Below are 114439 nucleotides of genomic sequence, written 5' to 3' on the forward strand. Positions count from 1 at the left end.
CTTCATCTGCTCGGCCGACGAGTTCTGCGCCTCATCAAGGATGATGAATGCGTCGTTAAGGGTCCTACCGCGCATATACGCGAGGGGCGCCACCTCGATCGTGCCCGCCGCCATCAGCTTGGGGATCGAGTCGGGGTCGACCATGTCGTGCAGCGCGTCGTACAGCGGCCGGAGGTAGGGGTCGATCTTCTCGTACAGCGTGCCGGGCAGGAAGCCGAGCCGTTCGCCGGCCTCGACCGCCGGGCGGGTGAGGATGATGCGGTTGACCCGCTTCTCCTGGAGCGCCCGGACCGCCTTGGCCATCGCCAGGTAGGTCTTGCCGGTGCCGGCGGGGCCGATGCCGAACACGACCGTGTGCTTGTCGATGGCGTCGACGTAGCGCTTCTGGTTGGCCGTCTTGGGGCGGATGGTGCGCCCGCGCGAGGACAGGATGTCGAGCGACAGCACTTCGGCCGGGCGCTCGGAGGTCATCCGGAGCATGGCGATGCTCCGCTCGACGGCGTCGGGTGTGAGGTCGCCGCCGCTGCGCAGCACTTCGACCAGCTCCTCGAAGAGCCGGACGACAGTGCCGCTCTCGTCGGGGCTGCCGGTGACGGTGATCTCATTGCCGCGGACGTGGATGTCGGCCTTGAAGGCGCCCTCGATGACGCGTAGCAGCTCGTCGCGGGAGCCCAGGAGGCTGACCATGGGGTACTCGTCCGGAATCAGCACCTTGGCTTGTGTGCGCGTTGGAGGTGCCGTGCGTCGGGATTCGTGTAGTTCGGACATGGGCAGGCCAGCGTGGCCTGATGCCTCCCGGTCTCGAGGGCTTATCTTCTTCACCCATCGTATCCGGGGGCGGAACGTTTCCTCGCGGCAATATCAGCCGGGCGGCCATGTCAGGTTGCGGCCGCCCAGAACGTGCGCGTGCACGTGGAAGACGGTCTGCCCGGCGCCGGGTCCGGTGTTGAACACGACCCGGTAGCCCTCGTCGGCCACGCCTTCCTGGACGGCGACCGCGTGCGCGGCCTTGAGCACCTCGTCGGCCAGCCCCTGGTCGGCGCGGGCCAGCGCGGCGGCGTCTGCGTGGTGTTCCTTGGGGATGACGAGGACGTGGGTGGGGGCCTGCGGGTTGATGTCGCGGAACGCGAGCGCCCCGTCGTTCTCGTAGACGATCTCGGCCTGGATCTCCTTGGCCACGATCTTGCAGAACAGGCAGTCTGTCATCCGATCACCTTACCGATAGGGGTGGCTCTCCTGTCCGTAAGCCTCGACGACCCTGACCTGCTGCTCGGCATGTACGCTGATCAGCGTTGCGAATCGGTGACCGGATCCGTCGTGGCACCCGAAGATCCCCGCGGTTAGGGTGTCAGTGCACCATCGCAGCGAACGATTCAGCCTCGGGCGAGACCACCTGGCGAGGACACAACTGGGTCATGCCCCCAAAGGAACCGGAAGAACGTAAACCGTCAGGGAAGGCCGCGCGTCCCACTGATGTGACCACCGAAACCCTCCTGGTCGACAGATCCATGGGGGCGGTGCCGGTCGGGTGGGACGCCGACATGGCCGTGACCGCGCTTTACAGTGCGCATTTTCGGTCATTAGTTCGTCTCGCCGTGTTGCTGGTGCGCGACATGGCAACCGCGGAGGAAGTCGTGCAGGATGCGTTCGTCGCCATCCACGGCGCCTGGCGCAGGTTGCGTGACCCCGACAAGGCGCTCGCCTACCTACGGCAGTCCGTCGTCAACAGGTCCCGGTCCGTGCTGCGCCATCGGGCGGTCGTGGAGAAGTACGCCCCCAAGGGCCTGCCCGACGCGCCGAGCGCGGAGCACGGCGCCATCGGCGAGTTCGAACGGTCCGCGGTCATCGAGGCGTTGCGGGCGCTACCGTCTCGCCAGAGGGAGGCACTGGTCCTTCGTTACTACGGTGATCTGTCCGAAGCCGAGATCGCCCACGCCATGGGCATCAGCAAGGGGGCGGTGAAGAGCCACACGGCACGTGGCATGGCCGCCCTGCGTTCCGTCCTGGAGAAGATGTCATGACCCAGCCCCCCGACGAGTACGGCGAGGTCCTGCGCCGTGCCCTCCGTGCGGAGGCGGACGCGGTCGTGCCCTCGCCGGACGGGCTCGACCTCATCCGTACGAAGATCGAGCGGCGCGGCGCGCGCAACCTCTTCTGGTGGCGGACCGGGGCGGCCGCGGCGAGCGCGGTGCTGGTGGCGGGCACGATCGTGATGGTGGTGCCCGACCTGCGCCAGCGCGTCGTCGAGGCGCCCTATCTCGAGGTGCGCACCACTTCCAGCGCCACCCCGCCGGCGAAGTCCTCGACCAGCCGGCCCGCCTCGCCCAAGTCGACCGTACGGGAGAGCGAGCCTCTGGTCGTACCGCCGCCGACGTCGTCCGAGCCGTCGCAGAAGCAGGAGCCCCGCCCCTCGGAGACGGCCAGATCGACCGCCAAGCCCACGCCCACCCCCACGCCGACCCCCTGCCCGTCGACGGCCGACCAGGCGGAGCAGCCGGCCGACTGCCCTGAGGCCGACGATCCGCCGACGCCTTCGCCGTCCGAGCCGGAGGTGTCACCCACGCCGACGCCCTGCCCGGACGAGGAGTGCTCGACGCTGGACCCGGTGCCGACCATCTCGGACATGCCCAGCCCTCTGATCAGCGCGAACACGTCGTGACTCCCCTTCCCTGACCGCCGCGCACTCCCCCACCCACCCGCGTCACCGGCCCTCCCGGGTGTCACCAGCGTCCCGTACGGGTGAGCAGGACCGCCGCGGCGGCCACCCCCGCGGTCGAGGTGCGCAGCACCGTCGGCCCCAGCAGCACCGGCGTGGCCCCCGCCGCCAGGAACTCCGCCAGTTCAGGCTCCGACACCCCGCCCTCGGGCCCGACCACGACGACGATGTCACCGTCGTCCGGGAGCGCCACCCGCGACAGCGGCGCCGCGGCCTCCTCGTGCAGCACCAGCCCCAGCGCCGCCCCGGCCAGCAGCTTCACCACTCCGGCCGTCGAGACCGGCTCGGTCACCTCGGGCAGATGGAAGCGCCGGGCCTGCTTGCCCGCCTCGCGGGCCGTCGACCGCCAGCGCTGCAGCGCCTTGGCCACCTTGTCGCCCTTCCACTGGGTGATGCTCCGCGAGGCCTGCCAGGGAACGATCACGTCGACACCGGCCTCGGTCATCATCTCGACCGCCAGCTCGCCCCTGTCACCCTTCGGCAGCCCTTGCACGACGACCAGTCTCGGCCTGGGCGGCGCGACCTCGTACCTGCCCCGGACCTCCACCCGCAGCGAGTCCTTGAGCACCTCGCGCACCACGCACTCGGCCACCGACCCCGCCCCGTCGGTGAGATCCACCCGCTCCCCGGGCCGCAACCGCCTGACGGTGGCCGCGTGACGCCCTTCGGGGCCGCCGAGCACCAGCTCGGGGCCGTCGAGCTCGCCCGTCAGGAACACCGGAACCGTCACCAGCCACCTCGGATTCTCCACGTTACGCAACCACACGAACACCCTGCGCAATATCGTGTCCCGTGCAGCCTTCCTGAGATCACTCTACGAGGGGGTCGATGGCCGTCTCTCCCGCTCGCCAACGCGCGCCAGAACCGGGCGGTGTCCGAGAGCACGTGTCGCGGCCGATGCGCGTCAGGACGCGTCTCGTGCTCGTGCTGGCCGTGCCCACACTCCTGCTGATCACCGGGATGGCCGCGGAGGCGGCGGCCCGCCTGCACGCCCGCGCCGACGCCGACGCCACGGCCCGGCACGTGACACTGGTGCTCGCCGTCCAGGATCTCGTCCACGCGCTCCAGCGCGAACGTGCCCTCCTCGCGGCGCTGCTCGCCGGCGAGCCGCGCGTCAGGCCCGATCTCGTCCCCGCCCGCCACGCCACCGACCACGCCCGTTCGGCCCTCTCCCACCTGCTCGCCACCGCCCCTCCCACCGCGTACGGACCAGTACGCGACGCGCTCGCCCGCCTCCCCACCCTCGACCGCCCTCGCACCGGCACCCCGGCCCTCGCCCTGTCCCCCGACGCCCCCGCCACTCCCGGCGGCCCCCTTTCCCGCACCCGGCAGGCGACTCCCACACCGACCGCGCCCCTGGTGGGCCCTTACGGCGCGCTCGTGAGCCCAGGAGCCGCCACCCTGACCACAACCACCGATGGCGTCGCGCCGCCCACGTGGGACATGACCGCTGATGGCGCCGCGAACCCCACCCTCGACAGGACCGCCGAAGGTGCCTCAGACCCCGCCGTGACCCCTACTCAGGACGCGGTGGCCGGTACCGAAGGGACGGGGGTCGCCGGCGTGACTTCCACCCAGGGTTTGACCGGCGAGGCCGAAGGCGTCGGTGCCGAGATCGGTGCGTCCGTTGGTCGGAGGGCGCCGGTGGACAGGGGGCCGAAGGTGCGGCAGGACGTCTTCGAGGCGTTCACCGATGTGATCACGGAGTTGGCCGACGGGTCGTTCGGCACGGAGGTCGGCCGGTCAGACCCGTCGCTGCTGAGACGGTTGCAGGCGCTGGAGGCCATCAGCCGGGCCAAGGAGGCGGCCGCACGGCAACGGGCGGTGGTCACGGCGGCCTTCGCGACGGGCGCGTTCACCCAGGGCGAGTACATCACCTTCCTGGAGGCCCGCGCCTCCATGACCGACGCCCTGGACCGGTACCGCCGAACCGCCGGCCCTCAAGGCGTGGCCGCGCTGGAGCGGACGCAGCGGGGCGCTCCGGCGGCCAGGACGGCGCGGCTGGAACGCCGGGCCATCGCCGCCTCCCCCGGCACGCCCCTGACGGTCCGCACGCGTACCTGGCTCTCGGCCGGCGACGCCTACGCCGACGCCCTGCGCGCCGTGCAGCACGCGGCCGGACGCGAAGCACATGTCCTGGCGACGGCGACCCGCGAACGCCACACCCGGCACCTGACCTGGCTGGCCGGTCTGGGTGCCGCGTTCCTGCTGGTCATGGGGGCGCTGGGGGCGCTCATGGCACGCTCGATCACGCGCCCCCTCCGCAGGCTCACCGGCGAGGCCACCGCCCTGGCGCGCCACATCGCCACCCTGGAGGCCGCGGAGACGCCCCGCCTCGCCGTCCCCGGCACGCCCCCGTCCGGCCTCCACGCCCCGGGGACTCGCCCCGCCCACCTGTGGCGCGCCTACGACGCCTCTTTCCCTCTGCCGTCCGCACGCCTTCCAAGCCTCGGAAATGCCTCGTACGGGAGAGAAACCCGCAGAGCCGGGACTCCAGGCCAGCTGGCGAGCCGCCCGACCTCGGACGCGCACCCGGACCACTCACGCGAAGTCCCAGGCCTCCCATTCCGCGTCAAACACCCACTCAGCGACAGAGCCCACTCACTTCCCAGCAAGCACCCCCTCAGGGTCGAGCCCACGCACGAGAACACAACCCTGGACAAGCACCCTCTGGAGGTCGCGCCGCCGTACGAAAGCACATCCCGCGACAAGCACCTCCAGGGAGGCGAGCCTCCGTACGAGAGCACGTTCCGCCTCGGTGAGGAGCCCGCGCGGGGGACCGCTTCGGGCTTCGGGGGCGCCTCCTATGGTGGGAAGGGCTCGGACAAGGTCAGCGGGGCGATCCGGAGCGGGGGAACCGCTGGGGAGTTCGCGCGGCTGGCAGGGGCGCTGGGTGACATGCATGAGGCGGCGGTGCGGATCGCGGCCGGGCGGGCGGCGATCCGGCGGGACGCGGCCGCGTCGCTGGGCGAGCTGGGGACGCGGCACCGGGATCTGGTGCACCGGCAGCTGACGTTCATCAGCGTGCTGCAGCGCGACGAGTCGGACCCCGCCGTGCTGGCCAGGCTGTGCGAGCTGGACCGCGTGACCAGCCGTCTGCGCAGGAACGCCGAGAGCCTGCTGGTCCTGACCGGCACGCGGGGGCAGCGGCGCTCGTCGGAACCGGTGCCGGTGGACGAGGTGCTCCGGTCGGTGCTGGCCGAGGTCGAGGAGCACCACCGGGTGGCGCTGCGGGTGGTGGGCCGGGCGCACGTGCGGGGTCCGGTGGTGGCGGAGGTGGCGCACATGCTGGCCGAGCTGATGGAGAACGCGCTGGGCTACTCGCCGCCCGAGTCGGAGGTGGACGTGGTGTCACGGGCCGCCGAGGGTGAGTGCCGCGTCACGATCTCCGACTACGGCATGGGCATGACGGCCGGGGAGCTGGCCGCGGCCAACGCCCGGCTGCGGGGCGAGCAGAGCTTCCTGGTGGCGCCGACCCGCTGCCTGGGCCACCACGTGGTGGGCAGGCTGGCCGAGCGGCTGGGCGTGCGGGTGTCGCTGCACCCGTCGCCCGGCCGCGGCGTCACGGCACAGGTGACCCTCCCGGAGGAACTCCTGGCCGTGCAGCCCGCGGAGGCGGTCAACGGGTCCCGGTGACCGGCCGCCCGCCGCCGCGTCCCGTCGTCAGCGGCCGTTGAAGGCGTCGCGGAGACGGGAGAAGAAACCCTGCTGGCCGGGCGCGAACTTGCCCGGCGGCCGCTCCTCGCCGCGCAGCTTGGCCAGCTCGCGCAGCAGCTCCTCCTGCGGGGGGTCGAGGCGGGACGGGGTCTCCACGTTCACGTGGATGAGCAGGTCGCCGCGGCCGGTCTCGTTGAGGCGCTGCACGCCGCGGCCGTACATGGTGATGACCTGACCCGACTGCGTGCCGGGGCGGACGTCGATCTCCTCGGCGCCGTCGAGGGTCTCGACGGTGAGCACGGTGCCGAGCGCGGCGGCCGTCATCGGGATCTGGACGGTGCAGTGGAGGTCGTCGCCGCGCCGCTCGAAGATCTCGTGGGAGCGCTCGACGATCTCCAGGAAGAGGTCGCCGGGCGGGCCGCCGCCGGGGCCGATCTCGCCCTCGCCGGCGAGCTGGATGTGGGTGCCGTCCTCGACGCCCGCGGGGATGCGGACCTTGATCGTGCGGCGGGTGCGGACCCGGCCGTCGCCCGAGCACTCCTGGCACGGGTGGCGGATGATGCTGCCGAAGCCACCGCACTGCGGGCACGGCCGCGTGGTCATGACCTGCCCGAGGAAGGACCGGGTGACCTGGGAGATCTCGCCGCGGCCGTTGCACATGTCGCAGGTGTCGGGGTGGGTGCCGGGCGCCGCGCCGACGCCCTGGCACACCTCGCACAGCACGGCCGTGTCGACCTGGAGCTCCCGGGTGGTGCCGAACGCGGTCTCGCGCAGGTCGAGCTCGACCCGGATCGTCGCGTTGCGGCCGCGGCGGGCGCGCGAGCGCGGGCCGCGGGCGCCGCCCGTGGCGGTGCCGAAGAACGCGTCCATGATGTCGCTGAACGGGAAGCCGGCGCCGAAGCCGCCGCCCGGCGCACCCGCCCCGGCGCCGCCGAACGGGTCGCCGCCCAGGTCGTACATCTGGCGCTTGTTCGGATCGGAGAGCACCTCGTAGGCCTGCGTGATCTCCTTGAACCGCTCCTGCGTGGCGGGGTCAGGGTTCACGTCGGGGTGCAGCTCGCGGGCCAGCCGGCGGTAGGCCTTCTTGATCTCGTCCTGACTGGCGTCACGGCGCACCCCGAGGGCGGCGTAATAGTCGCTGTTTGCCACTTATCGACCTCTTAAGATGCAGCCAGAATCTGGCTGACGTAGCGTGCCACCGCGCGCACGGCGCCCATCGTCACGGGGTAGTCCATCCTGGTGGGGCCCAGAACGCCGAGCCGGGCCAGTTGGTTGTCGCCTTGACCGTATCCCGTCGCGACGATGGACGTGCCCCGCAGTCCGGTGTAGGCGTTCTCCGATCCGATGCGCACGGTGAGGGCGGAAGGTGTGTCTGAGGAAGTCTCGCCGAGCAGGCGCATGAGCACCACCTGCTCTTCCAGCGCTTCGAGCACCTCGCGCAGGCCGACGCTGAGGTCGGCGCCGGCGAGGTTGGCCGCCCCGGCGAACACGATCTTCTCGTCGTGCCGTTCGACGAGCGTCTCCAGCAGGACGGACAGGATCGTGGCCATCGCCGGCCGCTCGTCGACCGGCAGCCGCTCGGGCAGGTCCGAGACCAGCTCGGGCACGCTGCTCAGGCCGCAGCCGTCGAGGCAGTCGTTGAGCACCCCGCGCATGTGGGCGATGCGGTGCTCCTCCACCACCTCGGGCAGCTCGACCATGCGCTGCTCGACGCGGCCCATGTTGGTGATCAGCACCAGCATGACGCGGCGGTCGTGGAGCGGCACCAGCTCGACGTGGCGCACGGTCGAGCGGTTGAGCGTCGGGTACTGCACGACGGCGACCTGGCGGGTGAGCTGCGCGAGCAGCCGCACCGTGCGCATCACCACGTCGTCGAGGTCGACCGCTCCCGCCAGGAACGTCTCGATGGCCCGGCGCTCGGCCCCCGACAGGGGCTTGACCTGGGAGAGCCTGTCGACGAACAGGCGATAGCCCTTGTCCGTCGGCACGCGCCCGGCGCTGGTGTGGGGCTGGGCGATGTAGCCCTGCTCCTCCAGCGCCGCCATGTCGTTTCTCACGGTCGCCGGCGACACCTTCAGATTGTGACGCTCGGCGAGCGCCTTGGAGCCCACCGGTTCGTTGGTCGAAACGTAGTCTTCGACAATGGCGCGTAGCACCGCGAGCTTCCGATCGTCGAGCACGTGCGCACCTCCTACCGCCGCTTTCAGGGAAACGCCAGACCTAGCACTCTGTGTTCCCGAGTGCCAAGTGTACGGGTCTCGCTCACAGGGTGCGATAACACCGTTGTCCCCGCTGCTGGCACGCGTGAACGACAAGCATCACAATTGCCGACATGAACGACAATCCACCCCAGCGGCCTGTTGATCCGCCTTCAGGGCAGGATCCTCCTTTTGGTCAGCCTTATCCCCAGGGTGAACCTTCCCCGTACGCGCCGCCACCCCCACATTCCGGCCCGAACCCGTACGGATCTCAACCCCCCGGCCCCTACGGGCCCCCGCCCCAAGCGGGTCCCGGGCCGTACGGCGGGAGTCCGTACGGTCAGCAGCAGCCCGGCTACGGGTACGGGCAGCAGCCGCAGTTCGGCGGGCCGCAGTACGGGCCGCCGGGAGCACCCTACGGACGCCAGGTGGACCCGAAGGAGCTCCGCCCGCGGCTGCGGTGGATCGCGGTCGCGTGGGGCGTGGCCGTCGCGTGCGTCGTGGCGGGCGTGGTCCTGTTCGTCACCGGCATCGTGAACACCGTCGAGGACATCGCCCCGTCCACGACGTTCGCCGCCGGCGAGACGGTCACGGTCTCGCTCGACCCCGACGACCGACCGTCCGTCTACGTCTCCACCGACGCCCGGGTGAACTACCGCTGCGAGATCTCCGGCGGGCCCGGCCAGGCGCGGCTCGTCAACGCGCCGGGCTCGCAGACGGTCACGGCCGGCAGCCGGACGTGGGAGCAGATCCTGCTGGTCAACGCGCCCGCCGCGGGCGAGTACCAGCTCACCTGCGTCATCCAGGAACAGGGTGACGTGCTGTTCGGCGTGGGCAGGGACGCGCTCTCGGCGGCCGGCGGCATCGTGGGAGGACTGGCGGCGCTGCTGCTCATCCCCGGCGTGGGCGTGCTCGGCGCGATCATCGTGACGGTGGTCGTCCTGATGCGGCGGAGCGGCCATCGCAAGCGCCTCGCGACGGCCGGGTGATTTGCTACGGTCCCCGTGTGTACGACGGCGATGTTCTAGCGGGAAACTGGCGGCGTCCCGGCAAAGGGAAGATCCCCCAAGTGGCCGCCGAACCGGACCTGGTCGTGGAGGACGCCGACAGCGGCTTCTGCGGCGCGGTGGTGGCCTGCGACAAGGAGGCGGTGACGCTGGAGGACCGCTTCGGCAAGCGGCGGCTGTTCCCGCTGGCGCCCGCCGCTTTCCTGCTGGAAGGGCGGGTCGTGACGCTGGTGCGGCCGCAGGCCGCCGCCGCCCCGCGGGGTCACAGGCGCAGCGCCTCAGGCTCGATCGCGGTCGAGGGGCTGCGGGCCAGGGTCGCGAGGGAGAGCCGCATCTACGTCGAAGGCGTGCACGACGCGGCGCTGGTGGAGAAGATCTGGGGTCACGACCTGCGGGTCGAGGGCGTGGTCGTGGAGTACCTGGAAGGCGTCGACGACCTGCCCGCGATCGTCGGCGAGTTCGGCCCCGAGCCGGGGCGCCGGCTGGGAGTGCTGGTCGACCACCTGGTGCCGGGCTCCAAGGAGAGCCGCATCGCGGCCCAGGTGACCTCGCCTCACGTCCTCGTGGTGGGCCACCCGTACGTCGACATCTGGCAGGCGGTCAAGCCGTCCGCGCTGGGCATCCGGGCCTGGCCCGAGGTGCCGCGCGGGGTTCCGTGGAAGGAGGGCGTGATCGCCGCCCTGGGCTGGCGGATGGAGCCGGCCGACGCGTGGCGGCGCATTCTGGGCGCCGTCTCGACCTACGCCGACCTGGAGCCGGAACTGCTCGGCCGGGTCGAGGAACTGATCGACTTCGTTACGGAGGCATCGTGAGCCAGGATCCGCACCCACCGCCGTCCGACGAGGACGCGACCTGCCGCATCCCCACCGACAGCCCTCCGCAGGGCTACGGCCCGCAACCCGGTTCCGAGCCCGGGTACAGCTACGGCCAGCAGCCCGGCTCCGAGCCCGGCTACGGGTACGGACAGCAGCCCGGCCACGGCTACGGACAGCAGCCCGGCCACGGGTACGGACAGCAACCTGGTTACGGCTACGGGCAGCAACCTGGTTACGGCTACGGGCAGCAGCCACAGCCGCCGTACGGTCACCAGCAGCCTCCGTACGGTTACGCCGCCCCCCACCGGCAGCCCCCGCACGTCCCCGGCAGGTACGGCCCGCGCCCGGGCACCGACGACACCACCATGGCCATGGTCTCCCACCTGCTGGGCCTGCTGGTCTCCTGGGTCGGCCCGCTGATCGTCTACCTGATGAAGAAGGACGAGTCCCCGTACGTCAGGGACCAGTCGGCGGAGGCGCTGAACTTCCAGATCACCATGTTCATCGGCTTCATCGTCGCCGCCCTCTTCTCGATCATCCTGATCGGCCTCCTGCTGCTGCCGATCGTCTGGATCATCGCGCTGATCTTCCAGATCCAGGCCGCCATCGCGGCGCAGCGGGGCCAGAACTACCGCTACCCGATCAACATCCGCCTCATCACGTGAGCAGGTCGCGGACCAGCGCGTCCGCCAGCAGCCGGCCGCGCAGGGTGAGCACCATGCGCCCGGCCTTGAACGCCTCCGGCTCCAGCAGCCCGCCGGCCAGCGCCGCGGCGACCTTGGGGCGCGCGCCGGGCGCCACGTCGGCCAGCGGGTAGCCGGAGTCGAGCCGCAGCTCCAGCATGAGCCGCTCGGTCTCGCGGTCCTCGGCGGTCAGTTCCTCGCGGGCGTGCGCGGGCGAGTGGCCGGCGGCCAGGCGCTGGGCGTACGGGGCCGGATGCTTGACGTTCCACCACCGGGTGCCGCCGACGTGGCTGTGGGCGCCGGGGCCGACGGCCCACCAGTCGCCGCCGGTCCAGTAGAGCAGGTTGTGGCGGCAGCGGGCGGCGTCGCCGGTGGCCCAGTTGGACACCTCGTACCAGCGGAGCCCCGCCTCGGCCAGCATCTGGTCGGCGATGAGGTAGCGGTCGGCGGCCACGTCGTCGTCGGGCATCGGCAGCTCGCCGCGCCGGATCCGGGCGGCGAGACGGGTGCCGTCCTCGACGATGAGGGAGTAGGCCGAGACGTGGTCGGGCCCGGCCTCGACGGCGGCGGCCAGGGAGGCGCGCCAGTCGTCGTCGGTCTCGCCGGGAGTGCTGTAGATCAGGTCGAGGTTGACGTGCTCGAACCCGGCCTTCCTGGCCTCCAGCACGGCCTGGCCGGCCCTGCCTGGGGTGTGTTGCCGGTCGAGCACCCGCAGGACGTGCTCGCGGGCGCTCTGCATGCCGAAGCTGACCCGGGTGAAGCCGCGCTCGCGCAGCTCTTCGAGGTAGCGCGGGTCGACGGACTCGGGGTTGGCCTCGGTCGTCACCTCGGCGCCTGGCGCGAGGCCGAACTCGGCGTCGATGGCCGCGAGGATCCTGCCCAGGTCGCGGGCGGGAAGCAGGGTCGGGGTGCCGCCGCCGAAGAACACCGTCTCGACCGGCAGCCGGGCCTCGCCGAGCACCCGCCGCGCGAGCCCTACCTCCGCTATCGCGGTGTCGGCGTAGTCGCCGTGTGAGGCGCCGGGGCCGAGCTCGGCGGCGGTGTAGGTGTTGAAGTCGCAGTAGCCGCAGCGCGTCACGCAGAACGGGACGTGCACGTAGAAGCCGAACGGCCGCTCGCCGAGGCCGCGCAGCGCGCTCTCGGGCAGCTCGCCGGAGGCGGGCGCGGGATCTCCGTCAGGCAGCGTGGAAGGCACGTCTCCAGTCTGCCCGGTCCCATTGACTGCCCGATCCAGGAGATCTACGATCCGGGACAACTTATAGGAAAGTTTCCTATAAGTCAGGAGGCGCACCCCGTGAAGAAGAGCATCCTCATCGCCCTCTCCGTCTTACTGTCCCTGACCGTGACCGCGCTGCCCGCCGAGGCCGGAGGCGACCGTTTCAAGCGGGTCGCGTACTTCGTCCAGTGGGGCGTCTACGGGCGCGACTACCACGTCAAGGACGTCGACACCAGCGGCGCCGCAGCCAAGCTCACCCACGTCAACTACGCCTTCGGCTTCGTCGACGCCGCCGGTGACTGCTACTCCCCCGACCCGTGGGCCGACTGGCAGCGGCCGGTGCCGGCCGAGCAGAGCGTGGACGGCGTCGCCGACGCGCCCGGCCAGGCCCTGAACGGCAACCTCAACCAGCTCCGCAAGCTCAAGGCCAAGCACCCCCGGCTGAAGGCGCTCATCTCGCTGGGCGGCTGGACCGGCTCGAAGCACTTCTCCGACGCCGTGCTCACTCCCGAGTCGCGCGCCAGGCTGGCCGCCTCCTGCATCGACCTGTGGCTGCGCGGCAACCTGCCCGGCCTGGAGCCCGGCGCGGGCGCGGGCGTGTTCGACGGCATCGACCTCGACTGGGAGTGGCCGGGCTCGTCCGGCGCCGAGGGCAACGTGATCAGGCCGGAGGACAGGCGGAACTTCACCCTGTTCCTGGAGGAACTGCGCGCCCAGCTCGACGCGTACTCCAGCGACGCCGAGCTGAGCGCCTTCCTCCCCGCCGCCGCCGCGAAGATCGACGCCGGTTTCGAGGTGCGGCGGGTGTTCGACCTGCTCGACTTCGCCACCGTCCAGGGCTACGACCTGCGCGGCAACTGGGAGCTCCGGACGGGCCACCAGGGCAACCTGTTCACCGACGGGCGCGACCCGAACGAGGTCCGCTACAGCGTCGACCAGACCGTCCGCGACTACCTGCGGCGCGGCGCCCCGGCCCGCAAGCTCGTGATCGGCGTCCCCGCGTACGGGCAGGGCTGGACCGGCGTCACCGGCGGCGGGAAGGGCCTCTACAAGGCGGCCACCGGCCCCGCCCCCGGCAAGTGGGCCGCCGGCGTCGAGGACTACAAGGACCTCGTGACCAAGCCGGGCAAGCGCCACCGCGACCTGCTCACGGGCACGCTCTGGATGTACGACGGCAACGAGTTCTGGTCGTACGACGACCCGGCGGTGATGCTGCAGAAGGCCGCGTACATCAGGCTCAAGGGGCTGGGCGGCGCCATGCTGTGGTCCATCGACCAGGACGACTCCCGCGCCTCGCTCACCACGGCGCTGCACAAGGTCCTGAGGTGACCTCCCCGCGTTGATCCCCCGCGTGGGCGCGCTCGCGCCCACGCGGGAGGTCCCGCGAAGCTACGAGGGCACGCCCAGGACGCGCTCGGCCACCCGGTCCCATCGCTCGTCGTATCCGGGGACCTCCAGGATGCGGCGCAGGAGCTTCTCGTCGCCGTGGTAGGCCAGGAAGGACTCGGCCACGGTCACGCTCGCCGCCGGCCGGTGGAGCACCTCCACCTCGTCGCCCACGCCCAGCTCGCCCAGCTCCAGCACCCTGAGGTACGCGCCGGGCCGGGCGGCCTCGGTGAAGCGCTTGACCCAGCGGGGCTCGTCCAGCCAGTTGCGGAAGACCACGCACGGAACCCGCGGGGCCGCCACCTCCAGGAGCGTGCTGCCGATCCGCCAGCGCTCCCCGATCAGCGCGCCGTTGACGTCCAGCCCCGAGGTCGTGAGGTTCTCGCCGAACCTGCCGTCACGCAGCTCGCGGCCCAGCTCCCGCTCCCACCAGTCGTAGTCTTCCCTGGCGTAGGCGTAGACGGCCTGGCCGGGGGATCCGTGGCTGGGTTTGTCGGCGCGCTCGTCACCGGCCAGGCCGTTGGCCAGGACCGCCACCCGGTGGGTCACCGGCCGCTTGTCGATGGCCGTGCGCTTCAGCTTCCCGGCCCAGTCAGCGTCGACAGCTTGCCCGATATTTACCGATATAACACGCATACGGGGGACGGTATCGGAGCCTCCTTGCCTTGAGCGATGAAGTACCAGGCCAGACAGGTGACCATCTCCGCCACGTCAGGCCCGGTCGTCGGCGAGGTCTAACAAGGTTTCCAGGGCGGCCTGGCGCGCCTCCTCCACGGACGCGCCCCGCTCCCCGAAGCACTCGGCCGCCACGTCGAGCAGCGCCGTCACCACGGCGGCGTCGGGATAGGGCACGTCGACCACGACCTTGCCGTCATCGCCCAGCACCGCCGGCCTCATGTGGGCCCGCAGCAACCGCCGCGTCTCCTCCGCCACGGCGACCCCCAGCACAGCGGCACGCTCCATGCGCTCAGCAGCCATCATCTCACCCTCCAGTCGCACAGGTGTTCGGATGCCCAGGCTAACGGGACCCACCGACAAAACCCCGGCCTCCCGGCGGATGCCCGAGAAGCGGGTCACTTCTGAACCGCGCGCCGAAGGTGATCGTCTCAGGGGCATGAGAAGAAGCTGGGCCGCGGCCTCGGCACTGGTGCTCGCCGCGTGCGGCGGCACGGGGGTTGACCAAGCGGGCAGGACCACGCCGACGACCGCGCCTCCAGGGGCCACATCGGCCACCCGACCACCGCGACCAGCCTGGCCACGTGACCAGCCCCGCCACACCGACCACCGCGACCAGCGCGACCAGCGCGGCCACCGCAACCAGCCCCAGCCACAACGACCACCACGACGAGCCTGGCCACTGTGAGCAGCCAGGCCACCACTGCCACGGCCACGGCCGACCGACCCGCCGCTGAACCGGCCGCTCCCGGCCGTCCTGTCGCGCAGTGGCTGCGGGTGGGCGGGCTGGCCGCACCCGGCCTCGGCGCCGTCCGCCCTCCGACGCTGGTGGTCTACGCCGACGGCCGGGCCATCGCCGGCGCGGCCCACGAGCTCCACCTGCCGCCCGCCGAGGTGGAAGCCCTGGTCAAGGCCCTGGATCAGGAGCTGGCCGGGCAACCCGCCACCGCCTCGCCCCGGCCCGGCTCGCCGACGTTCCACGACGCGCCCACGACGATCCTCGGCGTGGACGGCGGCGACGGGATGCGGGAGGTGCACGTGCCGTACCTGGAGCACGCCGCGACCCGCTACGACGCCGCGCTCGTCACCGCCCGCGACCGTCTCTCCCATCTCGCGGGCCGCGTCACCGCGCGGGGCCGGGCCTACTCCACCGATCGCGTACGTCTGTCCGCCGAGCGGCTCGCCTCCCCCGGGACGACCGCGGAACCCCTGCCGGAGGGCGTACCCCTGCCACCCGATACGACCTCGGCCCGGAAGGACTACAAGGGCCACAAGGCGACTGCCATCACCCGGCTGATACCGGGCGACGGATCATGGCACGTCTACCGCCTGCCGACCGGCGGGCATCTCGCGCTGTCGTGGCGCTACCTGCTCCCCCACGAGTGAGAGAACCCGTCGACTTCGAAAGCGTCGCCCGATTCGCCAGGCAATCGCTAGCAATCGATGGAGAGCGTGGACACACAGCGGCTGCAGGCTGGGCTGCGCCTGGTCGCACGCGGCCAGGAAGAGGTCGCGGCGGCGCTCGGCGAGCACGACCCGGCGAGCGAGGACGAGCGGACGGCCCGGGTGATCCAGGAGTGGGGGTTGCCGCGGGCTCACCCAGGAGGCCTCAGAGCTTTTCCAGCGCCACGGGTTCGCCCCCCAGATCACCGAGGGCTGGACACGCGGCGACTGGGTCGAGATCGGCGACGACGGCCTGCGCTACCTCACCGGCAAGTCGCACCGCTGGCTGGAGGAACGGCGACGAGCTTCTCCGTACGCAGCTACGAGATCGACGCGCAGGGCCACCTCGACAACGCAGTACGGCGACCACGCCCGCTGAGAGCTGCTGCGCGCGGCCGGGATCGGGGCGGACGACCTGCGGAGCGGCGTCGGCCCCGTCACGCTGGAGAACACCATCCGCTACCTCCGCTCGGGCGACGAAGTGGACGTGACGTGCGCGTTCGAGTGGAGTGAGGGCAGGACCTTCCGGGTGCGGCAGGAGTTCCCGCGCCCCGCCGGAGAGCTGGCCGCCGAGCTGACGGGCGTCGGCGGGCTGCTCGACCTGCGCGCGGCGGCTGCTCGACCTGCGCGCGCGACGGCTGGTCGACGATCCGAAGGCCCGCCGGCGGCCTCACCCGAGCTGCTGGGTCTCTGACCGGATGCCCCGGACACGCGCGACGATGGCTAGGCTCGGGATGTGGACGACAAGATCATCAAGGTTCGCGGCGTCACGGTCGAGCTAGAAGGCGTTCCCGTGCTGCGAGACCTGAGCCTGGCGGTCGCGCGCGGCGAGGTGGTGGCCGTCGTCGGCCCCAACGGGTCGGGGAAGTCGACGCTGCTGCGCTCCCTGGCCGGGCTGGTGCCGGTGTCCGCCGGATCGGTCGAGGTGTTCGGCGCGCCTCCAGTCGACGGGCCCGTCTTCTGGCGCCGGGTGGCGTGGGCGGCCGACGAACCGGCGTGGTACCCGGGGTTGACCACGCGCGAGCACCTGGAGCTGATGCGGGCCGTCCACGGCGAACCCCGGCTGGAGGTCGAGGAGACGCTGGAGCTGTTCGGGCTGTCCGCGCGGGCCGACGCGCCTCCGCTCAACCTGTCCACCGGCCAGCGCCAGCGCCTCGCCCTGGCCGCCGCCCTGATCAGACCCAGCGAGCTCCTCCTGCTCGACGAGCCCGAGCGCGGCCTCGACGCCGCCTTCCGCGAGCGGCTCGGCGCCCTTCTCGCCGGCTACGCCGCCGCCGGCGGCACCGTCGTGGCGGCCACCCACGACGCCGCCCTCGCCACCGGCGCCCGCCAGGTCTTCCCGGGCAACCAGCTCACCTCCTGACCGCCGTCCGATCATCGAGAAGGAACCATGAACGACGCCACCGACGCCCGCCTCGCACGCGCGTTCGTCCGCTCACGGCAGCGCCGGCCGGTCAGCCTGCTCGACCGCTACGTCTCCGTCTTCATGCTGGCCATCGCCGTGGCCGTCTTCGGCAACCCGGTGACCACGGCCGTGACGGGGCTCGCCGGGCAGGTGGACGCGGCCCGGATGGGGCCGGGGGTGGCGCTGGTGATGCTGGCGCTGGCCGGATTCCTGGCCCTGGGACGGGCGGCGGGCCCGGTGGTGCTGCCGGCCGCCGACGCCTCGTGGCTGCTGCTGTCGGGCGTCGGCCGCCGAGGGCTGCTCGGGCGGCCCGTCCGGATCCTCGCGGTGATCACGCTCGCGGCCGGGGCGCTGTTCGGGCTGGCGTTGCTCACCGCGCTGGGGGCTCCCGACCAGCTCGTCTGGCGGCTGCTCGCGGCGGTGGTGCTGGGGATGTCGGCGAGCGCCGGCGGGATGGCCCTGGCCGTGCTCGGCCAGGGATCGCAGGCGTGGCAGACGTGGTCGACGGTCGCGCTGGTGGCGGTGCTGGCGGTGGCGGTGGCCGCGGCCATCGGACCGGCGCGCGAACCGCTCGCCGCCGTCGCCGCCGCGCCGGCGCAGGCCCTCGGAGCCGCCGCGGCGGGCGCGCTGGCGGCGGCCGCCCTTCTGGTACGTCATGCGTGGACGGCGCTCGACCGGATACCGGCGGGCACGTTGATGGGCGCGGCGACGAGGGCACGCCATCTGACCACGGCGGCGACGCACCTGGATCCCGGCGCGCTCACCTGGGCGGCCGAGGACGACCACTGGCGGGGCAGGCGGCTGCGTTCCCGGCGCTGGCCGTCGCTGCCGGCCCCGCTCGCGCTGGCCTGGCAGGACTGGCGCCGGGTGGCGCGCCGCCCCGGCCGCCTGGCCCTGATGGCGGCCACCACCACCCTCCCCGCCCTCCTCACCCAAGCCACCGGCGCCGCCCCCACCAACCTTGGCCGCGGATCAGCCGCAGAAAGCCTCACGGGGATGCCGGACGCAGGAAGTCTCGCAAGCACCGCAGGCGGGCAGAGCGCAGAAAACCTCGCGGGGATCGCAGGCGGGCCAACCGCAGAGAACCTCACGGGCATCGCAAGCGGGCCAACCGCAGAGAACCTCACGGGCATCGCAAGCGGGCCAACCGCAGAGAACCTCACGGGCATCGCAAGCGGGGCCGTTGCCGGTGGTGGGGGGCCGATGGAGGGGGTCGGTGCGCTGGTGGGCGGGCTGGCGCCGGCCGCGTTGCTCATCGGCGGGGCGCTGGCCGTGGCGGCGAGCGCGGTGGCCGGGGCGCGGCGGGACGCCGACAATCCGGCGCTGGCCAGGCTGGCCGCCGTCGGCACGCGCGCGGCCCTGCTGGCCCGCGCGCTGCTGCCGGCGCTGCTCGCCGCCGCCTGGATGGCCGCCGCGCTCGGCTGGCTGGCGGCGGCCGGGGCCGTCGCGGGCCCCTGGTGGGCGTTCGGACCACTGGCCGCGCCCGCCCTGGCGGCGGGCGCGCTCCGGATGGCCCGCAGGCCGCCCGTGGACCACTCGCTGCCGCTGATCGACACCCCGGCGGGCGCCATCCCGACGGGCCCGGTGTTCTGGGCGGCCACCGGCCCGGACCTGGCCCTGCTGGGCAGCCTCCCGACGCTCGCCGCGCTGGTCACACAGCCCGCGGACCCGTCTGGCTACCTGGCCGCCCAAGCCGTCACCGGCCTGGGCGCGCTCGCCGCGTACGCGTACCGGCAGAAGGCTCGATAAGCGCCGACCCGCTGTCGGCCGCGCCTACGCGTACCGGCAGAAAGCTCGATAAGCGCCGTCCCGCTGCCGGCCGCGCGTTCGCCGCGTACACGTACCGGCAGAAGGCTCGCTGAGCGCCGTCCCACTGCCGGTCCGCGCGTACGCGTACCGGCAGAAGCGGTAGAGCCCTTACTTCTTTGGCTTGTCGGAGCCGGAGTCGGTCGACAGCGCGGCCACGAACGCCTCCTGCGGCACCTCGACCCGGCCGACCATCTTCATCCGCTTCTTGCCTTCCTTCTGCTTCTCCAGCAGCTTGCGCTTACGGGAAATGTCGCCGCCGTAGCACTTGGCCAGGACGTCCTTGCGGATGGCGCGGATGTTCTCGCGAGCGATGACCCGGGCCCCGATCGCGGCCTGGATCGGCACCTCGAACTGCTGCCTGGGGATCAGCTCGCGCAGCTTCTTGGCCATCTCGGTGCCGTACGCGTAGGCCTTCTCGCGGTGCACGATGGCGCTGAAGGCGTCGACCGGCTCCCCCTGCAGCAGGATGTCGACCTTGACCAGGTCGGCCTCCTGCTCCCCGGCCGGCTCGTAGTCGAGCGAGGCGTAGCCGCGGGTGCGCGACTTGAGCTGGTCGAAGAAGTCGAAGATGATCTCGCCGAGCGGCAGTGTGTAGCGGATCTCGACGCGGTCTTCCGAGAGGTAGTCCATGCCGAGGAGGTTGCCGCGCCGCCCCTGGCAGATCTCCATGATCGCGCCGATGAACTCGGACGGGGCCAGGATCGTCGACTTGGTCACCGGCTCGAAGACCTGCGCGATCTTGCCGCCGGTGGGGAACTCCGACGGGTTGGTGACGGTCAGCTCGCTGCCGTCTTCCATGATCACGCGGTAGATGACGTTGGGCGCGGTCGAGATCAGCGACAGCCCGAACTCGCGCTCCAGCCGCTCGCGCACGATCTCCATGTGGAGCAGCCCGAGGAACCCGACGCGGAAGCCGAACCCGAGCGCCGCCGACGTCTCCGGCTCGTAGACCAGCGCCGCGTCGTTGAGCTGCAGCTTGTCGAGCGCCTCGCGCAGCTCTGGGTACTCGTCGCCGTCGATCGGGTAGAGGCCGGAGAACACCATGGGCTTGGGGTGCTCGTAACCGGCCAGCATCTCGCCGGCGGACTTGACGGCGGAGGTGACGGTGTCGCCGACGCGCGACTGCCGCACGTCCTTGACCCCGGTGATCAGGTAGCCCACCTCGCCGACGCCCAGCCCCAGCTCGGCCGGGCGCGGCTCGGGCGAGATGACGCCGATCTCCAGCGTCTCGTGGGTGGCGGCGGTCGACATCATGAGGATGCGCTCGCGCTTGCCCAGGTGGCCGTCGACCACCCGCACGTACGTGACGACGCCGCGGTAGGTGTCGTAGACCGAGTCGAAGATGAGCGCCCGCGCGGCCGCGTCGGCCCGGCCGACCGGGGCCGGCACCTCCCGCACCACGTGGTCGAGCAGTTCGCGCACGCCCTCGCCGGTCTTGCCCGACACGCGCAGCACGTCGGACGGGTCGCAGCCGATCAGGCCCGCCAGCTCCTCGGCGAACTTCTCCGGCTGCGCCGCCGGCAGGTCGATCTTGTTGAGCACCGGGATGATGTGCAGGTCGGCGTTCATGGCCAGGTAGAGGTTGGCCAGGGTCTGCGCCTCGATGCCCTGGGCAGCGTCGACCAGCAGGATCGCGCCCTCGCACGCCTGCAGCGACCGGGACACCTCGTAGGTGAAGTCGACGTGACCCGGTGTGTCGATCATGTTGAGGACGTGGCCGTCATACGGCAGCCGGACGGCCTGGGACTTGATCGTGATGCCGCGCTCTCGCTCGATGTCCATCCTGTCGAGGTATTGAGCGCGCATGGAGCGGTCGTCGACCACCCCCGTGATCTGCAGCATCCGGTCGGCAAGCGTGGACTTGCCATGGTCGATATGCGCGATGATGCAGAAGTTGCGGATCAACGCGGGGTCTGTCTGGCCAGGCTGAGTGCGCACCGAAGTCCGTTCCGACAGGTTTGAGGTCAAGCGTCTTTCATGGTGACATGCCCGGGTGATGTCCCGAACCGTCATCCGCCGCGGCCTGCGCCTGATCGCGCTCGCCTCGGTCGTCATGGTCGCGCTGATCGGCGTCTTAGCCGCCGCGTTCCGGCTCCAGTTTACCGGGGCTCCGGCCGGGTGGGCGATGAGCACCGGCAACGACGCCCTCTGGCTGGGCCACATGTGGGTCGACGGCCGCCGCGACGAGCAGGACGTGCGCGTCCTCGCCGAGCGCCTGCGCACCACCGGCGTCAAGGACCTGTACGTGCACTCCGGTCCCTTCGAGCTGGACGGGAGGCTCGATCCGGCCAAGTATCCGAACGCCTCACAGTTCGTCCAGTGGGCGAAACGGCATATGCCGGGCGTGCGCATCTCCGCGTGGCTCGGACAGAAGGTCAAGAACGGCCTGGACCTGGACGATCCCGCCGCCCGCCGGAACGTGCTCGACGGCGTCGCGGCCGTCATGAAGGCCGGGTACGACGGCGTCCACTACAACTTCGAGCCGCTCGGCGACGGCGACACCGACTTCCTCGTCCTGCTGGACGAGACCAGGCGGCACGCCTCCCTGGTGTCCACCTCGACCCCGCAGATCGAGCCGTACCCGCTCATGCGGATCGGCACGAGGGCCGTCATGGGCCACGACAAGTACTGGTCGCCCGGATACTTCCAGGAGGTCATGTCCCGGGTCGACCAGGTCGCGGTCATGACGTACGACTCCGGCCTGCCGCTGGAGTCGCTGTACGGCGGACACGTGGTACGGCAGGCGGAGCTGGCCCTGGACCTGGTGCCCGAGTCGAAGTCCCTGTTCGTCGGCGCCCCCGCCTACCACGACCACGGCGTCCCGTGGAGCGACGCGGCGGAGAGCGTCGCCGTGGCCGGCCAGGGCGCCAAGCTGGCGCTGTCGGAGCACGGCCCGCGCGAGCGGTTCGGGCTGGCCCTGTACGTGGACTTCGCGGCGACCGAGGAGGACTGGCGGGAGTACGAGGAAAACTGGTTATCCTGAAACCGGGCGTTGATTTGAGCGGCCACCTGAGTTATTGGTAGCCTGAGCAACTGCGTGTGGCGCGCCCTCTCTCGAGCCCGCGCGCTTCATCCACCACCTTTAGACTTCACCGAGGCTTCTTCGTGGCGAACATCAAGTCCCAGATCAAGCGCAACAAGCAGAACGAGAAGGCTCGCCTGCGCAACAAGGCTGTCAAGTCCTCTCTCAAGACCGCGGTCCGCAAGTTCCGCGAGGCCGCCGAGCAGGGCGACGTCGAGCAGGCCGCGGCGCTGCAGCAGGTGGCCGCCCGTCAGCTCGACAAGGCCGCCAGCAAGGGCGTCATCCACAAGAACCAGGCCGCCAACCGCAAGTCGGCGATCGCCAAGCAGGCCGCCGCGCTCGCCGCGGCCAAGTAGGCGCCGGTCCGGCCATAGGAGCGCCGCACTCCCTCACGGGGTGCGGCGTTTTCTGCTGCTCGGGCACAGTCTCAAGAGCAATGTCACAGTTTCAATATCACATACGCGTCGCCGGGCCGTATCTTCTCCGTCACCGTTGACATCGCGCTCTTGCCCTCGGTGACGCCCTCCCCAATCCTCCTGAGGAGCGGATGTTGGGGGGTCGGATGCGGGGGCCGTTGGTCGTCAAGCGCGCGTTCAGCGAGCCGCTCCTGCTGTTGGCCGCCTTCGGGTCCATCCTGCTGGCCACCACCACGCTCGTCGCGCTGACCATGTACGCCTCCTCCATCGCCGAGGCGGGCGTGCGCCGGACGATGGAGACCGCGCCGCTGCGCCAGGTGGCGGTGACGGTGAGCGCCCCGGTGACGGGCGAGACGTTCCCGCGGCTCGACGCGGCGGTGCGCGGCCGGGTGACCGAGTCGCTCGGCGGCACGCCCGCCGCGTTCTCGACGAGCTTCCACTCCGACTCGTACACGATGCCGGGCCAGGAGCGCCGCGAGGTGCCGGAGCTGCTGCGGTTCGGCAGCTACGACGGTCTCGACGGGTATGCCCGGCTGGTGTCCGGCACGTGGCCGGAGCCCGCGGAGGACGGCGCCGTCGAGGCGGCGATCCCGCTGTCCGCGGCGTCGGCCTCCGGGTTGGAGAGCGGGCAGGAGATCACCGTGCGCGGCCGGCTCGACGGCAGGCCGGTGACGGTCCGGGTCACCGGCGTCTTCCAGCTCGCCGACCCGTACGGAGACCGCTGGGCCGGCGAGCAGTTGCTCAGCCGCGGCGTCGAGCACGGCGAGTTCACCACGTACGGGCCGTTGATGGTGCCGCGCGAGACGTTCCTGGCCCGCTTCGCCACCAACGTCGGCACGACCTGGACCGCCGTCCCCGACCTGAGCGCGATCACCCCGGAACGCCTGCGTCCGCTGGCCGCGGGCGTGAGCGGCCTGGCCGAGTCGCTCAAGGCGGACGGCTGCCCGAGTTGCACGGCCGTCACCCGCCTTCCCGGCATGCTGACCCAGCTCGACACCGCCTCGCTGGTGGCCCGCTCCACGATGCTGATCCCGGTGCTGCAGTTGCTGCTGCTCGCCGCGTACGCGCTGATGCTGACCGCCCGGCTGCTGGCCGACCACCGGCGGATGGAGGTGGCGCTGCTGCGCTCGCGAGGCGCCGGCACGCTGCGACTGGTGGCGCTGGCGGGCGGCGAGGCGCTGCTGGTGGCGGTGCCGTGCGCGGTGGCGGCGCCGCTGCTGGGGCCGCCGCTGCTGGCCGCGGTCAACGCGCTGCCGTGGATCGCGGCCAGCGGGGTGCGCCTGGCGCCGGCGGCGGACGCGGGCACGTTCCTGGTCTCGTCCGGCGTGGCCCTGGCCGCCGCCGTGCTGCTCACGCTGCCCGCCCTGGCGGGCGCGCGCCGCACCTACGTCGAGGAGCAGACCGCGCGCGGGCGCGGCGCGGGACGCGGCCTGATCGAGCGGGCGGGCGCGGACCTGGCGCTGCTCGCGGTGGCGGCGCTGGCGATCTGGCAGCTCCGGCACTACGGCTCGCCCGTCACCGGCACCTCCGGCGGAGGGCTGGGCATCGATCCGCTCATCGTCTCCGGGCCCGCGCTGGCGCTGCTCACCGGCGGCATGCTCGGCCTGCGGCTGGTGCCGCGCGTGTCCCGGCTGGCCGAGCGGATCACCGCCCGGCGGCCGGGGCTGGCGCCCGCGCTCGGCGCCTGGCAGGTGAGCCGGCGTCCGCTCCGCTACGCGGGTCCCGCGCTGCTGCTCACGATGGCGATCGCGATCGGCATCGTGTCCATGGCCACCGCCGCCACCTGGCGGGGCTCCCAGCTCGACCAGGCGCGCCACCAGGCCGGCGCGGACCTGCGGCTGTCCGGCCCGCCGGACTCGCCCGAGCTGGGGTCGTCCGGGCGGGGCAGCGCGTTCGCGGCGCTGCCTGGCGTGACCGCCGCCTCGCCCGCCTTCCGCGGCCAGGTGGAGGTGGGCGGCGAAGGGGCCGTCCTGCTCGCCCTGGACGCCGCCGAGCTGGAGGCGCTCTTCCGGCTCCGCCCCGACCTGTCGGCGCGGCCCGTCGCCGGCATGAGCCGCGCGCTGGCCGCGAACCGGCCCGCGGACGGGGGACTCGAACTGCCCGGCCGGCCCGCCGCGCTCGCCGTCGAGGCGCGCATGGACCGCATCCTGCCACTGCGTGTCCGCGTCTCCGACTCTCTCGGCGTGTGGCGCGACCTGCCGCTGACCGCCGCCGGGAACGGCCGGCTGAGCGCTGATCTCAAGGGGCTGGCCGGGCGTAGTGGTGAGATCGCCTACCCGCTGGCGGTGCGCGGTTTCACCGCCGGCGCCCCGGCGGAGGGCACGACGGTCGTCACGCTGTCCGGCCTGAGCGCCGACGGGCGGCCGGTCGGCGCGCCCGAGGTGCGGCTGGAGGTGACGGGCGAGCGGCCGGTCGCGGCCGGGTTCGCCCCGGTACGGGAGCGGCGCCCGCTGCCGGTCGTGCTCACCGCCGACCTCGCCGCCGCGAACAAGCTGGCGGCGGGACAGACCGGCCGGATCAACCTGGACCGCGAGGTCGTCGACGTCACCGTGGCCGGGGTCGTCGAGCGGATGCCCACCACGGAGCCCGACCAGCCGGCCCTGCTCGCCGACTGGGGGACCCTGCAGGCGCACGGCCTGGCCACCGGGCAGCAGCCCAGGCCCGCCACCGAGTGGTGGCTGGCCGTCGAGGGCGGCGACACCGCGCCGGCCGCGCGGGAGCTGCGCGGCCATCCCGAGTGGGACGTCACCGTGACCGACCAGCGCGAGCTGGCCGCCGGGCTGCGCGACGACCCGCTGGCCAGCGGGCTGCAGGGGGCGCTCATCCTCGGCTTCCTGTCCGCGCTGGTGTTCGCCGCGCTCGGCTTCCTGGTGAACGCGGCCGTGGCCGCCCGCGAGCGGATGGCCGAGTTCACGATCCTGCGCGCGCTCGGCGTCAGCTCCCGGCAGGTGTTCGGGCTGCTGGCGGTCGAGCAGGCGTTCGTCATCGTGCTCTCGCTGGTGGCCGGCACGGCGCTGGCCGTCGTGGTGGGCGGCCTGGTGGTGCCGCACATCGTGCTGACCGGGCAGGCGTCGGCGGTCACGCCCGAGGTGCTGCTCGACATCCCGTGGGGAGCGACCGCGGCCCTGCTGGCCGGGGTGGCGGCCGTGCTGTTCGCGATCGTGGCCGTCCTGGCGCGCAACCTGCGCCGCCAGGGCCTCGGCCGGGTGCTGCGCATCGGGGAGGACCAGTGAGGGTGCTGCGGCTCGCCCGGACGCACCGGGGCGCGGTGGCCGTGCTCGCGCTGCTCGTGCTGAGCGCGTGCGTGCTCGTGGCGGGGCTGCCGCGTACCATGCAGGCCGCCTTCGACGGCGCGCTGCGCCAGTCGCTGGCCGCCGCGCCCGCCTACCAGCGGGACGTGGCCGTGGAGCTGCGCTCGTCGGGTCCGGAGAGCGACCTGCGCGAGCCGGCGCAGTTCGCCTCGTACGGGGAGCAGTACCGGGACCTGGTGCCGGAGCCGCTGAGCGACCTGCTCGACGGCACAGGACACGCCAGCGCCAAGACGTACGACACGCCGGTGAACGGTTCCGGCGGTCGCACGTACCTCAATCTCGGCTGGCTGTCCGACGGCGAGCGGCGGGTGGAGTGGGCCGAGGGCCGGGCTCCCGGGAGCGTCGGCACGACGCGGTGGCAGGGGCAGACGGTGCCGCTGTACGAGGTGGGGGTGTCGGCGGAGGCCCGCGACATGATGGGGCTGAAGGTCGGCGACCTGAAGATCCTCGGCGAGAGCGACTTCGCGGCCGTGAAGGTCGTCGGCGTCTTCCGCGCCCGTGACGCGGGTGACGACTACTGGTCGCACAACGGTGAGATCCTGCACGTCACGCGGCTGCAACCGCCGGGCTCGCTCGACTACGAGCACTACACCACCGCGCTGATCGCCGACGCCGGGCTGGCCCGGCTGAGCGGCGCGGACCGGAATCTGTCCTACCGCTGGGTCCTGCCGGTGGACGCCGCCAGGACCGGGGCGCGTCAGGTGGACGAGCTGGACGCGGCCGTCACGGAGTTCGAGCGGGTGCTGAAGGTGCGGCCCGGCCTGGTGTCCGGCACCGTCGTCTCCACGGGGCTGCCCGGGCTGCTGGACGGGTTCCGCGCCGCGCTGGCGACCGCGCAGACCGTGATGTTCCTGGTGCTCGGCGGGTTGCTCGTAGTGGCGCTCGGCGTGATCCTGCTGGCCGTGCGGCTCCTCGTCGACCGGATGGACCGGGCGCTGTCGCTGACGCGGGCGCGCGGCGGTTCGCTGCGGCAGGTGGCGGGGACCGGCGCCGTGCTGGTCGCCGCCGTGGTCGGGCCGGCCGCCGCCGCCGGGTACGCGCTCTCGTACCTCTTCCCCGGGCCGGTGCCGCCGGTCGTGCACGCCGGGCCCGTCGCGGTGGCGGTGGCGGCGGTGGCGTTCGCCGCCGCGCGGATCGCCGTCGCCCACCGGGCGCCGCTGCACGAGCGGCGTGAGGACGTGGTGGCGGCCCGGCCGTCCGCCCGGCGGATCACGCTGGAACTGCTGGTCGTCGGGCTCGCTCTGGCGGGCGCCTACCTGCTGCGCACCCGGGGCACGGCCGCCGGAGGGCTGGACCCGTTCCTGCTGGTGGTGCCGCTCGCGCTCACGCTGGCCGCGGCGCTGATCACCATGCGCTGCTACCCGTACCCGCTGCGCCTGCTGGTCAGGGCCGCCGCCGGGGGCCGGACCGCGGTGGCCTTCCTGGGGCTGACGCGGGCGGCCAGGACGGGCTCGTCCGGCGTGCTGCCGGTGCTGATCCTGCTGCCCGCGCTGGGCGTGTCGGTGTTCGCCTCGGTGATCTCCGGCAGCGTGGCGAGCACGCAGCGGCTGGCCTCGTGGCAGGCCGTCGGGGCGCCGGTCAAGATCACCTCCGATCGGGAGCTCACCGCCGGGGAGGTCGAGCGGGTGCGTCAGGTGCCCGGCGTGGCCCGGGTCGTGCCGGTACAGCTCGCCGACGTGCAGGTCGGCCACACGGCGGAGCGGGCCGAGGTGATCGCCGTCGACCTGGCCGGGTGGCGGGAGCTGGTGGCGGGCGCTCCGGTCAGCCTGCCCGCGCCGCCCGCGGCCGATTCCGGCATCCCCGCGCTGGTGTCGCACGAGCTGCGCGGGCGCGGCACGTTCGAGATCGGCTGGCAGTCGCGGCTGACGATCACCACCAGGGACGTGGTCACCGCGGTGCCGGGCTTCTTCACCGAGGGCAAGTTCATCGTCCTGCCGTTCGACGTGAACCCGCGGCCGGTGGTCAACGCGCTGCTCGTCTCCGGCGCCGCCGACCGGGCCGCGCTGGCGCGGGCCGTGCCGGACGCCCGGGTGGAGACGCAGGCGGCGACGCTGGCCGCCATCCAGGCCGACCCGATGACCGGCACCGTCAGCGCCACGCTGCTCGTGGTGACGGTGGCGCTCGCCGGGTACGCGCTGGTCGCGGTCCTCATCACGCTGGTGATCGGCGCCGCCGACCGGGCCAGGGCGCTGTCGCTGCTGCGCACCCTGGGACTGTCCGACCGCCAGGCGCGGCGGCTCACCGTGCTGGAGATCCTGCCGATGGTCCTGGTCACCGCGCTGGTCGGGCTCGGCCTCGGGCTGGGTCTGCCGGCCGCGCTCGGTCCCGGCATCGACCTGTCCGCCTACGCCGGCGGGCTGGCCGTCGGCGGCTACGATCTCGACCTGACCACCCCGGCCGCGCTGGCCGCCGGGCTCGCCGTCGTCGCCGTGCTCGGCGCGTACGCGCACGCCGCCATCAGCCGACGCCGCGACGTGAGCGCCGTCCTGAGAGTGGGAGACCTGTCTTGAACCCGACATTGTCCGAGCTGGAGGCGGAGGCCGGCCGGGAGAAGGCCGCTTTCGGAGGTGACGCGCACATCGTCTGCGACAACCTCGTACGCATCTACAAGACCGAGGGCGTCGAGGTGGTCGCGCTCCAGGGCCTCGACCTGGTCGTGGAGAAGGGCGAACTGCTCGCCATCGTGGGCGCGTCCGGGTCCGGCAAGTCGACGCTGCTCAACGTGCTGTCCGGGCTGGACGTGCCGACCGCCGGGGTGGCACGGGTCGCCGGGATGGACCTGCTGGCGATGACCGCCAAGGACCGGCTGCGCTACCGGCGCGAGGTCGTCGGGTTCATCTGGCAGCAGACCGCGCGCAACCTGCTGCCCTACCTGACGGGGCGGGAGAACGTCGAGCTGCCCATGGTGCTCGCGGGCCGGCGGCGCGGCGAACGGGCGGCCGAGCTGCTCGACCTGATGGGCGTGAGCCACTGCGCCGGCCGCAAGCCGCCGGAGATGTCAGGCGGCGAGCAGCAGCGGGTCGCCATCGCCGTCGCGCTCGCCAACGCGCCGCAGCTCATCCTCGCCGACGAGCCGACCGGCGAGCTCGACAGCGAGACGTCCGAGGAGGTGTTCGGCGCGCTGCGCAGGGCCAACCGCGAACTGGGCGTCACCGTGGTCGTCGTCACCCACGACCCGCTCGTGTCCGAGCAGGTCGACCGCACGATCGGCATCCGCGACGGGCGCACCAGCAGCGAGACGCTGCGCCGCGAGGGCGCCGAGGGGCAGATCGTCGCCGAGGAGTACGCGGTGCTCGACCGGGTGGGACGGCTCCAGCTGCCCCGCGACTTCACGAACGCGCTCGACATGGAACGCCGTGTCCGCCTGGAACTGGAGAGCGACCACATCGGGGTGTGGCCGGTACGGGAGGAGCCCGCCGATGAGCGGTGAGCCGTTGGTCGTGGTCGAAGGGCTGCGCAAGGTCTACCGGACGGGGCCGGAGGAGGTCGTGGCGCTGCGGGAGGTGTCGTTCGAGGCCTACCCGGGCGAGCTGATCGCCGTCCGGGGGCGGTCGGGGTCCGGCAAGACGACGCTGCTCAACCAGGTGGGCGGGCTGGACCGGCCCGACGCCGGGCGGGTGGTGGTGGCCGGGCAGGAGGTCACGGCGCTGCCCGAGGACGCGCTGCTGGCGCTGCGCCGGGACGTGATCGGGTTCGTGTTCCAGTCGTTCGGGCTGATCCCCGTGCTGTCGGCGGCCGAGAACGTGGGCGTGCCGATGCGGCTGGCCCGCACCCCGGTCGAGGAGCGGGAGAAGCGGGTCCGCACCCTCCTCGCCCTCGTCGGGCTGGACAAGCACGCCAACCAGCGCCCGTACGAGCTGTCGGGCGGTCAGCGGCAGCGGGTGGCCATCGCCCGGTCGCTGGCCAACCGGCCGCGCCTGCTGGTGGCCGACGAGCCGACCGGACAGCTCGACTCGCAGACGGGACGGCAGATCATGGAACTGCTGCGCGCCCTGGTCCGCAGCGAGGGCGTCACCGCCCTGGTCGCCACGCACGACCCGAACCTGATCACGCTGGCCGACCGGGTGCTGGAGATCAGCGACGGCACGCTGCGGGAGGCCGCGCTCCAGGAATCCTGACCCGGCGGCGGGCCCGCGTGGGTCGCCGGTGGGACCCTGGCCGGGTCGCCGTGTGCGGAGTTCAATGGGAGCGTGGTTGACGACCGCGATCCCACCGGACGACCGCTGTCGGCCCTGCCCGTCCCCCCACATGAGGAGCCGCCCCCGCCGCCCCCGTGGAAGCCCGCCGAGGAACAGGTCGTCGAGGCGTTCTCAGAGGTGCGCCGCCATCCGCGTGCCGTTCTGTGGCGCGCCGCGGTGGTGGCCGTCCCGGCTCTCCTCGCACAGTCGCTGCTGGCGCGCGTCATCGAGCGGCCGGCGATCTGGCACGAGTACACGTTCCTGTGGACACGGTTCGCCGACGCGCTGAGCGCGATCGCGATCCTCGCGGTGAACAGCGCCGCGATCGTCGTGCTCAGCGGTCTGCTGGCGCCCACGGTCATCGGCGCGAACTCCCCGCCGGGCACGTGGCGCGGCCTGGCCCGGCTGTGCGGGCTGACCTTCCTGCTGACTTCCCTGGGACTGGCGATGTACGCGCTCTTCCCGGTCGCCGCCGAGCGGGACATACCGGTGTCCGGCTTCCCGGGCGCCGGGCCGCTGTTCTTCCTGGCCGCCCTCTTCGTGGTCGCCGCCGTGGAGATCCGGTTCGCCTTCGCCGCGCCCGGCGTCACGGTGAAGGGGCTGGGCGGCCGGCAGGCCGTCAAGCTGTCCCGGCGGCTGACCCGCGGCCAGTTCTTCAAGATTCTCTCCGCCCGCTGCGTGCTGCGGGCGCTTCTCGAAGGCTTCGGCGGGATCCTCGGCGCGGCCGTGCTGTTGCGCGCCACGGGTGACGACCCGGCCGGCGGTCTCGGGCCGGCCGGGTGGACCGTGCTCGTCGCCGTCAAGTGGGCCATGCTCACCTGCGTCCTCGCGACCGCGTCGATGCTCGCCGTGGTGCAGTTCGCCGACCAGGACAAGCGGCTGAGCCGCGAGGACGCCACCGGGGAGCCGTCGTGACGGCCGCCGCCCACCCGCCACCGCCGCTCGCGCCCCGGAACATCCTGGAGATCTGGGCGACCGCCGTCCTGCTGCTGCGCCGCCATCCGCTCCCGTTCGTCGGGTCCGCGCTCGTCCTCACCCTCGCGGGCGACCTGGTCCTGTGGGCGTGGAGCGCGCTGGTCACCCCGCTGACGACCTCCGGCGCCACGCGGGAACAACTCGTCCAGTTGTCGGTGCTGTCGCTCCTGCTCGGCCAGGCCGTCGTCCTGGCGGTCTTCGCAATGACCGGGGCTCTGCAGGCGGTCCTCGTGGTGCAGGCGCTCACCGGGGAACCGGTGACCATCCGCACGGCGCTCCGCCTGCTGGCCCGCAGGATACGGCCGGTGCTCGGGGTGACCGCGCTGCTGACCGTGGTGCCGCAGCTGGTGGTCCTCGGGCTGATCGCGGCGCTCGGAGCCTTTTTCTGGTACGGGCTTCGCCCTCTGGCCGACGGGGATGCCCCTGCGAACCCGGCGGTGGTTCCCGAGGTCCTGTCCTTGCTGCCGTACACCTGGCAGATCACCACGCTGCCGCTGCTGGTCTGGCTGATGATGGCGCTGGCTCTGCTGTTCGCGCCGGTCACGGCCGCGCTGGAGCCGCTCCGCCTCGGTGGCGCGCTGCGTCGCTCCGCCCTCCTGGTGGGCAACAACCTGCCGCGGGTCCTGGGGATGCTCCTGCTCGAACTCCTCGCCACGGTGGCGCTCGTGGTGACCTTCCTCCTGCCGATCTGGCTCACCGCCGTGCTCGCACTGGCGCTGCTTCTCGGCCAGGTCCCGGCGACACCCGGGTGGGTGGACGTGGTGACGTACGTGCCGACGACTGTGGCCACCGCCGCCTACTACGCCTGGCTGGTGGCCGTCCTCGTCCTGCTCTACGTCGACGTACGGGTACGCAAGGAAGAGCTTGCGACGGACCTGCGGGAACGTAGCACGGCGGGACGTGACCAGGCCGAGGACCTGCGGGAACGCCGCGCGACCGGACGTGACCAGGCCGAGGACCGCCCGGAGGCTCCCTAACGGCCGGTGCGGCTGGCCACGATGACCTGGACGGTGTGCTCCAAGGCGTAGGCGGGGTCGGCGCCTGCACCCTTGACCTGCTCGTCGGCGTCGGCCACGGCCTGCATGGCGCGCGAGAGCCCTTCCGGCCCCCACCCCTTGACCTGTTTCCTGACCCGTTCGATCTTCCACGGCGGCATGCCCAGGTGGCTCGCCAGCTGCCCGCCCCGCAGGTTGCGCGGCGCCCCGGCGACCTTGGCGATGGACCGCAGCCCGCCCGCCAGCGCGCTCACCAGCAGCACGGGCGCGACACCCGTGCTCAAAGCCCACCGCAACTGCTCCAGGGCCTCGCCGAGCCGCCCCTCGACGGCCGAGTCCGCGACGTTGAACCCGGTCACCTCGGCGCGCCCCCTGTGGTAGCGCGCCACCGCCGCCGGAGTGATCGTCTTGTCTTCCGTGTCGAACATCAGCTGGTTGCACGCGGCGGCCAGCTCCCGCAGGTCGTTGCCCACCGCCTCCAGCAGCGCCTGGGCGGCCTCCCCCGAGATGCCCCGCCCGGCCCGTCTGAACTCCCCCTTGACGAACTCCAGCCGCTCCCCCGCCTTGGTCACCTTGGTGACGGTGACCACCTCGGCCCCGGCCTTCTTCACCCCGTCGACCAGCGCCTTGCCCTTGACCCCGCCGGGATGCGCCAGCACGAGCACCACGTCGTCGGACGGCCGCTTGGCGTAGGCGACGACCTCCGCGATCACGTCCTTGCCCAGGTCGTGCGCGGACCTGATGACCACGACGGTCCGGTCTCCGAACAGCGAAGGCGACGTCAACTGCGTCAGCTCCCCCGCCGTCACCTTCGACCCGACGAGATCGTGCACCTCGGCCCCGGCATCCATGGCCCGCGCCGCCACGACCACCTGGCTTACGGCCCGCTCCGCCAGCAACTCCTCATCCCCGACGACCAAGGTCACAGGTGCCGGATCGCTTCCCGCCATGTCGAGCAGCATCCCACGCCCTCCCCCCATCCCAAAACGCAGAGACACCAACCCACCCCGGCCACACCCGTGGGGGCGGTCGGTGGTCGGTTCAGTCCGGCCATACCCGTGGGAGCGACCGGTGGTCGGTTCCGCTCTGGGGCGGTCAGCGTCCGCGCGATACCACCGCGAGGGCTCCTTCCTGGTCGACGATCGCGACATCGCCCGACTTGTCCGTACGGTAGACGCGGGCGCCCATACGGTTCAGCAGGCTGAGGGTGGACGGGGCGGGGTGGCCGTAGCCGTTGCCGGCTCCCACGCTGACCAGTGCCGCACGGGCCTGAACCGCCGCGAAGAAGGCCGGGACCTGCCGAGGCGATCCGTGATGCGGGACCTTGAAGATGTCGGCCCTCGGCAGGGAGTCACGCAGGAGCCGGTGCTGGGCCTCCGACTCGATGTCGCCGCTCAGCAACGCCGACCCCGCGCGCCAGCGGACGTGCAGGACGATGCTCGCGTTGTTGGCGGCACTGCCCTCCCCCGGCCCGTCCGCCGCCGCTGACTCGGGCGCGAGCACGGTCAACTCGGACGGGCCGAGCCGCCACCGGGTGCCCGGCTGCGCGGTGTGCTCGGGGATACGGCGGCGCGCCAGGCCGGCGCTGAGACGGGCGCTCTGCGGCGCGGACGCGCGGTGCGGGCTGGTGATGACCGCTCCCACCCGCCGATCACGCTGCACGCCTGCCAGGCCGTTGACGTGGTCGCCGTGCGGGTGCGTGAGGATCACCAGGGGCACGTCCCGAACGCCGAGCCGCCGCAGGCACCGGTCCATGACGGCCGGGTCGGGGCCGGCGTCGACGACCACACCTTGGCCGGGACCGGCCGCGATGACCAGCCCGTCGCCCTGGCCGACGTCGCACATCACCATTAGCCATCCTCTGGGCGGCCAGGGCGTGGCGATGGGCCTGATCACGAGCACCGCGATCAGAACCCCGGCCGCGACGGCCAGCAAGACGGCCCGCCCCGCCCGCCGCCTCAGCAGCACCACCGCCACGGCGGCGGCGGCCGCCAGCAACCCGAGCCCCGCGATCCCCTGCGGCCAGGGCACGCTGGCCAGCGGGATGCCGACCGCCCACCGGGAGACCACGATGATCCAGCCGACCGCGTACCCTGCCGGAACCACCAGCGCCTGCGCCGCCTCCGGCCAGAACGGCGCGATCAGCGCCGCCACGAACCCCAGCAGGGTCGCGGGCGCCACAGCCGGCCCCGCCAGCAGGTTGGCCGGCACCGCCACCAGGCTGATCTGACCCGACATGAGCACCAGCACGGGGGTGACGGCAGCCTGCGCCGCAGCGGTCACCACCACCGCCTCCGCCGCCCACCGAGGCCACCGCACCCGGCGCCGCCCCACCGCCCGTCGTTCCACCACAGACCGCGGACAGGAGTCACCGGGACGCGCCAACCCCACCGCCCCCGTTGCCCCACCCACCCCAAAACCAGAACCGGCCCCAGGCTCGACCCCCCTCAACCCAGGACCCCGACTCGCCGCAGCAGAGAACTCCCCCGCCCCCGCCTCTCCGCCCACTCCAGAACCGGGACGCGCCCCAGGCGCGGAGCCCTTCGCCCCCGCTTCCCGACCCACCCCACAACCGGGACGCGCCCCAGACGCGAAGCCCTCCAGCCTCACGGGGGCACTTCCACCCCCACCCACTCCAGGACCAGGACTAGCCGCAGCCGAGAAGTCCCCCAACGCCGCCTCCCGACCCGCCCCAGAACCGGAACGCGCCGCAGACGTGAAGCCCTTCGACTCCGCCTCCCGACCCACCCCACAACCGGGACGCGCCCCAGACGCGAAGCCCTCCAGTCTCACGCGGGCACTTCCACCCCCGCCCTCCCCAGAACCCGAACTCGCCGCAGCCAGGAAGTCCCACGACCTCGCGTCCCGGCCCAGCCCTGAACCGGGATGCGCCAGACGCATGGAGTCTTCCGGCTCCGGGGCTGGGCACGCTTTCCTGCCCGAGCCGGAGACGGGACGGGCCACAGGCGCGTGGACCGCTGAGCCTGGGGCGGTGGGAGGGGGATGTGCGGTGAGGTCGCCGGTGAGGCGGGTGCGCCAGCGAGGGGCCAAGAGGAGGATGCCGGCTGTGGCCGTCACTGAGAGGGCGAAGCCGTAGGAGCGGGCCAGGTCGGGGACGAACAGGATGAGCAGCAGGACGGCGGCGGACAGTGCGGCGACGCCGTCCTTGGCCCGGCCGGTGCCCAGGGCCAGGGCGGCCACCAGACCCATCAGGAGGGCGCGCAGGACGCTGGGGGACGGCCGGGCCACGATGGCGAAGGCGATCATGGCCAGGGCGGCGAAGGCGGCTCTGGGGGCGAGGGGCAACCCGGCCAGCCGGCAGAGGGCGAGGGCGGCACTCGCGACGATCGCCAGGTTGGCGCCGCTGACAGCGTTGAGGTGGCTCAGGCCCGCTTCCCTGAGATCCTCGTCGACCTGGGGGTCCAGCCGCGAGACGTCGCCGACCACCAGGGCCGGGAGGAGGCCACGCTGGTCAGGCGGGAGGACGCCGGCCGCCTCGCGCAGGCCGCTGCGGAACTCGCCTGCCACCGTGTGGACGGGCGAAGGGGGCGTGAGGATCTCGGGCGGGTCTCGTACCAGGAGGATGGCGGCGACGAGGCCGGGCGAGGTGGGCTCGGCGAGGCGGCCCCTGACGTGGAGACGCTGGCTCGGGAGGAGCGGTCGCCATTCCGCGCCGTTGGCGAAGACCACGATCGGGCTGTGGACGGAGATGCGGCGGGTGCCGGTGCGGAGGATCTCCAGGTTGGCCTCCACGACGATGCTGTCCCGCTGGAACAGGCCAGGCTTGGGGCGCCTGACCTTGGGATCGTCGGTGAGGGTGATCTCGGCGGTGATGGACGCGCCCTCGGCGGCCAGCTCGGCGACGGGGCCGGTGGTGACGGCGTGCAGGCGGAGCGCGATCGAACCGCTGGTGGCGGCGACGCTGATCAGCACCGCGACCATGGTGTTGCGGCGGGCCGTGCTCCGCGCGAACCGCCAGGCCACCGGCGAGCCGGCCGCCGCGAGAAGGCACGTGAGGACGGCGACCTGGACGGGGCAGCCGAGGAGAACGAGAGCGGTGGCCCATGCGGCGGCCGCCGGGATCACGAGCGGCCAGAAGTGGCCCCCGCCCCTCTCACCACGGCTCGACGCCCCGCCGCAGCCCGCCGCCCCGCCACCTTCGCTGCCACCGAACCAATCCCCACCGATCTTCCCGACCCTGAACCTCGCCCCACCAAGCTTTCTGACCCTGAACCTCGCCCCACCAAGCTTCCCGAGGCCGGTTCTTCCGCCACCGGACCTCCCGACGCCGAGCCTCCCAGCACCGATCCTTCCGACGCCGGATCTTCCACCACCGAACTCCCCCAGAGTGGACTTCCTGCGGCCGAACGTCCGGCCACCGAACTTTCCGACGGCGGGCTTCCTGCGATCGAACTTCGCGCCACCGAACGCCCCGCCACTGAACCTCCCGACGCTGGACTTCTCGCCGCCGCCCCTCGCGCCACCGAACCTTCCGCCGTCGAACCCCCCGACGCTGGACTTTGCGCCGCCGAACCTTCCGCCGCCGAAGCTCCTGACGGTGGACTTTGCGCCGCCGAATCCGGGCCTGCTGCCTTCGCCACCTTCCGCCCTGCCGCCGCCAGGCGGGGCGTCAACACGATCGGTCTCGTTGGGAGTCGGGGTGCTGGACTTCTCGCCGCCGAACGTCCCGACGCTGGACTTCCCGCCGCTGAATGCGGGCCTGCTGCTTTCGCCGCCCTCCGCTCTGCCGCTGCCGGGTGCGGCGTCGACACGATCGTTGGGGGTCTGGGTGGTGGTGGCTGAGGGACGGATCGGGATCGGCATCAGATGCGGACCTTCGGCTTGATCTCCTCGAACCGCCGGGTACCGATGCCGCTGACCTCGCGAAGTTGGTCGACGCTGGTGAAGCCGCCGTGGCTGGTGCGGAAGTCGACGATGCGGGAGGCCAGGACCTCGCCCACGCCGGGGAGTTGTTCGAGCTGGTCCAGGGTGGCGGCGTTGAGGTCGATGACGGCGGCTTCGGGTGCGGCGGCGGAGCCCGGCTCAGCCGCTGGGGCGCCGACCATGATCTGCTCACCGTCGACGAGGCGTCTGGCCAGGTTGAGAGTGCCCAGAGGGGCGCCTCGGCGGATGCCTCCGGCGGCGGTGATCGCGTCCTGCACGCGGGAGCCGGTAGGCAGGGGGTAGACGCCCGGCTCACGGACTTTTCCGGCGACGTGGACGGTCACCTTGGTCGTCGGGGTGGTGGCGGGCGTCGCGCTGGCAAGCGGAGCCGGGTCAGGCAAGGGCTCGGGGACAGGCTGGGCGCGCCAGAGGAGGAAACCCGCCACCAGGACCGCCGCGGCGCCGAGGGCCAGCAGGACACGCACGCCGGGCCGCCCGGGGTCCAGGGCGGGAGCGGCGGCCCGGAAGGCCTGGAAGGACTCGGGCACCCCGGCGGAGAACGGGGCACCCTCGGAACCGGTGAGAGAACGGAGCCGGGACTCGGCGATGGTCCGCTCGGACGTCGAATCTTGGGCGCGCACGGCCGGAAAGGTACGGGGCAGCCCGGTGCCCGACACGTCCCGAACGAGGTTCTGTGGACAACGACGCCTTGTTCACAGGCCCTACGGCGAGCCCAGCGAACGAAGACACCCGGTACGGCAGCCGACCGAGGGGTTCCCGAAAGGCCGCGTCCGGGACATCAAGCTAGGGACGGCACCGGAGCCCCGGGGTCACGAAAAGCCGCACCCAAGACGACAGGCTGGGCGCGGTACCAGCGCCCCAGGCTCCTAAAAAGGCGCGCTCGAGACGTCAAGCTAGGCACAGTGCCAACCCCCCGTGTTCCCGAAAAGCCTTGGACCCCCCGGTCCCGCGCGAACCTCCCCGTCGCGACAGGCCCTCCCCAGCCACCGCCGCGACCACCCCCGGCTACGACGTCGGAGAGATCGTGATGCCCAGCATGCCCGGCCCCACGTGGACCCCGATCACCGCGCCCACCTCCACCACCCGGATCCCCACCGGCCCGCGCACCCGCTTCGCCAGGTTGGCGGCGAGGGACTCGGCGCGGTCCGGGGCGGCCAGGTGCTGGACGGCGATCTCGACCGGCTCGTCGCCCGCCTCCTCCACCGCCAGGTCCTCCAGGCGCGTGAGGGCGCGGGCCGAGGTGCGGACCTTCTCCAGCAGGGCGATGCGCCCGTCCGTCAGGTGCAGCAATGGCTTGATCATGAGGGCCGAGCCCAGCAGCGAGGCCGCCGCGCCGATCCGGCCGCCACGGCGCATGTGGTCCAGCGTGTCGACGTAGAAGAAGGTCCGCGTGCGGGCGGCGCACCGGCTGGCCGCAGCCGCCACCGACTCCAGGGACTCCCCCGCCTCGGCGGCGCGGGCCGCCGCCAGGACGGGGAAGCCGACGCCCATCCCGATCGAGCGGCTGTCCACGACCGTAACCGGCAGCGGCGCCTCGCGTGCCGCCGTCCTGGCCGACTCCACGGTGCCGGACAGGTCTCCCGACAGGTGGATGGACACGGCGCTCGCCGCGCCCTGCGCGGCGAGCGCGGCGTAGCAGGACGCGAAGCGCTCCGGCGCGGGCCGCGAAGTGGTTGCTGTCGCGAAATTTCCGGCGAACTCGGGCTCATCCCAGGACTGATCACCGGAAATCACCTGTACGGGGACAACAGCGACGCCCGACACCTCAGGCAAGTAAGCGGTGGAATCCGTGACTACGGCGACAGCGGGCGGCATACCCCGACTTTAACTACTGAACCGGCGTCCCACCCCGCCAGACGCGGCGCGGCTTGAGGCCGAAGGACCAGGCGAAGGCGCCCTCGTGGTCGGCGTCCCACTGGACGATGTCGGCGAGGCGTCCCGGCTGCAGCACCCCTCGGTCGGGAGCGCCGAGGACGGTCGCGCCGCCCAGCGTCGCCGCGCGCAGCGCGTCGTTGACGCTCATCCCGAACGCCGACACGGCCATCGCGATGACCAGCGACATCGAGGTGATGCCGCAGTAGCCGGGGTTGTGGTCGCTGCCGAGCGCGATCTGCACGCCGTGCTTGATCATCTGGCGGACCGGCGGCAGGTGGCCGCGCTGGAGGGCGGTGGCGGGGCAGACGACGGCGGGCACCCCGTAGCGGGACATGATCGCGATGTCCTCTTCGGACATGTGGTGCAGGCCGTCGGCGGAGGCGCAGCCGAGCTCGGCGGCGAGCTGCACGGCGCCGCGGCGGCTGAAGAGGCCGGCGTGGATGCGCGGCAGCAGGCCGACGTTGCGGCCCGAGGCGAGCACCCAGCGGGACTCCTCGGTGGTGAAGTGGCCCTCGTCGCAGTAGACGTCGACGCTGTCGGCGCCGGCCGCGGCCGCGTCGGCGCACCAGGCGCCCACGGCCTCGACGTATTCGCGCTGGCGGCCGAAGTATTCGGGAGGCACGACGTGCGCCGCGAGGAAGGTGACGTGCACCCGCGGCATCATCGGCTCCTTCTCCAGCTCGCGCAGGAGCCGCACGTCGGCCAGCTCGCCGTCGCGGGTGAGGTGGTAGCCGGTCTTGGCCTCGACGGTGGTGGTGCCGTTGAGCAGCCAGCCGCGCAGCCGCTCGCGCACGCCGTTGCAGAGCGTCCACGGGTCGGTGCCGCGCGTCACGGTGACGGTCGAGCCCACGCCGCCGCCCGCGGCGGTGATCGACGCGGAGGTCGAACCGCCGGTGCGGATGGCCAGCTCGGCGTAGCGGTTGCCGGCGTAGACGGGGTGGGTGTGGGCGTCGATGAGGCCTGGGGTGACGAGCGCGCCGCTCAGGTTTTCGACGTGGTCGACGTCGACGATGTCGTCGACGACGCCGGGGACGCTCTGCGGCAGGTCGGGCGCCCGGCCGACCCACGCGATGCGGTCGTTGTGCACGAGGATGGCGGCGTTGCTGAGGACCTCGTTGCCGGTCCACAGGCGGCCGATGTTGGTCAGCAGCCGAACGGTCACCGCATCACCGCCCCACGCGGGAGCAGCACGCAGCGCACGGCCTCCGCCGCGCCCACTGAGTCCGCTCCGGGTCCGGACGACATGGGGGTCTCCTGCTCTCATCCGCGATGCTGTAGCGGTGACCGTATCGCCTGACTCATGATCCGGCGATTTCAGTTCAGTTACGTTATTTCACAAGCGGGCTTGCTGTACAGGGTTATCCGGAAGAAAGCCCACTCATCCCAGACGCCACACCCTCAACCACAGGCCCCCGCGTGCTCCATCGTGCGCAGCAGCCGTCATCCCTAACCCGTGTCATTAAGTCGAAAGGCTCGGCTAATCCTAGCAATCCCAGCGTTGCGGGACCACTGCCGCGTTTGGGCAGCCCTGGCCACTTTGTGACCAGAGCTGCCCTCGCGTGCCGTTAAGAGACTCGTTCGACCGGCTTGCCTACGCGCATCAGCTCCTGGTAGAGGCTCGGCAGCACGCGGGCGTGCAGGATGGTGCCCTCCTCGACGTGGTCCACCGAGAGCACCTCGCCCTCCTTGTGGGCCCGCGAGATCAGGTCGCCCCGGTCGTACGGGACGAGCAGCGCGACCTCGTGGTCGAGCCGCGGCAGGCTGCGCTCGATGAGGGCCAGCAGTTCGGGGATGCCGGCGCCGGTGCGGGCGGACACCACGACGCTGTCGCGCTCGCGTCGCGTCAGGCGGTCGAGCACCTCCTGGTCGGCCGCGTCGGCCTTGTTGATCACCACGATCTCCGGCAGGTCGGACGCGCCCTCGATGGTCCCGAAGACCTCGCGCACGGCGGCGAGCTGTCCCTCGGGGTCGGGGTGCGAGCCGTCGACCACGTGGAGGATCAGGTCGGCGTCGCCGACCTCCTCCAGCGTCGACCGGAACGCCTCGACGAGCTGGGTCGGCAGGTGACGGACGAACCCGACGGTGTCGGCGATCGTGAACAGCCTGCCCTCGGGCGTGCGCGAGCGGCGCACGGTCGGGTCGAGGGTGGCGAACAGCGCGTCCTCCACCAGCACGCCCGCCCCGGTGATCCGGTTGAGCAGCGAGGACTTGCCCGCGTTGGTGTAGCCGGCGATGGCGACCGCGGGCACCTCACGCTGCTGGCGGCGCTGGCGCATGGTGTCGCGGGAGGTGGACATGCCCTTGATCTGGCGGCGCAGCTTGGACATCCGCTCGCGGATGCGGCGGCGGTCCAGCTCGATCTTGGTCTCACCGGGGCCGCGTCCGCCGATGCCGATGCCGCCGGCCGCCCGGCCGCCGACCTGGCGGGACAGGTTGCCGCCCCAGCCGCGCAGGCGCGGCAGGAGGTACTGGAGCTGGGCGAGCTCGACCTGGGCCTTGCCCTCCCGGCTCTTCGCGTGCTGGGCGAAGATGTCGAGGATCAGCGCCGTACGGTCGATGACCTTCACCTTGACGATGTCTTCGAGCTGGCGGAGCTGGCCAGGGCTCAGTTCGCCGTCGCAGATCACCGTGTCGGCGCCGGTCGACTCGACCACGTCACGCAGCTCCAGCGCCTTGCCGGAGCCGATGTAGGTGGAGGGGTCGGCGAACTTGCGGCGCTGGATCAGGCCTTCGAGGACCTGGGAACCCGCGGTCTCGGCCAGGAGCTTCAGCTCCTGGAGCGAGTTCTCCGCGTCCTCGACCGTGCCCGAGGTCCAGACCCCGACCAGGACGACCCGCTCGAGTCGCAGCTGCCGGTACTCGACCTCGGAAATGTCTTGAAGTTCAGTGGAGAGGCCTGCGACGCGCCGTAGCGCCTGGCGCTCCTCGAGGTCCATCTCGCCGGTCTCGTACTCTTCGATCGCGGGGTTTTCGTGCATTCGTGTCATCTCTAATAGGAAACGTCTGGACACCTCGGTGTCTTCCCCGATCGTGGCACGACATCCTCACCGCCAACACCTGATTATTGCGGCAACACGCTGACGTCGCCCGATCCGGCGCTGACCTTGATCTTGCGAGGCGCGTTCTGCTCGTCGCGGACCGAGACCGTGGCGTCGCCGCTGCCGACGTCGGTGCTCACGTCGTAGCCCTCGTCGGGGACGCGCAGGATGACGCTCCCCGAGCCCGTCTCCACCTCGGCGCTGTCCGGCGCGGCCGCGTACTCGAGCTCGATGTCGCCCGAGCCCAGCTCGGCGACGACCGTCTTGCCCGTCAGGCCGGAGGCGTCGACCGTGCCGGAGCCGGAGCTCACGGTGAGCGGCCCCGACAGCGCCCTGAGCGTGATGTCGCCGGAGCCGGCCTCGGTGGTGACCTGGAGGCCCTTCGGCACCTCGATCTTGTAGTTGACGCCGCAGTTGCCGGCGACCAGCCTCGGGCAGTCGTACTTGATCACAAGCGTGTCGCCGTTGACCGTGTGCTCGGTCGTCGGCTTCTCGCCGCGCCACTGGATGGTCTCGTCGACCTTCACCGTGCGGCGGTCGGTCTCGGTGATCTCGGTGTCGCCGGAGCCGTTGTGCACCTCCAGCTTCGTGACCTTCTCCGCGACCTCGTACGAGACGGAGTCCTGCTCGGTGGGCCCGGCGATGCCCGTCAGGCCGCATCCCGTCAGACCGCCGGTCAGCAACGCGGCCGAGGCCAGGAGGCCACCCGCGATCACAAGTCTCTTCATGCCCCGATCCTTCCGCGCGTGGCACCCCCACGCATCGGGGATGCCCCCGAAGGCGCCCCCGGCTTTGACCCTCGGAACCCGGATGGCGTAGCTTCCCTTCCATAATCCAGAAGCAGTTTTCCACGAAGCGGAAAGAGATCGCACCATGGAGATCACCGGCCCGATGCTCGACCGGTTCGACGAGGTCCTCACGCCCGAGGCGCTCTCGTTCCTGACGACACTGCAGCGGGAGTTCGGCGGCAGGCGGCTGGAGCTGCTGGAGGCCCGCCAGGCCAGGCAGCGCGAGCTGGCGGCGGGCGGCACGCTCGACTTCCTGCCGGAGACCAAGGAGATCAGGGAGGGCGACTGGCAGGTCGCGCCGCCCGCGCCCGGCCTGGAGGACCGGCGGGTCGAGATCACCGGGCCGGTCGACCGCAAGATGACCATCAACGCCCTCAACTCGGGCGCCAAGGTGTGGCTGGCCGACTTCGAGGACGCCAACTCCCCGCTCTGGGAGAACTGCGTGCTCGGCCAGCTCAACCTGCGCGAGGCGCTCGACCGTACGATCGACTTCGAGTCCGGCGGCAAGGCCTACGCGCTCCGTCCCGACGAGGAGCTGGCCACGATCGTGGTGCGGCCGCGCGGCTGGCACCTGGACGAGAAGCACGCGCTGGTCGACGGCGACCCGGTGTCGGCGTCGCTGTTCGACTTCGGCCTCTACTTCTTCCACTGCGCGAAGCGGCAGCTCGACAAGGGCAGCGGCCCTTACTTCTACCTGCCGAAGATGGAGTCCCACCTGGAGGCGCGGCTGTGGAACGACGTGTTCACCCGCGCCCAGGAGCTGCTGGGCGTCCCGCACGGCACGATCAGGGCGACCGTGCTCATCGAGACCTACCCGGCCGCGTTCGAGATGGAGGAGATCCTCTACGAGCTGCGCGACCACTCGGCTGGGCTCAACGCGGGCCGCTGGGACTACCTGTTCAGCGTGATCAAGAGCTTCCGCACCCGGGGCCGCGAGTTCCTGCTGCCTGAGCGCAACGCGGTGACGATGACCGCCCCGTTCATGCGCGCGTACACCGAGCTGCTGGTGCGCACCTGCCACAAGCGGGGCGCGCACGCGATCGGCGGCATGGCGGCGTTCATCCCGTCGCGGCGCGACCCGGAGGTCAACGCGGTCGCGCTGGAGAAGGTCCGCGCCGACAAGACGCGCGAGTCGGGCGACGGCTTCGACGGCTCCTGGGTGGCGCACCCCGACCTGGTGCCGATCTGCCGCGAGGTCTTCGACGGCGTGCTCGGCGACCGCCCCAACCAGCTCGACCGGCTGCGTGAGGACGTCACCGTCACCGCCGCCGACCTGCTGGCCGTCTCCGAGACGCCGGGCGACATCACCGAGGCGGGGCTGCGCAACAACGTGGACGTGGCGCTGCGCTACCTGGCCGCGTGGATGGGCGGGCTGGGCGCGGTGGCGATCCACAACCTGATGGAGGACGCGGCCACGGCCGAGATCTCCCGCTCCCAGATCTGGCAGTGGATCCACAACGACATCACCCTCGCCGACACCGGGGCCCAGGTCACCAAGGAGCTGGTCGAGCGGATCATCGGCGAGGAGCTGGAGAAGATCGCGGCCGAGCCTGGCTACGACGAGAAGCTGTTCGGGCAGGCGACGGAGCTGTTCAAGGAGGTCGCACTGGACGACGACTTCGCCGATTTCCTGACGCTTCCGGCATACGCCCGAATGCCGTAGATGCCGCCATATATTTGCACTATAGGGAGGCCGAGTTCGCTGGAGGCGCCATGCTGGACACGCTGACGGCGGCGCTGCGCGAGGTGCTGCCCGCCGACGCGGTGATAACGGACCCCGTCCGGCTGCGTACCTACGAGTGTGACGGTCTCACCTATCACCGGGCCACGCCAGGCGTGGTCGTGCTCCCCGACACCGCCGAGCAGGTGGCGTCCGTGGTCAGGCTGTGCAACGAGTTCGCGGTGCCCTTCGTGGCCCGCGGCTCGGGCACGGGCCTGTCGGGCGGCGCGCTGCCCCGCGAGGACGGGGTGCTCGTCGTCACCTCCAGGATGCGCCGCGTCCTGGAGGTCGACCTGCCGAACCGCCGGGCGGTCGTCGAGCCGGGGGTCACCAACCTGGCGATCACCGAGGCGGTGCGCGACCAGGGCTACTACTACGCGCCCGACCCGTCCAGCCAGCAGATCTGCTCGATCGGCGGCAACGTGGCGGAGAACTCCGGCGGCGCCCACTGCCTCAAGTACGGCTTCACCGTCAACCACGTCGAGGCCTGCGAGATCGTCACCCCCGACGGTGACCTGGTGACGCTGGACCGGATGGACCCCGGCTACGACCTGCTGGGCGCGTTCATCGGCTCGGAGGGCACCCTCGGCATCGCCACGAAGATCACGGTACGGCTGAGCCGCGCGCCCGAGTCGGTCACCACCGTGCTGGCCGCCTTCGAGAACATCGAGCAGGGCGGCAGGGCGGTGTCGGCCATCATCGGGGCCGGCATCGTGCCCGCGGCGATCGAGATGATGGACGCGCTGGCCATCGAGGCCGCCGAGGCGGCGGTGGCCTGCGACTACCCGCGTGGCGCGGGCGCCGTGCTGATCGTCGAGCTGGACGGCCCGTCGGCCGAGGTCGAGCTCCAGTTCGCGCGGCTCAAGGAGATCTGCGCGGGCGCGTTCGAGCTGCGGGTGGCGGCGGGCCAGGAGGAGCGGGCGGCGATCTGGAAGGGCCGCAAGTCGGCGTTCGCCGCCGTCGGCCGGATCAGCCCGGCCTACATCGTGCAGGACGGCGTGGTGCCGCGCACCGCGCTGCCTCGCGTGCTGGCCGAGATCGACCGGCTGTCGGCCGAGCACCGCATCAGGGTGGCGAACGTGTTCCACGCCGGCGACGGCAACCTGCACCCGCTGGTGCTGTTCGACGACGCCGAGCCGGGCGCCGGCGAGCGCGCGGAGACGGTGTCGGGCGCGATCCTGGACCTGTGCATCGAACACGGCGGCTCCATCACCGGCGAGCACGGGGTGGGCGTCGACAAGGCGAGATACATGCCGCGCATGTTCACCGACGACGACCTCGACACCATGCAGCTCGTACGGTGCGCGTTCGACCCCCGGGGCCTGTCGAACCCCGGCAAGGTGTTCCCCACGCCGCGGCTGTGCGGCGAGGTGCCCGGGGTGCGGAAGGGCGTGCACCCGCTGGTGGAGTCCGGGAAGGCGGAGCAGTTCTGATGCTCTCAGAGGATCTGACCGGGGTGACGGTCAGGGAGGCCGGGCCGGAAGACGCCGTGTGCGGGGTGACGCCGCGCTGGGTGGCGCTGCCCGAGACGGTCGAGGAGGTGTCGGCCCTGATGCGCGCCTGCGCGGCGCGCGACCTCGCGGTCGTGCCCGCCGGCGGCGGCACCAAGCTGCACTGGGGCCCGCCGCCGGAGCGGCTGGACGTGCTGCTCGACCTGTGCTGCATGAACGAGATCGTCGAGCACGCGGCCGGCGATCTGGTGGTGCGCGCCCAGGCCGGGGTGACCATGGATGCCCTCGCGGCGGCGCTCGCCGGCAGCGGCCAGGAGCTCGCTCTCGACGTTCCGTTCACCGAAGGCACCACGATCGGTGGTACGCTCGCCGCCGCGGTCGCGGGGCCGCGCGCCTTCCGCTATGGCACGGCCCGCGACCTGCTTATCGGCATCACCGTCGTGCTGCCCGACGGCACCGTCGCGCGCTCGGGCGGCAAGGTCGTCAAGAACGTCGCCGGTTATGACCTGGGCAAACTGTTCACCGGCTCGTTCGGCACGCTCGGCGTGATCGCCGAGGCCACCTTCCGGCTCCACCCGCTGCCCGCCGACCGGCGCTGGATCGTGGCGGTGATCGAACCTCCCCAGGTGTCGGAGCGCGGGCCGTGCCAGGTGAGCGAGCTGGCCGCGATGCTGGCCGCCGCCCAGGAGGAGCCGAGCGCCGTCGAGCTCGACTGGCCGCACGGGCAGGGGCCGATCTGGATGACCGTGCTCGTCGAGGGCGCGGCGGCGGAGGAGCGTGCCCGGGCGCTGGCTGAGCGGATGGGCGAGCCGGTGACCGGGGTGCGCGACGAGCCGCCGCCGCAGTGGGGGCTGATCGTCGACGACGACCTGCTGGCCGAGGTGCGCTTCCCGCCGGCCGCGCTGACCGAGGTGCTCGACGCGGTGCACTACAGCGGCTTCTCGCTGCGCGGGTCCGCGGTGACCGGCCGGATCTGGCTGGAGCTGTGGGGCGAGGAGGACGAGGAGAAGGTCTCCGGCGCGGTGGACGCGCTGCGCGACCGGCTGGAGCTCTGCGGGGCCCGGCTCGTCGTGCACGCGACCCCGTACGAGAGCGTCCAGCGGTGGGGGCGCGTCGGCGCGCTGCCGCTGATGCGGCGGGTGAAGGAACGGTTCGACCCGGGGCGAAGGATGTCTCCCGGCCGGTTCGTGGGAGGCATCTGATGGACCCCGACCTGATCGGCGACTGCGTGCACTGCGGGTTCTGCCTGCCGACGTGTCCCACGTACGTGCTGTGGGGCGAGGAGATGGACTCCCCGCGCGGCCGCATCCACCTGATGAAGCAGCACGTGGAGGGCACTGCGGTGACGCCGGAGATGGCCGGCCACTTCGACGCCTGCCTGGGCTGCATGGCGTGCGTGACCGCCTGCCCTTCCGGGGTCCGCTACGACCGGCTGATCGAGCAGACCAGGGCCGAGGTCGAGCGGGCGCACGAGCGCGACCCCCAGGAGCGGGCGGTGCGCGGCCTGGTGTTCGGGCTGTTCCCGTACCCGCGCAGGCTGCGGCTGACGCGGCCCGGCACGGGGCTGGTCCGGCGGCTGGCGCCGTTCCTCGAACGGGCGCATCCGAGCCTGGGCGCGATGGCGGCGCTGGTGCCCGAGGTGCGGCGGCGGCAGCGGCTGCCCCGGCTGGTGCGGGCCAGAGGTCCGCGGCGGGCCGTGGTCGGCATGCTGACCGGGTGCGTGCAGGGCGAGTTCTTCCCGCAGGTCAACGCGGCCACCGCGCGGGTGCTCGCGCTGGAGGGCTGCGACGTGCTGATCCCCGCGGGGCAGGGCTGCTGCGGCGCGCTGAGCGTGCACGCCGGGCGCGAGGACCAGGCCAGGCGGCTGGCCCGCCGCACGGTCCGCGCCTTCCGCAGGGCGGGCGTCGAGGTCGTGGTGGTCAACGCCGCCGGGTGCGGCTCGTCCATGAAGGAGTACGGGGAGCTGCTCGGCGAGGAGCCGGGCTTCCGGGTGATGGACCTGTCGGAGTACCTGGTCGAGCTGGGCCCGGTGGCCGAGCGGCGCCCGCTGCCGCTGACCGTGGCCTACCACGACGCGTGCCACCTGGCGCACGCCCAGGGCGTCCGGTCGCAGCCGCGCGAGCTGCTGCGCGGCATCCCCGGGCTGGAGCTGCGCGAGGTGCCCGACTCGGCCATCTGCTGCGGCTCGGCCGGCACCTACAACATCTTCCAGCCCGAGGCGGCCCGCGACCTCGGCGACCTCAAGGCCAAGGCCGTCGGCTCCACCGGGGCCGGGCTGCTGGTGTCGGCCAACCCCGGCTGCACCATGCAGATCGCCGCCGCGATGCGCCGCCAGGGAGCGGAGATCAAGGTGGCGCACACCGCCGAGGTGCTGGACGCGTCGCTGCGCGGGGTCTCCCTGTGAGCGTGCAGTCGGTCGAGCGTGCGCTCGACGTGCTGGAGGCGCTGGCCGAGCAGGGTGGCGAGGCGAGCCTGTCGGAGATCGCCGCCCGCACCGGGCTGCCGTACGGGACCATCCACCGGCTGCTGCAGACCCTGCTGTCGCGCGGCTACGTGCGCCAGGAGTCCGATCGCCGCTACGCGCTGGGCGGCGGGCTGGTGCGGCTCGGCGGCGTGGCCGAGGGCATGGTCGGCGTGTGGGCGCAGCCGCACCTGACGCGGATGGTGGAGCTGTCGGGCGAGACGGCCAACCTGGCGGTGCTCGAAGGCGACTTCATCGTCTACGTGGCGCAGGTGCCGTCGCCGCGCAGGCTGCGGATGTTCGCCGAGGTCGGCAGGAGGGTGCTGCCGCACAGCACGGCGGTGGGCAAGGTGCTGCTGGCGTGGCGGGCCGCCCACGACGCGGTCACGCTGCTGGAGCGCACCGGCATGCCGCGGCGGACGCCCAACACGATCACCGCCACCGGCCCCATGCTGGCCGAGTTCGACGTGGTGCGCGACCGCGGCTACGCGCTCGACCTGGGCGAGGAGGAGCTGGGCGTGCACTGCCTTGCCGTGCCGGTGCGCGACGGCGACCGGGTGGTGGCGGCCATGTCGGTGTCGGGCCCGGCCGAGCGGATCGACGCCCTGGACCGCGACGAGCTGGCCCGCGGCATGCTGAAGATCGCCGAGGCGTTCGGCGCGGAGCTGAGCCCGGCCGCCGGATAGCGCCATGGAAGCCCTGTTTTCGTCAGGGTGACGACGACTCTCGGCGCTCGGACGGACTAAGCTGTTGCGCTATGAGCAACAGCTCCGTGCAGTCCGTCGACCGCGCCATCGCCATCCTGGAGATCCTGGCCCGCGAGGGCGCCACCCGCGTGACGGACCTCGCCTCGGAGCTGGAGGTGCACAAATCCACCGCGTCCCGGCTGCTCGGCGCCCTGGAGCAGGGCGGGCTGGTGGAGCAGACCGGCGACCGGGGCCGCTACCGGCTCGGCGTCGGCGTGGTCCGGCTCGCCGGGGCCGCCACCGCCCAGCTCGACCTGGCCAGGGAGAGCAGGCCGGTCTGCATGCGGCTGGCCGAGGAGGTCGGCGAGACCGTCAACATCGCGGTGGCCCGCGACGGCGACGTGGTCAACATCAGCCAGGTGCGCGGCCCGTCCGCGATCAGCGGGCAGAGCTGGGCCGGCGCCCGTACTCCCCCGCACGCCACCTCCAGCGGCAAGGTGCTGCTGGCGTTCGGCGCGCTGGCCGTGCCGGACGAGCTGCGCCGGTTCACCCCGCTGACCATCACCGACCGGCGGCAGCTCGGGCTGGAGGAGATCGTCCGGCGCGGCTGGGCGGCCGCGGTGGAGGAGCTGGAGCCGGGGCTCAACGCGGTCGCGGCGCCGGTCAGGAACATCGACGGCGCGGTCGTGGCCGCCGTGAGCGCGTCCGGCCCGTCCTTCCGGCTGACTCCGCAGCGGCTGCCTGAGGTGGGCGAGTCCGTGGCCGAGGGCGCGCGGGAGATAAGCCGGCGGCTCGGCTATTACGGTTGAAGCATGTGCCGAAGCATCAAGACCCTGCGCCCCCCGTACACCGAGGACGTCACCGAGAACGACGTGCGGGCGGCGGCGCTGCAGTACGTCAGGAAGATCTCCGGCTTCCGCGCCCCGGCCCCGCACAACGCCGAGGCGTTCGACCGCGCGGTCGAGACGATCACCCGGGCCTCCGAGGAGCTGCTGAGCTCGCTGCGAGTTCGCGGATCCCGTTGACACGCCCGCCCGTCGGGAGAAGTGTCCGCGTTGTAACCCCACCGACTCCAGGGGGCGATCATGATCAGCGGGCTTTACCAGGGGCAGGACGGTGACTCGACGCTGGTGCTCCGCGTCGACGTCGACGGGCCCCGGCCGACGGGCCGGGTGAGCGGCGACCTGTTCGCCGCCTCGGGCGCGACCGTCACCTACGACGGGTCCTTCGTGCTGCACGCCCCCGTCGTCACGGCGGAGGGTGACGAGACGCGGGCCGAGGGGCAGGGGGAGTTCACCTTCGCCACGCCGGACCGTGACGTGCGCGTCACGATCACCGCCGACGGCGGCACCGCGCGCGTCGCCGGGCGCGACTACCCCGTCCGGTTCACCTCGCGCCACTTCCGTGAGGTCGTGCTGGAGCAGGATTCGGTGGCAGGAGCCGTGCCGTTCGTCTCGTACCACACCGGCAGGCTGCGGGGGCCCGACGGGTCGCCTGCGCGGGAGCTGAACGTGGTGGAGGCCTGGGCGGAGGCGGGCGTCGGGATGACCGTGACCGAGCCGGGCGTGATCCCGGTCGACGGCTCCGGCGCCGACCTGGCGTGGGACGACGCCGAGCTGCACCACGCGATGACCCAGCAGTTCAGTCAGTTCGGCGACGCTCCGGCCTGGCGGGTGTGGCTGCTGGTGGCCAGCCGGCACGTGGGCGGCTATCGGGGCATCATGTTCGACTACGACGACGCCCACCAGCGGCAGGGCGCCGCCGTGTTCCACGACGCGATCAAGGGCGACTCGCCGGAGGCGCAGCGGGCCCAGTTACGGACGTACGTGCACGAGCTCGGGCACGCCTTCAACCTGCTGCACTCCTGGCAGAAGAACCTCGCCACGCCGCCCCAGCCGCTCGGCCCGCACGGCGGCTTCGGCGATCTGTCCTGGATGAACTACGTGCAGAACTACCGGCCGGGCGGCGAGGAGGGCTACTGGGCGGCGTTCCCGTTCCAGTTCACCGACACGGAGCTGGTGCACGTGCGCCACGGCTTCTTCCGCGACGTCGCCATGGGCGCCAACGCGTTCGGCGCCGGGGCCGCCGAGGTGGCCCCGTTCGAGCAGCCGATCGAGGACCACTCGGGGCTGGCGCTGGAGCTGCGGGCCAAGGACCCGTTCGGGTTCGGCGAGCCGGTGGTGGTCGAGCTCAAGCTCTCCTGTACGGGCGAGCCGCGCGTCACCCACGGCCACCTCCACCCCGACACCGAGTTCACCCAGGTCACGATCACCCAGCCGAGCGGCAGGACCGTGCTCTACCGGCCGATGATGCGCCACTGCGTCGACCGCTCGCCCGAGATCAGGCTCGACGCCGGCAACCCGGCCATGTACCGCAGCGTCTACATCGGCCACGGCCGCGACGGCCACTACTTCCAGCAGCCCGGCGAGTACCGGGTGCGCGCCCAGTACATCGCCGCCGACGGCTCGCACGTGGTCTCCCCGCCCTGCCTGGTACGGGTGCGCTACCCGGCCACCGACGACGACCACCGGGTGGCCGAGCTGATGCTGGGCGAGGACCAGGGCAAGCTGTTCTCGCTGCTCGGCTCCGACTCGCCGGCGCTGCGCCCGGGCAACGAGGCGCTGGACGAGATGATCGACCGGTTCGGGCAGCACCCGCTGTCCGTCTACGCCCGGATGGTGAAAGGGCTCAACGCCGAGCGGGAGTTCAAGACCATCACCGCCGGCAAGCGGCTGCGGATCCGGCCGCCCGACCCGAAGCAGGGCATCGAGCAGCTCGCCAGGGTCGCCGGGGCGGGCACGATCGACAACATCACGCTCAACATGGTGATGCGCCGCTGGGCCAGGGCGGAGGCGCGGCAGGGCGACCTGCCCAAGGCCAGGGCGGTGCTCGACAAGATGGTCGCGACCTTCCAGGCCAAGGGGGTCAACCCCATCATCATGGGCCAGATCAGGAAGCAGGCCGAGCTGACCTCGCAGGCGCTCAGTCTGGAAGCTTGACCGGACGGCCGCCCGCGCAGCCCACCTTGACCTCGACCTCCTCGGCGTCGTCGTCCGGCTCGAACTCCACCTTGGCCTCGGTGTCGGGACCGGGCTCGACGCCGTCGACCGAGTAGCCCTGGGCGGGGCTCCACGAGCGCAACGTCACCCGGCCGTCCGCGCAGGAGGCGATGACGGTGCCGCCCGCCGTGCGGATCACCTCGTTCGCAGGGGGCGCCTGGGTGGGGGTCCGCGCGGGGCTCTGGGAGGGGCGCTGGATGGTGGCGGTCACCCTGGTCAGCGCGGCGCGGGCCTCCTCCTGCGTCATCACCTGGCCGGACGTGCCGGTCAGCGCGCCGCCGAGCAGGCCGAGCACCGCCACGGCCGCGCCGGTCGCGGCGACCGCGGCGGCGGCCCAGGCAAGGACGAGTCGCTTCACCCTCGTCACCTTTCCCCTCGTACGGCTAAGCGCGGGTTAAGACAGCCCTAAGACGGCGGCTCGTACCTCTGTTTACCGTCTACCGTTTCACCATATGGCTGACATCCTGCTGATTGAGGACGACGTGACGATCCGCACGGCGCTGAGCCGCGGGCTGCGGGATCTCGGCCACGCCGTCGCCTCCTCCCCCACCGCGCTCGACGGCCTGCGGCTGGCCGTGCAGGACCGGCCCGACCTGATCGTGCTCGATCTGGGGCTGCCCGACCTCGACGGCGCCGAGCTGCTGCGGATGCTGCGGGCGGTCAGCAAGGTGCCGGTCATCGTGGCGACCGCCCGCGACGGCGACGCCGAGATGGTGCCTGTGCTGGACGCGGGCGCGGACGACTACGTGGTCAAGCCGTACAGCGCGACGCAGCTCGACGCCCGGATCAGGGCGGTGCTGCGGCGGGCCGGCGACCCGGCGCCGACGCCGCTCCAGGTCGGCGCGCTGCGCGTGGACCCGCGCGCCCGGCTGGCCGAGCTGGACGGCGCGGCGCTGGACCTGACGCCGCGCGAGTTCGACGTGCTGCACTACCTGGCGGCGCGCGCGGGCGAGGTCGTCACCAAGCGGGAGCTGCTGACCGAGGTGTGGCAGCTCCCGTACGGCGGCGCCGACAAGACCGTGGACGTTCACCTGTCGTGGCTGCGCAGGAAACTCGGCGAGACCGCCTCCGAGCCCCGTTACCTGCACACGGTGCGCGGCGTCGGGGTGAAGCTGGTCGAGCCGTCGTGAGGCGCTGGCTGGCGCTGCTGGTGGCGGCCACCACGTCGCTGGTGCTGATCGCGCTGCTGGTGCCGATGGCGCTGCTGATCCGTTCGGTGGCGGAGAACGGCGCGATGAGCCGCGCCACCGCCGCCGCCGAGTCGGTGGCCGTCTCGGTCGGCACGGCGGACCTGCCGCTGGCGGTCGAGCGCGTGGAGTGGCCCGTGACCGTGTTCCTGCCCGGCGGGCGCGTGATCGGCGAGGAGGCCCGGCGCACCGACGCGGTGGAGCTGGCGGCGACCGGCCGCAGCGTCACCGCCGAGTGCGACGACGGCAGGGAGGTGCTCGTCGCGGTGCAGTCGCCGGAGGGCACCGTGGTCATCAGGTCGTTCGTGAGCGACGCCGAGCTGATGCGCGGCGTCCGCGAGGCGTGGACGGCCCTGCTCGTGCTGGGGCTGGCGCTGGTCGTGCTGGGCATCGCGCTGGCCGACCGGCTGGCCAGGGCCATGACCGGGCCGATCGACGGGCTGGCCCGGGTGTCGCACCGGCTGGCCGGCGGCGACCTGGACGCGCGGGCGGAGCCGGGAGGGCCGACGGAGGTGCGGGCGGTCGCGCTGGCGCTGAACCACCTGGCCGGCCGCATCGGCGACCTGCTGGCGGCCGAGCGCGAGTCGGTGGCCGACCTGTCGCACCGCCTGCGTACGCCTCTGACGGGCCTCAGGCTGGACGTGGAGTCGCTGCGCGACCCCGAGGAGGCGGCGCGCGTGGGCGCCCGCGTGGACGCGCTGGAGCGCGCCGTCAGCGCGGTCATCACCGACGCCCGCCGCCGCTCGGCCGGGCGCGAGTCCTGCGACGCCACCGCTGTGGTGCGGGAGCGGGTGCGCTTCTGGTCGGTGCTCGCCGAGGACCAGGGGCGCGAGGTGGACGTCGCCCTGCCCGGCGGCGAGCTGCCCGTAGCGGCCGGCGCCGAGTCGCTGGCGGCGTGCGTGGACGCGCTGCTGGGCAACGTGTTCGCGCACACCCCCGAAGGGGCGTCCTTCTCGGTACGGCTCGCGCCGCATCCGAAGGGAGCCGAGCTCGTGGTCAGCGACACGGGCCCCGGATTCGACCCCGCCCTGCTCGCCCGGGGCAACAGCGGCGGCGGCTCGACCGGTCTCGGCCTGGACATCGCCCGCCGCACCGCCGAGTCCAGCGGCGGCGGCCTGGCCGTGTCGCCCGTGCCGTCCGGCGGCGCGCGGGTTGAAGTGACGTTAGGGCGGCCTTAGCGCGGCATTACCGGCGACCGGGGTTTTCTTGAAGGCATGCAGACCACTACGAAAATCATCGTCGCCAGCGCCGCCGCCATGGCCCTCGTGGCCGGCGGCTCCGCCGCCTTCGCCGCCTCCCAGGACTCCCTCGAAGGCCCCGCCTCCCAGAGCGTCGCCCAGACCGCCCCTCAGGTGACCGCCCAGCAGGCCATCGAGCTCGCCCTGAAGGAGGTGCCGGGCTCGTGGGTGTCGGAGGTCGACTTCGACGGCCGCGGCAAGAAGACGGACGTCTGGGAGGTCAAGACGATCAAGGGTGACGTCGAGCACGAGCTCGACATCGACGCCGTGTCGGGCAAGCTGCTCAAGCAGGAGACCGAGCGGGCCGACGACGATGACGACAGCGACGACGACTGACGCTCAGCACGAGTCGAGGATGCCGTCCATGGCGTCCTTCTCTGCCTTCGTCACCCAGAGCTCGTACTTGGCCTTGACGTCGATCTGACGGGCGATGTACGCGCAGCGGTAGGACCGGCGCGGCGGCAGCCATGTCGCCGCGTCGGAGTCGCTCTTCTGGCTGTTGAGCGGGCCGTCGACGGCGAGCAGGTTGAGCGGGTCGTTGGCGAACTCCTTGCGCTTGGTGTCCGACCACTGCTGGGCGCCCTTCTGCCAGGCGTCGGAGAGCGGGATCAGGTGGTCGATCTGGACCTTGCTGCTGGTGTCCTGGCCGCGCTTGAAGTTGATCGTCTCGCCGCCGTACGGGTCCTTCAGGACGCCGGTGAGGACGATGCAGTCGTGGGTGCCCTCCTTGAAGGTCTCGTCGGTCAGGTCGCGCTTGAGAATGTCGTTGCGGGTGTCGCAGCCGTTGCGGTCGACGTCCGCCCAGGCGGGGCCGAACTTGTCGCGGTCGAACCCGGTCTTCGGCGCCCGCCCCTTGACGGCCAGCTTCTCCAGCTTGCCGCGCGCGTCCTTGACGTCTACGTCGGACGAGGATGTGCCGCCGTCCTCCGCCTGCTGTCCCAGTTGTGCTTCCAACTCCCCGCACCCGGTGAGCATCACTACGGCGGCCAAACCCGCCAAGACCGCCCGAACACGCACTGCGACTCCCAGACTCGGCTACCGATCGTCTAGGTATATCAATTTCCTCTTTGCCCGCGCTTTACCCCTCCAAGGCATCAATCAGCCACTCTCCGAGATAGCTCGCGTACGAGGAGCGAACGAAAATCCGGTACGAGTCGCCGTACCTCTGGAGGATCACCGGCGCCTTGCCGAGGACCGTCTGCGCGTGGCCGGTGAACACCCCCGGGTGCAGGTCGATCGGGCAACCGGTGATCAGGACGTCCAGCGCCCCCGGGCCGCTGAGCTCGACGACCGTCCGCTGACCCGAGACGTCCACCCACCCCGCCCCCGGCTCACCCTCCCCGACCACCAACCACCACTCCGGCCCCAACCGCATGCCCGTCCCCGGATCCTCCCCCCGCACCTCCCACATCGGCACGAACGGCATCTCCCGCACGCGCACCCGCCCACCACCCACCGCCGCGAACCGCTCCTTGAACCCCGCAGCCGGACTCTCCGCCCACATCCGCAAACCCCCACCCAAAGCCACCCCCTCACCCGACCTGCCGGTGCCCCCGGACGACACCATCCCTTGAGATGAGGAGGGAGTGACCTCCGACGACACCACCCCTCGCGGTGAGGAGGGGCCGACCTCGGATGGCACCACCCCTCCAGACGAGCCGGAGGTGACCTTGGACGGCACCGTCCCTTGAGGTGTGGTGGGGGTGACCTCGGACGGCACCGTCCCTTGAGGTGTGGTGGGGCTGACCTCGAACGACACCCCCCCGCCAGGCGAGCCGGAGGTGAGCTCGGACGGCACCGCCCCTTGAGGTGGGGCGGGGGTGACCTCGGACGACACCCTCCCTTGAGGTGAGGCGGGGGTGACCTCGGACGGCACCGACCCTTGAGGTGGGGAGGGAGTGGCCTCCGACGACACCACCCCTCCAGACGAGCCGGGAGTGACCTCGGACGACACCCTCCCTCCAGGTGAGGAGGGAGGGACCTCGGACGACACCACCCCCTGAGGTGAGGCGGGGGTGATCTCGGACGGGGGCATTGCTTGGGGCGGGGGGTTCTGGGGGGTGGGGTTGCCGTCGCGGCGGAGGTTGTCGGGGTCGTAGAAGATCGGGGAGACCACCCGCACGGGGGTCGCCGTGTCGCCCGAGATGGCCGTCAGCCGGTCGCCGGGCGAGACGTTCCTGGCGAGCGCGAGGCTGATGGCGCGGCCGAGCGGGACGCTCGGGTAGCTGGAGGTGACGTGTCCGAGCATGACTCCGTCGGCGACGAGCTGGGCGCCCTCCTCCACGAACGCCGACGGATCCTCCGTCAGTAGGCCCACCAGCCGCTTGCGGTCCGTCCGGGAGGTGTCCGGCCGCGTGTGGGAGCGCTTGCCGACGAAGTCCGGCTTGCGCCCGGACACGATCCACGACATGCCGAGGTCCTGCGGGGTGACCGTGCCGTCGGTGTCCTGGCCGACGATCGCGAACCCCTTCTCGGCCCGCAGCACGTGCATGGTCTCGGTCCCGTACGGAACGGCGCCGAGGTCCAGCACCGCCTCCCAGAGCGCCCGCCCGTGGTGCCAGGGCACGTTCACCTCGTACGCGAGCTCACCCGAGAAGCTGATCCTGAAGACCCGGCCGGGCACGCCGAGCACGGCGGCGTCGGTGTAGCGCATGAACGCCAGGCCGACCGCCTCGGGGGCGACGGCGGCGATGACCGTCCCGGCCAGAGGGCCGGCCACGGCTACGGTGGCCCAGTGGTCCGTCACCGAGGTGAACCGCACGTCCAGGGACGGCCACTCGGTCTGGTGCCACTCCTCCAGCCAGTCGAGCACGGCGGCGGCGTTGCCGGTGGTGGTGGTCATCAGGTAGTGGTGCTCGCCCAGCCGGGTGGTGGTGCCGTCGTCGAACACCATGCCGTCGGCGGTGCACATCAGCCCGTAGCGGCAGGCGCCGACGGCGAGCGTGGAGTACATGTTGGTGTAGATCCGGTCCAGGAACGCGCCCGCGTCCGCGCCCCGGATGTCGATCTTGCCCAGGGTGGAGGCGTCCATCGCGGCCACGGCGGTGCGGGCGGCCTCGCACTCGCGCCGCACGGCCTCGCGCATGGTCTCGCCGCCGAGCGGGAAGTACCAGGGCCGCTTCCACTGGCCGACGTCCTCGAACACCGCTCCCCTGGCGACGTGCGCGCGGTGCATGGCGGTGGTCCTGGCGGGGTCGGACAGCGGTCCCCGGTCGCGTCCGGCCAGGGTGGCGAACGACACGGGCGTGTACGGGGGGCGGAACGTGGTGACGCCGACCTGGCCGGGGGCGGCGCCGAGCAGCTCGGACAGCACGCCGACGACCAGGGCGCCGGAGGTCTTGCCCTGGTCGGCGCCGGTGCTCGCGGTGGTGAACCGTTTGACGTGCTCGACCGAGCGCATCCCGGCCCCGGTGGCCCTGGCCACGTCGGCGACGGTGACGTCCCGCTGGAGGTCCACGAACGCCGTGGGGTCGGGATCCAGCTCACCCCAGTACGCGGCGGGCGGCCGTAGAGCCTCCTCGTCCGAAACCGGCACCCTGAACCCGGCGGCGACAGGGCCGTGAGCCTCGGCGCCCGCCCGGTAGCCGTCCTCGATGGCCTGCGCTGTGCCGTACAGCCCGCGGCAGGCGCCCGCGGGGCTCACGGCCTGCGCGGGCTCGCCGGGCACGAACGCGCGCAGGGTCTCGTCGAACCGCAGCCTGCCCTGCGACTGGCTGAACAGGTGCACGGCCGGGTTCCAGCCGCCCGCCACGGCCAGCAGGTCGGCCTCCACGCGCCGGTCGCCGATCAGGACGGCCGCGAGCGTCCCGTCGTCCCCGGCAACGGTGCCGGTGACGCGCCCTGCCAGGGCGCCGGAGAGACCCTCCGGGCGGGGGTCCACGACGGCGGCGATCTCCACCCCGGCCGCCGCCAGATCGCGGGCGGCCTCGTACCCGGAGTCCGCGCACGCGTACACGACCGCGCGGGCGCCGGGACGTACCCCGTACCGGTTGGCGTACGTGCGCGCGGCGGCGGCGAGCATGACGCCGGGCAGGTCGTTGCCGGGGAACGGCAGGGACCGCTCGTGCGCGCCGGTGGCCAGCACGACGCGGCCCGCGCGGAAGTGCCACAGCCGCTCGCCGCGCGGGCGGCGCTCGACGGCGACCACGTAGCCGTGGTCGTAGAAGCCGGTCGCGGTGGTCCTGGTGAGGACCCGCACCTCGGGCAGCGCGGCCAGGCGCGACTCGGCGGCGGCCACCCAGCCGAGCGCGGGCGCGCCGTCGAGCAGGACGCGGCTGCCCAGCAGGTCGCCGCCGAGCCTCGGCTGGTCGTCGACCAGGATGACCCGCAGGCCGGACTCCCCGGCGGCGAGCGCGGCGGCCAGCCCGGCGGGGCCGCCGCCCACGACGAGCACCTCGCAGTGCAGGTAGCCCTTGTCGTGGCGGCGATCGTCCACGGCGCCGGGGTCGAGCCGGCCCTTGCCGCGCAGGCTCCACGCCTCCAGGCCCGCGTGCAGCTCGACCGTGGTGGCGGCCAGCATCGGGTCGGCGCCGACCCGTACCAGCGCGTTCGGCTCCTCCGGCCCGGCGGTGAAGATCCCGCGCGGCCGGCCCAGGTTCACGCTGTGCCCGGCCACGCGCACGCCCGAGGCCAGCAGCGCGGAGGCGAGCGTGTCGCCGGGGTGGCCGTGCATCTGCCGTCCGTCGAAGCGGAAGGGCAGCGTGACGGAGCGGTCGATCAGACCGCCGGACGGCAGACGGCTCATGGCGCCTTCCGGATCTCGTGGGTGACGGTGTGCCGTTCGACGGTGAACCAGGTGCGGCAGCCGAGCCCGTGGAACCAGCGCTCGCGGAACCAGCCCCTGGGGTTGTCGCGCATGAACACGTACTCGGCCCACTCGGCGTCGGACAGCTCGCCGGGCGCCTCGGGGTAGGCGATCCCGGCCTGACCGCCGTAGTGGAACTCGTTCTCGTCGCGGGGCCCGCAGAACGGGCAGTCGAGGAGCATCATCAGTGCGCCACCGCCGCCGCGCCGTGCTCGTCGATGAGCGCCCCGCTGGTGAACCGGTCGAGCGCGAACGGCCCGGCCAGCGGATGGGGTTCGCCCTCGGCGATCGTGTGCGCGTAGACCCAGCCGGAGCCCGGCGTGGCCTTGAAGCCGCCGGTCCCCCAGCCCGCGTTGACGTACAGGCCGTCGACCGGGGTGCGGCCGATGATCGGGGAGGCGTCCGGCGACACGTCCACGATGCCCGCCCAGGTGCGCAGCACCCGCGCCCTGGCGAAGATCGGGAACAGCTCCAGCGCCGCCGCCATCTGCGCCTCGACGACGTGGAAGGCGCCGCGCTGGCCGTAGGAGTTGTACGCGTCGATGCCCGCGCCCATCACCAGCTCCCCCTTGTGCGCCTGGCTGACGTACACGTGCACGGCGTTCGACATGACCACGCAGTCGAGCACCGGCTCCAGCAGCTCCGACACCAGCGCCTGCAGCGGGTGCGACTGCAGCGGCAGCCGGATCCCGGCCCTGGCCGCGAGCACGGAGGTGTGCCCGGCGGCGGCGAGCGCGACCTTCCCGGCGGCGATCCGGCCGCGCGTGGTCTCGACGGCCAGCACCCGGCCGCGCTCGATCGCGAAGCCGGTCACCTCGCAGCCCTGGATGAGGTCGATGCCGTACGCGTCGGCCCGGCGGGCCAGCGCCCAGGCCACGTGGTCGTGCTTGGCGATGCCGCCGCGCCGCTGGAGCGTGCCGCCCAGGACGGGGTAGCGGGCCCGGCTCGACACGTTGACGATCGGGCAGAACTTCCCGACCTCGTCGGCGTCGAGCCATTCGGCGTCCACGCCGTTGAGCCGGTTGGCGTTCACCCGCCGCCTGGCCTCGCGCACGTCGCCGAGGTTGTGCGCGAGGTTGAGCACGCCGCGCTGGCTGAACTGCAGGTCGTAGTCGAGCTCGTCGCTCAGCCCCTCCCACAGCTTCAGCGAGTGCTCGTAGATGGCGGCGCTCTCGTCCCACAGGTAGTTGGAGCGGATGATCGTGGTGTTGCGCGCCATGTTGCCGCCCGCGAGCCAGCCCTTCTCCAGGACGGCCACGTTCGTGATGCCGTGGTTGCGCGCCAGGTAGTAGGCGGTGGCCAGGCCGTGGCCGCCGCCGCCGACGATGACGACGTCGTAGGCGGGTTTCGGATCGGGGTCGCGCCAGAGGAAGTCGGGATGGGTCACCGTCGGATCTTCTCCATCTTCGGGTCGAACAACGGCTCGGCGGCGACCTCGGCGGGCACGCGCCGGCCGAAGTACGTGACGTCCACCTGGGTGCCGGGCTCGGCCAGCTCGGCGGGCAGCCAGGCGTAGGCGATCGGCGCCCGTATCGTGTGGCCGTGCGCGGCGCTGGTGACGTACCCGACGGTGCGGCCCTGGTGCCTGACCGGCTCCTTGCCCATGACGACCTCGGCGGTCAGCAGCGGCACCAGCTTGCGGGTGACGTCCGTGGACAGCGCGTCGCGGCCGACGAAGTCCTTGCCGGTCTTGACCGCGAACCCCAGCCCCGCCTCGTACGGGTCGTGCTCGGGTGTCATGTCGACCCCCCACAGCCGGTAGCCCTTCTCCAGGCGGAGGCTGTTGAACGCGGCCCGGCCGCCGGCGACCGGCAGGCCGGTCGCCCACAGCGTGTCCCACAGCTTGAGCCCGAGGTCGGCGGTGGTGTAGAGCTCCCAGCCCAGCTCGCCCACGTACGAGACGCGCATCGCGGTCACCGGCACGTGGCCGACGTAACCGGTCTTGCAGGTGAAGTAGCGGAAGCCCTCGTGGGACATGTCCAGGTCGGTGAGCGGCTGCACCAGCTCCCTGGCGCGCGGCCCCCACACGCCGACGCAGCAGGTGCCGGGCGTGATGTCGCGCACGTACACGCCGCCGGGCGCGTGTCGGGTGATCCAGTCGAGGTCCAGGTTGCCGTTGGCGCCGATCTGGAACCGGTCCTCCTCGATCCTGGCCACGGTGAGGTCGGAGCGGATGCCGCCGCCGGTGTCCAGCAGGAGCGTGTACGTGACCGAGCCGGGCTTCTTGTCCACGTCGTTGGTGGTCAGCCGCTGCAGGAACGCCGCCGCCTTCGGGCCGCCGACCTCGATCCGCTTGAGCGGGGTCATGTCGTAGAGCGCGACGCTCTCGCGGGTGACGTGCGACTCGGCCGCGGCGATCGGCGACCAGTAGCGGCCCGCCCACGCGTCCCGGCGGCCGAGGAACGCCTCGTCGCCGGGGAGGTCGTCCAGCAGCGGCCGGTTGGCCTCGAACCAGTGCGGCCGCTCCCAGCCCGCGCCCTCCAGGAAGAAGCCGCCCAGCTCGCGCTGCCGGATGTGGAACGGGCTGGTGCGCATCGGCCGCGGCGACTCCATCGGCTGCAGCGGGTGGATGACGTCGTACACCTCGATGAAGTTCCGCGCGCCGCGCTCGGCGACGAAGGCCGGGGAGAGCTGGACCGGCTCGAACCGGCTCAGCTCGCACTCGTGCAGGTCGGTCGCGGACACGCCGTCCACCAGCAGCTCGGCCACCGCCCTGGCGACCCCGGCCGAGTGCGTCACCCAGACGGCCTCGGCCAGCCAGAACCCCTCCAGGTGCGGCGCCTCGCCGATCAGCGGGAAGCCGTCGGGGGTGAACGAGAAGACGCCGTTGATGCCGTCCTCGTACGTGGTCCCGGCCAGCGTCGGCAGCAGCTCGCACGCGTCCCGCCAGGCGGGGTCGAAGTCCTCTTCGGTGAACGCCTGCACCGACGGCATCGTGGTGCCCTTGGGGCCGATCTCGTGCTGGGCGACGGGCATCGGGCGGTGGGCGTACGAGCCGACGCCGACGCGGTCGCCGTGGTGCCGGAAGTAGAGGTCGCGGTCCTGGTGGCGGAGGATCGGCCCGATTCCCGGGCTGTCGGCCAGCGGGCCCGATCTGGCGTACTGGTGGGCCAGCGGCTGGAGCGGCACGGTCAGCCCGGCCAGCTCGCCGATCGACGGCCCCCAGAACCCGGCCGCGCACACCACCACGTCCGCCTCGATGACCCGGTGCTCGGCGACCCCGTGCTCGTCGTCGGACTCGACAGCCACGCCGGTGACCCGGCCGCCGTGCTGCTCGACGCCCACCACCGTGTGCCCGCCCAGGAACCGCGCGCCGCGCTCCGACGCCCGCCGCGCCTGCGTCTCGCAGCAGCGGACGGCGACGGCCAGCCCGTCGGACGGCACGTGGAAGCCGCCGAGCACCTTGCCCGGGTCGAGCAGCGGCCACAGCTCGGCGCAGGCGGCGGGGTCGACCAGGCGGCTCTCCACGCCCCAGGACTCGGCCCAGCCGTGCTTGCGGTGCAGGTCCTGCCAGCGTTCCTCGGTGGTCGCCACCTCCAGGCCGCCGACCTGCTCGAAACAGCCCAGCTCGGTGTACTTGCGCACGGTGTACGAGGCGAACTCGGTCATGGTCTTGGACGGGTTCGTCTGGAAGACCAGGCCCGGCGCGTGGGAGCTGGAGCCGCCGGTGGCGGGGAGCGGCCCCCGGTCGACGACCGTGACGTCGGTCCATCCGCGTGCGGTCAGCTCGTCGGCCAGGGCACAGCCCACGATGCCGGCTCCTATGATCACCAATCGAGGCCGGCTCGTCATGCACCCTCCGGTTGTTCCTTAATACGCAACACGTACCGGACTACGCAACGAACATAAAGCCCAGCGATCGGCAGGACAAGAGCGTCTCTCAGCAGAGACGGACCGTCTCGTCTCCTGCTAGGATCGGCCCGTGCAGCGCAGAACCACACCTGACACGGGCCGCCGCAGCGAGGCCTCCCGCCGCGCCATCCTCGACGCCGCCTTCGCGCTGGCCGGCGAGGTCGGCTACGCCAAGCTCAGCATCGAGGGCATCGCCGCCCGCGCGGGCGTCGGCAAGCAGACGATCTACCGCTGGTGGCCGTCCAAGGGCGCGGTGCTCTTCGACGCCGTGCTGAGCCTGACCGAGGGGCGGGAGGGCGCGGAGGGCATGGCGCTGCCCGACACCGGCGACCTGGAGGCCGACCTCAAGCTGGTGCTGCGCGCCACCGTCGACGAGTTCGCCGACCCGGCCTACGACCGGCCGCTGCGCGCGCTCTCCATCGAGATCACGAACGACCCCGCGCTGGCCGCCCTCTACGCCGAGCGCCTGGAGAGGCCGATGAACGAGCTGAAGAAGGCCCGCCTGCGCGCCGCCCAGGAGGCCGGGCAACTGCCCGCGGATCTCGACCTGGACGTGGCGGTCGACCTGATCTGGAGCCCGCTGCTGAGCCGCTGGCTGCACCGCTCCGGCCCGCTCACCCACGCCTACGCCGACGCCGTGGTCGAGACGGCGCTGCGCGGCCTCTACGCGCGCTGACCGGCGCGTCAGGTGATGAGCACGCCGCCGTCGACCGGCAGCGCGACGCCGGTGATGTAGGAGGCCGCGTCGCTCGCCAGGAACACCGCCGCCGCCACGAGCTCGGCCGGGTCGCCCGCCCGGCCCATCGGCACCCGCTGCTCCAGGACCCGCTCCAGATAGCCGGGCGGATACTGATCGGTCATCTCGGAGGCGAAGAACCCCGGCACCAGGCAGTTGACCCGGATGCCGCGCCGCCCGGTCCACTGCTGCGCGAGGTCTCTGGTGAGGCCCTCCACGCCCGCCTTGGACGCGCTGTAGGCGGCCTGCGGGAGCCCGGCGGTGGTGCCGCCGAGCACGCTGCCGATGTTGACCACCGACGAGCCGGGCCGCATCACCCGCGCGCACGCCTGCGCCATCCAGTAGGTGCCGAGCAGGTTGACGTCGATCACCTGCCGGAACTCCTCCGGCGTCTCGCGCAGCGCGGGCACGGCGGTGCCGACCCCGGCGTTGTTGATCAGCACGTCGACCGCGCCGAACTCGGCCATCGCGGCCTCGGCCAGCGCGCCGCAGTCTTCGGCCCTGGCCACGTCGGTGGCCACGGCCAGGCACCGGCGACCGGTCTCCTCGACCAGCCGCCGCGTCTCGCCCAGCCGGTCAGCGCGGCGAGCGCCGATCACGACGTCGGCCCCGGCCTCGGCGAACCCTCTGGCGAAGGCCACGCCGAGCCCCGAGGACGCGCCGGTGACGATGGCGACCTTGCCGTCGAGCCCGAAACGCCGCAGCATGACTAGAGTCCGTACTCCTTGACGATGCGCTCGTGCCGCTCGACCTCGACGTCGACCTCGCGGGCCAGGTCGAGCCAGGCCAGCGGGTGGGACCAGCGCTCCGTGGCGTCGTCGAGCAGGGCGTCGACCTCGACCGGCGAGACGCCGGGCGGCACCGCCACCCAGCCGAACACACCGGGGAGCTGCTCGCCGCTCGTCGGGTGGTTGACCTGGTAGTTCTCGTCGCTGTAGACCCACATGGGCCAGCCGCGCTCGGCCATGACCTCGGTGAACTCGGCCCAGTCGCTCTCGCTCGGCGCGGCGCCGTCGAAGAAGTAGCTCGTGTAGCCGCCCGGCCGCAGGATGCTCACCGCCGCGAACGGCGGCACGAAGTTCTGCTGCTCCTCGGGGTCTTCGGGGAGCGGCTCCAGCAGCTGCGGGTCGAACACCACAAGGTCGCCGGCGTTGTAGTCCATGCCGCGCGGCTGCGGCAGCGCCAGCCGGGCGGTGGCGGGGCCGGTGCGGATGGACAGCACCTGGCGGCGGCCGCCGTCGGGCGCGGGGAGGATGACCCGGATCAGGCCCATCTCCTCCTCGATCGGCCCTTCGGTGGACTTGATCGGCATGCCGATCCTGGCGGCGCCCTTGCGGACGGCCGCCCAGTCCTCGGCCGCCGTGGCCATGACGATCATGCGCCAGACGTCCTCGTCGGCGAGCTCGTCGAGCACCTCCAGCAGCGCCTTGGCGCCCTTGACGTTGTCGTCGAGCTGCTGGGCGGCGGTGGCGACGATGCGGCGGGCGTCGACCCCGGCGCCGGCGGCGACGGCGTGCTCGGCGTTGTCGAGGGCCTCAGGCCAGCGCTCGCGGGCGGTGTGGAGGCGGGCCAGCGCGAGGTGCTTGGCGGCGTGCGGCAGCATGCCGGCCAGCTGCTCAAGGCGCTCGTCCTGGCGGGCCTCGATGAGGAGCGTGGTGAGGTAGCCGATGTCGTCGGGCTCGGCCGTGGCGATGTCGCCGGAGTCGACGAGCATCTTCCAGTAGATGTCGGCGCCGGACGCGGGGTAGCCGAGGAAGCCGAGGGTGGTGGTGTGGCGGCGGGTGGCCTCGAGGTCCTCGCCGGACAGCGGGGCGAGCCAGCCGATCCAGCGCTCGGGGTCGGCGTTGTAACCGTCGGCGGCGTCGAAGTAGGCGACGCGCTCCTCCAGCGGGCCGGGCGCCTCGGGCTCGGCGGTGGCGTCGGCGGCGGCGCGCAGCGCGGCGACGCGCTCGGCCACGCCGGCGTCGGCGCGCAGCTCGGCGGCGGCGGACTCGGCCAGGTCGGCCAGCGCCCTGGCCTGCCAGACGCCCTGCCGGGCGACGGCCAGGTCGCCCGCCACGAGGGCGAGCTCGACGCGGGGGCGGTAGCCGCCCATCATGCCGAAGTAGTCGATCCACTGGCGCAGCACGCGGCCGAGCTGCCAGGTGTTGGTGATCTGGGCGGAGCCGGAGAGCTTGTAGACCGCCTGCGCCCACTCGACGAACACTCGCGGGTGCTCGCCCACCACGTCGAGGTCGGGCAGCGCGTCGACGGCCTCGGCGAGGCGGTCGAGCTGCGCCAGGACGAGCGCGCGGCGCACGCCGTCGCGGTGGTCCTTGGCGACCGGGTCGTCGGCCTGGAAGCCGGCGGCGGCCTGCAGCGCGGTGAGCGCGTCCTCGGCGCGGCCCGCGGCGAGGAGCGCGCGGGCGCTCTCGGCGCCGAGCTCCCAGCTCGCCTCGCGGCCGGCGGCACGCAGCCGCTCGACGGCGGACTCGATGTAGGTGACGGCCTCCCCGGCGCGGCCGGCGTCGACGAGCGCGGCGGCGTACTGGGTCACCAGGCCGGAGAAGGCGGGCCCGGCGGGGTCGGCGCCCTCGATGGCCGGGGCCAGCAGCTCCAGCCGCCGGTCGGCGTAGCCGGGGCCGTCGGTGTTGGCCCACGCCACGGCGAGCGCCTCGACGGCCGCCGGGGTGGCCGGGCAGTCGCGGACGTCTTCGCGCTGGGCGAACGCGAGCAGCTGCTCGGCGTCCTCGATCGCGACCGCGCCCTGGACGCGGTCGCCGATGCGGCCGACGAGGTGCCAGTAGCGGGAGTAGAACTCCAGCCAGGGCTGCCCCAGGGCCTCCGCCTGCTGAGCGATGGCCGGGGCCATCACGTCGAGCTGCGGATATCGCCCTTCGTAGGCCTGCGCGGGCAGGTCTCCCAGAGCCATGGCGAGGCCCACGTTGCCCGCCTCGGAAAGCTGCTGCTGGGTTTCGCCGACCCACGCCCAGATGTCCACGTCCATGGGCAGTCAGTCTGCCAGGTCAACGAGCGTCCCCCAAACGCAGAAGCGCGATGAGCTCGTCCGATTCGTCGTCGTTTAGCACGGAAAATACCGGTGCCATCAGGTCGTCGGTGGCATCCTCGGCGGCGGCCCGGCGTGCGACGACGTCAGGTCCGGGGGTCGGATAGGGCTCCGGCCACTGGAAGAACTGGGCGATCATCTCGCCGCTCCGGTGGCCGAACGGCGTCGCGTCGTGGTCGGCGGCCAGCGTGGCCTCCAGAGGGCTCAGCCCGGCCGCGAGCACCGCGTTGGCGTGCAGCCCGCCCCGCAGCTCGCGGACCACGTGCATGAGCTGGACGGCCCGTGCGGGCGGATCGCCGGCGAGCGGCACGGCCCGCCACCCGGCGAACAGCGGCGCCCCGACCGGTGAGGCCGCCTCGACGACCTTCTCCAGCAGCTCGGCGATCCTGGCGCAGCCGTCGTAGCCGCCGAGCTTGCGCCGCCCCCAGTCCTGGCAGGCCCCGGCGGCCAGCTCGACGGCCTGGTCCACGGGCATCTTGCGGCCGCCCTCCCAGCTCTGCCTGACGTGCTCGGGCGGGAAGAAGACGGCCACCGAGGTGACCACGTCGGCCTCGCACTCGCCGAGCACCCCGCAGCGGCCGCGGAAGTAGAACTCGCGAGGCCCCAGGCCGTGCTCGTCGCAGACGGCCTTGGCCTCGCGGGAGATCATGAAGCCGCCGCCGTACTGCCCGATGGGCGCCTTGACCTGGACGGCTGTGGTGCGCGGGTCTGCCATCTCCACCCCTCTCGGTTCGGGAAACAGACTCAGCATCCCCTAGGAGAACATCATTCTGCAAGCATCAGCTCGCCGGAGGCCACGATGACCGCCGGGCCCCGCAGATAGCTGGTCTCCTCGTCGAGCACCACGGTGAGCGTGCCGCCCGTCACCTCGATCGTCCACGTGCCGGTGGTCTCGCCGGACAGCGCGGCGGCCGCGACCGCGGTGGCGACCGCGCCGGTGCCGCAGGAACGGGTCTCGCCGGAGCCCCGCTCGAAGACCCGCATCACCGCGCGGCTGGGGCCGACCGCGTTGAACAACTCGATGTTGACGCCGGCCGGGAACACCGCGGGGTCGAAGGTGGGCTGGTGGGTGAGGTCGAGCTGGACGACCGGGTCGCCGATCGAGCAGGCGAGGTGCGGGTTGCCCACGTCGACGTGGACGCCCTCGTACTCGTGGCCGCCCACCGTGGTGACGCTGGAGCCCAGCACGGCGGGCTTGCCCATCTCGACGGTGATCTCTCCGTCGGGCTCCACCCGGACCAGGCGGGTGCCGCCCCGGGTCGCGATGGCGAACTCGCCCGGACCCTCCAGCCCCGCGTCGACCAGGTAGCGGGCGAAGACCCGGCTGCCGTTGCCGCACATCTCGGCCATGCCGCCGTCGGCGTTGCGATAGTCCATGAACCACTCGGCCTGCTGCCCCGCCACCTCGGGAACCTGCTTGGTGCGCACCACGCGGAGCACGCCGTCGGCCCCGACGCCGGCCCGCCTGTCGCAGATGCGGGCCACGAGTGTGGCGGGCAGGTCGAGCTCGCCATCGGGATCGGGAAGGATGACGAAGTCGTTCTCGGTGCCGTGCCCCTTGAGAAAGCGCATTACCCGATTTTATCCGGACTACTGTCCGGCTATCAGCGCCAGGGACCGGTCGAGCAGGCCGGGATCGTCGTACGGGAGCCAGCGCACCCGCGGATCGCGCCGGAACCACGACTCCTGCCGCCTCGCGAACCGCCGCGTCGCCCGCACCGTCTCGGCGAACGCCTCCTCCTCGCTCCACTCCCCTTCCAGGTAGCGGATCACCTGGGCGTAGCCGAGCGCCCGGCCGGCCGTGCGGCCCTCCGCCAGGCCCCGCCCGAGCAGCTCGCGCACCTCGCCGACCAGCCCCGCCGCCCACATCCGCCCGACCCTGGTCTCGATCCGCTCGTCGAGCACCGGCCTGGGCACCTCCAGCCCGATCTGCACGCTGGGGTAGATGGCCTCGTAGGACGGCATGGTGGCGGAGAACGGCCGGCCGGAGTGCTCGATCACCTCCAGCGCCCGCACGATGCGCCGGCCGTTGCTCGGCAGGATCGCGGCGGCGGCGGCCGGGTCGAGCTCGCACAGCCGCGCGTACAGCGGCCCGGCGCCGCGCTCGGCCAGCTCGGCCTCCAGGCGGGCCCTGATCTCCGGGTCGGTGCCGGGGAACTCCAGGTCGTCGATGGCCGCGCGCACGTAGAGCCCGCTGCCGCCCACCAGCACCGGCACGGCGATGGCCTCGATCAGCGGCCTGACCAGCTTCTGGTACTCGGCCACGCTGGCCGTGACCGTCACGTCCCAGACGTCGAGCAGGTGGTGGGGCACGCCGCGCCGCTCGGCCTCGGTGAGCTTGGCGGTGCCGATGTCCATGCCGCGGTAGAGCTGCATGGAGTCGGCGTTGACGCACTCCCCGCCCAGCCGCAGCGCGAGATCGACGGCGAGATCTGACTTACCGGCCGCGGTGGGCCCCACGACGGCGATGACTGGGTGACGCACGCCTACCAGTGTGGCCTGCCCAGGTCAGCGGTCGCGCCCGGCACCACGTCACAGGTCGAGCAGCGTGGGCTGCAGGTAGCCCTCGTGGGTGAGCAGCCAGCGCTTGGTCTCGACGCCGACCCCGCCGCTGAACCCGCCCAGCCCGTTGCCCGCGACCACCCGGTGGCACGGCACCACGATCGGCAGCGGGTTGGACCCCATGATCGAGCCGATCCCGCGCGCGGGCACGCCGGTGCCGCTGCGCGCCGCCAGCTCGCCGTAGGTCACCGCGGTGCCGTACGGGACCTCGTACAGGGCCTGCAGCACCTCGCGCCGCACGCCCGACGTCAGCCGCCAGTCGATAGGCGTCTCGAACCGCCGCGAAGCACCGGTGAAATAACCACTCAGCTCCTCGACCACGGAACCCGTACGATCCGGGTCATGGACCTCAGGCAGGCCGAGGCGGTCGCGCATCCTGTCACGGACGCCCCACCCCGACGCCACCAGCCCGTCCTCGGTGACGGCCAGCACGAAGGGCCCGACCGGCGTCGGCACCTCCGCGAACGCGACGGTGGTCGTCATGTCGTCTCGTGAACTCGTCATCCTCGGCACCTCCAGCGCGGTCCCCACCCGACACCGTAACCACAACGGCTACCTGTTGCGCTGGGACGGACAGGGTTATCTGTTCGATCCCGGCGAGGGGACCCAGCGGCAGATGCTGCACGCAGGGGTGAGCGCCAGTGACGTCCACTGGATCTGCCTGACGCACTTCCACGGCGACCACTGCCTGGGCGTGCCGGGCGTGATCCAGCGCATCGCGCGCGACAGAGTGCGCCACCCGGTGCGGGCCGTCTTCCCCGCCTCCGGCGCGGACTACTGGCGCAGGCTGCGGCACGCCGCCGTGTTCGCCGACACCGCCGTCATCGAGGAGCACCCTGTCTCCGGCGAGCTGGCCTCCGCCGGCCCGCTGACCGCCCGCCGCCTGTCCCACCCGGTCGAGTCGTACGGATACCGCGTGCAGGAGCCGCCCGGCGTGCGCATGCTGCCCGAGCGGCTGGCCGCCCACGGCATCCGCGGGCCCGAGGTGGGCGAGCTGCAGCGCACCGGCTCGGTGCGCGGCGTGACGCTGGCCCGGTGCAGCGTGCCGAAGCCGGGCCAGGCCGCGGCGTTCGTCATGGACACCCGGCTGTGCGACGCGGTGTTCGAGCTGGCCGACGGGGTCGACCTGCTCGTCATCGAGGCCACGTTCCTGTCGGGCGAGCAGGCGCTGGCCAAGGAGTACGGGCACCTGACCGCGTTCGAGGCGGGGCTGGTGGCCGCCCAAGCGGGGGTGCGGCGGCTGGTGCTCACGCACTTCTCCGAGCGCTACACGTTCGCGGACGAGCCCGTGTTCCTGGAAGAGGTGCGGCGCTCCTTCGACGGGGAGGTCTTCCTGGCGCGCGACCTGACGCGGGTCCCGGTGCCGCGCCGCCGCCGCTGACACGCTCTCGTCCTGTGGTCACTCGTAGGGGCTGCGGCCCTCGCTCACGGCGCCGATCATGCCGACGGCGTACGCGTGGGCCGCCCGGTGCAGGCCGTGGCCGTAGCTGACCCGGGCCACGCCCAGCTCCGCCAGCCTGGCCAGGCTCGGCGCGCCCGGCTTGAACAGGATGTTGACCGGGCCGTCCACCTCGTCCACCAGCGCCCCGATCTCGTCCTCGGCCGACAGCCCGATCGGGTAGACGCAGTCGGCGCCCGCCTCCAGGTAACGCCGGGCCCGCGCCACCGCGTCGGCGCACCCGCCGCCGTCGCGGACGAGGTAGGTGTCGATCCTGGCGTTGACGACGAGCGCCGGTCCCGCCGCGGCGCGCACCGCCGCCAGGAAAGCGGCCTGCTCGTCCGGATCGACCAGTTCTCCGGTACGGGGGTCGGAATCCTCCAGGTTGCAGCCCGCGGCGCCGGTCTCCAGCAGCCGCCCGGCCAGCTCGGCCGGGTCCAGCCCGTATCCGCGCTCCATGTCGGCCGTCACCGGCACGTCCACCACCCGGACGACGCGGGACACGGCGGCCAGCATCTCGGCCACCGGCGTCGCCTCGCCGTCCTCGTAGCCCAGCACGCGCGCCACCGCGGCGCTCCCGGTCGCCACCGCCGGGAAGCCGGCCTCCCGGACGGCCGTCGCGGACGCGGCGTCCCAGGCGTTCGGCAGGATCAACGGCTTTCCCGGCACGTGCAGGGCACGCAGTGCCGCCGCCTTCTCAATGGTCATGGCCGGAACCATAGGAAGGCGGGGCCGGTGGCTGTAGGTCCAATGCCCGCGAGAACCGGCAAGCCACTTCAGGTTTCTCAGAAGGCGCGGGGTGCGTCCGGAGGGTGAACGGCCGCGTCCCGCGCCACCGTGCTCGTGGTGTCAGCAGCCACTCTTGGCGCACTGGCCGCCGACGGTGCCGGCCGGGCCGTCCGCCGGGTTGTCGCCCTCGTCGGAGGGCGGCGGCTTGGCCGCGGTCGTGGGCTTCTTGCCGCTGTCGCCCTGCTTCGCGGCGGTTTCCTGCTTGGCGCCGTCGCCCTTGCTCGCGGTGCTCTTGTCCGACGAGCCGGCGCGGGTGTCACGGGTGTCGCCCGACGTGTCACCCGATGTGTCGCCAACGGAGGCGTCGCCCATCTCGGCGGCCTCCTCTTCGGGCAGGCCGGTGTCGGCGTCGCCCATGGTGGCCTCGTCGGCGGCCGCCTCGTCCTGCAGCGGCTCGCCCTCGCTGCCGGTCTCGCCGGCGCCCTGCTCGGGCCCCGCCTGCCGGCTCTGCTGGGTGGGCGTGCCCGTCTCTCCGGACCCGGCGGTCAGCGCGTAGCCGACGCCGCCCACGGCCATCGCCGCCACGAGTACGGACGCGGCGATGACGGTGATCTTTTTCTTCTTGCTCGGCCTGTTCCTGGCGGCCCGGCGGCCCTCGCCTGGCCCGTTGAGGATCTCAAGACGATCCGGCTCGGTCGGATCTTGCATGGTGTTACAGCTCCCTGCGGTCGTATCGGGAAAGCTCTCCGGCTTCCGCGGGCGATGGACCACACTAGCCGCAACAGCCGAATGCTCGCGCAACAATCACAAAGGAATCACGACTTGTCCCCCCAAGGTCCTATTCGCCCAGGTCGACGCCACCGCCTCGCCCCCGTCGCCGCGGTCACCGCCGTCCTGGCCATCGCCACGGCGGGAATTCTCCTCGCGTTCACCGGCCCGCGAATGCACCCTCGCAAATCCGCCCCGGAAATCGATCAGGAAAGCCCGCTTTTCGATCAATCCCGCCGCACGCCCACACCCACGTGGACGTCCATTCCACCGCCCCATTCAGCCAGCCCAGAACCCCCGGCTCCCGTGACGAGCATCACCAGCGAAACCCCCTGGCTCCACCCCATCCCACCACCAAGGGCAACACCCTCGTCCCACCCAGGAGACGCCACCAGGCGCCCGGCAGACGTCCCAGAACGCCAGCCCTCCACCCGAGATCGCCAAGGCCCCCGTGTCCAACCCCGCACCCACCGCCCCGAACCCCGGGAACGTTCCAGCACCCACACACCGAACGACAACACCAGCACCGGCGAGGCGGTCACACTCACCACCGCCCCCTCACCCACCCCCGAGCCCCAGCCCAAGGCCCAGACCCCACCAGGACTCCCCGCCCCCGACCCCTGCGCAACCTTCCACGACTTCCGCCGCGCAGCCTGCTACGAGGCCCTCAAGAGCCTAGGAAACTGATCACCCAAGGCGAGCCCGCAACTCAGGAACTACGGCGGGCAGAGCAGGCCGAAGGCTTGCTATCGGCGCCCAGCCCGAGGGGTTTCCCCAAAAAGCCCTTAAGATCTTGATCTTTTACGGCGCGACCCACCCGAGCCAAGCCCACCCGACGATCAGCGAGCGGAACAGCCCGAAGAAGAAGGAGAAGTCGCCGGCCGGCCGATGGTGGGCATACCGAGGAGCACTCCGGACGGCTGGGGAGACACACGCGCCTGCCAGGCGTCACCCGCACGCGTGCGGCGCAGCTCGCGGACCGCCCCGTCGGCGACCAGGTGGTGCGGGGCCGCGTACGTGACCTCGACCGTGACCATGTCGCCCGGACGCGGCGTCTCCTCGCCCACGGCGAAGTGGACCAGGCGGTTGTCGGGCGCGCGGCCGGAAAGGCGGCGGGTGGCCTCGTCCTTGCGGCCTTCGCCCTCGGCGACCAGGATCTCCAGCGTGCGGCCGACCTGCTTCTTGTTCTCCGCCCAGGAGATCTCCTCCTGGAGGGCGACCAGCCGCTCGTAGCGCTCCTGGACGACCTCCTTGGGGATCTGGTCGTCCATGGTGGCGGCGGGGGTGCCCGGCCTGATCGAGTACTGGAAGGTGAAGGCGTTGGCGAAGCGGCTCTCCCGTACGACGTCGAGGGTCGCCTGGAAGTCGTCCTCGGTCTCGCCGGGGAAGCCGACGATGATGTCGGTGGAGATGGCCGCGTCGGGCATGGCGGCGCGGACCCGCTCGATGATGCCGAGGTAGCGCTCGGCGCGGTAGGAGCGGCGCATGGCCTTGAGCACCCGGTCGGAGCCCGACTGGAGCGGCATGTGGAGCTGGTGCATGACGTTGGGCGTCTCGGCCATGGCGGCGATGACGTCGTCGGTGAACGCGGCCGGATGCGGCGAGGTGAACCGGACCCGCTCAAGGCCCTCGACGTCGCCGCAGGCGCGCAGCAGCTTGCCGAAGGCGAGCCGGTCGCCGAACTCGACCCCGTAGGTGTTGACGTTCTGGCCGAGCAGGGTGACTTCGAGGACGCCCTGGTCGACGAGGGTGCGCACCTCGGCGAGGACGTCGCCGGGCCGGCGGTCCTTCTCCTTGCCGCGCAGCGACGGGACGATGCAGAAGGTGCAGGTGTTGTTGCAGCCGACCGAGATGGCCACCCAGGCGGCGTAGGCGGACTCGCGCCTGGTGGGGAGCGTGGAGGGGAAGACCTCCAGCGACTCCTTCAGCTCGACCTGCGCCTCGCCCTCGATGCGGGCGCGCTCCAGCAGCACGGGCAGGGAGCCGATGTTGTGGGTGCCGAACACCACGTCGACCCAGGGCGCCTTGCGGACGATCTCGCCCTGGTCCTTCTGCGCGAGGCAGCCGCCGACGGCGATCTGCATGCGCGGGTTGCGGACCTTGGCGGGCCGCAGATGGCCGAGGTTGCCGTAGAGGCGGTTGTCGGCGTTCTCGCGGACGGCGCAGGTGTTGAAGACCACGACGTCGGCGGTCTCGCCTTCGGTCACGGCGACGTAGCCGGCGCCTTCCAGCAGGCCGGACAGCCGCTCGGAGTCGTGCACGTTCATCTGGCACCCGTACGTGCGGACCTCGTACGTGCGGGGGCTCTCCTGGGTCACAGTCATGGCATGAACAAGGGTAGTCGTTATGAGCCCTGCGCCAGCCGTACGCTTTCAAAAGACCAGCTTGACTGCCTGATGTGATCGGATCGGTACCGCCTGGTTAGTGACCAGCGTCCTTCGTGCCTCTACCGTTTGGGTCCATGACGGAGAACGGGGACGCCACTCCACTCGTGCAGATGGAGCACGTCAACAAGCACTTCGGGGCGCTGCACGTCCTGAAGGACATCAACTTGACCGTCTCACGTGGCGAGGTCCTGGTCGTCATCGGCCCGTCCGGCGGCGGCAAGTCGACGCTCTGCCGGACGATCAACCGGCTGGAGACGATCGACGACGGCAGGATCGTCTTCGACGGCCAGGTGCTGCCGGCGGAGGGCAAGGCGCTGGCCAGGTTGCGCTCCGACGTCGGGATGGTGTTCCAGTCGTTCAACCTGTTCGCCCACAAGACCATCCGGGAGAACGTGACGCTGGGCCCGGTCAAGGTCCGCCGCCAGGCCAAGGACGCCGCCGACAAGCGCGCCATGGAGCTGCTGGAGCGGGTCGGCATCGCGGCCCAGGCGGACAAGTATCCCGCCCAGCTCTCCGGCGGCCAGCAGCAGCGCGTCGCCATCGCCAGGGCGCTGGCCATGGACCCGAAGATGATCCTGTTCGACGAGCCGACCTCCGCGCTGGACCCCGAGATGGTGCAGGAGGTGCTCGACGTCATGATCGGGCTGGCGCGTGACGGGATGACGATGATGGTCGTCACCCACGAGATGGGCTTCGCCCGCAGGGCCGCCAACCGGGTCGTGTTCATGGCCGACGGGCAGGTCGTCGAGGAGAACACCCCTGACGAGTTCTTCACCAACGCGCAGACCGACCGGGCGCGTGACTTCCTTTCGAAGATCCTCACGCACTGACTAACGAGGCAGGTACACATGCACATGCGTCGAATGGGAGCGGTGCTCGCCGCGTTCGCCATGGCGGGCGCGCTGACCGCTTGCGGCGGCGATGACGCTGGAGGCGGCGGCGACGGCGGCGGCTCCTACGCCACCGTGATCGACAAGATCAAGGGTGGCGGCACCGTGGTCGTCGGCACCAAGTGGGACCAGCCGAGCCTGGGTCTGAAGACCGGGCCCGAGCCGGAGGGCTTTGACGTCGACGTTGCCAAGGCCGTGCTCAAGGAGCTCAACGGCGGCACCGACGTCAAGGTCGAGTGGAAGGAGTCGGCCTCGTCCAACCGCGAGCCGTTCCTGCAGAACGGCACCGTCGACATCATCTTCGCCACCTACTCGATCACCGAGGAGCGCAAGGGCAAGGTCACCTTCGGCGGCCCGTACGTGATCTCGCACCAGGACATCATGGTGCGCAAGGACGACACGTCGATCAACACCCCGCAGGACCTCAAGGGCAAGCGCATCTGCAAGGCCGCGGGCTCCAACTCCTACAAGCGCATCACCGACCCGCCGCCGGACGGCGAGCTCGACATCGACGCCACCACCGTCGACGCGGCGAACTACTCGGAGTGCGTGCAGAAGCTCAACGGCAGCAACCTCGACGCCGTCACCACCGACGACCTGATCCTGGCGGGCTTCGCCAAGCAGGCGGGCGGCAACTTCAAGGTGCTGGGCCAGGGCTTCACCGACGAGAAGTACGGCGTCGGCCTGAAGAAGGGCGACACCGCGACCTGCGAGGCCGTCAACACCGCGATCAAGACGCTGTGGGACAACGGCCAGATGAAGACCATGCTGGACAAGTGGTTCGGCGGCATCGAGGGCCTGCCGCTCTCGACCGAGGCACCGCCGGCCGAGGGTTGCGCCTGATCATGTCGTAGGCGGCGGCCGGGATCCCGGCCGCCGCCCTCCTATGCGGTGGAGCACGATGGACGAACTAATCAAGTACGCGCCCGTCCTCGCGGAAGGCTTCCTGGAGAACGTCAAGCTCTCCCTCGTGGCCGCGGTCGCCTCCCTCATCCTGGGCACGATCCTCGTGGGGATGCGGGTCTCGCCGACGCCGGTGCTGCGTGCGGCCGCCACCGTCTACGTCAACGTGGTGCGCAACACGCCGCTGACGCTGGTGCTGGCGTTCTCCGCGCTGGGCCTGAGCGACCAGCTCGGCCTGGTGTTCTCCCAGGAGCCGAGCGTCAACTCGTTCTGGATCGTCGCGATGGGCCTGTCGTTCTACACCGCGTCGTTCGTGTGCGAGGCGCTGCGGGCCGGCATCAACACGGTGCCCCTGGGCCAGGCCGAGGCGGCGCGGTCGATCGGGTTGTCGTTCTTCCAGTCCCTGCGGCTGATCATCCTGCCGCAGGCGTTCCGGGCCGTCATCGCCCCGCTGGGCAGCGTGATGATCGCCATGATCAAGAACACCACGGTCGCGACGGCCGGCGGCTACCTCGCCGACGCGGCCGCCACCATGAAGGAGGTCTTCGACACCACCGGCGCGTCGATCCCCATCTTCATCGGGATCGTCATCGCGTTCATGGCCCTGACCATGCCCATCGGCTACTTCACCGGTTGGTTGTCCCGACGTCTGGCGGTGGCCCGATGAACCTTTCCGTCCTGTTCGACACCCCGGGCCCGCGCGGGCGGGTGCGCAACCACCTGCTCACCGCGGTCAGCGTGCTGGTCGTGGGCGGCATCGCCTACTGGGTCTATCTGGGCTTCGACGCCAAGGGCCAGTTCGAGGGGAAGATCTGGGAGCCGTTCCTCGACCCCTACACCTGGCAGACGTGGATCCTGCCCGGCCTGGCCGGCACGCTGCGGGCCGCCGCGCTGGCCGCGGTGCTCGCGCTCGCGTTCGGCGCGATCTTCGGTCTGGCGCGGTTGTCCGACCACGCCTGGATCCGGATCCCGGCCGGGCTGGTGGTCGAGGTCTTCCGGGCCATCCCGCTGCTGCTGCTGATCTTCTTCATCTTCTACCTGGCGCCGACCGTGATGGGCGGCGGCGACTACGCGTTCATGGCCGTGGTGCTCGGCCTGACCCTCTACAACGGGTCGGTGCTGGCCGAGGTCGTCCGGGCCGGCGTGCTCTCGGTGCCGAAGGGCCAGGCGGAGGCCGCGTACGCGGTCGGCATGCGCAAGAACCAGGTGATGCGGCTGGTGCTGCTGCCGCAGGCGGTCACGGCCATGATGCCGGCGATCGTCAGCCAGCTCGTGGTGCTGCTCAAGGACACCGCGCTCGGCTACATCATCGCCTACGTCGACCTGCTCAACACCGGCTTCAAGATCCTGCCGGCGGTGTTCTTCGGCTCGCTGATCCCGGCGGCCATCGTCATCGGCATCATCTACGTCGGGCTCAACATGGCGCTCAGCTACCTGGCCCACTGGCTGGAACGCCGCAGCAGGCGCAGCCGCAAGACGGCGGCGCCCCCGGTGGCGCCCCCCGGCGCGGAGGCGATCGGCCTGCGCTCCGGCGGCGGGCTCGACAGCACCGACTGACTCACGAGCGGCGGGGATTTCCGGCAGGATGCGGGTATGCCCGCCGCTCTGTGGCCCTCACCCATCTCCACCTCCGACGTCGCCCGGGCGGCGGTTCGTCCGGCCTGGCCCGTCGTGTCCGGCGGCGCCGCCTGGTGGACGGAGGACCGCCCCGGCGAGGGCGGGCGCACCACGATCGTGCGCCTCACCGCCGACGGCGCCCGGACCGAGCTGCTGCCGCCGCCGTGGAACGCCCGCACCCGCGTGCACGAGTACGGCGGCCGCCCCTACGCCGTCACGCCCGGCGGCGACGTCGTCTTCACCGAGCTGACCGACCAGCGGCTCCACACCCTCGACCGGTCGGGCGAGATCAGGCCGCTCACTGCCGAGGGCGACCGCTACGCCGACCTGATGGTCCGCGACGACCAGGTGTGGTGCGTCCGCGAACGCCACCTCGACGGCGGCAAGGTCTCACGGTCGATCGTGTCCGTCCCGGTGGCCGGGGGCGAGGCCGCCGAGCAGGTCACGGGCCACGACTTCTACGCCTTCCCCACGCTCTCCCCCGACGGCCGGCTGCTCGCGTACGTGTGCTGGAACCATCCCCGGATGCCGTGGCACGGCACCGAGCTGCGCGTCACCCGCCTGTCCGACGGCGAGACGTGGACCGTGGCCGGCGGCCCCTCGGAGTCCGTCCTGGCGCCCCAGTGGCGCGACGACGGCCGTCTCTACCTGATCTCCGACCGCTCCGGCTGGTGGAACCTGTACGCGGCCGACATCGGCGGCGGCGAGCCGGAGCCGCTCTGCCCGCGCGAGGAGGAGTTCGCCTGGCCGCTGTGGTATCTGGGCGGCCTCCCGTACGCGGTCCTCGCCGACGGCCGGCTCGCCGTCCTGCACGGGCGCGGCGACCTGCGGCTCGGCGTGCTCGACCCGCTCACGGGCATCCTCACCGACCTGGACACCCCGTTCCCGGGGTGGGCGCCGACGCTGGCCGCCGACGGCACCTCCGTCCTCGGCATCGGGTACGGCCCGGCGACCCCGATGTCCGTGACCCGGGTGACCACGGCCATCGGAACCCCCGGCGGGATCGAGGTGCTGGCTGCTGACCCCGGCGGCCTACCCGACCCGGCCTACCTGCCGGAGCCTCGGGCGGTGACGCTGCCGGGCGAGGACGGCCGGGAGGTGCACGCGTTCCTGTATCCGCCCGCGCATCCGGACCACGCCGCCGACGGACCTCACCCGTACGTGATCTTCGTGCACGGCGGGCCGACCGCGCACGCCACCACCGCGCTCGACCTCGGCAAGGCGTTCCTGACCTCGCGCGGCATCGGCGTGCTCGACGTCAACTACGGCGGCTCCACCGGTTACGGCCGCGCCTACCGCGAGTCGCTGAAAGGGCAGTGGGGGCTGGCGGACGTCGCCGACACCGTGGCCGCCGCCCGCTGGCTGGCCGCCGAAGGGCACGCCGACCCCGGCCGGATCGCAGTCAGGGGCGGCAGCGCGGGCGGCTGGACCGTGATGGCGGCCTGCTGCCGGTCCGGCGCGTTCGCCGGCGGCGTCTCGTACTACGGGGTGAGCGCCCTGGGCCCGCTCAACGCGCACACCCACGACTTCGAATCCCGCTACGTGGAGTGGCTCGTCGGCCCCGAGGACCCCCAGCTGTACGCCGAACGCGAACCGCTCGCCCTGGCCGGCGGCGTCTCCTGCCCGATGCTGCTGCTCCAGGGGCTCGACGACCCGGTGGTGCCGCCGGAGCAGTCGGCCGCCTTCGCGGAAACGCTGTCGGAACGCGGCATCCCCTGCACCTACCTGGCCTTCGACGGCGAGGCGCACGGCTTCCGCCGCACCGAGACCCGCTCCACCGCGCTCGCCGCCGAGCTCGCCTTCTACCAGCAGATCTTCCGGTGAGAGGTCAGCGCGCGAACTCGGTCGCCCGCGACTCCCGCACCACCGTGATCCGGATCTGCCCCGGATAGGTGAGCTCCTCCTCCACCTGCTTGGCCACGTCGCGGGCGATCACCTGCGCCTGGATGTCGTCGATCGCGTCCGGCTTGACCATCACCCGGATCTCCCGCCCGGCCTGCATGGCGAAGACCTTCTCCACGCCGTCGTAGGACTGCGCGATCTCCTCCAGCCGCTCCAGCCGCTTCACGTACGCCTCCAGCGACTCGCGGCGGGCGCCGGGACGGCTGCCGCTGATGGCGTCGGCCGCCTGGGTGAGCACCGCCTCGACGGTGCGCACCTCCACCTCGTTGTGGTGCGCCTCGATGGCGTGCACCACGTCCTCCTGCTCGCCGTAGCGGCGCGCGATCTCCGCGCCGATCAGCGCGTGGCTGCCCTCCACCTCGTGGGTGAGCGCCTTGCCGATGTCGTGCAGCAGCGCGCAGCGCTTCATGAGCGTCTGGTCGAGCTTGAGCTCGGCGGCCATGATGCCAGCGATGTGGGCGGACTCGATGAGGTGCTTGAGCACGTTCTGTCCGTAGGAGGTGCGGTAGCGGAGCTGGCCGAGCAGCAGCACCAGCTCCGGGTGCATGTCGGTGAGGCCCAGCTCGACCAGCGCGTCCTCGCCGGCGCGGGCGCACAGCTCCTGCACCTCGGCGCGGCTGCGGTCGTGCGCCTCCTCGATGCGCTGCGGGTGGATCCGCCCGTCGAGCACCAGCTTCTCCAGCGTGAGCCGCGCCGTCTCCCTGCGAACCGGATCGAAACACGACAGAAGCACCGCTTCTGGGGTGTCGTCGATGATCAGGTTGACGCCGGTGGTCGACTCGAACGCCCGGATGTTGCGGCCCTCACGGCCGATGATGCGGCCCTTCATCTCGTCGCCCGGCAGGTGCAGCACGCTGACGACCGACTCCGCGGTCTGCTCGGTCGCCATCCGCTGCACCGCCAGCGTCACGATCTTGGTGGCGCGCTTCTCGCCCTCGCGGCGCGCCTCGCCCTCGATCTCCCGTACGATCAGCGCCGCCTCGCGCTTGGCCTGGTGTTCGATGTCGCGCACCAGCTCGGCCCTGGCCTGCTCGCCGGTCAGCCCGGCCACCCGTTCCAGGATGACCCGCCGTTCCTCCTCCACCTTCAGCAGCTCGGCCCGCCGGTCGGCCAGCTCGATCTCCGTCTCGGCGAGCTTGCGGTCGCGCTCGGCCTGCCGCCTGGCCTCCTCGTCGAGCCGCTGCTCCCGCTCGGCCAGCCGCTGCTCCCTGCGCTCCAGGTCGGTGCGGAGCTCCTTGAGCTCCGACTTCAGGATCCGGCTCTCCTCCTCGACCTCCCGCCGCATCTGCGCCGCGCTCTCCGCCGCCGCCTCGGACCTGCGCAGGATCTCCTCGGCGTCGGACTCGGCCCTGTCGCGGATCTGGCCCGCCTCCGTACGAGCCTGCTCCAGCTCGTCGTGAACGGCCTCCAACTGCTCCGGAGAGGGCTTGGCGCCTCTCGGGACACCGCCCGAGGTGCGCCTGACGACGATGAAGAGGGCTGCCATCATCCCGCAGGTCAGTACGAGCACCGCCACCGACAGCACTACGACAAGCGGCCCCATGTACGCCCCGCCCTCCTCGCGTCGTCAACACCCACAAACGCGGCCCTCGCACGGGAGGGTCACGGGCGCGGCACGGAAAGCCCCGGGACAGCTATCAAGCACAGGCCGACTTCGTGCCGACCGCAACAGCCGGCACCTCGTCCGCCTCGATCAACCAAACTCGCTCGTATGTCGTTCACCGGTATGGCAATCCGCACTGCGCGGAGTAACTCCTCACTGCCGTCGAGGTTATGCGTCGAACAGGTCACGAGCAAGCAAACGACTCACCAAGCGTGTCTTACCCGCCACCTCCGTCTTCCCTCGTCAGCCGATCCTGTCCAGGTTGATGATCTGATATTCGCCGGGCAACCGGTGAACGACGAGTGGGCCCTGGGCGGACCTGAGCCGGACGACGGCGGCGCCGCCCTCCTTGCCGGGCGAGTGCTCCAGGTGCGCCGACCTGCCCGTCCGCACGTCGTACATGACCTGCCCGTCCGTGAACCGGTCCAGGCGTCCGGTCGTGAACCGGTCGGCGGCCAGCTCCGCGTGGGCCCCCGGTGGCAGGTCGAGTTCTTCCGAGCCGTCGCGCATCCGGTGGAAGCCGCTGCGGTCCTGTCGGATGCCCGCGCAATGGGTCAGCCCGCAACGGACATACTGCTCGCCCGGATGGACGACGGCCGTGCTCGCCTCGCCTGTCTCGGCGTTGAGCAGCCGCTGGAAGCTGGGCTCGTTGTCCGGCGTGTACTCGCCCGGCGTACCCACCCACGGCCAGCGCAGGATGTGGTGCCGCTCCGCTCCCGGCACCGGCGTGGGGGCGCCGCCCTTGACGGGGACGGTGTAGACGCCGCCGTCCTCTACCAGTGAGAAGGCCAGTCGGTCACCGTCCACGGCGAAGACGTCGGACCGGCCGCGGATCGTCTCCGTCATGCGGATCTCCCGCGGCTCGCCGCCTCGGAGGGGCACCCACCAGAACCGGGAGGCGCCGTTGTCGCCGAACGCCTCGAAGTAGACGCGGTCGCCGACCACCTGGAAGCCGTCGGCGTACTTGCCCATGGAGGTGCGGATGGTAGTGATCTTGCGGGTCTTCCGGGTCTCGACGTCGTAGGCGTAGATCGCGTTGGCCTGCTCGTGACCGGCCCAGGTCTCCACCAGGAGGGTGCGGTCGTCGATGAACGCCTGCGGGTGGAACTCGCGGCCGTTCGGAAGCTTGTCCGGGATCCGCCACACCGCCTCCGGCCAGACCTTCTCCAGGGCGGGCGGGATCTTCGCCGGCGGCTGCCGATCTCCCTGCGGCGGCCCGCCGGACGTCGCCTCGGGCTCCCCTGGCTGGTCCGTCTGGAACGGCCCGCCCGGCGTCGTCTCGGGCTCCCTCGCATCCCTCGGGATCTCGATCTCGGACCGCCCCGATGCCGGGCCGGAGTCGTTCCCGGCGCCCCGAACCACCGCCCCGACACCGCCAGCGATCACCACCACCGCCACGGCCGCGATCAGCGCCTGCCCGCGCGCCCGCCGCTTCCGCGACCGCGTCACCATCCGCCCCGACAGATCGGACGGCGCCCGCGGCGCGCGCTCCGCGGCCTTCCCCAGCGCCCGGCGGAGGCCGTCCTCCAGCTCCGTGCTCATGACGACCTCCCGTTCGCCGATGCGGATCGGGCCACGACGGCCCGCAACTTGCCCAAGCCGAGCGAGGCGTGACTACGCACCGTCCCCTGCGAGATCCCCAGCACCCGGGCGATCTCCGCGTCGGTCAGCTGCTCGTAGTAACGCAGCACCAGCACCACCCGCTGCTTACGCGGCAGCCCTTCCAGCGCCCGCCACAGCCCGTACTCGCCATCGGACGGTGGCGCGTCCACGTACGACTCCTCCGGCGGATCCCACGCCAGCCGCTCCCTGCGGCGTAACCGCCAGACGCTGATGTGCAGCCTGGCCATGATCACCCGCGTGTAGCTCTCCGGGTCCTGCTTCCGCCGCACCCTCGGCCAGGCCCGGTGCAGCCTGATGAGGGCCTCCTGCGTCAGGTCGGCCGCATCGTGCGGGTTGCCGCTGAGCACGTACCCGTAACGCAGCAACGCGTCGGCCCGCTCGGCGACGAACTCCGCGAACCACGACTCGTCGTCCAAATGATCTTCACCTTCTTCGTAGCCTCCCTCTCCAGACGGCCACACAGGTGAATTCGTTGAACAGCGACGAATCTCCCGGCGACTCGGTACGGGGCCACGCAAGAAACCCTGCCGGGCTCCAGCCCCCGCCCAGGACCTGTACCACTGCCGGAGACCGGCTTCGCCGAGGTCACCCGCCGCCAGGGCCACGAATACGCGACCTCGACGCATCACCGGCCTACGGGTACTCGTGCTTGACGCACCACCGGCCTACGGGTACTCGTCCTCGACCTCGACGCCCTCCTGCTCCAGAGCCTCCCGGATCACCCGGAACGACAGCCCTGGCGGGTAGCCCTTTCTCGCGAGCATGCCGGCCAGGCGGCGAGTGCGGACCTTGGAGTCCAGGGAGCGAGTGGAGGGCAGCTTCCGCTCCACGAGGCGGCGGGCGGTCTCCTCCTCCTGATCCGGATCGAGCCGCTCGACGGCGTCCTTCACCGTCTCCTGGTCGACCCCGCGATGCCGCAACTCGTTGGCCAGAGCCCGCTTGGCCAGGCCCCGGCCATGGTGCCGGGAGTCGACCCAGGCCTCGGCGAACGCCTCGTCGTTGATGAGCCCCAGCTCGGTGAACCGGTCGAGCACCGACTCCGCCACCTCGTCGGGCACCTCCCGCTTCCGCATCGCCTCGGCCAGTTGCGCCCGCGTCTTGGGCGCCATGGTGAGCAGCCGCAGGCAGATCGCCCGCGCCACCGCCTCAGGATCGGCCGGCGGCGCCGCTGCCGCTCCCGAACCGGCATCCGGCCCATCAGCCGGCCATCCCCGCCCGGCCTTCCGTCCGGACCGCCTCCCCTTACGCCCCTTCTTCGCCTTCTCCCCGGAACCCGGCTCCACCCCCGGCGTCGCCCAGAACTCCGTGCCCGCAGCCGACTCCCCCACACGAGTTCCGGTCCCTGCGTCCGACACCCCGGCAGAAGTCCCGGTCCCTGCGTCCGACACCCCCGCAGAAGCCCAGGTCCCCCCGTCCGATGCCCCGCCCGGAGCCCTGATTCCCCCATCCGCCGACACCGCGTCGCCCGGCACCTCACCATCCCCTACCGACGCCGCACCACCATCCGACACCTCACCCGAGGCATCCTCCAGCGGGACCGCACCACCTCTCAACGCCTCACCAGAGGCATCCCTCGACAGAACTGCACCGCCGCCCGTCGCCTCACCGGACGCATCCTCCAGCGTGACCGCACCACCGCTCAACGCCTCACCAGATGCATCCGCCGACGGAATCGCACCACTGCCCAGCGGCTCAGCTGACGCCGTGCCACGGCCTGGCATCCCATCGGACGCGGAGTGGGAAGCCGCCGCACCACCGTCCTGCTCATCGAGGGCAGCGTCGGGAGAAAGAGAGGACTCCCCACCTCCGTCAGGCCTCCCCTCCTCTGCGGTCTGCCCAGGCCGCGAGGCACTCACGACGGACGCGACGCTTCTCCCGGACATGACCTGCGGCGTTCCACGCGAATCCGCGTCGTCCGGGCCGCCCTCCTCACCGTGGAACGCAGGCCGAGGGTCTGCGGCTTCAGCGTCGGAGCCTGCGGGGGGAGGAAGCATGTCATCGGAGTTCACAACGGATTCCCGCTGACGACGGCGCTGCTCGCGCCACTCTTCAGGCGAAGGCCAACCACCGCTCCCACCACTCGTCGCCGGAGAAGACCTCTTCCTCGAAACCCCCTGATCAGTCAACCCATCGCCTCGCCGGAAAACCGAACCGGCCCGCTCCCCGCCCGAGCGCCCACCGCCGACCCGTCTTTCAGCAGCAGCACCGCCACCGGCCCGTTCCCCAGACGAAGCACCATCAGCCCGCACCCGATCGAAAGCATCATCGGCCCTTACCGGGTTGTAAGGACCATCGACCCGCACCACATCGGAAGAGCCGTCAGACGGTTCCTCACCGGAGGCATCATCACCCCAAGCCTCGCTTAAAGGACCGTCAGACCGTTCCTCACCTGAACCACCATCGGCCCGCACCCCGCTGAAAGCACCATCGACCCGCACCACATCGGAAGAGCCGTCGGACCGTTCATCACGGGAAGCACCATCGCCCCGAGCCTCGCTGAAAGGACCGTCAGACTCCCCGCGGGCAACACCATCGTCCCGAGCCTCACTGGAAGGACCGTCAGACTCCGCGCCCGAATCACCATCGGCCCGAGCCCCACTAGTAAGTCCGTCACCCGGCTCCGCTGCGGAGGATCCGCTGACGGCTCCCGATGTGAAGCCAGGCACGGAAAGAGCCTCCTGGGAGACCACCCGCCCCTCTATCGGCTGAGCCTCCAGAGAGCCCCCTTCGGACACTAGAGACTCACGCCGCGCCTCCGAGGACGGTCCCTCGTCAACCCCCTCCGACGTGAAGGATCCATCCACAGGTCGCCCCGCCGTATCCGGATCCCGCCGGAACTCCTCCGGGGACAACCCCATGGGCGCCTGCCCGCGGACAGCTTCAGACCGCCCCACTCCGCGCCTCTCCACGGACAGCTCTTCACCAACCTGCCCCCGTACGAAGAAGTTTCCCCCAGGCTGCCCCGAAGCGTCCCGATCGTCCCGTCGCTCTTCCAGGGACGCCTCCCGCTCCCGTACGGAGAAGCCACCCGCCGCTCGATCCGCCCGCCCCTCCAGGGACAGCTCTTCACCAACCCGTCCCCGTACGGAGGAGTTGCCCTCAGACTGCCCCGCAGCGGCCGGATCGTCCCGTGGCGCCTCCGGGGAAGCCTCCTCGGAGGCCCGCTCCCGTACGGAGAAGCCACCCGCCGCTCGACCTGCCCGCCCCTCCAGGGACAGCTCTTCACCAACCTGCCCCCGCACGGAGGAGTTGCCCGCAGACCACCCCGCAGCGGCCTGTCGCCCCTCCTGGGACACCTCCTCAGCGGCCCGCTCCCGCACGGAGAAACCACCAGCCGCCCGCCCCTCCAGGGACAGCTCTTCACCGGCCCGCTTCCCGGATTCACCCTCAGCAGGAGCCGGATCGCCCCAGAAGGGGTGGCTTTGCTGGGATTCGCCCGCGGGCCGTGTCCACCAGGTGTCTTCAGGCGGCGGCTGCTCCCCCGGGGCGCGGCCGCCGAAGAAAGGGTGGCGCCCGCCGGGTGGGGCGCCCTCGGATGAGGGTCGCCGGGGTTTGCGGCGGGATGAGGCCGGGGCGCCCCGGTCGCGGGGCGCCGGATCCGTGTCACTCATGCGCCGACCGATCAGACGTCACCAGGCTTCGGCGTGGACTTGGAGCCGCGGCCGGACGCGGCGGGCGCCTTGGCGGGCGCGGGAGGCGCGGGGGCCTCGGCGGGCTCGTCGAGGCGCGGGCCCACGCCCAGCTTGTCCTTGATCTTCTTCTCGATCTCGTTGGCCATGTCGGGGTGGTTGCGCAGGAAGTTGCGCGCGTTCTCCTTGCCCTGGCCGAGCTGGTCGCCCTCGTAGGTGTACCAGGCGCCGGACTTGCGGACGAAGCCGTGCTCGACGCCCATGTCGATGAGGCCGCCCTCGCGGGAGACGCCCACCCCGTAGAGGATGTCGAAGTCGGCCACCCGGAAGGGCGGGGCCATCTTGTTCTTGACCACCTTGACGCGGGTCCGGTTGCCGACCGCTTCGGTGCCGTCCTTGAGGGTCTCGATGCGGCGGATGTCGAGGCGGACCGAGGCGTAGAACTTGAGCGCCTTGCCACCGGTCGTGGTCTCGGGGCTGCCGAACATCACGCCGATCTTCTCGCGGAGCTGGTTGATGAAGATGGCGGTGGTGCCGGTGCTGCTGAGCGCGCCCGCGACCTTGCGCAGGGCCTGGGACATCAGGCGGGCCTGGAGGCCGACGTGGCTGTCGCCCATCTCGCCCTCGATCTCGGCCTTGGGCACCAGGGCGGCCACCGAGTCGATGACGATGATGTCGACGGCGCCGGACCTGATCAGCATGTCGGCGATCTCCAGCGCCTGCTCGCCGGTGTCGGGCTGGGAGACCAGCAGGGCGTCGGTGTCGACGCCGAGCTTCTTGGCGTATTCGGGGTCGAGGGCGTGCTCGGCGTCGATGAACGCCGCGATGCCGCCGGCCCGCTGCGCGTTGGCCACCGCGTGCAGCGCGATGGTGGTCTTGCCGGAGGACTCCGGACCGTAGATCTCGACGATCCTGCCGCGCGGCAGGCCGCCGATGCCGAGCGCGACGTCGAGGGAGATCGACCCGGTCGGGATCACCTCGATGGGGGCTCGGGCGTCATCACCGAGGCGCATGACGGAACCCTTGCCGAACTGCCGCTCGATCTGGGCGAGGGCGGTCTCGAGGGCCTTCTCGCGGTCGTTGATAGCCATGGGAGCTCCCTCTGGAGGGTCGTGGTCGGAATCAGTCGAGTGAAAGCTACGGTCTGCCACCGACATTTTCCCGGAAGCGGTCGTGGAAGACGTGGCCCGGCGAGCCCATCGTAGCCGAACGGCTGTTCGATCACACGCACGTCCGCGAGGAAGTCCGCCCGCGCCCGGATGCGTTCCCGCAGCCTGGGGAGACTCCTGGGAAGAGGGCAGGAGGTGACCACGTGGCGAGCTCGTACACCAGCGAACGGCGCGCTCATCTGCAGGGCCTCGCCGAGGTGCTCCCTCGCCACGGGCTGGTGAGCCGGATGGTGGGCGAGGAGGAGCCGCTGTTGTGGGTGTGGCATCCGCACACGAGCAGGCAGACCCTGGTCTTCGCCACGCCGTCGGAGCGGGGCTGGCTGTTTCTCTGGGCGCCCGGCGGCACGGGCGGCGCCGACGACCTCGATCGCACGGCGCGCGCTCTGAGGGAGACGCTGGGCTCAGCGTAGCCGGGGGGAGACGTCCTCGACCTGGCAGACGGCCCGCCAGACGGTCTTGGCGCTCTCGCCGTCGGCCAGCGCCTGCACCACGGTGCGCCCGCCGAGCGGCGCGATCACGTAGTCACGCGCCCACGACTCGGCGTAGGTGTCGCCGAAGTGCAGGCGCATCCTTCTCCAGAACTCAGTCAGGCGCATCACTCAAGTATGGATCGGCCCCGGGAGTGGGTAGGACGCAACGGGAACGTGAACGACCTGCGTATCACCCGCCTTCGAACCACGGCATCGGCATGTGCCGGAGACCCGGAAGGGAGGAAGCGCGGATCCCCCCGCCGGCTGAGGCAGGCGGTCCCCCTCCGCGCGACTCTGATGGCGAAGACCGCGAAACCCTCACCCCCCAAGTCAGTCAAGGCCAAGGCCAACAGGGCGAAGCGCCGCCACTTACTGTCATTGCGGCGCGAGGCCGTACGGAAGGAGAAGGCGGAGAGGTCCGAGCGGCATGCCGGGATCCGGCAGGAGCCGCGGGCGGGCCGTCCGCGCACGCGCCGCGCGTCGCGGCGTTAGATCACGGCGTCACAGCACACGCGCGCCGTACATCTCACCGAGATGGTCGGCGAGCAGCTCCAGCCGGGCGCCGTCGGGGTCCTTGAAGTAGATGGAGGCGCCGCTCTCGATCTGGTGCGGCACGCCGGCCATCTCCAGCTTCCCGCGCAGCCGCTCCCAGGTGGCGGGGTCGACGGAGATCGCGATGTGGTGGAGGCCGCCGAGCACCTCCTGGTAAGGGCCGAGGTCGAGGCCGGGGAGGTCGAAGAAGGCCAGCAGGTTGCCGTTGCCGAGGTCGAAGAAGAAGTGGCTCGAGCCCTTGTAGTCGCGGTTCTCGAAGATCTCCGTCAGCGGGAACTCCAGCAGCTCCTGGTAGAACTTGACGGTGCGTTCCACGTCCGACGACAACAGGGCGATGTGGTGCAGGCCGCGCGCGCTGGACGAGGGCCGGCGCGCTAAGAGGTAGCGCCGCCTGATCTCCTCGCGGCGGGCCTCGACGGCCGCGTGGTCGATGGTCACGGTCGGTGTATGTCCGCCCGCGCGCCCGCTCAATCACGCGGCCCGGCCGCAATGCGTTTTCTGTCGGTGGCGCGAGGCAGTATGTGCTGGTGAGCTCGCTCGACCGCTTCAGCCAGGTGACCAGCAGCTGGTTCTCCGGGGCCTTCGCCGCCCCCACCGCCGCCCAGGATGGCGCGTGGGAGTCGATCGCCGGCGGTGACAACACGCTGGTCGTGGCGCCGACCGGGTCCGGCAAGACGCTGGCGGCCTTCCTGTGGTCGCTCGACCGGCTGGCGGCCGAGCCGCCCGCGAAGGGCACGCGGGTGGTGTACGTGTCGCCGCTGAAGGCGCTGGCCGTCGACGTCGAGCGAAACCTGCGCGCTCCGCTGGCGGGGCTGAAGCAGACGGCGCGGCGGCTGGGGCTGCCGGTGCCGGAGATCTCGGTGGCGATCCGCTCGGGCGACACGCCCGCCGAGGACCGCAGGAGGTTCGCCGCCAAGCCGTCCGACATCCTCATCACCACGCCGGAGTCGCTGTTCCTGCTGCTGACCAGCCAGGCGCGGGAGGCGCTGCGCGGCGTGGAGACGGTGATCGTCGACGAGGTGCACGCGGTGGCCGCGACCAAGCGGGGCGCCCACCTGGCGCTGACGCTGGAGCGGCTCGACGCGCTGCTTGAGCGGCCCGCCCAGCGGATCGGCCTGTCGGCGACGGTGCGGCCGGTGAGCGAGGTCGCGGCGTTCCTCGGCGGTCCGCGCGCGGCGACGGTGGTGCAGCCGCCGGCCGACAAGCGCATCGAGGTCCAGGTGGTCGTCCCGGTCGAGGACATGACCGAGGTGGAGGCGGGCCCGTCCCCCGCCGAGGCGGAGGAGTTCGCGCCCGACCCGGCCACCCGGTCGATCTGGCCGCATGTCGAGGACCGGCTGTTCGACCTGATCGCGGCCCATGACTCGACGATCGTGTTCGCCAACTCGCGGCGGCTGGCCGAGCGGCTCTGCACCCGTCTCAACGAGCTGGCGCTCGCCCGCCGCGGGGGCGAGGTCGACCTGTCGGCGTGGGACCGCCCGCCGGCCGAGATGATGGCGCAGGCCGGGGCGAGCAAGGGCGTCGGCCCTGAGGTCGTGCGCGCCCATCACGGCTCGGTGTCCAAGCAGGAGCGGGCGCAGATCGAGGAGGCGCTCAAGTCGGGGCGGCTGCCCGCCGTGGTCGCCACCTCCAGCCTGGAGCTGGGCATCGACATGGGCGCGGTCGACCTGGTGGCGTGCGTGGAGGCGCCGCCGAGCGTGGCGAGCGGGCTGCAGCGCATCGGCCGGGCCGGTCACCAGGTGGGCGCGGTGTCCAAGGGCGTGATCTTCCCCAAGTACCGCGGCGACCTGGTGCAGACGGCCGTGGTGGCCGAGCGCATGAAGAGCGGCCTGATCGAGGAGCTCCGCTATCCGCGCAACCCGCTCGACGTGCTGGCCCAGCAGATCGTGGCGATGACGGCGCTCGACGAGTGGACCGTCGAGGAGCTGGAGACCGTGGTCAGGCGCGCGGCCCCGTACGCGACCCTGCCCAGGAGCGCGCTGGAGGCGACGCTCGACATGCTCGCGGGCCGCTACCCGAGCGAGGAGTTCGCCGAGCTGCGCCCGCGCGTCGTGTGGGACCGGGTGACGGGCACGCTGCGGGGCCGGCCCGGCGCGCAGCGGCTGGCCGTCACCAACGGCGGCACGATCCCCGACCGGGGCCTGTTCGGCGTGTTCCTGGTCGGCGAGCGGGCCTCGCGGGTGGGCGAGCTCGACGAGGAGATGGTCTACGAGTCACGGGTGGGCGACGTGTTCGTGCTGGGCGCGTCGTCGTGGCGGATCGAGGACATCACCGCCGACCGGGTGCTGGTCTCGCCCGCTCCCGGCCAGCCGGGCAAGCTGCCGTTCTGGCACGGCGACACTCCCGGCCGCCCGGCCGAGCTGGGCCGGGCCATCGGCGCGTTCCTGCGCGAGCAGGCCAAGGACGACTCGCCGGAGCGGCTGCGCGAGGCCGGGCTCGACTCCTACGCCGCCGGAAACCTGCTGTCCTACCTGCGCGAGCAGCGCGCGGCCACGGGTTACGTGCCCGACGACAAGACGCTGGTGGTGGAGCGGTTCCACGACGAGCTGGGCGACTGGCGGGTGGTGATCCACTCTCCCTACGGCGCGCGGGTGCACGCCCCGTGGGCGCTGGCCATCAACCGGCGGCTGCGCGAGCGCTACGGCGTCGACGTGCAGGCGGTCCACTCCGACGACGGCGTGGTGCTGCGCATCCCCGACACCCTGGCAGAGCCGCCGTCCGACGTGGCGGCGTTCGACGCCGAGGAGATCGAGCAGATCGTGACGGAGGAGCTGGGCGGGTCGGCGCTGTTCGCGTCCCGGTTCCGCGAGTGCGCGGGGCGCGCGCTGCTGCTGCCGCGCCGCGTGCCGGGAAGGCGCAGCCCGCTGTGGCAGCAGCGCCAGCGGGCCGCCCACCTGCTCGGGGTCGCCTCACGATACGCGTCGTTCCCGATCGTGCTGGAGACGATGCGCGAGTGCCTGCAGGACGTCTTCGACGTGCCGGGGCTGGTCGAGCTGATGCGCGACATCGCGGCCCGGCGGGTGCGGGTGGTCGAGGTGGAGACGGGGCAGGCGTCGCCGTTCGCGGCCTCGCTGCTGTTCCACTACGTGGGCGCGTTCATGTACGAGGGAGACGCGCCGCTGGCCGAGCGGCGCGCGCAGGCGCTGGCGCTGGACACGTCGCTGCTGGCCGAGCTGCTGGGCCAGGCCGACCTGCGCGAGCTGCTCGACCCTGACGTGATCTCCGACACCGAGCGTGAGCTCGCCAGGCTCGATCGGCCGCTGCGTGACGTGGAGGCCCTGGCCGACCTGCTGCGCTCTCACGGGCCGCTGCTGGCGCCCGACGTGAGCGTGCGCGGCGGCGACCCGGCCTGGCTGGAGGAGCTGGAGCGGGCGCGGCGGGCGATCAGGGTGCGCGTCGCGGGCGAGGAGCAGTGGGCGGCGGTCGAGGACGCCGCCAGGATGCGCGACGCGCTGGGGACGCCGCTGCCGGTGGGGGTGCCGCACGCGTTCCTGGAGCCGGTGGCCGACCCCCTGGCCGACCTGCTGGCCCGCCACGCCCGCACCCGGGGCCCGTTCCACGCCTCGACCGCGGCCGGCCGGTTCGGGCTCGGCGTGGCCGTGGTGGCCGACGCGCTGCGCAGGCTGGCCGTGTCCGGGCGGGTGGTCAACGGCGAGTTCCGGCCGGGCGGGCGGGGCGAGGAGTGGTGCGACGCGGGCGTGCTGCGGATGCTGCGCCGCAGGTCGCTGGCCCGGCTGCGCAAAGAGGTGGAGCCTGTCCCGCCGGAGACGCTCGCGGTGTTCACCCCGGCCTGGCACGGCATCACCGGCGGCCCGCGCGGCGGGCGGGAAGGCGGCGCGCGGGCCATGGACTCCCTCGTCCGCGCCATCGAGCTGCTGCAGGGCGCGGCGGTGCCGGCCTCGGCGCTGGAGACGCTGGTGCTGCCGTCGCGGGTGCCGGGCTACCACCCGGGGCTGCTCGACGAGCTGACCGCGGCCGGCGAGGTGGTGTGGGCCGGGCAGGGGTCGCTGCCGGGCGGCGACGGCTGGGTGGCCCTCTACTTCGCCGACACCGCGCCGCTGCTGCTCCCTGAGGCGGGCGAGATCACGGTGACGCCGGTGCACGAGCGCATCCTCGAGGAGCTGAGCGGGGGCGGCGCGCTGTTCTTCCGTCAGCTCGCCGACCGGCTGGGGCTGCTCGACGACCAGGCGGTGGCGACGGCGCTGTGGGACCTGGTGTGGGCGGGGCGGGTGTCGGGCGACACGCTGGCGCCGATGCGGGCCGCGCTCGGCTCGGGGCGGCCCGCCCACCGGCCGGCGACCCGCGGGCGGCGGGCGGTGCTGCCGAGCCGCAGCGGGCCGCCCACGGTGGCGGGGCGCTGGTGGCTGCTGCCGGAGCCGGCCGCCGAAGCGACCCTGCGGGCTCAGGCGCAGGCGGAGGTGCTGCTGGAGCGGCACGGCGTGGTGACGCGCGGGGCGGTCACCGCCGAGCGGCTGCCGGGCGGGTTCTCGCCGGTCTACCAGGTGCTGCGCGCCTACGAGGAGAGCGGGCGGTGCCGGCGCGGCTACTTCGTCGAAGGGCTCGGCGGGGCCCAGTTCGCGCTGCCGGGGGCGGTCGATCGGATGCGCGCGATGGCGCCCTCCTCCCCCGACGGCCCGCCCGGGGAGGAGCGCCGGGCCGTGGTGCTGGCCGCGGCCGATCCGGCCAACCCCTACGGGGCGGCGCTGCCCTGGCCGGCGCATCCCGGCGAGGTGGCCCACAAGCCGGGCAGGAAGGCCGGGGCGCTGGTGGTGCTGGTCGACGGGCGGCTGGTGCTCTACGTCGAGCGGGGCGGCAAGACGCTGCTGTCGTTCGCCGACGACGACCGGCTGCGGCCCGCCGTCGACGCGCTGGCGCTGGCCGTACGCGACGGCGTGCTGGGCAAGCTGACGGTGGAGCGGGCCGACGGCGAGCCGATCGTCGACTCGCCGCTGGGAGCCGCCCTGGAAGAAGCCGGTTTCCACCCCACCCCGCGCGGTCTCCGGCTGCGTGCGTAGGGCGTCAGGCGACGGTGGCCTCGATGAGGTCGTCGACCACCTCGGTGAGGTCCTGCTCGCGGGCGTGCACGCGGCGCTGCCGTTCGGCGCCGGAGCCCTTGTCGAGCAGGCGTTCCAGCCCGTCCTCGACGTAGGGCAGGTCGCCGGCCTCCGACAGGGCGTCGCTCACGTGGGCCAGGAGGCGGCGGGCCATCAGCGGGGCGGGCACGAGCGTGCCGTGGCGGACGTCGAGGCTGTCGCCGGTGAGCCCGTCGCGGGCGGCACGCCAGTAGGCGGCGCGCACCACCTCCGACGGGATCGGCAGGCCGCGGTCGCCGCGGGCCACGTCGGCCAGTGCCCTGACGACCAGGCCGCGCACCAGCCCGATGATGGTGAGGCTGTCGTTCACGTCGAGCGGCACGTCAGCCACCCGCACCTCGACCGTGGGCAGCCGGGGTGAGGGCCGGGCGTCCCAGAAGACGGTCTTCGGGTCCATGAGGGCGCCCGACTCGGCGAGCGCGCGCACGGCCAGCTCGTAGTCGCCGAAGGTGGGGAAGTACGGGGGCGCGCCGGAGACGGGCCACCGGCCCCAGCTGATCACCCGCCAGGAGGCGTAGCCGGTGTCTCGGCCGACGAAGAACGGCGAGTTGGCGGCCAGCGCGATCAGCGTGGGCAGCCAGGGCCGCAGGTGGTTGCCGACGTAGACGGCGTGCTCCTCGTCCGGCACGTCGACGTGCACGTGCAGGGCGCAGATGCTGATCTCGTCCTGCAGCGCCCTGTAGAGGCTGCGCCCCTGCTCGTAGCGGGCGTCGTCGCTGAGCGGCGGCGTCATGACGTTGCCTAGCACCGGGATGCCGCTGGCGACGACGGCGAGCCCGCACGAGCGGGCGGCCCCGGCGACCTCCTTGCGCGCGGCCCGCAACTGGGCGCCGAGCTCGGCCAGGTCGGCGGAGGGCGCGCTGCGGGCCTCCACCTGGAACCTGGTGATCTCGTGGGCCACGTCGAGCACGTCCGTGGCGGCGGCGAGGACGTCGGCCGCACGTGGGGTGACGTGGCGGGTGTACGGATCGACGACGAGGTACTCCTCTTCGATCCCGATCAGCGGAACCATGCCCACACCTCGCAGGAGTCGGGGGAGCCTCCGCACGATTTGTGCCCGCCTGCCGCCTTCCGGAATCGCTACATGCTTACTGGCCCGTAGCAAGCGGCGGGGGCGCCGGTGGTCAGGGCCCAGTAGCGGTCGCCGTGGGACCAGTGCCACCACTCGGTGGGGTAGTTGACCAGCCCGGCGGGCTCCAGGGCCGCGGCCAGGAGCTTGCGGTGGGCGCGGGCGTCGGCGGAGATGTGCGGGGCGGCGGTGTAGCAGGCGCCGTCGCTCTCCTCGGGGTTGTCGTTGACCTGGGTGCCCATGTCGTACTCGGCGCCGTCGGGGTCGCAGAGGGTGAGGTCGACGGCGGCGCCGGCGGTGTGCGGGGCGACCTCGACCGGGGAGACGTAGCGGCTGGCGGCGACGTGCGCCTCCTGCTCGGACATGGCGGGGAAGGCGGCGCGCAGCTCGTCGCGGTATTCCTCGAAGTAGCGGCGCTGGGTGGCGACGGGCCGGTAGCCCTCGACGATCATCAGGTGGTATCCGCCGGGCAGGAGCCGCTCGGCCCGTTCGAGCCTGGCCAGCACCCCGGCCCGCAGGTGGGCGTAGGCGCCGGCGGCGTCGGCGAGCCGGGTGTCGACCCGGAGCCGGTCGCGCGCGTCGGCCAGGGGCTCGCCGTTGTCCTGCACCGGGATCGCCGCCACGCGGGGATCGGAGATGAGCACGATGTCACTCGGTGGCTGCCACATGTGCAGTGATTCTCACACACGTGTCAGACGGTGTCGGAGAACACCTGTTCGCGGGCCTGTTCGAGAGCGGCCACGAGGGCGCCGCGGAGCACCGGGTTGCCGGGGACCCCGCCGGCGGCGACGCGGGGCGGCGCGGGGCAGATGCGGGCGACGGCGTCCTGGACCTTGGCGGCCAGCCGGGCGCCGCCCGCGCGGCCGATGTCGCCGCTGAGCACGATCAGGCCGGGGTCGAGGACGACGGAGACGGCGGCCGCGCCGACGGCGAGCCGGTCGGCGAGCTCGTCGAGGTAGTCGTCGCCGCCGTTGCGCACCTGGTCGGGGACGCCCGCGCCGGGCACCTGGTACGTGCCGGCCAGGTTCTGGAGTGCGGCGGTGCCGACGAGGCGCTGGAAGGACCCGGAGTTGGGGTGCTTGACGTCGGAGGGCAGCGGTTCGCCGGGCACGGGCAGCCAGCCGATCTCGCCCGCGCCGCCGGTGATGCCGCGGTGCAGCCGGCCGCCGAGCATGACGCCGAGGCCCTGGCCGACGCCGGCCCACATGACCACGAAGTCGTCGACGCCGGCAGCGGCACCGTAGCGGTGCTCGGCGAGGGCGACCAGGTTGACGTCGTTCTCGATGGTGACGGAGGCGCCGAGGTTGCGGCGCAGGCCGGCCAGCACGCCGACGTGCCAGGTGGGCAGGTCGAGTGAGAAGCGGACGTCGCCGGTGCGCGGGTCGACCATGCCTCTGGTGCCGATGACGAAGGCGCGCAGCCGCGACAGGCTGACGTCGGCGACGGCGCAGGCGCGCTCGACCGCGGCCTGGACCGTACGGACCGGGTCGCCGTCGAAGGGGTTGACCGTGACCTCGACCACGGTCCGGCCTGTGATGTCGGCCACGCCGACGGTGACGCTCTCGGGCAGCACCTCCAGCCCGGCGACGTAGGCGCTGGAGGGTCGTACGCCGTAAAGTGCGGCGTTGGGTCCCCTGCCGCCGGCGCGTTCCCCTGACACCTCCACCAGGCCCCTGTCTTCCAGCCTGGCGAGCAGCTGACCTGCGGTGACCTTGGACAATCCGGTACGTTCTCCGAGTTCGGCCCTGGTGAGGGGGCCCTCGGCGAGGAGGAGTTCGAGCGCGGAGCGGTCGTTCAGCCTGCGCAGCAGCCGAGGCGTCCCGGGGTTCCGGCTCATCTTCATGCCCCTCTCGTCACGATCGGCTAACAGACGGTTTTTTTTAAGAAAGTTTCTTGTTAGTTTAACACCTGTCGTTCGGCATTGACGATCAGCCTGGTGCGGACCGTAGGCCAGCACCCGGGAAGGGAGAACCCTGTGAGGATCGCGAAGATCACAGCCACTACGGTCACCACGGCCGCCCTGGCCCTGGGCGTGGCCGCCTGTGGCGGCGGTGAGGCGCCCGCGGAGCCCAGCGCGGCGAGCACCGCCGAAGCTAGCGGCCCCGCGTTCGCGGGCAAGGAGCTCACGCTCTGGCGCCTCGGTGACAGCAACCCCGACGCGCAGAAGTACACCGATGAGCTGGTGGCCGCCTTCCAGCAGGAGACCGGCGCCAGCGTGAAGGTCGAGTGGATCCCGTGGCCCCAGGTGAACGACAAGTTCACCGCCGCCGCGGCCGGAGGCGCCGGCCCCGACGTCACCGAGATCGGCAACGACCAGGTCCCGCTCTGGGTGAGCCAGGAGGCGCTCGCCCCGGTCACCGACATCGTCGGCTCCGGCGACCAGGCCGGGATCCCGAAGAACCTGATGGGCATGGAGACCATCGACGGCGAGACGTACGCCGTGCCGTGGGGCGGCGGCACCCGCGCGGTGCTCTACCGCAAGGACTGGTTCGAGGAGCTCAAGATCGAGGTCCCGAAGTCCTGGGACGAACTCGTGGCCGCGGCCAAGAAGGTCCAGGCGGAGAAGGGCTCGGACGTCGACGGCTTCGCCTTCAACGGCGGCTCCGACGCCAACCACCTGCTGGGCTCGCTGGCCTGGACCTCGGGCGGCGAGTACGCGGTCAAGGAGGGCGACAAGTGGGTCGGCAAGCTGACCGACCCCGCCTTCAAGGCCGGTTTCGAGCAGTACACGTCCCTGGTGACGGACGGCCTGTCCAGCAAGTCGCGGCTCACCCAGAACAGTTCGGACATCCGCACCCGCTTCTCCAACGGCAAGGTCGGCATGTACCTGACCGCGTCGTGGGACCTCGCCACGATCGAGGAGGAGAGCAAGGGCAAGCTCAAGGGCGACAAGCTCGCGTTCTTCCCCCTGCCGAGCAAGGACGGCGGTGAGGCCCAGGCATTCCTGGGCGGCAACGACATCGCCGTGTGGGGCACCGCCAACGAGCCCGAGGCGGCCAAGGAGTTCGTGAAGATGGCGACCAACAAGGACTGGGGCGTCCGGTACGCCACCGAGGGCGGCCTGCTGCCGGTCTACCCGGAGGCGCTCGCCAAGCTGGCCGAGGACCCGGCGCAGGCGCCGTTCGCGGCCGCGTTCGCCAAGGCCAAGGCCTTCCCCGCGGACCCGAACTGGACCGAGGCCAACGAGACCAAGGCCGTGCTGCAGAACGCCGCGCGCCAGGTGATCGAGGGCAAGGCCACCGCCGACGAGGCGCTGGCGGCGGCCAACACCGAGCTCGAAGACATCCTCAACCAGTCCTGACAGGCCATGACGAACACGCCGACACTCGCCCGGGGCGGCAGGCACGCTTCCGCCCCGGGCCGGGGCCCGTCCCGCAGGGGCAGGGGCAGGGGCCTGCCCGTCTGGTCCATCCCGTACGTCCTGCTGATCCCCGGCCTGCTGGTCATCGCGGCGCTGCTGCTCTACCCGATGGTCCAGGTGGCGATCATCGCCTTCCAGAAGGTGGGCCTGCCGCAGATCAGCGGGCGGCGGCCGGCCGAGTGGGTCGGCACCGACAACTTCACCCGCATCTTCGAGAGCCAGATCTTCTGGGACTCGCTGCGCAACACGGTCGTGTTCGCGGTCATCGCGGTCACCATGACGCTGGTGCTGGGCACCGCCGTGGGGGTGCTGCTGAGCAAGCTCGGCAAGAAGATGTCCACGTTCCTGGTGATCGGCATCATGTGCGCGTGGGCGGTGCCGCCGGTGGCGCAGGGCATCATCTGGCGGTGGCTGTTCGACGCCGAGGCCGGAATGATCAACTGGGCGCTGAACCTGCTGCCCGACTGGCTGTCCACGCTGGTCTTCGGCCGCGCCGACTGGACCGGCGAGCCGTGGCTCAACGACGCCTGGTCCGTCTACATGGTGCTGATCATCACGGTGGTGTGGGCGTCCTTCCCGTTCATCGCGGTGTCGGTGCTGGCCGGGCTCAAGGGCATCCCCTCCGACCTGTACGAGGCCGCGCGGGTGGACGGGGCGACCGGCTGGCGCACGTTCTGGCAGATCACGTTCCCGCTGCTCAAGCCGGTGTTCGCGGTGCTGACCGTACTGTCGATCATCTGGGACTTCAAGGTCTTCAGCCAGTTGTACGTGCTCATGAGCGGGCCGACGAACCGTGAGGCGTTCAACCTGTCCATGTACTCCTACACCGAGGCGTTCAAGGCGCCGCAGAAGATGGGCACGGGCTCGGCGATCGCGCTGGTGCTGACGGTCCTCCTGCTGGTCGTCACCGCCGTGTACATCCGGCAACTGGTCAAGCAGGAGGAGTTGTGATGAGCCCGCTGGCCAGGAAGCGCCTGGGCAAGGTGGCACTGAACGCCACGGCCCTCCTGGTGTTCCTGTTCGCGGTCTTCCCCGTCTACTGGATGGTGTCGACCGCCTTCAAGGCCAACGACCAGATCTTCACCACCGAGTTCATCCCGTTCCCCACCCATTTCACCTTCGAACACCTGCACCGGGTGCTGACCGAGGGTGTGGCGGGCAACTCGATCTGGGTCTACATGGGCAACAGCGCGGTCGTGGCGCTCGGCACCGTGCTCATCGGGGCGGTCTTCTCGCTGCTGGCGGCGACGGCGGTGGCCCGGTTCCGGTTCAAGGGCCGCACCGGCTTCCTGTTCCTGCTGCTGATCGCGCAGATGATCCCGGCCGAGGCGCTGCTCATCCCGCTGTTCCTGCAGGTCAAGACCCTCGGCCTGTACGACCACCTCGCCGGTCTGATCCTGGTCAACGTGGGGCTGACCCTGCCCTTCGGCATCTGGATGCTGCGCACGTTCGTGGCCGCGGTGCCGAAGTCGCTGGAGGAGGCGGCCTGGATCGACGGGGCGTCCAGGTTCGTCACGTTCTGGCGGGTGCTCTTCCCGCTGGTCGCGCCGGGCCTGGTGGCGACCAGCATCTTCTCCTTCATCACCGCGTGGAACGAGCTCATCTTCGCGCTGGTGCTGATGAGCGAGTCCACCGGCTACACCATGCCCGTGGCCCTGCAGTACTTCTTCGGCCACAAGGGCACGGACTGGGGCGCCATCATGGCCAGCTCCACGATGATGACCATCCCGGTCGTCATCTTCTTCATGATCGTGCAGCGCCGCATGGTGACCGGCCTCATGGCCGGCGCCGTCAAGGGCTGATCGACACCACGGGCGCCTCCCCGTATCCGAGGCTGCCCGTTTTCCATCTGATGAGGAGCCATGAGTCGTAGTGATCGGGGGCTGCGCCGCCTCGCGGCCGGTACGTTGCTCGTCGCCTTCCAGGGCACCACGCCGCCGGGCTGGGTGCTGCGCGAGCTGGAGCGAGGGCTGGGCGGCGTCACGCTCTTCGGCTTCAACGTCGACGGCCACGAGCCGCCCGCCGCGCTCACCGCGGCGCTGCGGGAAGCGGGCGGCGAGCCGGTCGTCTCCCTGGACGAGGAGGGCGGCGACGTCACCAGGCTGGCCTACCACGAGGGCAGCCCGTACCCGGGGAACGCGGCGCTCGGCGCGGTGGACGACGCCGAGCTGACCCGGCAGGTCTACCGGGCGATCGGCGCGGAACTGGCCGCCTGCGGGATCAACCTGGACATGGCGCCGGACGCCGACGTGAACTCCGAGGCGGACAACCCGGTCATCGGCACCCGGGCGTTCGGCGACGAGCCCGGACTGGTCGCCCGGCACACGGTGGCCGCCGTCGAGGGCCTGCAGGAGGCGGGGGTCGCGGCCTGCGTCAAGCACTTCCCCGGCCACGGCGCCACCCGCGTCGACTCGCACCTGGCCATCCCGGTCGTGGACGTCACCCCGGAGGTGCTGCGCGAGCGGGAGCTGGCGCCGTTCCGCGCGGCCATCGAAGCGGGCACCAAGTCGATCATGACGGCGCACGTGGCCGTGCCCGCGCTGACCGGCGGCACGCCCGCGACGCTGTCACCCGCCGCGCTCACCGGCCTGCTGCGGGGCGAGCTCGGCTACGACGGCGTGGTGATCTCCGACGCGCTCGACATGCACGCGATCACCAAGAGCGTCGGACTGGCAGGCGGCGCGGTGCGTTCGCTGGCCGCCGGCGCCGACCTGCTCTGCCTCGGGCCGATACCCGGCCACGACGAGGTGCGCGAGGTGATCGACGCGATCGTGGCCGCCGTGGACGAGGGAACGCTGCCGCCGGCCAGGCTGGAGGAGGCGGCGGCCCGGGTGGAGGCGCTGCGTGCCTGGTTCGGCGCGCCGGGGCGCACCCTGCCCGAGCGGAACGGGGTCGGGCTGCGCGCCGCCCGCCGCGCCGTGCGGCTGGCCGGCGAGCCGGCGCCGCTGTCGCAGCCGCTGGTGGTGGAGGTGGACACGCCGCCGACCATCGCCGTGGGCGACGTGCCGTGGGGGCTCGGGCGCTGGCTGCCGGAGGCGGAGGTCCTGCGGCTCGCCCCCGGCTCGGCCGACGTGACTGCGCTGCTGGCCAAGGCCGCGGACCGGTCGCTGGTCGTGGTGGTCAGGGACGCGCACCGCCACCCGGACAGCCGTGCGCTGGTCTCCGCGCTGGTGGCCGCCCGGCCGGACGCGACGGTGGTCGAGATGGGGCTGCCGGTCTGGCGCCCGGACACGGCCGCCTACCTCGCCACGTACGGTGCGGCCAGGGCGAACGCGCAGGCCGCGGCGGAACTGCTCGCCGGGACCTGAGCCACCGGCCGCCGGTCAGGACGTGAGGAGCTCCTGGCGGGCCTGGTCGAGCGCGGCGAGCACGGCGCCGCGCAGCACCGGGTTCGGGTCGGTGACGGCGGTGGTGACCACCTGCGGGCGGACCGGGCAGACGCGGGCCACCGCCTCCTCCACCCGCGAGGTGAGCGCCTCTCCCCCGGCGTGACCGACCTCCCCCGCCAGCACCACCAGGCCGGGATCGAGGATCACGCAGACGGCCGCCACGCCCAGGGCGAGCCTGCGGGCTATCTCGTCGAGCAGCGGCTCGCCCTCGGCCCCGGCCGCCACCGCCACCTGGACGCACTGGCCGGCGCTGTCGGCCGCGAACCCGTACCCCTGCGCCAGCTCCGCCACCGCCTCCGCGCTGACCAGCGACTGCAGGCCGCCCGCCAGCGACGGCAGCCGTCCCGGCGCGGTGCGGATGTCCTCCGGCAGTGGCACGCCCGGCACGGGCAGGTAGCCGATCTCGCCCGCGCTGCCCGAGCGGCCGCGGTGGAGCCGGCCGCCGAGCATCACCGCCATGCCCAGGCCGCGGCTGGACCACAGCAGCACGAAGTCGTCGATGCCCCGCGCGGCGCCGTCGGCCCGCTCGGCGATGGCGGCGAGGTTGACGTCGTTCTCGATCGTCACCTCGCGCTTGAGGTCGCCCGCCAGGGCCTCGTGGATGCCTTCGTGCCAGCCCGGCAGGTCGAAGGAGAAGCGCACGTCGCCGCTGCGCGGGTCGACCACGCCGGGAGTGCCGATGACGACGCCGCGCAGCCTGCCCAGGCCGACCTTGGCGCTCCGGCAGGCCTTGGTGATCGCGTCGTGCACGGCGGCGACCGGGTCGGGGTGACTGTCGGGGTCGACGGTGACCTGGGAGATCGTGCGGCCGTGGATGTCGGCGACCGCCGTGGAGATCAGCCCGGGACCGACCTCCAGCCCGGCCACGTAGGCGCTGGAGGGGATGACGGAGTAGAGCGCCGCGTTGGGGCCGCGCCCCCCGGCCTGCGCGCCGACCACCTCGACCAGCCCGCGCTCCTCCAGCCGGGCCAGCGTCTGGGAGGCGGTCACCTTGGACAGGCCGGTCAGCTCGCCGATCTGGCCGCGGGTCATCGGCCCGGAGGCCAGCAGCAGCTCCAGAGCGGCCCGGTCGTTGATCTCCCTGAGCAGTCTGGGCACACCAGGCCGTCGCTCCACGCTGAATCCCACCGTCACAATCGAAAAGGTTGTTGCAAGTTTAGCGCTCCCACCCTTGCTTATCGATGCAGGTGAACGCGAGGATTGCTCATGCTCTCCCTCCGCCACCAGGTCGCTCTCCTGGCGATCGGCGTCGTCCTCTTCCTCGACGTGCTGCGGGTGTTCCTCCCGTCGTTGATCACGCTGTTCGGGCGGGCCGGGTCGACGGCTCCGGAGCTGATGGGCCTCTACGCGGCCGCCTGGTTCGTGCTCCCGTTCCTGGCGCTGCGGCTGAAGCCGCGCTGGGCCGTGCTGGGCGGAGCGGTCGCGCTGGTGCTGGCCCGCGTGCTCCTGCAGGCCGGCGCCTCGCAGCTGTACGTGGCCTCGGCCGGGGTGAGCGCCGGCCTGGTCTTCCTGTACGGATGCGCGCGGACGACGACCCGGGCGGCGGCGCCCGTGGGGATCATCGGCGGAGTGGCCTGCTCGGTGCTCGGCCACCTGCTGCTCGACGGGGTGGACCTGGTGTGGCGACCCGGGCTCCTGGCGTGGGCGGCGGTGCTGGGGCTGTGCGCCGCGTTCCTGGTGCTGACCCGTACAGCGGGCGCCGACCCGGCCCGCACGGATGCTGACACCCCAGCCCGCGCGGGAGGCGCCGACCCGGCTGGTGACGCCTCAGCCCGGGCGGGTGGCGACGGCGGGCTCGCGCCTGCCGGGACCTGGTTCCTGGTCGGGCCGGTGCTGCTGCTCGCCGGGATGGCGGCCACCGGCTACGCGAAGGCGGCCGTCGGGCCGAGCGTGATCGGCTGGGACGCGCTCCTTCAGGTGGCGGCGCTGGTGGCGGCGACGGTGCTGGCGTCGCGGGTGTCGCACTCCCCCGCCTTCGACGCCGCCGCGGCCGTGCTGCTGGTGTGCTTCACGGTGTTGCTGCTGCTCCCGTCGTCCGGGTCCACGGGGCTGGGGCTGAGCGGCGCCATGGTGCTGCTGTGGACGGGCCCGGTGCTCGCCGCCTCGGCGCAACGGCCGGCGGGCGGGCGGCAGGGGGTCGCGGTGCTCGGCGGCGGGCTGGTGTTCCTGGTGGCGACCTTCGGCTACTACGCCTCGTACGACCTGGACCTGGGCATACCCAACCAGGTCTGGCCGGTCACGGTCGCGGTGGTGGCGGCGGTCGTGGCCGTGCGGCCGGGGCGGCCCCGGCCGCTGGGTCCGCGGGTGCGGCGGCGGGTGTGGCCGGCCGTGGCGGTGGCGGCGGCGCTCATGGTGCTCGTGGCGGCCACCAGCTGGCGGCCGCCGCCCGCGAACCGTCCCCTGGGCGGAGACACGATCAAGCTGGTCGCCTACAACATCCGGATGGGGTTCGGCCTGGACGGACGGCTGTCTCTGGACGACATCGCCGCCTGGACCGCCGCCCAGAAGCCGGACGTGGTGCTGCTCAGCGAGGTGGACCGGGGCTGGCTGCTCAACGGCGGCCACGACGACCTGGCGAGGATCGCCCGCGGCCTGGGCATGCGCTACTACTTCGCCCCGGCCGCCGACAACGTGTGGGGCGACGCCCTGCTCACCAACCTGGTCGTACGCGGCATCCACTCCCATCGGCTGGGCGGGCACGACTACCCGACCGGCGCCCAGGCCCAGGCCATCGTGCTGGGCGTCGGGCCCGACGAGCTCGGCATCGTGAACACCCACCTGCAGGCCCCGGCCGGGCAGGCGCCCGAGGTCGCCGCCATGGTCAGGGCCCTGGCCGCCGGGAGGGACGCCGCCGAGGCGGGCCCGCGCTCGCGGGTGGGCAACAGCCCGATGAGGCCGGTGATCCTGGCCGGGGACCTGAACATCCGGCCCGGTGACCCGGAGATGCGGGTGCTGGAGGGGGCCGGGCTGTCGGACCCGCTGCTCGCGCTCGGCGACCCGCCCACCTCGCCCGCCGACGCCCCCACGGAGCGGATCGACCACGTGCTGATCAGCGACGGGCTGACCGCCGTATCCGCCGAGGCGCCGCGGGTGCCGTTCTCTGATCATCTGCCCGTGGTGGCCACCTTGCGTCTAACCAGTGTTGACCAACAGGGATAATCGATAACATGCGCCTTTCTGCTCGCGTCGACTACGCCCTCCGCGCCGCCGCCGAACTCGCCGCGGCCGGTGCCGGCCCCACCACCGTGGGCGAGCTCGCCAAGGAGCAGGACATGCCGCCCAAGTACTTGGAGAACATCCTCCTGCAGATGCGCCGCGCCGGGCTGGTCCGCGGCCAGCGCGGGCCCGAGGGCGGCTATGTGCTGGCCCGCCCGCCGGCCGACATCTCGCTCGCCGACGTCATCAGGGCCGTCGACGGCCCGCTGGCCAACGTGCGGGGCGAGCGGCCCGAACACGTCGGCTACCGGGGCCCGGCCGAGTCGCTGCAGCAGGTGTGGATCGCGCTGCGGGCGACCGAGCGCGGCATCCTCGAAGAGGTCACGCTGGAGCACGTCGCCTCCGGCCGCCTGCCCGACCGCGTCAGCCAGCTCGCCGCCGACCCCGCCGCCTGGGACTGACCGGCCCGCGGCGCCGCCGTCGGAGGCCCCCGTACGGAAACCCCGCTCAGGTCCCCGTGCGGCTGACCGTGCTGGTGACCGCCGGTCGGCCCAGCCGGGACGCCTGCCAGAAGAGCACCAGGGCGACCACCTCCACCACGGCCGCGGCCGCCGGGAGCAGGCCCGGCCCGTGCCACTCCAGCACGACACCGCCCAGCGCGCCCCCGCCGGACACGCCCACGTACACCGCGCTGCTGTTGAGCGCCAGCGCCTGCGGCCCGGCGGGACCGGCCAGGGCCAGCAGGCGGACCTGGGCGGGCGGCGGGATCCACCACGACACCCCCGCCCAGAGCACGAGCAGCGGCAGGAGGGCGAGCAGGGCGAGCGGCCGCAGCCCCCACACGACCGTGAACGCGGCCATGACGGCGCCGAACCCGCAGATCCCCGCGATGAGCGCCCGGTCGGCCCCCCACCGGTCGCCGGCGCGCCCGCCGAGCTGCCCGCCCGCGAACCCGGCCGCCCCCGCCAGCACGAACACCCAGCCGACCTCGACGGGCCCGGCCCCCGCCAGCTCCCGCAGGAACGGGGCCAGGTACGTCATCACCATCATGCTGCCGAGCACGATCGCCACGATCCCCAGCAGTCCGGCGACCACCTGGGGCCGGGCCAGCGGCGCCAGCCGATCCCGCAGCGAGCCCTCGGCCGGTTCCGGCGCCACGTTCGGCAGCGTCCGGCGCACGGCCACGAGCGACACCAGGCCGAGCAGCGCGGCGAGCACGAACGTGGCCCGCCAGCCGAACGCGCCGCCCACCCAGGTGCCGATGGGCACGCCCAGCATCAGCGACCCGGTCAGCCCGCCCATGGCCAGCGCCAGGTAGCGCCCCTGCCTCCCGGCCGGGGCCTGGGAGGCGGTGATGGCGTACGCGGCGGGCACGACGGCCGCCGCGGCCACCGCCGCCAGCACCCGCAGCCCCATCAGCACCGGGTAGGACGTGACCAGCGCCGCCGCCCCGTTGGCGACCACGAACAGCAGCAGCGCCCCGGTCATCAGCCCGCGCCGCGGCCATGAGGCGGTCACCACGGACGCCACCGGCGCGGTCAGCGCGAACGCCAGCGAGAAGCCGGTCACCAGTTGCCCGCCCACCGCCTCGCTGACCCCGAGGTCGCGGGAGAGCGCGGGCAGCACCCCGGCGATCACGTAGTCGTCGGTGGCGAAGGTGAACATGGTGAATGTCAGTGCCGCCAGCCAGGCGGGCACTCGTTTGGACATGGGAACCCCAAAATTAAGGCAACAGTTGTTACCGAGGTAAGGTAACAGTCGTCACCTCAATGACGTCAAAGGGATTATCCGATGGCCAGGACCGCCGATCCCGCCCGCCGGGATGAACTCCTCGACCGCATCGTCGACTACCTGGCGGAGCGCGGCCTCTCGACGCTGTCCATGCGGCCGCTGGCCGAGCACCTGGGCAAGTCCACCCGCGTGCTGACCCACCACTTCGAGGACAAGGAAGAGCTGCTGTCGGCCACCATGCGACGCCTGGACGAGCGCCACCGGGCCTGGCTGCGCTCGCTGCCCGGCTGGGACGGCTCCGACAGCGTCGGCACGATCGTCCGCCGCACCTGGGAGTTCCAGCTGAGGGAGGACAACCTGCCGATCGCCCGGCTGATCCACGAGATCGAAGGGCTGGCGGCGGGCGGCCGGCTCACGGGTCTGGTGCCGGAACTGCTGGCGGACCGGTCAGCGTTCGTGGCGTCGCTGCTCCGCGATCGCGGCGTCCCCGAACGCGACGCGCTGCGCATCTCAACCCTGGTCAACTCCGCCTACACGGGCCTGCAGCTCGACGTCCTCACCACCGGCGAACGCGAGCGCGTCGACGAAGCCCTGCACCAGCTCGCCGACCTGGTCGACGAGTGGGTCGAGGCCGCCGCCCGCTGAGCGGCCGTCACGCCGCGCCCGGCCAGACGTGGCGATGGCGCGAGGAGTAGGTCTCGAGCCGCCCGTCCACCACCCAGTAGTGGTGGGAGACCGCGATCCGGGACGCGAGGTCGTACTCCTCGAAACCCAGGTGCTCCGGGGTCACGGTGAACGGGTGCACGGTCTGGCCGGGCGGGAGCCGTCGCAACTCGGGGACGTAGACCTCGACGACGAAGCGGCCGCCGGGTTCGAGGTGGGCGGCCGCATCGCGGAAGCACGCGACCTGCTCGTCCTGCGTGGTCAGGTTCGTGATCGTGTTGCGCAGCAGGTACACGAGGTTGACGGGGCCGTCCGCGCGGGTGGTCGCGAAGTCCCCTTCGGTCACGCCGACGGCCTCCGCTCCCGGCTTCCTAGACTGGGACGCATGCCCGAAGGTGATGCCGTCTACCGCACCGCCGCGCGGCTGCGGGGGGCGCTCGACGGTCAGGTGCTGACCCGGTCGGAGTTCCGGGTGCCGCGCCACGCCACCGCCGACCTCACCGGCCGGACCGTGCTGGAGACCGTGTCACGGGGCAAGCACCTGCTCACCCGGGTCGAGGGCGGGCTCACCGTGCACACCCACCTGCGGATGGACGGCAGCTGGCAGGTCGCCCCGGCCGGCCGGAGCGTCCCGGGGGGCGACCGGGTGCGGCTGATCCTGGCCAACCGGCAGTGGCAGGCGGTCGGCGTACGGCTGGGGATGGTGGACCTGCTGAGGACGGCCGACGAGGGCAAGGTCGTCGGGCATCTGGGCCCCGACCTGCTGGGCGACGACTGGGATCCGGCCGAGGCCGTGCGGCGGCTGAGCCGGGACCCGGACACGACCATCGGCGAGGCGCTGCTCGACCAGCGCAACCTGGCCGGGATCGGCACGATCTACCGCGCGGAGACGCTTTTCCTGCGCGGCGTATGGCCGTGGCGGAGGGTCGGGGACGTCGGGGACCTGGAAGAGCTCGTCACGCTGGCTCAGAGGCTGCTGGCGGCCAACAGGCATCACGCGGGCACGGTGACCACGGGAGACCGCCGCCCGGCGCATCAGACCTGGGTCTACGGCAGGGCGGGAAGACCCTGTCGCCGCTGCGGGACCCGCATCAGCCGTGGCGAGATGGGAACAGGACCGCAGGAGCGGCTCATCATGTGGTGCGGCGGCTGTCAGCCGGGCTAGGCAGCCACCATGTCCTTGACTTCGGGGAAGACGGTGTCGGAAATCGATCCTGGGACCGAGTCGGGAACCGCGATGCGCTCGTGCTCGGGCGCGTCGGCCAGCACGGGAGCGGCCTGAAGCTCCGCCAGCGCGAACTGATCGGAGACCTCACGCAGGACCTGCGAGAGCGGAACCCCGAGCGCGCCGCAGATCGACGCGAGCAGCTCGGAGGACGCCTCTTTCTGGCCCCGCTCCACCTCGGACAGGTAGCCGAGTGAGACGCGCGCCAGCGTGGACACCTCTCGGAGTGTGCGTCCCTGCCGCACGCGCAACCGCCTCAGCACGTCTCCGAGCAGCTGACGCAGCAAAATCATCTGTCGCTCCCTCCCCGGAGTGGATGGCTTCACCACGCTCCGCGCGATCGAGTCGTGCCGCCCGTCTTTCTTCTTCGCTTCGTACATACTCCTCGCCGTCATTGCCGGGCGTCTCCGCCCCTGGCCCGCCGCTCGTGACTCATCAGGCCCGCCTGCCGGGCGCTCGCTGCTTGCAGTTGGCTCACGGACCTCACTCACAGCTCCACCGTACCCGCATCGACCGACACCGCGTCAGACCGTGCTTCGCATGTTCGCTGGGGACGTAACACGGTAATCATCCGGAATGTTCCCCTTTGTTGTCCTTAAGCACACTTGCTAGTAGATCAATAGCCTCGTCCATCGTCTCTACCCTGATACGTTCACGCGACCCCTTAAGGCTCAACCGTCGGCCCCACACCTGTCCGCCCGGTCCGCTCACCGCCGCGAAGACCGTGCCGACCGGCTGGCCGTCCTGCGGCTCCGGCCCGGCCACTCCCGTGACCGCCACCCCGTACGTGGCCTCGCACAAGCGCGCCACCCCGGCCGCCATCGCCGCGGCGACCTCCGGATGCACCGCCCCCTCGCGGCGCAGCAGATCCCCCGGCACGCCCAGCAGCCGTTGCTTCAGGTCGGTGGCATAGGAGATCACCCCGCCCTTGAAGACCCGGGACGACCCCGGCACCAGCGTGAACGTCGCCCCGATGAGCCCGCCGGTGAGCGACTCGGCCACGGCGACAGTGGCCTCCTGGCTCGCCAGCGACTCCAGCACCTGCGTGACCTCGGCCATGATCCTCACTCCCCGCGCGCACGCCTCGCCATCCCGCGCAGCCTGATCGCGCGGATGACGTAATCGATCCCCGTCGCCACCGTGACCACGAGCGCCGCCCCCATCACCGTCTCCCGCAGCGCCTCCGGCACCCACGGCACCAGGTAGAGCGCGATGGCGGCGATCTGCAGGACGGTCTTGACCTTCCCGCCGTAACTCGCCGGGATGACCGCCAGCCTGATCAGCACCAGCCGGAGCAGCGTGATGCCCAGCTCGCGGCCGAGGATCACGATCGTGACCCACCACGGCAGCTCGCCCAGCAGCGACAGGCACACCAGCGCGGCCCCGGTCAGCGCCTTGTCGGCGATCGGGTCGGCGATCTTGCCGAAGTCGGTGATGAGGCCGTAGCGCCTGGCCAGCTCACCGTCGAGATGATCGGTGAACGACGCCACCGCGAAGACCGCCAGCGCGGCCAGCCGCCAGCCCATGCCCGGCAGGAACAGGCAGACGACGAAGAACGGGACGAGCGCCAGCCGCAGGACCGTGAGGACGTTGGCGATGTTCCACGGACTCACCGCGCGGCGCTCGTCTCTGGTCATGGACCGGCGGCCTTGATCCGAGCGATGAGGTCGACGCCCTCGGCGTCGACGACCATGGCGCGGACGAGCTCGCCCGGCACCAGGCCGATGCCCTGGACGGTGACCGATCCGTCGACCTCGGGACCCTGGTGTGCGGCCCGGCCCTCGTAGCCGCCGTCGCCGAGGTCCTCGTCGATGAGCACGTCGACCTCGGTGCCGATCCGGTCTTCGGCGCGCTGCGCCGTCAGCTCCTCGGCCAGCTCGGTGAGCACCCGCACGCGCTCGTCGACGACCTCCTGGGCCAGCTTGCCGTCGAAGCCCGCGGCTTCGGTGCCGTCTTCGTCGGAATAGCCGAACACGCCGATGACGTCGAGCCTGGCCGCCTCCAGGAAGGAGACGAGCTCGCCGAACTCCTCCTCGGTCTCGCCGGGGAAGCCGACGATGAAGTTGGAGCGCACTCCCGCCTCCGGCGCCCGCTCGCGGATGCTCTCCAGCAGGCCGAGGAAGCGCTCGGGATCGCCGAAGCGGCGCATCCGCCGCAGCACCCCGCCGCTGGCGTGCTGGAAGGACAGGTCGAAGTAGGCGGCCACGCCGTCGGTGCCGGCGATCACGTCGATCAGCCCCGGCCGCAGCTCGGCCGGCTGGAGGTAGCTCGCCCGCACCCGGGAGACGCCCTCGACGGCCGCCAGCCTCGGCAGCAGCTTCTCCAGCGCCCGCAGGTCGCCCAGATCCTTGCCGTAGGACGTGGAGTTCTCGCTCACCAGCACGAGCTCGCGCACGCCGCGGTGGGACAGCCAGTCGGCCTCGGCCACCAGCTCGTCGGGGTGGCGGGACACATAGGCGCCGCGGAAGGCCGGGATGGCGCAGAACGTGCAGCGCCGGTCGCAGCCCGAGGCGAGCTTGAGCGAGGCCACCGGGCTCTCGTCGAGCCGCTTGCGCAGCACCCGCGGGCCGCTCGCGGGCGCCAGCCCGTCGGGCAGGTCGCCGTGGCCGGGGATGTGGCCGCGGGGGGCGGCGGCCCGGTCGACCGGCGTGATGGGCAGCAGGAGGCGGCGGTCACGCGGCGTGTGCGGCGTGAGCGCGCGCCCGGCGAGCACGTCGTCGAGACGCCCGCCGATGTCGGTGTAGTCGTCGAAGGAGATGACCGCGCTGGCCTCGGGCAGCGCGTCGGCGAGCTCGTTGCCGTAGCGCTCGGCCATGCAGCCCGCGGCGACCACCTTGGCCCCCGAGTCGGCGGCGGCCAGCAGGGTGTCGATCGAGTCCTTCTTCGCCGACTCGATGAAGCCGCACGTGTTGACCACGACGACATCCGGGTCGTCGTCGTCGAGCTGCCAACCGGCAGCCTCGAGTCGCGCGGCCAGCTCCTCGGAGTCGACCTCGTTGCGGGCGCAGCCCAGCGTGATCAGCGATGCGGTTCGGCGGGATGACATGGTGACACTACGGTATCGGCAGTTGGCCACCACACGATGCAGGGGTTACCGAGCTGGTGGTTTCCCCGGGCCGAACGACCGGCGCACCTTCTCCCCCCGCTCCCCCACAGCGCCCAGGTTCTTGCCGTTGACCTGCACCGACACGGCTCCGGCGTCACCCACCTCGAAGTCGATCCGGCTCTGCGCCCGCCAGGTGGCGCTGCTGCCCGCCTTGAGGCTGCCGTCGAACAGCCGGCGTCCCTTGGCGTCGCGCACCGTCATGCGGGCCCGCCGCTTCGCCTCGACTGTGACCTCGACCGTGTTCTTGCCCGCCATGGCCACGGCGGACGGCCCCTCGGTGAACGGCGAGTTCGGCGGCACGGTGGCCGCCGGCCGCTCCCCGCGGGCGGTGCGGACCTGGTCGGACGCGCCGCCCAGGACCTTGACCACGCCGAACACGACCACCACGGACAGCGCGACCGCCAGCGCCGGGGCCCAGCCCGGCCCCCGCCGCTCGGACATCTTGATGATGCGGTCGGCCTGGAACACCGCCGCCGCCCGCACCGGCTGCGGCGCACCGCCGTTCAGCTGGTCGTAGTGGTGCACCACGGCCTCGGGATCGAGCCCCACGGCAGCCGCGATGGTCTTGACGTGCCCCCTGATGTAGAAATCGCTTCCGGACTCGGCGAACTCGTCACGCTCGAGCGCGTTGATGATCGCCTCTCGGATACGCGTGATCTTGCTCAGCTGCTCGACAGTCAACCCCGAAGACTGCCGAGCCGCCGCCAATATGGCTCCGATGCTCTGCTCCTGCACGACAACCGCCTCCCCACGACGGAGCGTAGTTGCTCCTATTCAAGCAGTAAGCGGCAGGGAAGTGGCCATTGGGGTCATTCGCCACGCAGGTCGGCTAGCAATCCGGGCAGATCATCTGGTTTCACCAGCACCTCGCGAGCCTTGGAACCCTCGCTGGGACCGACCACTTCGCGGCTCTCCAGCAGGTCCATCAGCCGTCCGGCCTTGGCGAAGCCGACGCGCAGCTTGCGCTGCAGCATCGAGGTCGAGCCGAACTGGGTGGTGACGATCAGCTCGGCGGCCTGGATGAGCAGGTCGAGGTCGTCGCCGATGTCCTCGTCGATCTCCTTCTTGGCGCCGGCCGCGACGGTCACGTCATTGCGGTACTCCACCTGCATCTGCTGCTTGCAGTGGTTGACGATCTCGGCGATCTCCTTCTCGGAGACGAACGCGTTCTGGATCCGGATCGGCTTGCTGGCCCCCATCGGCAGGAACAACGCGTCACCCTGGCCGACCAGCTTGTCGGCGCCCGGCTGGTCGAGGATGACCCGCGAGTCGGTCAGCGAGGACACCGCGAACGCCAGCCGGGACGGCACGTTGGCCTTGATCAGGCCGGTGACGACGTCCACGCTCGGCCGCTGGGTGGCGATGACCAGGTGGATGCCCGCCGCCCGGGCGAGCTGGGTGATGCGGACGATGGAGTCCTCCACGTCGCGCGGCGCCACCATCATCAGGTCGGCCAGCTCGTCCACGATCACCAGCAGGTACGGATAGGGCTGGTAGACGCGTTCGCTGCCGGGCTGCGGGACGAGCTTGCCGGCCCGCACCGCCTTGTTGAACTCGTCGATGTGGCGGAACCCGCTGGCGGCCAGGTCGTCGTAGCGGCGGTCCATCTCGCCCACCACCCATTCGAGGGCCTCGGCGGCCTTCTTCGGGTTGGTGATGATCGGGGTGATCAGGTGGGGGATGCCCTCGTACACGCTCAGCTCGACCCGCTTGGGGTCGACGAGCACCATGCGCACCTCGTCGGGGGTGGCGCGCATGAGGATCGAGGTGATCAGACCGTTGACGCAGACGGACTTGCCCGCGCCGGTGGCGCCGGCGATGAGCAGGTGGGGCATCTTGGCCAGGTTGGCCACGATCGTGCGGCCCTCGACGTCCTTGCCCAGCCCGACGATCATCGGGTGGTGGTCGGCCTGCGCCACCTGGGCGCGGAGTACGTCGCCGAGCGCGACCAGGTCCTTGTCGGCGTTCGGGATCTCCACCCCGATCGCCGACTTGCCGGGGATCGGGGACAGGATCCGAACATCGGCCGACTTAACGGCATAGGCGATGTTCTTGGTCAGCGCGGTGACCTTCTCCACCTTCACCGCGGGCCCCAGCTCGATCTCGTAGCGGGTCACGGTCGGCCCTCGGGTGAACCCGATCACCTGGGCGTCGATGGTGAACTGCTCCAGCACGCTGGTCAGCGCGTTCACCACGACCGTGTTGGCCTTGGTCTGCGGCTTGGGCGCGGTGCCCTGCTTGAGATGCTGCAGGTCAGGCAGTTGGTACGGGCCCGCCTGCGGAGAGAGCACGAGCTGCTCGACCTTGCGCGGCGCCGGGGTGGGCTGCGGCGGCTCCGGCTGCTTGACCGGCGCCGGCGGCGGCTCCTCCTCGTCCATGAGCCCCGGGACGATCTCCGGCGAGTGGTCCTCGCGCTTCTCCTTCTCCGACAGGACGGGCGTGTCGTACGGTTTGACCGACTCCTCTCCCTCGGCGGCGGGCTTCTTCGGCCGCCCGCGCTTCTTCGGCTGCGGCGCGGGCCTGCCCTCCGGCGTCTGGCGCTCGAAGAGCATGTGGCGCAGCTCGGCCAGCCGCTCCGGGATGCGGTGGACGGGCGTGGCCGTGATCACCAGCACGCCGAACCCCGACAGGATCAGCAGCAGCGGGATCGT

Annotated in this window: 98 protein-coding genes (2 of these 98 only partly in view); 48 read left to right on the forward strand and 50 right to left on the reverse strand. The window is 72.1% G+C overall.

All coding sequences use genetic code 11. The features are described from left to right. Both ACIBF7_RS23420 and ACIBF7_RS23425 read right to left on the reverse strand, forming a co-directional pair. A protein-coding gene (locus ACIBF7_RS23420) for a PhoH family protein (RefSeq protein ID WP_148034833.1) crosses the window boundary here: on the reverse strand, positions 1-768 show its 5' portion. It extends 261 nt beyond the left edge of the window; 768 of the gene's 1029 nt are visible here — the first part of the coding sequence; the start codon lies at positions 766-768; its stop codon lies off the left edge, out of view. Positions 769-861: 93 nt separating this feature from the next. Next, positions 862-1206 (reverse strand): histidine triad nucleotide-binding protein, encoded by a 345-nt coding sequence (locus ACIBF7_RS23425; RefSeq protein ID WP_271279861.1) that lies wholly within the window; start codon positions 1204-1206, stop codon positions 862-864. A 302-nt stretch (positions 1207-1508) separates the two neighbouring features. Between ACIBF7_RS23425 and ACIBF7_RS23430 the strand changes: the two genes are divergently transcribed. Together ACIBF7_RS23430 and ACIBF7_RS23435 are read left to right on the forward strand one after the other, a co-directional pair. After that, positions 1509-2021 carry a SigE family RNA polymerase sigma factor gene (locus ACIBF7_RS23430; RefSeq protein WP_148034834.1) on the forward strand — a complete coding sequence of 171 codons (513 nt, stop codon included), beginning with the start codon at positions 1509-1511 and terminating at the stop codon, positions 2019-2021. Beyond that, on the forward strand, positions 2018-2659 hold the full coding sequence (locus tag ACIBF7_RS23435) for a hypothetical protein (RefSeq protein ID WP_397198149.1): 642 nt from the start codon (positions 2018-2020) through the stop codon (positions 2657-2659). Before ACIBF7_RS23430 ends, ACIBF7_RS23435 begins: the two co-directional genes overlap by 4 nt. A 61-nt stretch (positions 2660-2720) precedes the next feature. Here the strand turns inward: ACIBF7_RS23435 and ACIBF7_RS23440 are convergent, their stop codons facing one another. After that, positions 2721-3446 (reverse strand): 16S rRNA (uracil(1498)-N(3))-methyltransferase, encoded by a 726-nt coding sequence (locus ACIBF7_RS23440; RefSeq protein WP_271279863.1) that lies wholly within the window; start codon positions 3444-3446, stop codon positions 2721-2723. A 167-nt stretch (positions 3447-3613) separates the two neighbouring features. On the opposite strand from ACIBF7_RS23440, the gene ACIBF7_RS23445 reads away from it, so the two are divergent. After that, on the forward strand, positions 3614-6352 hold the full coding sequence (locus ACIBF7_RS23445) for a nitrate- and nitrite sensing domain-containing protein (RefSeq protein ID WP_397198150.1): 2739 nt from the start codon (positions 3614-3616) through the stop codon (positions 6350-6352). 27 nt (positions 6353-6379) lie between these two features. Here the strand turns inward: ACIBF7_RS23445 and dnaJ are convergent, their stop codons facing one another. Together dnaJ and hrcA are read right to left on the reverse strand one after the other, a co-directional pair. Then, a complete protein-coding gene (gene dnaJ / locus ACIBF7_RS23450; protein WP_148033490.1) occupies positions 6380-7522 on the reverse strand; it encodes a molecular chaperone DnaJ in 1143 nt (380 codons plus the stop codon). Between the two features lie 11 nt (positions 7523-7533). After that, positions 7534-8553: a heat-inducible transcriptional repressor HrcA gene (gene hrcA / locus ACIBF7_RS23455; RefSeq protein WP_148033491.1), complete on the reverse strand. Its 1020-nt coding sequence runs from the start codon at positions 8551-8553 to the stop codon at positions 7534-7536. Between the two features lie 446 nt (positions 8554-8999). On the opposite strand from hrcA, the gene ACIBF7_RS23460 reads away from it, so the two are divergent. The 3 genes from ACIBF7_RS23460 to ACIBF7_RS23470 are packed head-to-tail and all read left to right on the forward strand — an operon-like array spanning position 9000 to position 11058. After that, a complete protein-coding gene (locus tag ACIBF7_RS23460) occupies positions 9000-9560 on the forward strand; it encodes a hypothetical protein (protein WP_261808756.1) in 561 nt (186 codons plus the stop codon). 17 nt (positions 9561-9577) lie between these two features. Continuing rightward, positions 9578-10390: a DUF3097 domain-containing protein gene (locus ACIBF7_RS23465; protein WP_148033492.1), complete on the forward strand. Its 813-nt coding sequence runs from the start codon at positions 9578-9580 to the stop codon at positions 10388-10390. Further along, complete coding sequence (locus tag ACIBF7_RS23470) at positions 10387-11058, forward strand: DUF4870 domain-containing protein (RefSeq protein ID WP_397198151.1); 672 nt, start codon at positions 10387-10389, stop codon at positions 11056-11058. Before ACIBF7_RS23465 ends, ACIBF7_RS23470 begins: the two co-directional genes overlap by 4 nt. Here the strand turns inward: ACIBF7_RS23470 and hemW are convergent. Beyond that, complete coding sequence (gene hemW / locus ACIBF7_RS23475; RefSeq protein WP_397198152.1) at positions 11051-12271, reverse strand: radical SAM family heme chaperone HemW; 1221 nt, start codon at positions 12269-12271, stop codon at positions 11051-11053. The two genes, ACIBF7_RS23470 and hemW, sit on opposite strands and share 8 nt — an antisense overlap. Positions 12272-12370: 99 nt before the next feature. Here hemW and ACIBF7_RS23480 point away from each other — a divergent pair, with 99 nt between their 5' ends. Next, positions 12371-13621, forward strand: a complete 1251-nt coding sequence (locus ACIBF7_RS23480) for a glycoside hydrolase family 18 protein (protein ID WP_271280098.1) — start codon at positions 12371-12373, stop codon at positions 13619-13621. A gap of 60 nt (positions 13622-13681) precedes the next feature. Here ACIBF7_RS23480 and ACIBF7_RS23485 read toward each other — a convergent pair whose 3' ends face one another. Both ACIBF7_RS23485 and ACIBF7_RS23490 read right to left on the reverse strand, forming a co-directional pair. After that, complete coding sequence (locus tag ACIBF7_RS23485) at positions 13682-14314, reverse strand: MOSC domain-containing protein (RefSeq protein ID WP_271280097.1); 633 nt, start codon at positions 14312-14314, stop codon at positions 13682-13684. Positions 14315-14389: 75 nt separating this feature from the next. After that, positions 14390-14659 (reverse strand): hypothetical protein, encoded by a 270-nt coding sequence (locus ACIBF7_RS23490; protein WP_271280096.1) that lies wholly within the window; start codon positions 14657-14659, stop codon positions 14390-14392. A 378-nt stretch (positions 14660-15037) separates the two neighbouring features. Between ACIBF7_RS23490 and ACIBF7_RS23495 the strand changes: the two genes are divergently transcribed. The 4 genes from ACIBF7_RS23495 (at position 15038) to ACIBF7_RS23510 (ending at position 18950) form a co-directional block, all read left to right on the forward strand. Next, positions 15038-15739, forward strand: coding sequence for a hypothetical protein (locus ACIBF7_RS23495; protein WP_271280095.1), 702 nt, complete (start codon positions 15038-15040; stop codon positions 15737-15739). A gap of 499 nt (positions 15740-16238) precedes the next feature. Then, positions 16239-16490 (forward strand): hypothetical protein, encoded by a 252-nt coding sequence (locus ACIBF7_RS23500; RefSeq protein ID WP_378583870.1) that lies wholly within the window; start codon positions 16239-16241, stop codon positions 16488-16490. A 42-nt stretch (positions 16491-16532) separates the two neighbouring features. Continuing rightward, positions 16533-17159 carry a heme ABC exporter ATP-binding protein CcmA gene (gene ccmA / locus ACIBF7_RS23505; RefSeq protein ID WP_397198153.1) on the forward strand — a complete coding sequence of 209 codons (627 nt, stop codon included), beginning with the start codon at positions 16533-16535 and terminating at the stop codon, positions 17157-17159. Positions 17160-17186: 27 nt separating this feature from the next. Then, positions 17187-18950, forward strand: a complete 1764-nt coding sequence (locus tag ACIBF7_RS23510) for a DUF6297 family protein (protein ID WP_345482928.1) — start codon at positions 17187-17189, stop codon at positions 18948-18950. A 168-nt stretch (positions 18951-19118) separates the two neighbouring features. Here ACIBF7_RS23510 and lepA read toward each other — a convergent pair whose 3' ends face one another. Beyond that, positions 19119-20948 carry a translation elongation factor 4 gene (gene lepA / locus ACIBF7_RS23515; RefSeq protein WP_271279644.1) on the reverse strand — a complete coding sequence of 610 codons (1830 nt, stop codon included), beginning with the start codon at positions 20946-20948 and terminating at the stop codon, positions 19119-19121. 58 nt (positions 20949-21006) lie between these two features. On the opposite strand from lepA, the gene ACIBF7_RS23520 reads away from it, so the two are divergent. The 8 genes from ACIBF7_RS23520 (at position 21007) to ACIBF7_RS23555 (ending at position 31889) form a co-directional block, all read left to right on the forward strand. Further along, on the forward strand, positions 21007-21993 hold the full coding sequence (locus tag ACIBF7_RS23520) for a hypothetical protein (RefSeq protein ID WP_364228296.1): 987 nt from the start codon (positions 21007-21009) through the stop codon (positions 21991-21993). Between the two features lie 122 nt (positions 21994-22115). Then, positions 22116-22388, forward strand: coding sequence for a 30S ribosomal protein S20 (gene rpsT, locus ACIBF7_RS23525; RefSeq protein ID WP_148033503.1), 273 nt, complete (start codon positions 22116-22118; stop codon positions 22386-22388). 206 nt (positions 22389-22594) lie between these two features. Next, positions 22595-25681, forward strand: coding sequence for an FtsX-like permease family protein (locus ACIBF7_RS23530; RefSeq protein ID WP_397198154.1), 3087 nt, complete (start codon positions 22595-22597; stop codon positions 25679-25681). Further along, the gene (locus tag ACIBF7_RS23535; protein WP_148033505.1) at positions 25678-28269 is read left to right on the forward strand and encodes an FtsX-like permease family protein; all 2592 of its coding nucleotides are present in this window, start codon (positions 25678-25680) and stop codon (positions 28267-28269) included. Before ACIBF7_RS23530 ends, ACIBF7_RS23535 begins: the two co-directional genes overlap by 4 nt. Continuing rightward, positions 28266-29189: an ABC transporter ATP-binding protein gene (locus ACIBF7_RS23540; RefSeq protein ID WP_148033506.1), complete on the forward strand. Its 924-nt coding sequence runs from the start codon at positions 28266-28268 to the stop codon at positions 29187-29189. The genes ACIBF7_RS23535 and ACIBF7_RS23540 overlap by 4 nt, the downstream gene beginning before the upstream one ends. Beyond that, complete coding sequence (locus ACIBF7_RS23545) at positions 29179-29877, forward strand: ABC transporter ATP-binding protein (RefSeq protein WP_148033507.1); 699 nt, start codon at positions 29179-29181, stop codon at positions 29875-29877. The genes ACIBF7_RS23540 and ACIBF7_RS23545 overlap by 11 nt, the downstream gene beginning before the upstream one ends. 72 nt (positions 29878-29949) lie before the next feature. Beyond that, positions 29950-30852 (forward strand): hypothetical protein, encoded by a 903-nt coding sequence (locus tag ACIBF7_RS23550; RefSeq protein WP_397198155.1) that lies wholly within the window; start codon positions 29950-29952, stop codon positions 30850-30852. Next, positions 30849-31889 (forward strand): hypothetical protein, encoded by a 1041-nt coding sequence (locus tag ACIBF7_RS23555; protein WP_397198156.1) that lies wholly within the window; start codon positions 30849-30851, stop codon positions 31887-31889. The genes ACIBF7_RS23550 and ACIBF7_RS23555 overlap by 4 nt, the downstream gene beginning before the upstream one ends. On the opposite strand, the gene holA is transcribed toward ACIBF7_RS23555, so the two are convergent. After that, positions 31886-32869 carry a DNA polymerase III subunit delta gene (gene holA / locus ACIBF7_RS23560; protein ID WP_187281323.1) on the reverse strand — a complete coding sequence of 328 codons (984 nt, stop codon included), beginning with the start codon at positions 32867-32869 and terminating at the stop codon, positions 31886-31888. The genes ACIBF7_RS23555 and holA overlap by 4 nt on opposite strands. Before the next feature lie 133 nt (positions 32870-33002). Beyond that, entirely contained in the window at positions 33003-35993 is a 2991-nt protein-coding gene (locus tag ACIBF7_RS23565) for a ComEC/Rec2 family competence protein (protein WP_397198157.1), read from the reverse strand. A gap of 262 nt (positions 35994-36255) precedes the next feature. Here ACIBF7_RS23565 and ACIBF7_RS23570 point away from each other — a divergent pair, with 262 nt between their 5' ends. Beyond that, positions 36256-36753, forward strand: a complete 498-nt coding sequence (locus tag ACIBF7_RS23570) for a hypothetical protein (protein WP_397198158.1) — start codon at positions 36256-36258, stop codon at positions 36751-36753. On the opposite strand, the gene ACIBF7_RS23575 is transcribed toward ACIBF7_RS23570, so the two are convergent. The 5 genes from ACIBF7_RS23575 to ACIBF7_RS23595 form a co-directional block, all read right to left on the reverse strand. Further along, entirely contained in the window at positions 36731-37432 is a 702-nt protein-coding gene (locus tag ACIBF7_RS23575) for a ComEA family DNA-binding protein (RefSeq protein ID WP_261808759.1), read from the reverse strand. The genes ACIBF7_RS23570 and ACIBF7_RS23575 overlap by 23 nt on opposite strands. A 385-nt stretch (positions 37433-37817) precedes the next feature. Further along, on the reverse strand, positions 37818-38627 hold the full coding sequence (locus ACIBF7_RS23580) for a DegV family protein (protein ID WP_397198159.1): 810 nt from the start codon (positions 38625-38627) through the stop codon (positions 37818-37820). Between the two features lie 13 nt (positions 38628-38640). Then, positions 38641-39849, reverse strand: a complete 1209-nt coding sequence (gene hutI / locus ACIBF7_RS23585; protein ID WP_148033512.1) for an imidazolonepropionase — start codon at positions 39847-39849, stop codon at positions 38641-38643. Positions 39850-40252: 403 nt separating this feature from the next. Next, positions 40253-41665 (reverse strand): GTPase HflX, encoded by a 1413-nt coding sequence (gene hflX / locus ACIBF7_RS23590; protein WP_148033513.1) that lies wholly within the window; start codon positions 41663-41665, stop codon positions 40253-40255. 83 nt (positions 41666-41748) lie between these two features. Then, the gene (locus ACIBF7_RS23595) at positions 41749-42453 is read right to left on the reverse strand and encodes a DUF4097 family beta strand repeat-containing protein (RefSeq protein ID WP_148033514.1); all 705 of its coding nucleotides are present in this window, start codon (positions 42451-42453) and stop codon (positions 41749-41751) included. Between the two features lie 145 nt (positions 42454-42598). On the opposite strand from ACIBF7_RS23595, the gene aceB reads away from it, so the two are divergent. From aceB to ACIBF7_RS23635, 8 genes are all read left to right on the forward strand, one after another. Continuing rightward, the gene (aceB, locus tag ACIBF7_RS23600) at positions 42599-44176 is read left to right on the forward strand and encodes a malate synthase A (protein ID WP_397198160.1); all 1578 of its coding nucleotides are present in this window, start codon (positions 42599-42601) and stop codon (positions 44174-44176) included. Positions 44177-44226: 50 nt separating this feature from the next. Continuing rightward, a complete protein-coding gene (locus ACIBF7_RS23605) occupies positions 44227-45666 on the forward strand; it encodes an FAD-linked oxidase C-terminal domain-containing protein (protein ID WP_397198161.1) in 1440 nt (479 codons plus the stop codon). Further along, positions 45666-46886: an FAD-binding oxidoreductase gene (locus tag ACIBF7_RS23610; RefSeq protein WP_397198162.1), complete on the forward strand. Its 1221-nt coding sequence runs from the start codon at positions 45666-45668 to the stop codon at positions 46884-46886. Before ACIBF7_RS23605 ends, ACIBF7_RS23610 begins: the two co-directional genes overlap by 1 nt. Further along, the gene (locus tag ACIBF7_RS23615; protein WP_397198163.1) at positions 46886-48088 is read left to right on the forward strand and encodes a (Fe-S)-binding protein; all 1203 of its coding nucleotides are present in this window, start codon (positions 46886-46888) and stop codon (positions 48086-48088) included. Before ACIBF7_RS23610 ends, ACIBF7_RS23615 begins: the two co-directional genes overlap by 1 nt. Positions 48089-48090: 2 nt before the next feature. After that, entirely contained in the window at positions 48091-48831 is a 741-nt protein-coding gene (locus tag ACIBF7_RS23620; RefSeq protein WP_397198268.1) for an IclR family transcriptional regulator, read from the forward strand. 71 nt (positions 48832-48902) lie between these two features. Beyond that, entirely contained in the window at positions 48903-49640 is a 738-nt protein-coding gene (locus tag ACIBF7_RS23625; RefSeq protein ID WP_187281325.1) for an IclR family transcriptional regulator, read from the forward strand. A gap of 3 nt (positions 49641-49643) precedes the next feature. Next, positions 49644-49856: a DUF2277 domain-containing protein gene (locus tag ACIBF7_RS23630; protein WP_364228272.1), complete on the forward strand. Its 213-nt coding sequence runs from the start codon at positions 49644-49646 to the stop codon at positions 49854-49856. Between the two features lie 60 nt (positions 49857-49916). Next, a complete protein-coding gene (locus tag ACIBF7_RS23635; RefSeq protein WP_397198164.1) occupies positions 49917-51830 on the forward strand; it encodes a hypothetical protein in 1914 nt (637 codons plus the stop codon). On the opposite strand, the gene ACIBF7_RS23640 is transcribed toward ACIBF7_RS23635, so the two are convergent. Next, positions 51814-52248, reverse strand: coding sequence for a hypothetical protein (locus tag ACIBF7_RS23640; RefSeq protein WP_397198165.1), 435 nt, complete (start codon positions 52246-52248; stop codon positions 51814-51816). The genes ACIBF7_RS23635 and ACIBF7_RS23640 overlap by 17 nt on opposite strands. A gap of 94 nt (positions 52249-52342) precedes the next feature. Between ACIBF7_RS23640 and ACIBF7_RS23645 the strand changes: the two genes are divergently transcribed. Genes ACIBF7_RS23645 through ACIBF7_RS23655 form a run of 3 tightly spaced genes read left to right on the forward strand, consistent with a single transcriptional unit; the run spans position 52343 to position 54651 of the window. Then, the gene (locus ACIBF7_RS23645; protein WP_271277937.1) at positions 52343-53020 is read left to right on the forward strand and encodes a response regulator transcription factor; all 678 of its coding nucleotides are present in this window, start codon (positions 52343-52345) and stop codon (positions 53018-53020) included. Continuing rightward, positions 53017-54255, forward strand: coding sequence for a HAMP domain-containing sensor histidine kinase (locus ACIBF7_RS23650; RefSeq protein WP_148033523.1), 1239 nt, complete (start codon positions 53017-53019; stop codon positions 54253-54255). The genes ACIBF7_RS23645 and ACIBF7_RS23650 overlap by 4 nt, the downstream gene beginning before the upstream one ends. Positions 54256-54291: 36 nt before the next feature. Beyond that, entirely contained in the window at positions 54292-54651 is a 360-nt protein-coding gene (locus tag ACIBF7_RS23655) for a PepSY domain-containing protein (RefSeq protein ID WP_397198166.1), read from the forward strand. Positions 54652-54654: 3 nt separating this feature from the next. Here the strand turns inward: ACIBF7_RS23655 and ACIBF7_RS23660 are convergent, their stop codons facing one another. From ACIBF7_RS23660 to ACIBF7_RS23680, 5 genes are all read right to left on the reverse strand, one after another. Continuing rightward, positions 54655-55269 carry an HNH endonuclease family protein gene (locus ACIBF7_RS23660; protein ID WP_397198167.1) on the reverse strand — a complete coding sequence of 205 codons (615 nt, stop codon included), beginning with the start codon at positions 55267-55269 and terminating at the stop codon, positions 54655-54657. Between the two features lie 124 nt (positions 55270-55393). Further along, complete coding sequence (locus ACIBF7_RS23665) at positions 55394-59059, reverse strand: 2Fe-2S iron-sulfur cluster-binding protein (RefSeq protein ID WP_397198168.1); 3666 nt, start codon at positions 59057-59059, stop codon at positions 55394-55396. Then, a complete protein-coding gene (locus ACIBF7_RS23670; RefSeq protein ID WP_397198169.1) occupies positions 59056-59304 on the reverse strand; it encodes a sarcosine oxidase subunit delta in 249 nt (82 codons plus the stop codon). Before ACIBF7_RS23670 ends, ACIBF7_RS23665 begins: the two co-directional genes overlap by 4 nt. Then, the gene (locus ACIBF7_RS23675; RefSeq protein WP_397198170.1) at positions 59304-60506 is read right to left on the reverse strand and encodes a sarcosine oxidase subunit beta family protein; all 1203 of its coding nucleotides are present in this window, start codon (positions 60504-60506) and stop codon (positions 59304-59306) included. Before ACIBF7_RS23675 ends, ACIBF7_RS23670 begins: the two co-directional genes overlap by 1 nt. Further along, positions 60503-62911 (reverse strand): FAD-dependent oxidoreductase, encoded by a 2409-nt coding sequence (locus ACIBF7_RS23680; RefSeq protein ID WP_397198171.1) that lies wholly within the window; start codon positions 62909-62911, stop codon positions 60503-60505. Before ACIBF7_RS23680 ends, ACIBF7_RS23675 begins: the two co-directional genes overlap by 4 nt. 130 nt (positions 62912-63041) lie before the next feature. Here ACIBF7_RS23680 and ACIBF7_RS23685 point away from each other — a divergent pair, with 130 nt between their 5' ends. Continuing rightward, the gene (locus ACIBF7_RS23685) at positions 63042-63647 is read left to right on the forward strand and encodes a TetR/AcrR family transcriptional regulator (protein ID WP_364228261.1); all 606 of its coding nucleotides are present in this window, start codon (positions 63042-63044) and stop codon (positions 63645-63647) included. A gap of 8 nt (positions 63648-63655) precedes the next feature. Here the strand turns inward: ACIBF7_RS23685 and ACIBF7_RS23690 are convergent, their stop codons facing one another. The 6 genes from ACIBF7_RS23690 to ACIBF7_RS23715 are packed head-to-tail and all read right to left on the reverse strand — an operon-like array spanning position 63656 to position 69819. After that, entirely contained in the window at positions 63656-64414 is a 759-nt protein-coding gene (locus ACIBF7_RS23690; RefSeq protein WP_148033529.1) for an SDR family NAD(P)-dependent oxidoreductase, read from the reverse strand. A 2-nt stretch (positions 64415-64416) separates the two neighbouring features. Further along, positions 64417-66693, reverse strand: coding sequence for a tetratricopeptide repeat protein (locus ACIBF7_RS23695; protein ID WP_148033530.1), 2277 nt, complete (start codon positions 66691-66693; stop codon positions 64417-64419). A gap of 19 nt (positions 66694-66712) precedes the next feature. Next, positions 66713-67468, reverse strand: coding sequence for a hypothetical protein (locus tag ACIBF7_RS23700; protein ID WP_246639585.1), 756 nt, complete (start codon positions 67466-67468; stop codon positions 66713-66715). A 50-nt stretch (positions 67469-67518) separates the two neighbouring features. Next, positions 67519-68325 carry a diaminopimelate epimerase gene (gene dapF, locus ACIBF7_RS23705; protein ID WP_148033531.1) on the reverse strand — a complete coding sequence of 269 codons (807 nt, stop codon included), beginning with the start codon at positions 68323-68325 and terminating at the stop codon, positions 67519-67521. 18 nt (positions 68326-68343) lie between these two features. Next, positions 68344-69237 (reverse strand): tRNA (adenosine(37)-N6)-dimethylallyltransferase MiaA, encoded by an 894-nt coding sequence (gene miaA / locus ACIBF7_RS23710; protein ID WP_397198172.1) that lies wholly within the window; start codon positions 69235-69237, stop codon positions 68344-68346. 48 nt (positions 69238-69285) lie between these two features. Next, complete coding sequence (locus ACIBF7_RS23715) at positions 69286-69819, reverse strand: methylated-DNA--[protein]-cysteine S-methyltransferase (RefSeq protein ID WP_246639586.1); 534 nt, start codon at positions 69817-69819, stop codon at positions 69286-69288. Here ACIBF7_RS23715 and ACIBF7_RS23720 point away from each other — a divergent pair. Further along, positions 69797-70696 (forward strand): ribonuclease Z, encoded by a 900-nt coding sequence (locus tag ACIBF7_RS23720; protein WP_397198173.1) that lies wholly within the window; start codon positions 69797-69799, stop codon positions 70694-70696. The two genes, ACIBF7_RS23715 and ACIBF7_RS23720, sit on opposite strands and share 23 nt — an antisense overlap. An 18-nt stretch (positions 70697-70714) precedes the next feature. Here ACIBF7_RS23720 and ACIBF7_RS23725 read toward each other — a convergent pair whose 3' ends face one another. The 3 genes from ACIBF7_RS23725 to miaB all read right to left on the reverse strand — a co-directional run bounded on the left by ACIBF7_RS23725 (position 70715) and on the right by miaB (position 74574). Next, positions 70715-71461, reverse strand: a complete 747-nt coding sequence (locus ACIBF7_RS23725) for an isocitrate lyase/phosphoenolpyruvate mutase family protein (protein WP_397198174.1) — start codon at positions 71459-71461, stop codon at positions 70715-70717. Between the two features lie 141 nt (positions 71462-71602). After that, positions 71603-72190, reverse strand: coding sequence for a hypothetical protein (locus tag ACIBF7_RS23730; RefSeq protein WP_148033535.1), 588 nt, complete (start codon positions 72188-72190; stop codon positions 71603-71605). A gap of 899 nt (positions 72191-73089) precedes the next feature. Continuing rightward, positions 73090-74574: a tRNA (N6-isopentenyl adenosine(37)-C2)-methylthiotransferase MiaB gene (miaB, locus tag ACIBF7_RS23735; RefSeq protein WP_397198175.1), complete on the reverse strand. Its 1485-nt coding sequence runs from the start codon at positions 74572-74574 to the stop codon at positions 73090-73092. A 173-nt stretch (positions 74575-74747) separates the two neighbouring features. Here miaB and ACIBF7_RS23740 point away from each other — a divergent pair, with 173 nt between their 5' ends. The 5 genes from ACIBF7_RS23740 to ACIBF7_RS23760 are packed head-to-tail and all read left to right on the forward strand — an operon-like array spanning position 74748 to position 79871. Then, positions 74748-75467 carry an amino acid ABC transporter ATP-binding protein gene (locus ACIBF7_RS23740; protein WP_378525167.1) on the forward strand — a complete coding sequence of 240 codons (720 nt, stop codon included), beginning with the start codon at positions 74748-74750 and terminating at the stop codon, positions 75465-75467. Positions 75468-75485: 18 nt separating this feature from the next. Then, positions 75486-76370: a glutamate ABC transporter substrate-binding protein gene (locus ACIBF7_RS23745; protein ID WP_148033538.1), complete on the forward strand. Its 885-nt coding sequence runs from the start codon at positions 75486-75488 to the stop codon at positions 76368-76370. Positions 76371-76428: 58 nt separating this feature from the next. Further along, a complete protein-coding gene (locus ACIBF7_RS23750; protein ID WP_219544157.1) occupies positions 76429-77097 on the forward strand; it encodes an amino acid ABC transporter permease in 669 nt (222 codons plus the stop codon). Next, positions 77094-77987, forward strand: a complete 894-nt coding sequence (locus tag ACIBF7_RS23755) for an amino acid ABC transporter permease (RefSeq protein ID WP_219544158.1) — start codon at positions 77094-77096, stop codon at positions 77985-77987. Before ACIBF7_RS23750 ends, ACIBF7_RS23755 begins: the two co-directional genes overlap by 4 nt. A gap of 36 nt (positions 77988-78023) precedes the next feature. Then, positions 78024-79871 (forward strand): S9 family peptidase, encoded by a 1848-nt coding sequence (locus ACIBF7_RS23760; RefSeq protein WP_397198176.1) that lies wholly within the window; start codon positions 78024-78026, stop codon positions 79869-79871. A 4-nt stretch (positions 79872-79875) separates the two neighbouring features. Here ACIBF7_RS23760 and rny read toward each other — a convergent pair whose 3' ends face one another. The 5 genes from rny to recA form a co-directional block, all read right to left on the reverse strand. Beyond that, positions 79876-81492 (reverse strand): ribonuclease Y, encoded by a 1617-nt coding sequence (gene rny / locus ACIBF7_RS23765; protein ID WP_148033542.1) that lies wholly within the window; start codon positions 81490-81492, stop codon positions 79876-79878. Positions 81493-81795: 303 nt separating this feature from the next. After that, positions 81796-83094, reverse strand: a complete 1299-nt coding sequence (locus tag ACIBF7_RS23770) for a hypothetical protein (protein WP_364228240.1) — start codon at positions 83092-83094, stop codon at positions 81796-81798. Next, the gene (locus tag ACIBF7_RS23775; RefSeq protein WP_364228238.1) at positions 83091-83591 is read right to left on the reverse strand and encodes a SigE family RNA polymerase sigma factor; all 501 of its coding nucleotides are present in this window, start codon (positions 83589-83591) and stop codon (positions 83091-83093) included. The genes ACIBF7_RS23770 and ACIBF7_RS23775 overlap by 4 nt, the downstream gene beginning before the upstream one ends. Before the next feature lie 249 nt (positions 83592-83840). Next, positions 83841-86786 carry a recombination regulator RecX gene (gene recX / locus ACIBF7_RS23780; protein ID WP_397198177.1) on the reverse strand — a complete coding sequence of 982 codons (2946 nt, stop codon included), beginning with the start codon at positions 86784-86786 and terminating at the stop codon, positions 83841-83843. An 11-nt stretch (positions 86787-86797) separates the two neighbouring features. Beyond that, positions 86798-87895, reverse strand: coding sequence for a recombinase RecA (recA, locus tag ACIBF7_RS23785; RefSeq protein ID WP_148033544.1), 1098 nt, complete (start codon positions 87893-87895; stop codon positions 86798-86800). A gap of 221 nt (positions 87896-88116) precedes the next feature. Between recA and ACIBF7_RS23790 the strand changes: the two genes are divergently transcribed. Next, positions 88117-88383, forward strand: coding sequence for a hypothetical protein (locus ACIBF7_RS23790; RefSeq protein ID WP_148033545.1), 267 nt, complete (start codon positions 88117-88119; stop codon positions 88381-88383). Here ACIBF7_RS23790 and ACIBF7_RS23795 read toward each other — a convergent pair. After that, on the reverse strand, positions 88375-88569 hold the full coding sequence (locus ACIBF7_RS23795) for a DUF3046 domain-containing protein (protein WP_148033546.1): 195 nt from the start codon (positions 88567-88569) through the stop codon (positions 88375-88377). The two genes, ACIBF7_RS23790 and ACIBF7_RS23795, sit on opposite strands and share 9 nt — an antisense overlap. A 375-nt stretch (positions 88570-88944) precedes the next feature. Beyond that, positions 88945-89433, reverse strand: coding sequence for a VOC family protein (locus ACIBF7_RS23800; RefSeq protein ID WP_148033547.1), 489 nt, complete (start codon positions 89431-89433; stop codon positions 88945-88947). 89 nt (positions 89434-89522) lie between these two features. Here ACIBF7_RS23800 and ACIBF7_RS23805 point away from each other — a divergent pair, with 89 nt between their 5' ends. Then, positions 89523-94010, forward strand: a complete 4488-nt coding sequence (locus tag ACIBF7_RS23805) for an ATP-dependent helicase (RefSeq protein ID WP_397198178.1) — start codon at positions 89523-89525, stop codon at positions 94008-94010. Between the two features lie 4 nt (positions 94011-94014). Here ACIBF7_RS23805 and ACIBF7_RS23810 read toward each other — a convergent pair whose 3' ends face one another. From ACIBF7_RS23810 to ACIBF7_RS23820, 3 genes are all read right to left on the reverse strand, one after another. Then, positions 94015-95100: a glutamate--cysteine ligase gene (locus ACIBF7_RS23810; RefSeq protein WP_148033548.1), complete on the reverse strand. Its 1086-nt coding sequence runs from the start codon at positions 95098-95100 to the stop codon at positions 94015-94017. A 68-nt stretch (positions 95101-95168) separates the two neighbouring features. Next, positions 95169-95825, reverse strand: coding sequence for a M15 family metallopeptidase (locus ACIBF7_RS23815; RefSeq protein ID WP_397198179.1), 657 nt, complete (start codon positions 95823-95825; stop codon positions 95169-95171). Positions 95826-95848: 23 nt separating this feature from the next. Next, positions 95849-96994: an ROK family transcriptional regulator gene (locus tag ACIBF7_RS23820; RefSeq protein WP_148034845.1), complete on the reverse strand. Its 1146-nt coding sequence runs from the start codon at positions 96992-96994 to the stop codon at positions 95849-95851. 138 nt (positions 96995-97132) lie between these two features. Between ACIBF7_RS23820 and ACIBF7_RS23825 the strand changes: the two genes are divergently transcribed. Genes ACIBF7_RS23825 through ACIBF7_RS23840 form a run of 4 tightly spaced genes read left to right on the forward strand, consistent with a single transcriptional unit; the run spans position 97133 to position 101826 of the window. After that, positions 97133-98458 (forward strand): extracellular solute-binding protein, encoded by a 1326-nt coding sequence (locus tag ACIBF7_RS23825; RefSeq protein WP_397198180.1) that lies wholly within the window; start codon positions 97133-97135, stop codon positions 98456-98458. A 6-nt stretch (positions 98459-98464) separates the two neighbouring features. Then, the gene (locus ACIBF7_RS23830) at positions 98465-99469 is read left to right on the forward strand and encodes a carbohydrate ABC transporter permease (protein WP_148033551.1); all 1005 of its coding nucleotides are present in this window, start codon (positions 98465-98467) and stop codon (positions 99467-99469) included. Then, positions 99469-100320: a carbohydrate ABC transporter permease gene (locus ACIBF7_RS23835; protein ID WP_148033552.1), complete on the forward strand. Its 852-nt coding sequence runs from the start codon at positions 99469-99471 to the stop codon at positions 100318-100320. The genes ACIBF7_RS23830 and ACIBF7_RS23835 overlap by 1 nt, the downstream gene beginning before the upstream one ends. Positions 100321-100380: 60 nt before the next feature. Further along, positions 100381-101826 carry a glycoside hydrolase family 3 protein gene (locus tag ACIBF7_RS23840; RefSeq protein ID WP_364228227.1) on the forward strand — a complete coding sequence of 482 codons (1446 nt, stop codon included), beginning with the start codon at positions 100381-100383 and terminating at the stop codon, positions 101824-101826. A gap of 15 nt (positions 101827-101841) precedes the next feature. On the opposite strand, the gene ACIBF7_RS23845 is transcribed toward ACIBF7_RS23840, so the two are convergent. Beyond that, positions 101842-103023: an ROK family transcriptional regulator gene (locus ACIBF7_RS23845; protein WP_148034846.1), complete on the reverse strand. Its 1182-nt coding sequence runs from the start codon at positions 103021-103023 to the stop codon at positions 101842-101844. Positions 103024-103113: 90 nt separating this feature from the next. Here ACIBF7_RS23845 and ACIBF7_RS23850 point away from each other — a divergent pair, with 90 nt between their 5' ends. Both ACIBF7_RS23850 and ACIBF7_RS23855 read left to right on the forward strand, forming a co-directional pair. Continuing rightward, positions 103114-105066, forward strand: coding sequence for an endonuclease/exonuclease/phosphatase family protein (locus tag ACIBF7_RS23850; protein WP_364228224.1), 1953 nt, complete (start codon positions 103114-103116; stop codon positions 105064-105066). Between the two features lie 8 nt (positions 105067-105074). Further along, entirely contained in the window at positions 105075-105524 is a 450-nt protein-coding gene (locus ACIBF7_RS23855) for an Rrf2 family transcriptional regulator (RefSeq protein WP_148033555.1), read from the forward strand. 46 nt (positions 105525-105570) lie between these two features. Here ACIBF7_RS23855 and ACIBF7_RS23860 read toward each other — a convergent pair whose 3' ends face one another. After that, positions 105571-106773, reverse strand: coding sequence for an MFS transporter (locus ACIBF7_RS23860; RefSeq protein WP_397198181.1), 1203 nt, complete (start codon positions 106771-106773; stop codon positions 105571-105573). 81 nt (positions 106774-106854) lie between these two features. On the opposite strand from ACIBF7_RS23860, the gene ACIBF7_RS23865 reads away from it, so the two are divergent. Beyond that, complete coding sequence (locus ACIBF7_RS23865; protein WP_364228220.1) at positions 106855-107439, forward strand: TetR/AcrR family transcriptional regulator; 585 nt, start codon at positions 106855-106857, stop codon at positions 107437-107439. A 7-nt stretch (positions 107440-107446) separates the two neighbouring features. Here ACIBF7_RS23865 and ACIBF7_RS23870 read toward each other — a convergent pair whose 3' ends face one another. Next, complete coding sequence (locus ACIBF7_RS23870; protein WP_397198182.1) at positions 107447-107803, reverse strand: hypothetical protein; 357 nt, start codon at positions 107801-107803, stop codon at positions 107447-107449. Between the two features lie 39 nt (positions 107804-107842). Between ACIBF7_RS23870 and ACIBF7_RS23875 the strand changes: the two genes are divergently transcribed. Beyond that, the gene (locus ACIBF7_RS23875) at positions 107843-108622 is read left to right on the forward strand and encodes a DNA-formamidopyrimidine glycosylase family protein (protein WP_397198183.1); all 780 of its coding nucleotides are present in this window, start codon (positions 107843-107845) and stop codon (positions 108620-108622) included. Here ACIBF7_RS23875 and ACIBF7_RS23880 read toward each other — a convergent pair. The 6 genes from ACIBF7_RS23880 to ACIBF7_RS23905 form a co-directional block, all read right to left on the reverse strand. Further along, positions 108619-108975, reverse strand: a complete 357-nt coding sequence (locus ACIBF7_RS23880; protein ID WP_148034847.1) for a helix-turn-helix domain-containing protein — start codon at positions 108973-108975, stop codon at positions 108619-108621. The two genes, ACIBF7_RS23875 and ACIBF7_RS23880, sit on opposite strands and share 4 nt — an antisense overlap. Positions 108976-109249: 274 nt before the next feature. Further along, complete coding sequence (locus ACIBF7_RS23885) at positions 109250-109741, reverse strand: CinA family protein (RefSeq protein WP_148033560.1); 492 nt, start codon at positions 109739-109741, stop codon at positions 109250-109252. Between the two features lie 5 nt (positions 109742-109746). Continuing rightward, complete coding sequence (gene pgsA, locus ACIBF7_RS23890) at positions 109747-110319, reverse strand: CDP-diacylglycerol--glycerol-3-phosphate 3-phosphatidyltransferase (RefSeq protein WP_397198184.1); 573 nt, start codon at positions 110317-110319, stop codon at positions 109747-109749. Further along, the gene (gene rimO, locus ACIBF7_RS23895; RefSeq protein WP_397198185.1) at positions 110316-111728 is read right to left on the reverse strand and encodes a 30S ribosomal protein S12 methylthiotransferase RimO; all 1413 of its coding nucleotides are present in this window, start codon (positions 111726-111728) and stop codon (positions 110316-110318) included. The genes pgsA and rimO overlap by 4 nt, the downstream gene beginning before the upstream one ends. A 45-nt stretch (positions 111729-111773) precedes the next feature. Beyond that, positions 111774-112523 (reverse strand): helix-turn-helix domain-containing protein, encoded by a 750-nt coding sequence (locus ACIBF7_RS23900; protein ID WP_397198186.1) that lies wholly within the window; start codon positions 112521-112523, stop codon positions 111774-111776. A 74-nt stretch (positions 112524-112597) separates the two neighbouring features. Continuing rightward, positions 112598-114439, reverse strand: partial view of a DNA translocase FtsK gene (locus ACIBF7_RS23905; protein ID WP_219544176.1) — the 3' portion only. Its footprint extends 669 nt past the window's final position; only the last 1842 of its 2511 coding nucleotides appear in the window; the start codon falls outside the window, past its right edge; the stop codon is at positions 112598-112600.

The sequence above is a fragment of the Nonomuraea sp. NPDC050478 genome (assembly GCF_044458265.1).
GTDB lineage: Bacteria > Actinomycetota > Actinomycetes > Streptosporangiales > Streptosporangiaceae > Nonomuraea > Nonomuraea ferruginea.

Excerpts from the sequence above, each read along its gene's own strand:
- hflX (WP_148033513.1), bottom strand. The coding sequence starts at position 41,665 with ATGCACGAAAACCCCGCGATCGAAGAGTACGAGACCGGCGAGATGGAC.
- ACIBF7_RS23760 (WP_397198176.1), top strand. The coding sequence starts at position 78,024 with ATGCCCGCCGCTCTGTGGCCCTCACCCATCTCCACCTCCGACGTCGCC.
- recA (WP_148033544.1), bottom strand. The coding sequence starts at position 87,895 with ATGGCTATCAACGACCGCGAGAAGGCCCTCGAGACCGCCCTCGCCCAG.
- ACIBF7_RS23700 (WP_246639585.1), bottom strand. The coding sequence starts at position 67,468 with ATGGCAGACCCGCGCACCACAGCCGTCCAGGTCAAGGCGCCCATCGGG.
- pgsA (WP_397198184.1), bottom strand. The coding sequence starts at position 110,319 with ATGACCAGAGACGAGCGCCGCGCGGTGAGTCCGTGGAACATCGCCAAC.
- aceB (WP_397198160.1), top strand. The coding sequence starts at position 42,599 with ATGGAGATCACCGGCCCGATGCTCGACCGGTTCGACGAGGTCCTCACG.
- holA (WP_187281323.1), bottom strand. The coding sequence starts at position 32,869 with ATGCTGCTCGACATGGCGGGAAGCGATCCGGCACCTGTGACCTTGGTC.
- ACIBF7_RS23445 (WP_397198150.1), top strand. The coding sequence starts at position 3,614 with ATGCGCGTCAGGACGCGTCTCGTGCTCGTGCTGGCCGTGCCCACACTC.
- ACIBF7_RS23850 (WP_364228224.1), top strand. The coding sequence starts at position 103,114 with ATGCTCTCCCTCCGCCACCAGGTCGCTCTCCTGGCGATCGGCGTCGTC.
- ACIBF7_RS23750 (WP_219544157.1), top strand. The coding sequence starts at position 76,429 with ATGGACGAACTAATCAAGTACGCGCCCGTCCTCGCGGAAGGCTTCCTG.
- ACIBF7_RS23610 (WP_397198162.1), top strand. The coding sequence starts at position 45,666 with ATGCTCTCAGAGGATCTGACCGGGGTGACGGTCAGGGAGGCCGGGCCG.
- ACIBF7_RS23820 (WP_148034845.1), bottom strand. The coding sequence starts at position 96,994 with ATGAGCCGGAACCCCGGGACGCCTCGGCTGCTGCGCAGGCTGAACGAC.
- ACIBF7_RS23840 (WP_364228227.1), top strand. The coding sequence starts at position 100,381 with ATGAGTCGTAGTGATCGGGGGCTGCGCCGCCTCGCGGCCGGTACGTTG.
- ACIBF7_RS23625 (WP_187281325.1), top strand. The coding sequence starts at position 48,903 with ATGAGCAACAGCTCCGTGCAGTCCGTCGACCGCGCCATCGCCATCCTG.
- ACIBF7_RS23715 (WP_246639586.1), bottom strand. The coding sequence starts at position 69,819 with ATGACGAGTTCACGAGACGACATGACGACCACCGTCGCGTTCGCGGAG.
- ACIBF7_RS23865 (WP_364228220.1), top strand. The coding sequence starts at position 106,855 with ATGGCCAGGACCGCCGATCCCGCCCGCCGGGATGAACTCCTCGACCGC.
- ACIBF7_RS23530 (WP_397198154.1), top strand. The coding sequence starts at position 22,595 with ATGCGGGGGCCGTTGGTCGTCAAGCGCGCGTTCAGCGAGCCGCTCCTG.
- ACIBF7_RS23435 (WP_397198149.1), top strand. The coding sequence starts at position 2,018 with ATGACCCAGCCCCCCGACGAGTACGGCGAGGTCCTGCGCCGTGCCCTC.
- ACIBF7_RS23510 (WP_345482928.1), top strand. The coding sequence starts at position 17,187 with ATGAACGACGCCACCGACGCCCGCCTCGCACGCGCGTTCGTCCGCTCA.
- rny (WP_148033542.1), bottom strand. The coding sequence starts at position 81,492 with ATGGGGCCGCTTGTCGTAGTGCTGTCGGTGGCGGTGCTCGTACTGACC.
- ACIBF7_RS23855 (WP_148033555.1), top strand. The coding sequence starts at position 105,075 with ATGCGCCTTTCTGCTCGCGTCGACTACGCCCTCCGCGCCGCCGCCGAA.
- ACIBF7_RS23595 (WP_148033514.1), bottom strand. The coding sequence starts at position 42,453 with ATGAAGAGACTTGTGATCGCGGGTGGCCTCCTGGCCTCGGCCGCGTTG.
- ACIBF7_RS23860 (WP_397198181.1), bottom strand. The coding sequence starts at position 106,773 with ATGTCCAAACGAGTGCCCGCCTGGCTGGCGGCACTGACATTCACCATG.
- ACIBF7_RS23520 (WP_364228296.1), top strand. The coding sequence starts at position 21,007 with ATGTCCCGAACCGTCATCCGCCGCGGCCTGCGCCTGATCGCGCTCGCC.
- ACIBF7_RS23770 (WP_364228240.1), bottom strand. The coding sequence starts at position 83,094 with ATGAGCACGGAGCTGGAGGACGGCCTCCGCCGGGCGCTGGGGAAGGCC.
- ACIBF7_RS23655 (WP_397198166.1), top strand. The coding sequence starts at position 54,292 with ATGCAGACCACTACGAAAATCATCGTCGCCAGCGCCGCCGCCATGGCC.
- ACIBF7_RS23605 (WP_397198161.1), top strand. The coding sequence starts at position 44,227 with ATGCTGGACACGCTGACGGCGGCGCTGCGCGAGGTGCTGCCCGCCGAC.
- ACIBF7_RS23545 (WP_148033507.1), top strand. The coding sequence starts at position 29,179 with ATGAGCGGTGAGCCGTTGGTCGTGGTCGAAGGGCTGCGCAAGGTCTAC.
- miaB (WP_397198175.1), bottom strand. The coding sequence starts at position 74,574 with ATGACTGTGACCCAGGAGAGCCCCCGCACGTACGAGGTCCGCACGTAC.
- ACIBF7_RS23615 (WP_397198163.1), top strand. The coding sequence starts at position 46,886 with ATGGACCCCGACCTGATCGGCGACTGCGTGCACTGCGGGTTCTGCCTG.
- ACIBF7_RS23645 (WP_271277937.1), top strand. The coding sequence starts at position 52,343 with ATGGCTGACATCCTGCTGATTGAGGACGACGTGACGATCCGCACGGCG.
- ACIBF7_RS23875 (WP_397198183.1), top strand. The coding sequence starts at position 107,843 with ATGCCCGAAGGTGATGCCGTCTACCGCACCGCCGCGCGGCTGCGGGGG.
- ACIBF7_RS23425 (WP_271279861.1), bottom strand. The coding sequence starts at position 1,206 with ATGACAGACTGCCTGTTCTGCAAGATCGTGGCCAAGGAGATCCAGGCC.
- ACIBF7_RS23740 (WP_378525167.1), top strand. The coding sequence starts at position 74,748 with ATGGAGCACGTCAACAAGCACTTCGGGGCGCTGCACGTCCTGAAGGAC.
- ACIBF7_RS23485 (WP_271280097.1), bottom strand. The coding sequence starts at position 14,314 with ATGCGTGTTATATCGGTAAATATCGGGCAAGCTGTCGACGCTGACTGG.
- ACIBF7_RS23630 (WP_364228272.1), top strand. The coding sequence starts at position 49,644 with ATGTGCCGAAGCATCAAGACCCTGCGCCCCCCGTACACCGAGGACGTC.
- recX (WP_397198177.1), bottom strand. The coding sequence starts at position 86,786 with ATGAGTGACACGGATCCGGCGCCCCGCGACCGGGGCGCCCCGGCCTCA.
- ACIBF7_RS23810 (WP_148033548.1), bottom strand. The coding sequence starts at position 95,100 with ATGGTTCCGCTGATCGGGATCGAAGAGGAGTACCTCGTCGTCGATCCG.
- ACIBF7_RS23730 (WP_148033535.1), bottom strand. The coding sequence starts at position 72,190 with ATGCAAGATCCGACCGAGCCGGATCGTCTTGAGATCCTCAACGGGCCA.
- ACIBF7_RS23720 (WP_397198173.1), top strand. The coding sequence starts at position 69,797 with ATGTCGTCTCGTGAACTCGTCATCCTCGGCACCTCCAGCGCGGTCCCC.
- ACIBF7_RS23670 (WP_397198169.1), bottom strand. The coding sequence starts at position 59,304 with ATGATGCTCCTCGACTGCCCGTTCTGCGGGCCCCGCGACGAGAACGAG.
- ACIBF7_RS23690 (WP_148033529.1), bottom strand. The coding sequence starts at position 64,414 with ATGCTGCGGCGTTTCGGGCTCGACGGCAAGGTCGCCATCGTCACCGGC.
- ACIBF7_RS23880 (WP_148034847.1), bottom strand. The coding sequence starts at position 108,975 with ATGATTTTGCTGCGTCAGCTGCTCGGAGACGTGCTGAGGCGGTTGCGC.
- ACIBF7_RS23725 (WP_397198174.1), bottom strand. The coding sequence starts at position 71,461 with ATGACCATTGAGAAGGCGGCGGCACTGCGTGCCCTGCACGTGCCGGGA.
- ACIBF7_RS23695 (WP_148033530.1), bottom strand. The coding sequence starts at position 66,693 with ATGGACGTGGACATCTGGGCGTGGGTCGGCGAAACCCAGCAGCAGCTT.
- ACIBF7_RS23885 (WP_148033560.1), bottom strand. The coding sequence starts at position 109,741 with ATGGCCGAGGTCACGCAGGTGCTGGAGTCGCTGGCGAGCCAGGAGGCC.
- ACIBF7_RS23665 (WP_397198168.1), bottom strand. The coding sequence starts at position 59,059 with ATGAGCCGTCTGCCGTCCGGCGGTCTGATCGACCGCTCCGTCACGCTG.
- ACIBF7_RS23830 (WP_148033551.1), top strand. The coding sequence starts at position 98,465 with ATGACGAACACGCCGACACTCGCCCGGGGCGGCAGGCACGCTTCCGCC.
- ACIBF7_RS23430 (WP_148034834.1), top strand. The coding sequence starts at position 1,509 with ATGGGGGCGGTGCCGGTCGGGTGGGACGCCGACATGGCCGTGACCGCG.
- ACIBF7_RS23755 (WP_219544158.1), top strand. The coding sequence starts at position 77,094 with ATGAACCTTTCCGTCCTGTTCGACACCCCGGGCCCGCGCGGGCGGGTG.
- rimO (WP_397198185.1), bottom strand. The coding sequence starts at position 111,728 with ATGTCATCCCGCCGAACCGCATCGCTGATCACGCTGGGCTGCGCCCGC.
- ACIBF7_RS23680 (WP_397198171.1), bottom strand. The coding sequence starts at position 62,911 with ATGACGAGCCGGCCTCGATTGGTGATCATAGGAGCCGGCATCGTGGGC.
- ACIBF7_RS23490 (WP_271280096.1), bottom strand. The coding sequence starts at position 14,659 with ATGATGGCTGCTGAGCGCATGGAGCGTGCCGCTGTGCTGGGGGTCGCC.
- dapF (WP_148033531.1), bottom strand. The coding sequence starts at position 68,325 with ATGCGCTTTCTCAAGGGGCACGGCACCGAGAACGACTTCGTCATCCTT.
- ACIBF7_RS23795 (WP_148033546.1), bottom strand. The coding sequence starts at position 88,569 with ATGCGCCTGACTGAGTTCTGGAGAAGGATGCGCCTGCACTTCGGCGAC.
- ACIBF7_RS23580 (WP_397198159.1), bottom strand. The coding sequence starts at position 38,627 with ATGCCGCCCGCTGTCGCCGTAGTCACGGATTCCACCGCTTACTTGCCT.
- ACIBF7_RS23815 (WP_397198179.1), bottom strand. The coding sequence starts at position 95,825 with ATGTGGCAGCCACCGAGTGACATCGTGCTCATCTCCGATCCCCGCGTG.
- ACIBF7_RS23745 (WP_148033538.1), top strand. The coding sequence starts at position 75,486 with ATGCACATGCGTCGAATGGGAGCGGTGCTCGCCGCGTTCGCCATGGCG.
- ACIBF7_RS23635 (WP_397198164.1), top strand. The coding sequence starts at position 49,917 with ATGATCAGCGGGCTTTACCAGGGGCAGGACGGTGACTCGACGCTGGTG.
- ACIBF7_RS23835 (WP_148033552.1), top strand. The coding sequence starts at position 99,469 with ATGAGCCCGCTGGCCAGGAAGCGCCTGGGCAAGGTGGCACTGAACGCC.